The sequence below is a fragment of the Sphingobacterium sp. GW821-FHT03E03 genome (genome assembly GCF_059420745.1).
The window spans coordinates 173,015-288,357 of record NZ_JBWKUH010000001.1 but is presented as its reverse complement, the minus strand read 5'-3'; the positions used below and the strand labels follow the sequence as shown (position 1 = coordinate 288,357).

Sequence of the window (115,343 nt, the reverse complement as noted above, 5' to 3'; positions counted from 1 at the left end):
TTTATTTGTTTTAACGGCGAAGCTCAAAAGCAACCTGAAACCTTTAAGGTGATGGCATGGAATATCTTGCACGGAGCCAATGATAGCGAGAACGGTAAAGCACATGCGGTACAGATTATAAGAGAAATAAATCCGGATGTCATATTGATGGTAGAAACTTACGGTTCTGGTAAAGAAATAGCCGATTCCTTAGGCTACAATTTTCATTTAATTGCTCCTGAAGGAACAGCCTTAAATGATAAGAAAGTTAATCTGTCAATTATATCAAGATATCCTTTTGGGGAACGGATTGATACTGAATTTCCTTTTTATCTGGGCGGAAGAGAAATTATCATCCAAAACCAAAAGATCCGATTTTTCTCGAACTGGTTTCATTATTTACCATGGGAAAACGAACCCGAAAAGTTGGGTAAAACAGCCGAAGAGCTTCTTGTTTGGGAAAGATCGGGTGCTAAATACGAAATGATACAAAAGGTATTACCCTGTTTAAAAAAGTATGCTGCACAAGCGGATTCAATACCAATGATTCTTGGTGGAGATCTAAATACCCCTTCTCATTTGGATTGGGGCAAGAATACGAAGAAAATGCATAATAATCTGGTGGTCCCCTGGTATTCAACAAAAGTATTGGCAGATATTGGATTGATGGATACTTATAGAACCTTGAACTCAAATCCCATCACACATCCAGGTATTACATGGCATACGAAAGGTGAAAATGATAACCATCGGATCGATTATATATTTTACAAGAGTCCAATGTTAAAAGCGATAAAATCTGAGTCTTATCAAGCATTTTTTAATGAGACCATAAAACTGAATGGTAAAGAAATTTTATACCCTTCTGATCATGGTTTTGTCGTGACAACATTTAAAATAAGGTAACAACGATCATAATCACATCGATTATAAAACTCAAGTATATATTTAGTATACCTGCTCAATCTGTATGGAAGTTAATAAATAGGGAAACCAACAGAGCTGTCAATATTAGTCATGTACTACTGTTGATAACCGTACTATTAACCTTAGTGGGGTGTTTATTGTTTCAATAATAATTGAAGTTTTATGATTTCATCAGCTGAATTTGTGAAAGAATTAATTAAAAGGTTTCCAGCGATCAAAGACGATATACTTGGTGAGGCTTTTGCCTTTTCAATCACTCTGCAGATGGGGATGTTACAAAGATTTATCCGAAATCTACATAAGTACTAAATATTAATTAATATTTAACGTCTCTCCATTTAATGCTAATATTGCTATAGAAGCCGTTCCCATCAGCTGCACATTGAGTAAGGATGATATTTCAATACTCGTATGTTTTGACAGGCGATTGATGCTGAATTCGACGACAGCGGCCTGAATCTGCGGAAGCAGTATCTGCCCGATTCTTGCACCAGTTCCACTAATAATCACTTTTTCTGGATTGACAATATGTATTAGCGTAGCAATACCTTTTCCAAGCATATAACCTATCCTAGAAAAGGAATTAATCGCTAGTTGATCACCACCTATAGCTGCTTCCATCAATTGATCTAATGTGATTTTTCGTTCCCGTTGGTATAGTTCGCTGAGTATTGACACCTCTCCAGCATCAAGTTTTAAACTGGCACACTCGACCGCGGCAAGAAGAGATGCTTCAACTTCGAGGCATCCCTTCTTGCCGCAGGAACATAGTTTATTTTGATCCGACAGCGGAATATGACTAAACTCGCCAGCGAATCCAACACTACCTCTAAATAGTTCATTTTTTAAAATCATGCCCATGCCTACTCCCCAATTGAGATTGATAACCAATGCATTTTCAGTATCCTTGGCTTTGCCAAAATTATGCTCCGCAATGGCGATAGCTGCAGAATCATTTTCGATATATGCAGGGCGTTTCAGATGCTGCTGAATTATATCTCTTATATTAAAAAGAGGATGTTGTTCGCAATAGGATGTATTTATACCTTTAGCCGAATTAACGAAACCTGGCATAGTAATTCCCACAATTAGTATTTTTGCAGCTAATTGATCCGCTAAATAATGATCAATTCGTTCCAAAATTCTTACATGTAGATTGCTGTCTAGCTGTAGATTTATTGTTTCCTGTGAGGAATTTTTTATGATGTTGTTTGAAAGATCCAATAAAGTAATAGTGAAGCTATATTGATCAATAGTAATAGCCAATATAAAAGGTAGATTCTTTCCGTTCAACGAATAACTAGTCGCTCTACGTCCGCCAGTTGATGGCGCGAGGCCTTCACAAGTGATGATGTTTTTTTCAAGAAGATACTGGATACTATTGGTTGTATTAGGTATGCTTTTTCCTATATTTTTGCTGAGTTCTGCGATGGACAGTGTGCCCGAAAAATAGAGTGTTTTAACGATAACCTGATGTAATGGATTCATATTTAGCTTTCAGTAAGTGATTGTATATTTGCATTGAATACCTATATGGCTGTAAATGCACATGAGTATGATAAATTCTAGTTCGGCGAACCAACTAGGCTGTAGGCAATAGTAAATAGAGTTTTATTTATATTCAATATTATGTAGATCTCATTGTGGGAGAAAACAGGTAAGACTATTTTGAGGAAGCTCAACAGCATAAATAAAGTAAGTTTTAACAGCTTGTCGAACTATTATAAAGAATCCTTCAAACATATTTTATCCGAGGTCAACTATAATGCCAACGTCAAAAGGCCTGTTTAAAGCATATTTCCTTTGTTTTCTCCTATTAGATGTCCGAAAACGGACATTAGAACTTTTGAATCGTACGATAATGGTACACAACGATAAAAGTATGCGCACGTTGTTGTGGAGATATTTATTCAATTTGTAGTAGACCTGATCCATATACAACTCCGGACAATGCAATTAATATCAAATCTAGACCAATTGTATATTACCAAAAGAGAGGGGGAGTTCAAAAGTCGTTTTAGATCCGAAAAATTTCTAAATGAGAAATTCCAATAATTGTGTACATTGTGTCTTATAACCTATAAAAATCAATAGATGAATTTAAGAGAAGCAAGAGTGTCGGATATTCCACAGATGCAAATAGTAAGGAATGCTGTAAAGGAAAATCCATTATCGGATCCAGGTCTGGTAACTGATCAGGACTGTCAAGATTTTATAATAAAAAGAGGCAAAGGATGGGTGTTTGAAATTAACAATAATATTGTTGGTTTTGCAATAGTGGATCTGGCTGAACATAATATTTGGGCATTATTTGTACATCCGGAATATGAGAAACGGGGAATAGGGAAACAACTGCACGATATTATGCTGGACTGGTACTTTAACCAAACAGAACATACAGTATGGCTGGGAACCGCACCCGGTACGAGAGCAGAACGTTTTTACCGAAAAGCCGGGTGGAGGGAAATCGGAACTCATGGTAAAGGTGAAGTCAAATTCGAAATGCCTTTCAAAAAATGGAAGGAGTCGGCGGTTTAAAGCTTTTTGGTCATGTCGTGACTATTACAACTCAACGGACAAAAAGCGCCGCTTTAAACCAAGTGGCGCTTTTTATTATTTATTTGAGAAGCTAATGTTCCCTTATCGCAGTTTCGTCTTTCAAGATCAGGTCTGCAATTTCATCTTTCCGTTTAAAGCTTACACCCTTGTGCTGTTGCATGTAACGGATAATCTGTTCGGTGGCATTCACCATTTGCGGCGTTCCGCCAATTCTGTCATGAAAACTGATCGACAGTTGTCTGCGCTTGGTTTCAGCTTCTTGATAAAGTTGATCAAATTCCATTTTAACCTGCCGTGCAAATTGATCGGTTGAGTAATGTTCACCAGCAATCAATTGGATATCGTTGCAACGAAGTGTATAAGGTATTACCGCAAAGTCCTTGTTTTTTACTTTGATAATAAAAGGTTCATCCCTGCTCAGATCGTCAATATGATATTTGAAACCCAAATCCTGTAGAATATTTAGTGTATTCTCGCCACGTCGCAACCAGTTGGCGTTATAACCAACGGGACGAAATCCAGTTGACTGCATAATCGCTTCTACGCCATCCTGTATGAATTTCTTTTCTTCCTCATAAGGAAGATTATATTGTTTACTCCAGTTCATTCCATGTGCTGCCGCTTCGTGACCTCTTTCGACAATTTCTTTTGCCAGTTGCGAGTTGTTGAGTACGGCAGAACCGACCATATGTGATGTAACTTTGATTCCAAGCCTGTCCCAGTTATCAAGCATTCTGGGAATACCTTCCTTATAGCCATATTGATACCAAGTTTCGGCAGGAAGATCTTTAAAGCCCTTTTCCATATTCTGTGGGAAGGGGCTTTCTGCATTGTCGGGCTGTCCGCCAGATTCAAACTGCATGGATATGGAGACGATCAATCTGGAGCCGTCTGACCATTTGGAATTATATTTTACTGGAGATCTGTCTTGGAGATTACTCGAACTATTTGCAAAAGGCAATACACTCAACGTACCAAGCGCTCCGGTTTGTTTAATAAATGTGCGTCTTGTGGTCATGGATTAAAGATTGAAAAGTTTATCTAAGGCCCAAGAGTTGCTCTGAATAAATTGTAGCAGCAGGGCAAAAAAAGCAAGGTGCAGTAACTGAGAGGGAATCGCTTCCCAGTTCTCAATCATGGCTGTACCAAAAAGCAGGATAAGCAATACTCCCGCTCCCATGATTAGTGCAGGTTTTGTAAACAAACCAATCAATAGAAACAGGCCCACCGTGAATTCTGCCACAGGTAGTACATAGCTGAAGGGTAGTACCATAACTTTTGGCAAAAAGGATTTTTCAAAACTGGCCATCATCCATTGGCTGAAAGCATTTAATTTAGGTAGCCGTACAAGACCGTGTCCAAACAAACTGATGGCAATGCCCAGCCGAAGGAGTAAGAAAACTGTTTTATCCATTATCTTATTTTAATTATTATTTGATGATTCAAAATTGCATCAATCTACTGTCTGAAATCGGTATATTTGGAGGTATTATCGGTAAAAAAACAGGATGAGGTTAAAAACATTGCATAGGCCATTTGAAATCGAGCTGCTCACATTAAATGAGTATACTGCCGTTCCTCATAAAAATACCTATTTCGAAATGGTTTTTATTTTGGAAGGAAGTGGTGTTCAGATTATCAATGAGCATGAGCTTCCTTATGATAGCGATAAGCTTTTTTTAATTTTTCCACAGGATTCGCACTCCTTTCGTATAGCCATAACAACGAGTTTCTGCTTTATTAGATTTAATGAAAGTTACTTAAAAACTCAGCATAGAGAATGGGTCCAGAAGCTTGAATACATCTTTTACAATTATGATCATTTGCCTGGCTGTATTCTTAAAACTGTTACTGATAAGCCAATGGTAAGAGCTTTGACCGAGGCTCTGTTAAGGGAACAGCAAAATGGAGGCCCCCATCATCAGGAAGTTATCCAACAGTTGCTGAACACCGTCATTTCCATCGCTGCACGAAATACTGCATCCGTTCAAACGGCATATCCTTATCAACCATCTCATCCATTGTCAATGCTTGGATATGTACACCAAAATATCAAACGGCCAGGGGCACTAAAGATTGAAGAGCTAGCTTCCTATTTTCATTTGTCGCCAAACTATGTGGGGGAGTATTTTAAAAAGGAGACGGGGGAAAGCCTGCAAAAGTATATCCGCCATTACAGGCTCCAAATGATTGAAGCAGCACTGATACATACAAACAGACGAATTAGCGAAATCGCGCTAGACTTCGGATTTACGGATACCAGCCACCTCAACAAGATGTTCCATAAAGAGTATGGTGTAAGTCCCACAACTTTTAGGAAAAGACTACTCGAAAAAAGTGGACATCTATAAATCCATGTGAAATCCTTTGCTTATTGCAAATATCAGACTGTTCGGTATCTCCCACGTACCGCTTACATATAACTTGTTGTCCTCCGATAGTTTCCGTAGCACCATTCTTTTGCTATACACATCAAAACAAAAGGATATGGCAAATCAATAAAATTCCATTGCCCGCCATAGCCTTCTTGTTTCAGTAAAAAGCTCCAATTGATCATCTCAATAATATGATACCTCATAAACATATTATTGTTCAACCCCATATTTTATCAAGTTGAAAGATACGCTAAAGAATATTTTAATAAAGGTATTTGCAATTATTATCGAGCTTCTCACAAGTATCAAAATGCTTGATTTATTATAACAGAGCTAATACATTATTGACCGTTTAATATGATATTGATTAAAAACCTATTTATACTTTTGTTGATCTCCTGTGCAACAGCTGGTCGCCAGAATATGAGTGTGATGACCAATGCCAACATGAAATTCAATTTGTTAATTTTCGTAGTTAATACTTATTTTTTGTTTCTGTTCTTTAGTATGCGGTGACGTAGTTCCTGTTCTTTGTCTGCGTCCCAATATTTGCAGTCAAGCTCAATGAACAAGGAAGTATAAGGCAATACGGACGCTGTTTTGAGAATGACAATGTTAAACAGTTTGGATGCGTCATCTATTTTTTTGAAAACAGACGCGTGGGGGATGACATGGATATCTGAACCGAAGATGGTACCAATTTCCTTTTTAAAGGTATCCACTCCGGGGACAAGTTGTTCGTCGATATTAGCAAGTTCTTCATCCTGATAGACAATCGGTCGGATATGGTCCTGTATTTTCAATAAGCTATCCATTTGTTGTACTACTTCTGATAGATCCTGTGCAGTATTGATGATAGTGACATTGGCGCTACTCGGTGTTGGATAGGCTTTGTCTACGATCAATATCCAGTTGCGGTGACCCAATAGAGGTAATGTTGCTTCCATTTGATTTTGCCAGCTACTATCTTTTACCGCAGTTTTCTCAGTCGACTGAGATAATGGCGCTTGGCAACTGCCAATAAGGAGGCCAAAGCAGAAAAATCCAAGCAAATAGGTTGTTATCTTTTTCATGACCAAGTGATGTTTAGTTTGTCTCCCGTCTGCAGTGTCAATTCATTCGTGAAAATTAATTTTAGCTGTTGTTGGATGACTTCTGTCTCCGATACTTGTACAGCTTTACCATTTAATCTTATCTTAAGATTTTTTGTTTGGCGCGGCAGTTTGGAAAGGTGACCAATACTCAAAGTCCGTAAACCCAGCGATCCATATGTCAGGGATATCATAGCTTCAAAGGAAGACCGCTGGGTTTGCTGATAAGTTCCCCAGCCGGTTGCTGCAGTAAAAGCGGCTTTGAAGTCCGCATGTTGCATTCGTGGGGCAAAACCAAGATGTTTTTTAGGACCATGATATTGGTATCCGCAAGCATTTATAAAAGTACCGTAGCTAGCCATTGCTCGCGCGTAGTGATCACTACATTCGATCTCATTATAAGGATTGCGTTTTGCGGCATCGTATCGCTCATGGATGCAACGAGTCAAGATCAGACTTTCCTCCACCATTCCCTCAGCCATCATATGAGCAGCAACCTGATGTTCAAACCCGCTCATGCATTCGTGAAAGTAACCAAGTTGCCATGTCATATCTTCGCCATAAGCTGCAGTTTCATTGTTCGGATTCGTATTCATGACCATACCACCTTCACCGGATAAGGCATAGGGTCTGCCATTAAGGTGCGTTCGGATATAAGGTCCTACATCCATGGTGAAATTATAGTTCCATAATGCCTTTAAGGCCGAGCGTGTTTTCTCAACGCTATTTATCCGGGGCAGATTGACCTGAAATGTCCAGGCCTGGCCATATACCTGATCGATATGGCAAGTGTTATAGGAACCCAGTTTTTTCCGACCAAATTCCTTGTTTGGCCGATGGATATAGTATTCTCCATTAAATAATTCTGTATCCATTGCTGTCATTCCTTTACTGACGTATTGTGCACATGTTTTTTGGAATACCTGATCATTCATTTCAATTGCCATCAGTTCGGCAGCTTTAACTGCTGCAAGACATAAACCTACGATCCAGGCAATCTCACCTTCCCAGACTGCATCAAGTGTATTTTCCATCGGAGTGTCGGTCATACCATCACCATTTCTGTCCTGATCGATGATGAATTGAACAGCTTTTTTGAGTTTTTGCCAGTTATGAGCCAGAAAACCGTTGTCTTCCGACATTTGGTGTTCCCTGTAAAAACGGAGTATCACCCCAGCTTGACCATCAATAGCAGGGCGAGTCTCATATTCTGCGCGGAATATGATAGCCCCGCTTTCAGGGACGAAGCCAACACCTAGATCCGTAGTTTCGCGAAGATTTCGTTCAAGTTCAGGAAAGAGGCGACTCATTGTTTGTCCATATTGCCATACATGGGTACAGGTACCTGCACAGGCACCAACACCTTCCCAAGCCCAAAAGCGACCACTGGCAAAACGATAGGTATTTGCAGTAGCCAGGGTGCCGATATTAACCAGTGTACGGTCCAGAAACCAGTGGGGGAGTGTCGAATTGTACCAAGTCTCGACCCAAGTTAATGTAAATTTGTTTAGATCGTCTCTATGTTGGTGATAATATTTTAAAACATCACTAGCATCTGAAAACTTGGTGCCATACCAATAGCCTTGTTGTGCATCTTTGATCTTTTCACGCAACAGAGGGTGGGGATTGTTGAAATGCCAACTGATGGCATAGGATACAGCATCGGTGCTTTGCGGAGAGATCTCACGTTGGACTATTATGTTCCCGATTTGGAGCTGGTCGAATGGCACAGATGCTGACTCTTTGCCAAATTTCTTTTGCGCCGGATCGAAGGGCCAGGAGTCTACCATAGCATTTGCGGTAGCGTCAACGGCATCACAGTAAAGTGCCATGGTACCATAGTCTCCCGCCAGTTTTTCGGCTTGGGGAACACCCTCACAGGAATAAAGTATACTTTGTACATTTTCGATGGATACTACCTGTGCAAGCTTTGTAACCCCTTTAAATTCTTTGCGAGGTTTGTGCACTCCGTTTTCCAGCCAGGCACAAAAGGCCACTTGAACTTTGTGTTTGGTCTTATTTTTTGCTTTCAGATGCATCGTAGTCATTGGCAACGATGAGTTCTCCGCATCTAATGGAATAAATGGCGAATAGATATGTAATTCGATGTCGAGGGGTGAATCCTCTGCCAAATAGATGATTTTGCAGCTGGGGTATGCCGATTCAAAAATGACCTCATCCCAGTGTTCTTTACGTAATTCGCGTGTCTGGACATTTCCATTTCCCGATATGGTTACAGAAAAGCCTTGTTCCAGTACCCTTAAATTATCGGCTATTGCAGGCTCAATATATGCCGCACCGTCACGAGGCCTGATATTGACGTACTCGCGACCATTATACCATTGTACAAGCTTTGGTTCTATACCTTCCTTGATTCCTTCATAGGTCTCATTATAGATCTGCCAGAGCCAGAGACGTCCATCGCCACCGGCATAGACCGTTCCCGCGTGAAGTCCTCCGACGGGCATTCCGATGTATTGTAATTCGTTTTTGCTCTTGTAATAACGGGTTTTCTGACCCCGCTTATAGAGCTGTTCAATCCACTTGGGATTGATTCTCTTATCGGCAGTAATATTATGCAGGGGCTGATCCCAAGCAAAGATGCTGCTTGCCCAGCTTGGGAACTGGGCAAGTAGTAATGCTGTACTTAGTAAACTAGAACTTTTTAAAAAGGATCTTCTATTCATAATTGATGAGATATAATTGTTTTATTTTGCATCGATAGGTAGCCAATTTTTATAGCCTTGTTGTCTTACATACTGCCAATTGCGAGGACCAGATGATGTATTAGCATCGCGGATGTCCAATTTATCATCAATGTAAGTTAGCACATCCGTATAATCTTGACCTATTACATTTTTGTAATGCAATACCAAGGTTTTGGTTTTCGGATCATAGGTGTTGTCAGTGCTAGTTTCCTGTGTTGTGGCATATGCAAAGGTGCCCTGAGGAAATCTACTATCTCCGATTGCGATAGGCTCCAACGTGTAAGTACCGTAGGCCTCATCATTTAAAAATAATTTATTGTACATCCAACCGTTTCCATGTAGTCCAAATACCTCAAAACTCCATAACCCGGTTCCCCAGATCATAAATTGACCTTTATCGTTTGGATCGTTACTCAACCGTGTAATGTATTTATAGTTATAATGTACACCGTTTACACTATTTTCTGCGGCGTTAGCCTGCAATCGTGCGGAATGGTATCTTCCTTCTGGGAGTTTTGGGATGGGAAAACCGGACCAATTGACTACCCTTTGGGCGTCCACAATGAGGTTAGCAATCAGAAAGTTATCGTAAAAACGATTCTGGGGCATGCTATTGCTTTCAACTATTCTTACCGGAAATGCAAAATTGGCATAGGCCTTACTGTCTGTACGTTTGATCGGTATCGCAAAAATAAGCGCGCTGGATGCTGTACCTTTTTTAATGGTTACTGTAAAGGTTTTTGTTACTGGGTCATAGGGTGTGTTTGTTTTATACAATGAAGATTCAGGAATATAATATGCTGTATTGTTTTCAATGTTAAAGTCGGTGAGCGTTTCTTGGTCGAAGGCAACGTTGACGGAAATATCTTTGTCGGCCGTGAGTGAGCCACCGATTCCGATTTTAAACTTCACCTCAAAGAATCCGTCCCGGAGGTCTTCGATAAGTTCTACATCATAGTTGTCGTTAAGGATCTTGAGCGTATCCACGAATGTATAAGCCTGTATTGCTGTGATGGAACGCTCTGACGCAGATGTCGATTCAGCATTTACGATATATAATTCCTGCTTATAAAACTCCTTGTTTTCATAATCCAATTTACCACAAGCTGCCCAAAAAAGGCAGATGGCAAGCAGCGAAAAGTATTTTATATAATTAGATTTCATCATTATGTTATATAAGAATCAATAATACAATATATGGTTACCATCCCGGATTTTGGATGAGCTTACCCCAATGGTTGGCGACATCGTTGTACGGTAAGGGGAAGAAATAGTCCTTTTTCTTGAAGGAATAACCATCTATAATGGTACGGTCATAAAAAGTAATATCTGCTTTTTTGTAATTCATTCCGTACACCGGCCCCCCTGATCCTTTGGGATTGCCCCAGTTGTCGCGTTGGACATTTTCAGCATCCTTCCAGCGTCGGATATCAAAATAGCGCTTTCCTTCGAACGCCATTTCCACCAGGCGTTCATGTTTGATCTTATTTCGGATTTCTTCTTTAGATCCTTGGTTATATCCTGGAAGCCCTGCCCGATAGCGCACCAAATTGAGATATTTTAGGATATCCGGATGTCCGGGTTGGCTTTCATTGAGCGCTTCAGCATAAGAGAGATAAACTTCCGCTAATCGGAATACCGGGTATTGTTTTTCATAAGTTCCTTCTATGCGCATATCATCGTCATTGATGTATTTGACAACGGCATAACCGGTACGTAATGAGGGGCGATCGGTCTCAAAATAACCATCGGCGGTTTCGGGTCTATAATCGACATAATAAAATGGATCTACCTTATCATCTTGTTTATATCCGCGGCCGTGAAAGCCGATCGTAGCATAAAAGCGTGGTTCACGGTTCAGTACACGGTTTGGTACGGCAGGGAATCGATTTCCGTTGAAAAAGTTGGTATGGATCGGCGAATTGAGCGAACTACCATCGCCCAAGATATAATACCCATCGGCGGCGGATGAAGTCGAAAAATCCTTATAGAGCTTCTGGTTCTCTTCTTCGATGGTTGCGCCGTTATTCATAAAAAAGCCATCAACAATTTTTTGCGTGGCGGCTATACGCGAACTATTGAGTGAATTGGAAGCTTTGTGACCTCGAGGCCATCCCAATGCCGTTAGGTTATAGGTTTGACTTTGTCTATTTACCTGCCAGATCACTTCCGTGTTCCAATAGTCATCACCACCGCTAAATAGGGCCTTGAAGGATCTATAAGGGTCAATACCGGCAGGTCCATTTGGCCAAGCTATAGTATTACCCGGAAAGTCACCTAAGGGCACAGTTTTGTAGTTTTTGTTGGCTGGCAAAGTGAACAATTGATATTGATTTAAGTCGATAATTGCTTTGTAGGCATCGGCGGCTTTTTTCCAGCGATTTTCATCGTATCCTTTGCCAAAGAAAGGTTGCCCCTCAGGATTAACAAAACTATTGTACTCTGTGTTACCGTTGACTAGCGGACTTGCCGCCCATAGTAGTATACGTGCTTTTGTTGCCATGGCCGTAGCTTTGGACGGTCTACCTAGATCAGAGGTCAATATCTGTGCCTGGCTTGGTAGTTTTTGAATGGTCAAGTCTAATTCGTTGGTTAAGAAATTGACACATTCCTCCAGCGTAGCCCGTTTTGTTGGGTAGTTGGCCTCATTCGCGTAATCTACCGTTTTATCAACGATAACAAAGGGACCATATATTTCCAAAATCAATGAATAATAATAAGCGCGCAAAAAGCGCACATCCGTTTGATAGCTTTCAAGCTCGCCCTCTTTAATCAATTTATCATTAGCCTGTGGGGAGTTTTCCAAAAATTGATTGCAAGCCCGTATCGCGCGATATAATTTTGACCAATAGCTCAGTTCCCATGGCATATTGTCTGAATTGTACTTACCCTGTGATAGTTGCATGGCCATATACGTATCCAGGCCTGCGTGGCCTTCATCGCCGGTCCCACTGAATGGCCAAGATTGATGCATATCAGTAAAATTGGGAAGATGGCCGTAACAGGCAGCCCAGGCTTCACGAATATTTTTACGGGAGGTCCAGATATCGTTAAGATTGTCGACCTCATGCAGATATTCCTCCGCATCCAGGTATTTACAGGACTGCATATTTACGATAGTCAATAATGCAAACGCTAAGCCTATGTTTTTGATGTTGAGTATTTTCATTGGAGTAGTTTTATTTAATCATATTGTGTTTGTACTGTCTCGTAGATTCACTTCTTTTGATGATCTATTGTTAAAATGTTATGCTGATTTACAGTTTAAATCTGACATTCATACCAAGAGAATATGTGCGTTTTAATGGGTAAGCATACGAGGATTTCTGTTCGGGATTCCAGTCCTTGAATTTTGAGAACGTTGCCAAATTGTCACCACGTCCATAGAAATAGATATTCTGGAACGGAAGTTTGCTATTTTTTGGCATCCAGGTATACCCTAATTCGGCATCCGCCAGGCGCAAATAAGAAGCCTCACGTTCCCAGAAGGTGGACTGCTGTGCATTATTGCTGTTTTCCGAACCAACGCCCAGACGTGGATAGGCAGCATTTGGATTTTCCGTTGTCTTAGTACCCGAGTAAGATTCAGGTATCCAGTGATCGTTATAAGCAACTTCATAGATCGCACCACGGCTTCCTGAGGCATTGAACGGGATACGTCCACCATTAAGGGTACGGAATACATCCGATTTTCCGATCACACGGGTGGAGAAGGTCCAATTTTTATAGTTGAAATCCAGGGCGAGGGAATAGGTCCATTTGGGGTCTGTACTCGCTAACCAAATACGGTCTTCTGGCGTGATCAAACCATCCCCATTAATATCCTTGTACTTGATGTCGCCAGGCATGACCTTATTCCAGGTTTGCACAGGGCTATTATCGATATCAGCTTGATCTTTGAATAGACCCAAAGAGATATAATTCAGGTCACGCCCCCAGTCCAGTCCGATACCACTTTGGTAAGGCATTTTGGGATCAAGTTGCCCATTTTCTACAATCGTATTTATATTGTAGGTCAGGATTCCACGAATATAATTGATTCGGAAATTGCCGAAATTTTTACTGTACGACATATCTAGGTCGAACCCCCTGGAGTACATCTTTCCAAGGTTAGCTTTTGGTACAGAACTCAAACCCAGTGTTGCCGGAAGTTTGTTCAGGTCAATTAACTGGCCTTCACGTGTATTTCTAAAAATATCCAGTATCATTTTAAATTGATTGAACAGGCCAAGTTCTATACCGAGGTTCATCTTCTTATTTTGTTCCCAGGTAAGAGCAAGCTGTTCCAAGCGACTTTCTCCCACTCCGGGAATATTTGTACCACTATATGCCGTACCCCCAAAACCGAAAGTATAGCCATCAAGAGAACCCGTTGTCGCCATATAACCGAAGCGTCTGGCATCCCCTGGAGCCCCCACTACACCATAAGAACCACGAAATTTCAATTGATTGACCGTTTTTTTCATTCCTTCCCAAAATTTTTCTTCCGATAGGATCCAGCCTAAACCAATAGAGGGAAACGAGGACCAGCGCTTGTCAGGCGTGAACATTTGTGACCCCGAAGCACCGAAGTTAATATCTGCAAAATAGCGGTTTTTAAAACCAGCCGTAAATCGTCCCGCAATAGATTGCTCCCTTGTCGGTAAAGCATTAACCAAAAGGGAATTCCCATTGTTATCATTAGGGACATCATCCATATACTCACGTTGTTTGTACAGTACAAAAGCTGTTGTCGTGAAATCCTTTCCAAAATCGCGGGCATAATTGGCACTTCCCTGTATTTCAACAACACGGTGTCCTGTAGGTGTTGATGGTTCAAATCGCATTTTGTCATCTAGATCAGGGGTGGTATTGAGTGTGACCAGATTTCCATCTTTATCGCGGCCCGTACCGTTGTAACTGTTCGCAAAATCAGGACGGTGTTTTTGATAATCCTTAATATATTGATGTGTATAATTATTGATTTTCGAAAAAGAGGCAATACCGTTAAAAAATAACCCTTTTAATAGGAAATCAAGTTTTTGTGTAATATTGAGGTTGGTATTCATCACATTGGAGTAGCCGCGGGTAAAACCAGTTTTATTGAGCATCGAAAAAGGATTTTTTACACCGGCTGGTTCTTCTGGAGCGGTTCCGTTGGAGTATTGGGTAGGGAAGAGGGTCGGATTGATCTCATTGATGATATCAAGGATTTTATCCGTCCCCTGTCCGGGTTCTGTCGTTGTATTGTAGCGCCCGTCAAATCCGAGTCCCAATGTCGTTGTCGGACTGATATCAGCTTTTAAATTAGACCTAAAATTGAACTGGTTATATTTCGCATTTGAATTGTACGATTGGAGATTTCCCTTAAACATTCCGTCCTCTATGTAATAACCTCCAGACATATAGTAAGTCACTACATTGCCGCCGCCACCGATATTGAAATTTCCTTTATGCGATAAATTATTAGGTTTATATAGTGCATTGTACCAATCGACATTCGGGTAAAAGTCCATGTCATTATCTCCAAATTTTTTGATGATCTCATCAGAATATGGCTTGTCTTTCCCACGTACTGCAAATGCTTCGTTTCGCATTTGCGCATATTTTACAGCGTCGATCCAATGCGGTTTAAAGGTCGCATTGTTGACTGAGGAAGATATCGACATATTGACGCTGGGTTTTTCAGAGAGCTTTCCCGTTTTGGTCGTGATCACAATGATACCGTTAGCTCCTTCCAATCCATACACTGCTGTTGCAGAGGCATCCTTAAGAATAGAAAAGCTTGCAATATCATTGGGGTCTACATCATCAATCGATCTTTTTAATCCATCGATCAAGATTAATGGGTCAGAACTTCCCTTCACGGAGTTTATGCCACGAATAATAAAATTGGCTCCGTCCTTGCCGGGTTGTCCCGAAGTCTGGTTGAAAGACATTCCCGCTACACGGCCAGCGAGTTGATTGGTCAGGGAGCGGCCGGGAGTGATGAGTTCCTTGGGGTCGACTGTACTCATCGCAGCAACAACGCTAATTTTCTTTTGTACACCATGGGCGACAACAACTACTTCATCCAATGCACCATTGTCTTTTTTCAGTTCTACTTTGAGCTGGATCAACTCGTATGTAGTAAGCGAAGCAGTATTGATCTCAACAGTTTTGTAACCAATTGAAGAGAAAACGAGCACGGCTTTTTCGGGTAGATTCGTCAGGCTAAAATAGCCGTTTTCATCAGTTACTGTTCCAAAGAGAGAATTTGCTTTTACCTGCACCGAAACGCGGGCAATTGGTTTATTTTCCTCGTCTGTAACTGTACCGGAGGTTTGACCTTTTGGAGATTTTTTTTCCGTTGTTAAAGGAACTTTATTCTCCGTTGCCGTTTTTTTGGGCGGCAAAGCTTTGATCACAATTGTTCCATCGTGAATGGCATAGCTCAGGGACTGATTTTCCATTAGCTTATCCATGGTGTTTGTTAAAGAAGCATTTTTGACAGATAGATTAACTGCGGGCGCATGTTTTAATATAGATTCACTGTAGATAAATCTATAACCGGTAGCTTTCTGTACTTCAGAAAATGCTTTGGTTAAAGGAGCGTTTTTTAGCTCCAGATTTAAGGTTTGAGCCATCCCATTTGCCGATAGCATGGAGAAGGTACTGACGAGTACAGAGGCTATAAGGCCTCTTGTCCATGGTTTATTCGGCTTGCCGAATTTCGGGCATGGGTTTAAAAATGGGACATGAGAATTGCTTTCCATATCATTTGACTGGTTTATAAATTAGTGTTTTGGTTAAAATTTAACTTGATAAAGCTTCCTATCAAGTGACGAAGGTCAGACCTATACTTTTCTAAGTAAGATCTAGTCTAGGAGATGTACTCATTGGTTTTTTAAGTAAATGTTAGGTTTATAACTTTGGTTTTTCATTGGTTATTTTATAATGAGTTTTCTTTGGGACACGGTAAACTGAAATCCAGTTAGGTCGTTGAGTGTTTTACAGACAGTCTCTATAGAAGCGCTTCGTTTTATGCCACCATTATAGTGCTCATTGGTCAGTTTGCGCTGTATATCAATATCTATGGCATACCATCTGGAGATCTCGCCAAGGATTTCTTTTAAATCTTTGCTGTTAAAATAAAAATAGCCTTCTTTCCATGACAGCGCTTCCTCAATATCAGCTTTATTGACTTCGATCTCTCCCTGGCCGCTGATTGTTTCATGTCCCGCGGTTATGATCCTATTTTGTCCGCCATCAGTGACTTTGATACGGCCTTCGGTCAGTATCGTCTTTATTTTGTTGCTGCCCAGGTGGGTATTAATGTTAAATGCTGTTCCTAATGCTTGCACCTCAGTACCATTGACATTGACCTTAAATGGATGCTTGGCATCTTTTGCAACTTCGAAATATGCTTCTCCCGTTACTTTTACGATCCGATCCTCGCCACTGAAGACAGATGGAAATTCAAGCTCGGATTGGGCATTAAGCCAAACTTTGGTACCATCCGCCAACTCAATGTTATAGGTTGCACCCGTTGGTATCGTAAGCTTGTGTATGGTAGGTTTTTGAGCCTTATTGTTCGAATAGTCCAGCCCATTTTGATGGATCTCAAGAGAAGTGCTCCCATCAGAGATTCGATCTGATAAATTGGTGCCTAATTCTACTTTACTCCCATCAGATAACGTCAAGGTTGCTTTTTTGCTTCCGGGCGTTATCATTGTATTGACTTGTGCGTTCTGTTGATCTGTTTTTAATATTCTTTGTTGGTAAAAGTAAAATGCAACGGATAATGTTAGGATTAATGCGGCTGCAATTGCTGCGATCTGTCTCCAACTTATTTTTATTTTATTGTTTTGTTGAGATCTTCCGATAATAGTTCGCCAGATTTCCTGCTTGTTGATGCTTTGGTGATACAGAAGTCTTTTGTTGATTTCCTCCATATCCAATCCTTGGTCTTCAATCCAGCTGTTGAGCTGAGGAAAGTCAATGGTTAGCTGCTCCAATTCTTGAAGTTCCTGATCGGATATTTCCTTTCGTATATAGAGAGAAACTAATTCTGCAGCTCTGAAATATTTCGAATCCATAATTCTATTTATTTTTGGACTTAGGTACTAATTTTGTTTTGATCCATACATTCTAACCTCGATACTTTGTTTATACAAAGACACGGATTGTGTTAAAATGGGTGAAAAGAAATTAAAAAAAATATTTAGTTCCAATTTTTCCGGTTTATTTAAGTAAAACAGAAGTATTCACTTTTGCCTAGTCTACAGTAAGACACGGAGGGGAGAAGAAAAGGTGAAAAGAATTTTAAAAAAATAATAAAAAAATATTTTTAATACCTCTATAGAATGGATTGAGCTGTTTGCGCAACAGGAGCAATGCTCGGCGTTTCTGTGTTTTGACCGTATTAATAGAAACGTTAAAATGTTCAGCAATCTCCTTATTGGATTTTTCGTCCAGATAAGCGAGCTTACAGATCTGTTGACAACCCTCGGGTAACCGCTCAATTGCTTTTTCCAAATGGCTAACAATTTCTGCATAAATCAATGCATCTAAAAATATTTTATCGTCCTGCTCATGGAAATCTGTATGCTGTATATATTTCTCAGATACTTTCAGGTCTCGGAGATAATTTAAAGAGGCATTTTTTACAGTGGTGAAGAGGTAACTTTTTTTTGCTGCACTGTGCGAGCTCAAGGAATAGGGCTTGTCAAGTAATTTAACAAATACATCCTGCACGATATCGTTTGCCGTTTCGTTGCATTGGACGATCCGCCACGAAAACTCCACAAGAGCAACATAGTACTGTTCAAATAATTGTTGAATGTGGACTTTGGTCAATGATTCCATGTGGTATAATAAAGCCTATTCTACGATATTAATTTGTGTCGCGCGATAGATAATTGAGGTCTATTTTTCGGGATCAATATTACGTAAATTATTTTATATCGTAGGTATGTTGATCTTAAATCAAATCAAATATCTGTCCAAATTGAATGTCCTGTAATAAAAATGTATAGTCCCGACTAATTTATAATAGCGCAAATACAATGTCATCACTAGGATTTTTACATGAGTTTGTTAGCCGTATATCCTGGGAAATGTAGGATACTTACCTCATGATTTGGGTAAGATGTTCATACCAAATGTACTTTGTTGGTCGATGAGCTTCTTTCTACGCATATTTGTTTATACATTGTTAAGACATAGTCGTGTACATAGGTCAGGGTTTCGCTTGCCCCTTAATAATATCAAAATTTTGTGAGATATTTACGGGTAACTTAAATTATAAATTCAATCAATATGAACAAACTTCTTTTCTTTCTGGTGTTGTGTTTTTTTGTGTTTTCATCACGTGCGGACGTCCGTTTGCCAAGTATCCTGGCGAGCAATATGGTGTTACAGCAACAGTCGACCACAGCGTTGTGGGGCTGGGGCAAACCGCGAGAGAAGATAAAAATTACGACCTCTTGGAACAATAAGACCGTTGAGGTAACAGTAGATGGAAATGCCAATTGGCAAATTCCGGTTCAAACTCCGAAAGCTGGGGGACCCTATACGATTGTATTTGAAGCTGAAAATAAAATTGTCCTCGAAAATGTATTTATCGGTGAAGTTTGGGTCTGTAGTGGACAGTCCAATATGGAATGGAACTATTACAATGGTATTACCTCTATCAAGGATGAATTTTCACGGCTCGACAAATTTAATATCAAACTTTTTCAAGTTGCTAAAGCAACCTCGAAAGCCCCTCAAGATAATAATGAGGGAAACTGGATGGTCTGCGACAGCAACACGCTGAAAAATTTCAGTGCAGTTGCCTATTATTTCGGGAAGGTACTAAACAGAGAGCTGAATGTACCCATTGGATTGATCAGCAGTAATTGGGGTGGCACACCAGCAGAAGTTTGGATCCCCGGCGAACTCATTGAGAGCAACACAATTTTAAAAGATGCGGCAGAGAAAAAGAAGCCCTCATCTGGGTGGCCTATTGCTCCGGGGTACGCTTATAATGCGATGATTGCACCTTTGATTAATTTTAATGTGGCGGGTGTCATCTGGTATCAAGGGGAGAGCAACGTTGAGACAGCTTCAAGTTATACGCAATTAATGGATATCATGATAGGTTCATGGCGTAGAGCCTGGAACAAAAACTTTCCGTTTTATTATGTACAGATTGCCCCCAATAGGTATCGCAACTATAATGTAGGAGCATTGCTCAGAGAAGCTCAAGCTAAGAATCTGAGCACAGAAAAAACTGGAATGGTCGTTGTCTCAGATTTGGTAACTGATACGTTAAACATTCATCCTTCCAATAAGAAAGATGTGGGTTTACGTCTTGCAAATTATGCTCTTGCTGAAACATATGGTTTAAACATAGGGAGTTATAAAAGTCCAATGATTAAGTCTTTTGATGTGCGGGGAAATCAAGTTGTACTTGATTTTTATAATGCCGATGAGGGGTTAATGGTAAAAGGAAAGAAACTTAATGAAACTTTTATTGCTGGCGCGGACAAGATATTTTATCCCGCCACCGTGGAAATCAAGGATAAACAGATGATCGTTTCAAATAAGGAAGTAAAAAATCCGGTCGCTGTTCGATATCAATTTAGCAATACTGGGATCGGTAATATTTTTAGCAAAAAAGGATTACCCATGGCGCCGTTCAGGACTGATGAATGGCCCGTTGATACGAGTAAGACAAAGTAGCATGATTCATTTTCTCGAAATAAGAATTGTTTCAAGAAAATGATAGTTTTAATAAAAAATATCATAATTAAAGGAATACTTGTCAATGTATTTTAAACCAACTGAAAGTTTAATTTTAAAGTATTTCATTTAAAAAATAAAAGTAGGGCTATGTAAGAACTTTGTTCGAACACAAAAATCCTTGATTTGAACACATACAAAAAAAACACTTGATGAACTTTGTACCATAAAAAAAGAATTATTTATGAGCAAAAAGAAAGTATGGTTTATTTCGGGTGCGTCCAAAGGTATAGGTTTAGAGGTTGCAAAAACAATTTTAGCAAATGGTGACAGCGTTATTGCAACTTCACGCAGTTTAGAAGAACAGATTAAGAATATCAGTTTAGAAACAGAATTTTTTCTACCATTACAAGTAGATATTACCAATGAAACTGAAGTAAAATCAGCAATTGAAAAGGGAATTAGGAAATTCGGACATATAGATGTTATATTAAATAATGCAGGGTATTTTCTGGTTGGAAGTTTAGAGGAAATCAGTGACCTCGAATTTCGAAAAACGATGGATGTAAATGTTTTCGGAATGGTTAATATCATCCGAAACGCGATGCCTTATTTGCGTGGGCAACAATCTGGGCACATTATTAATATTTCATCCAATATGGGGTATATTGGATATGCCAATACCGGAAGTTATAACGCTTCTAAATTTGCTGTGATAGGTCTTTCGGAAGCATTGGCACAAGAAGTAAGGAAATTTGGAATTCATGTTACAGTAATTGCGCCAGGAATGTTTAGAACAAATTTCATGAGTGATAGTACATTAGCTGTAGCTAGCAATCATATTCCTGAATATCATGTTGCTAAACATGTTGCGGTACTAAAAGGATTTGATGGCAATCAACCTGGTGACCCTACAAAGTTAGCAAAAGTTTTGCGCGATTTGACGATGCATGATGAACCTCCATTACATTTGCCATTAGGTACAGATAGCTATGAATCAATATTACTTCACAGATCAAATGAAGCTAAAGAATTGGATGATTGGAAACAGATATCGCTCTCGACAGATTTTTAAATTATTTGTAAATTTACAAATATGAAGAAGAGATTTTCCGTACCGTATATCATCAAATCCATTTCGGAATTGCATCAACTTTTTGCACTTGCAAAACCGGATCATCCTTTAATCAGTGTGATTGATTTTGAAATCCTTAGTTATAAACATAGTGACGTATGGAAGTATTTTGCCAACGATTTTTATTGCATCACTATAAAAAAGGGAGGCAATGGAACGTTGAAATATGGACAAAGAGATTACGATTTTAATGAAGGCATGATGACGTTTACTAAACCGGGCCAAGTATTTTCGGTGAAAGCAGTTAGCGACAATCCTGTTACCGGGTATATGCTCGTTTTTAAATCCGAACTTATACGTCCCTATGCATTGGGTATAAATATCAGTGATTATGGTTTTTTTGATTATCAAATCGCTGAAGCTTTACACCTTTCAGCAAAGGAAGAAAAGATCATTTCTTCACTTTTGAAACAAATGCAGGAAGAACTAAAAGACAATATTGATAATTATAGTCAAGATGTGATCGTTTCACATCTTGACTTACTGCTAAACTATTCGAATCGATTTTATAACCGTCAATTTCTTAGCAGAAAGGCCATTAATAATAATCTGCTAGCCGATATTGAAAAAATCTTAAATAATTATTTCCATTCGGAATCTGGATTAAGTAGTGGATTGCCGACTGTACAATCGATCGCCTCTCAACTTAACATTTCACCAAATTATTTAAGTGATTTACTAAGAAATTCAATTGGTATGAACGCACAACGATATATTCAACAACATTTGATTGAAAAAGCGAAGGAACTTCTGGCTACTTCAAGAATGACGGTTGGTGAGATTGCCATTCAATTAGGGTTTGAATATTCCCAGTCGTTTAGCAAATTATTTAAAAAGGTGACCAATCAGACTCCAGTGGCTTTTCGTCAGTCCTTTAACTGATCAATTTTATAGAATAGATTTTTTTATATATTTTTGTAACGTTCATTACATTAATAAAAGTGAAAGGGAGACCCAACATATACCAAAACGAGGAAATTATTCTAAATGCTCAGCAAGTATTTTGGAAAAAAGGGTATTTTGCTACTTCATTGACGGACTTGAGCAATGCAACTGGAGCAGGTGCAGGAAGCTTGTATAATAATTTCAAAGGTGGTAAGAAAGAGTTGTTCAAAAAAGCACTGCAACAAAGGAGAACGGATTTTATGGCTTTTAAAGTTATATTGGAAAAAAGCGATACACCAATTACCTTGATTAAGGACTTTTTTTTAAATCTTGCACATGCAGATAAGATTGCCCATCAAAAAGGTTGCATCATTGCTAATACGATTGTAGAAATGAGTTGTACAGACGAGGAGCTTGAAAAGGAAGCGGCAGAAATACTGAAAGAAACTGAAGCTTTGTACAGGTACGCAATTGAGAGAGAACAGGATAATAAAATTCTCAAAACAACTGTGCCTGCAGATGTGTTGGCAAAATACCTGGTTACGGTTTGGTGTGGCATCAATTCATTAAGAAGGCTATATCCTGATCCGAAAATACTTAAAGAGCAAATCAATCTACAACTTGAAATACTAAGATAATTTTTTTTACATATTTGTTTAACGATCATTACAAAAATAAAATGGATTTACAATTAAAAGGAAAACGTGCATTTATCAGTGGTTCTACCCAGGGTATTGGCTTTGCTGTCGCAGAGAAACTTTTACAGGAAGGTGCTTCTGTTGTCATCAATGGTAGGAGTGAGGCTAAAACACAACAGGCACTAGGAGACTTGAAAAAGCAATTTCCTAACAGTAATATCGATGCAATTGTGGCGGATTTTTCTAAGGTCGATGAAGTAGAAAAATTACTTTTAGTGCTGACGGACATTGATATTTTGGTCAACAATGTGGGAATATTCGGGATTGCTGACTTTTATACAACAGCTGACAAGGACTGGTACGATTATTTTGAGGTAAATGTTATGAGCGGAATGCGTCTGTCCAAGAAATTACTTCCAAGAATGATAGAGAAAAATTTTGGAAGAATTATTTTTATCAGCAGCGAATCAGGTGTGAATGTACCAGAAAATATGATCCATTACGGAATGTCAAAAGCGGCAATGAGCGCTTTGAGCAACGGATTATCCAAGTTAACCAAAGGAACTGAAGTAACTGTAAATACGATTTTGGGTGGTCCAACCTACTCCGATGGAGTTGCCCGGACCGTGGAACAAATTGCATCTTCAAATCATCTAGAAGTTGAGTCAATGAAAAATGCAATCATTACTCAATCCAATTCACATATTTTACTCCAGCGATTTATCGATCCGGTTGAAATTGCAAATTTAGCTGTTTATCTTTCAAGTCCACTCTCTATTGCAACTAACGGGTCTAGCTTAAGAGCAGATAGTGGTGTATTGAAAATTATATAATCCGTATCGAATGTTTAGAATATCTATGAAGCAGTATATTGGACATCTGACTTGATCATACAATTCTTTGAATCTATAAAAGCGATCTCTGGAATAACCCATTACTTTACAGGATCTTGATACATTTCCTAAGTGTTGAGCAAGTTCTAAAACACCCAATTTATTCTTGACGATTTTCTCTTGTGTAGTCAAAACTCTAATCTATTTTTCAGCTGTTAATTTATTGCAACTGTCAGATTAAGTCTTGACTACTTCAAATTATGTGAGAGCAGCCTTCATTTCAATTCTTCACGATCACTGCCGACGGCTGGTCTCTATGTTGTAAATAATCTTTTCTGCTTCAAATTGACCTTTAAAAATTAGTGCATAGATAATCAAAACAATAAGCCAATGTCTAATTTTTACACCTATCAATGCAGTCCCTAACAATATACCAATTGCGCCGATAGCAATTCGGAAATAAAGTATAGATTCATATTCCATCGCATACCAATAACAACCCTTGCAAAAATTGTATCAATAGAGCAAATAAGCATCTCCATAAGTAATTAAAATGTTGGAAAGAATTATTAATGTCCCAACTATCCGACAAAGGATGCAACTGGTTAGTATCTTATGAGTTGCTCTCTATTAAAGTAACGATCAAGTTAGTCATACCTTTTCAATTTTTAACAATATTCCAGTACTGTTAGGTTATTATCAAAAAGGGGATACCTCAGCACCGATTGTTTATTTTCTATAAGAACTGCTTTGTGGGCGATAAAAAAATCTACAAGTTCTTCAACACGTGTTTTATCTGTCAGCCATTTCGTTGTATAAATCATGAATATATTATTTTAAATTTTTTAATTCCTCCAGAAGGCTGTTCTGTTTATGAATGAAATGATCCAGACTATCTTTTTGAAAAGGATGTGCATTTTGGTATTTTTCAATTTCAGGTAGCGTCTTTCTGATTTTAAAAGCGGTATAGAGGCTTGTCAAGGTCTCACTATTTTTGTTGATCAGATCCATCCGTTCCTTTATATTTTTTACTTTAAGATCGTACTGGTCAGAACTGGCCGTGATTTCCTTTTCTACCTGTTGCCTGACTAATGAATCTGTGATAGATTTTGTCTGAAGATGAGCATCCTGATAATAAGAGGTAGAGGTATTAAGTATATTTTTATAGACGGCCAAAGTTTTTTCGGTTTCCTCGAAGGTGTCTACTATTTTCGTATTGAGCGCCGTCAGATTTTTATCGTTTTTAATCAATTCAAAATAGATACGGTTTACAGTCACCTCATCGCCCCGATAACTACTTTTAAAGGAATCGGAAGTTGACGAGCCCGCATTATCTACTACGTTGTCTACAGGGGAATTATCAGATTTATTTTCTCTGCAGGAGAGAATAGATAACGCCATGACAGAAGCAAAAAACATTTTTTTCATACTCTATTTTTAGTGGTTTACAATTCATTGTATCTCATTGACTAAAATTAATCATTTCAATTCTATCACTGGTGATTAAACGATATAATTTTATTTAATTATCGCATTTTGCGAGCGGTTAATGCAGTAGGAAAATTTATTAAAATAACTTGTTATAATTTCGTCCTTGATCTGATCTTTGGCATCGCAAGATAGTACTTATAGTCACCGGATTCCATGACACCATCGTCAAACCATTCATTATCCAGATACTTGTACATATCATTTAGGTAAGCTACCTCTTGGCTTACTTGATAGCAGGGGTGGAACCAAATCCAAAATCGCTCTCGTTTATTGTATGGATGGGGTAGCGGCAGGATCATAGTACCTTGGAATAGATCTCCAGGATGTTTTTCGCTAAGATTTTTTAAATTTATACTCGTGAAATAAAAAGTAAGGTTATATTTTTGTCACTGATTATATGGATAATATTTTTGGTTGCAGGTTTGGGGCCTCTTTACTGTATGTGCCGTAGCAAATTTCACGGGAAATGCTATTACGTAAGAACTGACTGAAATAATGGAAAGTGAATTAAAATATAAAGTAATAAAACCTGACAAATCGCTTGCGGACTTTGTTGAAAGTTTTTGGCTTTTACAAAACCAATCAGACCTTGATAAAGAGGTTGTAGTATTGCCAGACGGAAGAGTTGATCTGTTTTTTACGCAATCTGCAACAGAGCCTTTCCACATTACGCTTTTGGGAATCGAAACGCAACCAGGCCAAGCGACCATTACGTCTTTACGACAAACTTATGCCATAAGTTTTAAACCGCTTGCAATAAAATATATTTTTCAAAGCAACATCGCCAACTTAGTGGACAAGGGAACAATCTTGCCACCTAATTTTTGGAACTTTAGTGCGGACGACCTGAATGACTTTGATTTATTCTGCGAGAAAGCGACAAAAAAAATACAGTCACTTTTGCCAAGTGAAATAGACAACAGGAAACGAAAACTGTTTGAACTCATTTATTCATCAAATGGAGTGATTACAATCAAAGAACTTTCAGAAAAATCGTTTTGGAGTAGGCAACAGATCAATCGTTATTTCAATCAGCAATTCGGACTTACAGCAAAAGCATATTGTAATATTATCCGCTTCCGTGCTTCCTTTCAACACATCAAAGAAGGCAAATTGTTTCCACAACAAAACTTTGCCGACCAATCCCATTTCATTAAAGAAGTCAAGAAACTTTCTGGTGTTTCACCAAAAGAATTGTTGAAGAACCAAAATGAGCGTTTTATACAATTTTCAACGCTCGAGTCAAAGTAATTTTGTTCAGTCAAAAAATAAATTGTACTGGATATGAAATTACAAGGCAAGAAAATCGCAGTCGTTGGCGGCGGTCCTGGCGGACTCACGTTAGCCAAACTTTTACAATTAAAAGGAGCAAATGTAACAGTATATGAACGTGATATAAACAAAGAAGTTCGCCAACAGGGAGCAACACTAGACCTACACGAAGAAAGTGGTTTGGAAGCTCTTCGTAGAGCAAATTTGATGAACGAATTTAAGGCCAGCTTTCGACCAGAGGCGGGACGCTTAAGAGTGTTAGATGACCAAGCCATTATCAAAATGGATGACCACGAGATTCAACATGATTACCAGGAAGATCGTCCTGAAATTGATCGTGCCCCTTTGCGCGATATTTTAATAAACTCATTGCATGAAGATACTATTATTTGGGATAGTCAGTTCATTTCAATGGAAAAACAGGAGAATGGCTGGCTTTTGCATTTCAAAAACGGAAAATCTTTTTACGCTGACCTTGTCGTTGCAGCTGATGGTGCAAATTCAAAAATCCGTGTTCACATTACCGACATTAAGCCAATTTATTCTGGGGTTACGATTGTTGAAGGTAATATTTACAATGCCGAAAAAAACGCGCCGAAACTTTGGGAAATAACAAAAGGGGGAAAAATTTTTGCTCTTGGAAACGAACAATCAATTATCTTAAGTACAAAAGGAGAGGGCAGTTTATCGTTTTATACCGGTTGTAAAGTTTCCGAAAATTGGGTGCAGGAAAGCGGTATTGACTTCAACAACAAAGAACAAGTTTTTGATTGGTTTAAAGTCGCATTCTCGTCATGGAGTGACCAATGGCAAGAGCTTTTTGCAAGTAATGAAATTTGGTTTATGCCACGTCCGCAATATCATTTTCCATTAGATCAAACTTGGACAACATTACCAAACTTGACAATGCTTGGCGATGCGGCTCATCGTATGCCACCATACGCAGGCGAGGGGGTAAATCAAGCCATGCAAGACGCTTTTGAATTGGCAGAAAATTTGACAAGTGACAATTTTCCAGACATTCAGACTGCAATTTCACATTACGAAAAACAAATGCAGGCAAGAGCAGCAGCAGTAACAAAAGATACTTTAGTAAACACTGAAATATTACACACTGAAAGTGGGCTTGACAAATTGTTGACTATGTTCAACAAGGGGATATAAAACACACTGATTTTTTCGGGTGATGAAATAGTGAAACTAAAAGCAGAAAAGCTGTAGAGTCTACAGCTTTTTTATGCTAACTGATCAACGGTTTTTGAAATCTCCATCTTGTCAGCTGTAAGTATTTTTATTCGGTAATTTTGTTTCTATTTATGTTATACAAATCAAAATTCGGATGTTTCCAAAATCTTTCAAATCCCAATTTTGGCATTACTTCAATCTCTGATGAATATATTGGGTAAATTCCTTTTATATAAATTTTGTATTTGGCACCAATATCAAGATTGTTATAGTCACTTTTATTATTAAAAATTGAAGGAGCAAATACTAAAAATCCGTCCATTTCAGAATCATCAGAGATTTTTTCTTGAAAATCAATAGGATCGCCATAAGAAAAAGGGCATTTATCTCGTAACTGATTAGCTAAATAGCCCACAACTCTTCCCCAAGAAAAATTATCTGATCTAACCGTTAAAGTGAGTTCGGGTCTGCCATTTTTCCAATCGGGATGATTTCCTAAAGAAAGCCCATAGGTAAATGATGTTATCATTCCCTTTTCAGGAATATTTTCGTAAACAATTGTTGTAACACCAGGAAGGCTTTTATCTAAACTATCTTCTTTAAACAAAAGAGGTTCTTTCTTAAAGATTTTATTTAGATGATTTAAATACTGTTCCGATGGTGACAATTTTTTCTTAAATAAATTTTTAAACATATTTTACTATGAGAATGTTTTGTAAGTCTTAAAAAGAAAGCAGACAAATTGCTAGAGCGTATTTTCCTTTATAAATCTATTAATTTTTGATTTAAATATTCAGTCTTTCTGTTGAAAAAGTATTTGTTTTTTTATTTCTCTTCTTTTTCTTCAATATCAAATTCCCGCGACCGTAATAAACATCCGAACGCGTGAGATTATTCAGTGATTCGTGATATCGGTTGTTATTATACCTATCCACAAACTTTTTTGAGGCTACTATGTGTTTCTTGGCATAATAAAATCTATCAAGATTAACTACATTTTTTATTGTTCTGTGATAGCGTTCAATTTTATCGTTGTCTGTTTCGATATCATTATGTAAATTTATTACGCCATAGGCCATATACTATTTACATGAAGACCATATTTGTTTTTTTAGTCTTACTGCTATTCGTTTATCCATTGTTTGCGCAAAGCGATAAATTGTTAGGTAGATGGGTTTTAGACTTTGCATTGACTGAAGACAATTCACTTGTTCCTTTAGATCATCTCTATTTTTCCAACGAGGTTATCTATGAAATAAGTCCGAATAAGATGAAAATATCAGCTTTTACATTTGACACGAAATATATTGGCGATAATGATATCGACCTGGGACACATGAAGCTAAATTATACATTCAGCGGTGATTATTTGACCGTTGTTGAGAAGGGCACTAAAATCAAACTCTATTTTTTAAAAAGAGACGATTTTGTTAAAAAATATCCGGAATTTGAAGAAAAACGCATACTTAGTGAGGGCAGAGAATTATATGTTGCTAATACGCTTTCCAAATTAGTATTTGATAATGGCACAATAGACCCCAATTCGTGTATCACTAATGGGGCACCACTATTGAAAAAGAAAACCTCCAAAAACTACTTTATGAAGGCAATGTTTATACTTGACCAGCACAATCAGATTTCAAATATTGTTGTTTCAAACATTGAGGAGGATGACATCAGGCAGCAAGTCATAAAATCGATACAACGTTGTGGTAAATTTTATAAAAATTATTCGGGGAAAGATTTATTGGTCACACTTCCTTTTAATTTTTTTAAAATGTACGAGTTTTTTAATCCCGAAGCCAAACGAGTTTATCGGGCCTATCAACAGGGAGAAGAATGGTTTGAAAATTCAGAATTTGAAAAAGCAATCTTTGAATACGAAAAGGGTATTGACACAAAAATTGATATGGAGCGATATGGAAATACGTTTTACCACGATTATATTATCCACCTTGGAATTGCGTATTTAGCGACCGATCAAAAGGAAAAAGCTGCATCGACATTTCGAAAGTTGGGCGACGAAACGAATTTTAAGATTCGAAACTATTTACGTTTCTATTGTCAATCTTAAAAAATGTAAAACCTACTGACAGCCCCTATGTGGAGTCCTACTGAGGTTGGTGGGGAACTGATGTTATTTATTCTCCAGAATCTGATGCTACAATTACGGTTTTTACGTTACAAAAAAAACTTTCAACATACCATTAATCCAAAATTACCCAATGACTGATATATTTAAAAATTACTTGTCCTTAACAGGGGCACTCTCAGCCGAGGAGATTAACTTTTCCGCGAGTTTTTTCAAGCCGATCAGCTTGAAGAAAGGTGATTTTTTTATTCGAGAGGGTGATACTTGCCGTTATATTGGATTTATTGCTCATGGCGCCGTAAAGGCTTATGCTATCGACAATGAAGGAAAAGAAAATATAACCTGCTTTAAGTTTGAAAATGAATTTGCCACCTCGTTTCCGGAATTTGTGGCGCAGGAAAAATCCAGAAGGAGCATCAGGGCGATAGAAGATAGCATAATCTATGGAATAAGCTATCCAGACTATCTACATCTGCTTGGTCAGGTTACCACCTGGAACGGTATTATAAAATCGGTGATGGAGTGGGAGTATAACCAAAAGGAGCTTTACCTACTTAATTATAATAATAAGTCGGCTGTGGATAAATACCGTCATGTCTTGATGAACGAACCGATGCTCGTCCGTCGTATAGCGACACAAGATCTGGCATCGTACCTAGGCGTCACGCAACGGTCGCTTACCCGGGCCAAGGGACAATTGTATAGACCCAAGGAATTATAGGACAAATGTCCTTATTCGTTCCTGACCAGCGATGTAGATTTGCACAAAAAAATATGTTACGTCACATTGCTCCCGAGGTGGTTCAGATTTCGCTGATGCCGCGAAACAGTATTAACTGCTATATTATCGAAGGTGTATTGATAGACTCCGGAATACGGAGTTCGTATACCACTGTAAAGAAAGCCCTCAAGGAAATACCTGTTTACCAACATGTTCTTACGCATGCGCATGCGGATCACCAGGGCTGTAGCGATCAGCTATGCAAAGAGTTCGCGATACCTTTGCTCTGTCATCCCGCCGAAGTTTTTAGGACCGAAACGGGTATGGTAACCAAGGATTATCCAAGGCCACAACATTGGATAGCAAAACTTCAACAAAAGTATTGGGCGGGGCAGGGACATCAAGTCCAAAGAACAATTGTTGAGAACGATAGGATTGGAAACTTTCAGGTCATAGAGACACCCGGACATTCGGCAGGTCATATCTCATTATTCCGTGAGCGAGATGGTGTACTTATCATTGGAGATGTGGCGACAAATATGAACCTGCTAACAACTGCGACAGGTCTACAGCTTCCGCCAAATCTATTCACCACAGATCAGCAGCGCAACATCAAATCGCTGCAGAAGCTTACAAAACTGAATCCTGCCATTATCTGTTTCGGTCATGGTCCGATCATGATCAATAAAAATCGGAAGTTTGAGCAATTTGTGGCTAAATGCAGCGAGTTTTAATGTCAACTTCGTTGGAGTTGGAACAAAAAAAGATGATCAGCCGGACAGTATTTCGCGAAAAACCTCCGCGGGTAGAATATATATTAACAGACCGTTCCCGCTATGGATTACCTGTAATTCAGGTACTGAAGGAATATGGCGAATTATTGATTTCACTTGAAGCGGACAATATCTATTAGTAGTGTTTGGCAATACTGTATCTTGATACCATGTAATTGCTGAGTTATACGGAGAGATATACCGGAGTGGATGGATGCCAAACAATGGCAGATGACCCTTTTATTTCAGGTAAACCACCGGATGAGAAAGTACAATTTCTTCTATATTAATCAAAAAGACAAGATTATTTTTTTAGAAATTACACAAATCTTCCTTGTTGAAAAGTGAAGACTAATTTTCTATACGCTAAAATTTATTTAAGACAGTACAGATTTCATTCTTTTCAATTTTATGGTGGTCGATCGTTCATTAATTTTACTTTAATAATCATGATGTAATACGAAGTGATCTGATAAGCCCGTCTTCGAATTCAAAGTAGTACTTTAATAGGATTGGACTTCCGGGAAAAGTTCCTGAGATCTCCGCTGTCAATACCGCTTTATCTACGTTTCCGTCATATTGGAGAGGTTTAATGATCGTTTTGTATTTATTATTAGCCTCTTCTATCCAATCTTTTATTTCTGTCCTGCCGATGTGTGCGTGCCCTTCATCATAGACTTTTGCTGTACGAGCAAAACAATTTGAGTAATCTAGGCTATCAAAGTTATCCTGTGCTTTTATTAATGTTGTTATGACTTTTGGTAAATCCATTGCTTTTATTTTTTTATTGTTTAAAAATTATATAGGCTGAAATAAATAGTCCGTTAGATTGTTGGAAGTGTTCCGCCATCAATGACAAATTCAGTTCCAGTCAAATAGCCAGCTCTGGGCGAAACCAGAAACCCTACCAATTCAGCAACCTCCTCCGGAAAGGCTGGTCTGCCGTAAGGAATCCCTCCAAGAGCCTCCATTACACTCTGCTTGGCTTCTTCAACTGATATTCCGGAGCTTGCGGCGATTCTTTCCATCATTCTACCTGAGGCTTCAGTCATGATCCAGCCTGGAGAAACTGTAAGTACACGGATTCCTTTTGCTGACACTTCTTTGGAAAGCCCCTTGCTGTAATTGATCAAACCTGCTTTTGCAGCCGCGTAGGGGAGTGTTGAATCATGGAGTGGAAGTTTACCTTGGATCGAGGCGATGTGTATGATGACCCCGCTTTTATTTTCTATCATCTGTGGTAAAAAAGCTTTGTCGAGGCGTACTGGAGCTAGGAGATTCATTTGTATTGATTCTTCCCAGTCACTATCCTTCAATACTGCAAAGCCACCGCCAGGAGTGTCAGAACCACCGAGATTATTCACCAGAATATCCACTCGGCCGAATTTGCTTATTGCATCCCTATAAACAGTTTCTGCGCTGCCAGCTTTGCTCAGATCCGCTGCTATAAAATGCACGTTTTTATCCGGTTCTTCCGGTGGATTTCTTGCCGTAATGATCACCTTTGCGCCAGCGTATTTTAAACGTTCGGCTATAGCTTTTCCAGCACCTTTCGTACCACCTGTTACCACTGCCACCTTATCAATAAGCTCGTTCTGATAATCTAAATTGTTACTCATCTTTTCTTATTTTTTTGTCTATTCAATCCGCTATTGGCGAAAATATCTATTCCGTTGTACAAATTTGCGGAGTATCATAGGATCTCACAAGTACGGAGTTACGATTCAAATAGGGATAAATTATTCCCCTATTGTACATATGCGGGCAGTGATATAACTTTGCTTTATGTATGAGAGAAAAACTATGCCTAATCTTACATGTGGACTAGACCTTATTGGTGAGGTCTTATATGGTAAATGGAAAATGCGATTGCTTTGGTTCATTAACGAAGGCCACTTACGTCCGAGCGCACTTCAGCGCAAAATACCAGACGCATCTCGACGAGTGCTCAATATTCAACTTAAAGAACTTGAAGAACATGAACTTATTTCGAGAACGGTTTATCCTGTAGTTCCTCCCAAAGTAGAGTACAAGTTGACCGAATTTGGTCAGTCTTTAATTCCTATAATTGGTGCTTTAGGAATGTGGGGAGATAAATATGAAGAAAAATTGCGAACTGTAATCATCCGCACATTGAAAAGTGTGTAAATTTTTATTTTTCATCTGTTTTCCATTCCAACTTAAATTTAAAGCTGCAGCTCTTATTTCATTTTAAATTCCGTAGGTCTCATGTTGGTCAGCAGATAAAAGTTATTGCTAAAAGCAGATATATTTGAATAGCCAATCTCGTACGCAATCTCGGTCATATTCAAATCCGTATCGTTGATTAATTCCATAGCCTTAATAATCCGTAGCATTTTTAAGTACTGAACAAATGTAATGTGCAGTTTGGTTTGGAATAACCGGGTCAAACTACGCACACTCATTCCCGATTGTTGAGCAATAATATCTAAGCTTAGATTTTCATTTAACCTATTTCTAAAACTGTCGATTATGGCATTGAGCCTTTGATCGTCTGTTGTAGGAAGTTGTATGGAAAATTTTTTGAGATTTTCTTTTGATAATACGCCTTTAAGCGTGCTTAAAAATTCAAATTCCCATGAACCTTTGTAATAGTCACCTTGCCACTTCTCACTAAATGAGAGCATTTCAGCCAAAAGCTTACTCACCGGATAAATGCCCAATTCATTATGAAAATTACCAGCTCTTTCTTCCGGAAAATAGATATTGATAATATATAAATCTTGCGTGTTGAACATCAGGTTGTGCCGATAATTTTTTGGTATCCAGATATAATGATTAGACGGAATGTAGAAATCCTTTTCGTCTGTCTGCAAATAAGCAATCCCACCATAAACCAATAACAACTGAGCTTTATTGTGCTGATGAGCAGGCAAACGCTGTTCCATCTGCTGTCGCATCACCAGGATTGAATCAGGATTTTGATCAACAGTATTTATTAATTGGCTAAGAATTTCCATATGGCCAAATTTAACAAATATTAGGCTAATTATATAAAGTAATGCCTTGCTATGATGGATAATTTTGCCGTGTAAATAATAGTAAAGTCATTATGAAACATAACATCATAAAACCTGACAAAGATTTAGAACTTGAAACACAAGCCAAAAAATCTGATAATAGATCATATCATTCACATGAAGAAATTGATAGCGCTAACATCTTCTGGTTTGCTTATGGGTATAACTATGCTTTTATGCCAATGGTAGATTTAACCTTTGCCTTTGATGAATTGAAAAAGATAGTAAAACCATGGCTAGCAAGAAGAAAGAAATATATAAAGAAAACGGATGAAACAATATAAAATGGCCTCGATTTTGGGCTTATTGTTAGCCCTATTTGCACAATCTCTCTATGCCCAGCATACAGCTAATGCGCACATATTAAACTTGGAAGAAATTTGGAAAGTTGCCGAAACAAATAACCGTCAACTGAAACTATCTGACTTCAGTCTTCAGCAAAGTAATTTAGAAATATTAGAGGCAAAAGACCGTTTGTTGCCGGAACTTTCGGTTGGTGCAGATGTAAAACTCAATTCCAAATTTCTGATCTATGACAATGGACTATTCTCTTCTCCACAGGATGTGCCTGTAAAAGGTTACGGTTATGGAGTGGGCTACAACTTGGACTTCAATCTTTACAATGGTGGTAAAGACAAAAGAAACATCGTCATGAAAAAGGAAGAAGAGATACGCACACACTATGAAGTTGATCTGCAAAAGCACAGCGTAAAATATAATGTTGCAGTTGCATATTTTGATTTGTACAAGTTTCTGCATTTCCATGATTTTCTTGATGCAGAAATTGAAGCAGAAAAAAAACAATTGGCACTCGTAGAAAGCCTGCATAAAAACGGCACTGTACTAAAGAGTGATGTACTGAGAACCTCCGTAAAATTATCGCAACTGGAGCTCAGCCTTTCTGATGTTGCGAAGAGGATTGAAATCGCTAAACAACGGCTCAATATCCTGATGGGGCGCGAAAATGATGCTGAGCTGGCAATAAAACACCAAGATACAATTGAATTAAACGCGATCACAGAAGGTAGCTACTACGATTATGTAGATATCGCTTTCAACAAATCGCCAGAGTACAAGATAGTCCATAGCGATATTAAATTGAGTGAGCTGAACATCAAGCAGATAAAAGCGACACGATTGCCCAAAGTCTCCTTGTATTCACATTACAATTACACGTATCCGCAGATTTCATTCTATCCGTATTCGAATGATTTATGGGGATTTGGTCAGACAGGGATTAAAGTCCAGTTTTCTATCGATAACCTATACAAAAGCAAACATTCCATCGCTCATGCCGAAGTGGTCAGTAATCAGGCAAAAGAAAAAGCGAACATTAAAAAAGATGAAATCTATCTTCAGGTAAAAGAAGCTTATTTACAGCAACGACAGGCTTTAGAGAGCGTGGAAACAGCGAAGCAAAATATCATTAAAACCTCCGAAACTGTTCGTGTTATCAGAAGTAGCTACTTAAACCAGGAATCTCTTCTGACCGATCTTCTGGAAGCCGAAAATGCTTTATTGGAAGCTAAATTTAATCTGACAACAGCACAAACAAACGTAAAACTCACGCATATCAGGCTATTGGCAATTATCGGAATTCTCTAATACAAATATCATGAACAAAAATAAAACAGATAAAATTGTTGTAAGCCTGACCAAATGGTTTGGTATCACATTATTCGTAGGAATCATTATTTGGGGAGCTACCTATTTCTTAAAAGGATATCGCTATGAACAGACCAATGACGCTCAGATCGATGCCTATCTTTCCCCAATAAATGCAAAAGTAGGTGGCTATATCCGTAAAATATATTATAAGGACAATCAGCAGGTTAAAAGAGGCGATACGCTTGTGGTGATTGAATTGGATGAGTACGGGCTGAAAAAAGATGCTGTGTCGGCAGAACTCATGAGCTCACAGGCCAAATTACCGATCTTGTCTGCCAGCGAAAAAACGCAGATTAAAAGCATTGAAGTCATAAAGGCCCAATTGGCAGGTGCTAAAGCGAGATTGAACCAGCAGCAAAAAGAATTTGACCGGTATAAAAATCTACTGGCTGACGGATCTACCACACAACAAAAATTTGACAACATCAGTGCTTCTTTATCCATCACACAATCAGATTATGACCAGACAAAAGCTTCTTTACAAGTCGCTGAATCCAGACTAAATAATTTCAGGGTAGAGCGCAATGCCATACAGGCAGAAATAAAGATCAAAGAAGCACTTCTTGAAAGACAGGAATTGGACATTAAATATACCATTATCACTGCACCTTTTGATGGACAAATCGGTAAAAAGACCATTCAGGCAGGGCAACTGATACAACCCGGACAGACATTGGCATTCTTGCTGAACAAAACCGAGGAAAAATGGGTAATGGCAAATTTTAAGGAAACACAGATTGGTAAATTCAAAATCGGGCAAGCAGTATCTATTGAAGTCGATGCTTTTCCGAATGAAAAATTTACGGGTACAATCGAGTCCCTTTCGCCAACCACAGGTTCCCGTTATTCGCTACTTCCACCAGATAATGCTACAGGTAATTTTGTGAAAATCATCCAACGTATTCCTGTTCGGATTGAACTTACCGATACGCCCGAAAAATTAACTAAGCTTTCTGCCGGAATGAATGCGAATGTTTACGTTTTAAAAGATTAATCATGCAAGCACATAAAATACCAATTTTCAAATCCTGGGTATCTGAATGGATGGCAAGATCCGTCATATTTGTTATTCTGATGACCTGTCTGTTTAGTTTTGCTTTTTATGGAAGTCCGGTTGCAGCGATGGGCTTTTACGGAATACAACCTACCGATGTACAATATGGTATGGTCGTTGTCTATGGTTCTACCGTTGCTTTCCTGGCACTGGATTTTAGAATCGTAAAATATTTTGCACCAAGGGAATATCTACTGCTAGCACTTGCAGTAAATGCAATATGTTCTGTAGTTTGTTTTTATTTCAAAGATTGGACATTATTTATTTTCTGCCAGTTTTTGCAAGGTATTACCTGTGCGTTGATGTCAGGAATAGTGTTACAGCTTATTTTTCCACGGTTACAGTCTGTACGTGCCCGTGTGATTGCTTATAGTCTTCTTTATGGCAGTATACAAATAGCTGTGCCATTTTACTCTATCTATACCAGTGTAGTCATTCATTTCTTTGATTTCAACTGGTTATTCTACGGATTTATTATCATAATCATCATACTGACGTGTGTTGTGTTACTTACGATGAACAGTAAAGCCCGGTTTACCAAAAAGATACCACTTTATCAGGTGGATTGGATAGGCTATTTATTTTATGTGTCTTTTATCTTGATATTAGGATACATCCTTGTGTACGGACGACAATTGGGATGGTATGATAGTTCACTGATCATTACCCTAAGTTTAGTTAACCTAATCATTCTTTCTCTTTTTATTATCAGAGAATTAAAACTTAAACGACCATTAATCAATTTACAGATCTTTGAGGCAAAGAATTTTGTTATAGGGCTTTTGCTTCTTTTTACCTTTTATATCTTTAAAGGGAGTACAGGGCTAACCTATGGTTATCTTGAAGCAATTTTAGGAAACCATCCACTGAGTACCATTCCGGTATGGGCCGCTGTAATTTTTGGAACTACACTGAGTATGTTTATTACGTCTCGATTTGTATTGATGGGTTATAACCTGATCAGGATGATTATTGTTGGTTTTGGGTTGATGGCCGTATATTATGCCTATATGATACTATTTGTGTCTGTACAGGGCGAAACAATCGATTTCCTTCTACCTATGTTTATTTATGGTGTGGCAACAGGTGTATTGTTTGTTCCGATTGTTTCATTTACCGCATCATCAGCACCGTCTAAAATAGCTTTAAATGCTTCGCTTGTAGGGATATTAGCTAGGTTCACTGGGTTTACAGCTAGTCTGGCACTTAATAACGAACTTCAATTATTTGCAAAATCATCAGTAAGGGAAAAGGTTCGGGAATCACTCACCGAAACGAACCCTCAATTGCCTGTCACATTACTGGATATTCAAAACCAATACATAAATGGAGGTAGTGATATTTATACATCAAAAACAGGATCCTTAGGCTATTTTAATCAGATGGTAGGCCATCAAATATTGGCTCGTGCTACTAGAGATTATTATGATTTGATGTTAACAGGTTTGATTTTCGTCATCATTATTTTACTCTTCTTGCCTCAAATTCAACATGTTGTTTTGAGATTAAGAAAAGGAAATGTTCCTTATTAAAATTTTGTAATGCCAGAAAGTATCATAACGAAATATAATTCATACACACAACACTGTAAATTCATTTAGGAAAAACAAGCTGCCACAGTGAATTTGAGACCGCCTCTTTACTTTAAAGTTGCTCAATATTGATTTTATTTTCATTGACAGGGATAATCCGCCCCCTAAAAACTAGTATACCAGCTGAATTTCTCAAATTCAGGATTTTTATGAAAACTGGAAACTTATCATTTCCATAAAGCCACTAGCTGGATGGACGTAAATTTCGTTTTCTCCATATAATTTTTTCTCCATCGACTGTGTCGAATCAGATGTTATTATATCTCCTTTAAAAAATTGGATTAATCCAGTTATATCAAATTTGTGATAGACCATGATTGGCCAGCCTAAGCCCTGTTCCAGGGAACGGAGCATGAGGCGGGATTTCTCTCGATTGCTTTCATGAATGGTTTCAAATGGTAAAACGTAGTCTAGTATGACCACTTTCTTTCCATCAGCAGCGGCTAATTTTTCAAGCAGTGTACTGAACTTATCCCGGCTGATGTAATAGACAAAACCTTCCAGTAGGAATATAGTGGGACTTGACGAATGATGGCCCAATCTTTTTAATTCATCCAACAAGGGGGCAATATCGGTAGCATCATGAGTGATCAGCTTCACTTTATCCTGATCACCGATCAATTCTGTATAGAGAGCCCGTTTTTCATCCATAAATTCAATATCAACTTCAAAGATTGTTTCAATTTGATGGTCGCATTGCTCTAGTAGATAGAGTGAAATTGGGTCAAGACCTGCTCCTAAAATACAGACCTGGAATTGTGTGAATTGATTAGCGTAGTAATCGAAAAGATTGCGGATATATCTTTTTCTCAGTACAGCGATTGACTCGGAGTGTTCGAAAATTTGTTTAAAGCTCTTTAAAAGCAGTTCCCCTTCTGAAGTTTCAATATTTTCTAAATATGCCTGGCATGTTTTTCCATCTTGGTAAATTTCGCTTGCTAAACAAAGTACTAAGCTGGCAGTTGGTGAAATTTTAAATTTACTTTTTAAGGGGTTGTCCATAATGATTGAAAGAGAGGTGTAATTATTTGCTGCAAATATTCATTAATGCAATAATACGAGAAAAATAGGGGTTTAAATAATTTTTTTATTATAAATATTACCTTGTAGTTAGTTTATCTGTTTTTGAAATTATATTCCGCTGAGGATTCCCTACAATGGTACAAAAAGCAAGGCCAATCATCCACAAATTCAATTTTTAAAAGTAAACCCATGACTACAGATGCTAGCGAATAAAATATCACAAGATCCTTTGGCAGGTTGGAGTCTATTACTAAAGTTGTCAAAGAGATCCTAGTAATTGTTGCTATTATTAAAACAAATTTGACAATCTATCGGTAGCATATGATAAAGAGTATGAAATCGCAACTAAATTTGCTGATCTGACCGAGAGTGCAAACAATACGGTTGAAAAGAGAATTCGAAAATAATGTCATCGTTTCTCTTTGAAAAAATATTATTAAATTTAAAATATGGTAGGATTAAAAGTAGGCCCAATCTTTTATAAAATAGGTAATGGCAATATTCTACATTCATTCTTTTCAACAGTTGCTTACAACCTTGAGAACAATAAATGGGGGAGTCGTTTCCCCTTCATTATGGAAGAATTATACTATAGAAGTTTATCTCCGGAGAAAGTAGATCTGGCGAGTGAAGAAATAAAAAAGATTTTTGCCGAATTGCAAGAATATGCTCCTTCTATGGTAATCTGGGATATTGAAGATCTGTCAAAACGGCCGCCATGGGGTGATAATATCGCTGAAACAATAACCAGCCTGGACAATTATTTTTATATCAGCGATGGTGAAAATCTATCAGTTGTATTCGATAAAGCCCTGGTTACTGCTAAGAGAGTTAATAAAGAAGTGCTAGTCTATAGTTTATAAATTTTATTTTAAGTAATCCCTTATTACATTTGGTAATTAATAGATTGGAGTTGATTCTTTGTCAATTTAAATTTAGTTAACAAAGAGATGTCCCAGAGTATCATTCTTTATTTTTCCTTTATTTCCTAATCTTCCCTATTGGGTAGCTGTTTCCAAAAACAGAGATTCTGTTACTACTTCCCTTAATCCAGCTACTCTCGTTGTCTTCACAGTTCTGAACTTTGTCATAGAAAATAAAAAAGTATGAATATTATTAAAATATTGACAACCGCAGGACTTTTAAGTATGTACTCACAAGTAATAGCAGGCAGTTTTGCTGCTGCATATCAAAAATCTTTTGATTCAAATACTCTATTTGCAAACCAAAAAAATCAAACCATGATGGACACTATCCAACCCGAACAGACAATTATCGATCTCGCAGGACATCAAGTTCCTGTGTTAAAGGATGGCCTTTATGATCGGTTCCGTTCAAATCCGCCATTGTCTGTCATCGAAAAAGAAAGACCGGATATTGATCTTAGCTGGTTCAAGACTATCGAAAAAGAGAAAAAGGACGTTGGATTTATAACTTATTCTCCCAATTTCTATTACAGTAACAGCAGTATTACAGTAATCTATACAGCTGATATGAAGACCTTGAAAAAACTTATTCCGGCCGAAGTCCGTGATATTGTAAAACCAATTTCCATCAGACCGGGACGAGGGCTTATTGCCATAACAGCTTATGCGTATCATTATTGTGATAATGATTCATATAACGAGCTGTCGATTTCCATTGTTACGACCAAACCAGATGCAGGAAACTGGGGTGTATTCTCTTTGCTCAGAGAAGTAAAAAACAAAAGCCTCTGGGGCTACGTTTTAAAGCTTCCCGTAGATACAGAGCTTGCCAGAGTACGAGGAGTAGTTGGATATAACTTACCGAAATGGCTGATCCCAATGGATTATAGTGACAAAGGAGATTCTATGAACTTTACTTTTTACGACGAATCAGGTAAGCCGGATTTCTCGATAGGAGGAAAAAAATTAGATATAGAAAATACAGAACCTGAGATAGTTCGTTCTAATTTTATCAATTTGGATAAAAACGGAAGATTAACTCACGGCTATACAGATGTACGGGCACTTAAAAAAGCAACCAGTAAAAAGAAAGAAGACGTGAAACTTGACCTTACTGAGGGGCCTTTATCAAAATTCATTAAATCCTTGGATTTTGGAAAACTGATGAGATACGATTATCAGCCGGAGTTTCAGGCGGCATTGTTCACTCCCGAACCAACTAGTAACACAAAGAAATAACAGATTTAATATTAAAGGATTAAAATAATGGATTTTGCTAAAATATTTCAGTCACAAAAAGAGTTTTTCAATTCGCACCAAACAAAAGATATAGCTTTTCGTAAGGATACGCTGGTAAAGCTGAAAAATCTTTTGAAAGCAAATGAAGATCAGCTTTATGAAGCGATCTATAAAGATTTTCGCAAAGGAAAATTTGATACTTTTCTTACAGAACTCAATCTAGTGTATAATGAAATAAATTTTTTCCTTAAAAATCTGAAGAAGCTGAGTAAACCTAAAAAAGTCAAAACTGCCTTGAGTTTACAACCCGGAAAGAGTTATATCCATTATGATTCCCTGGGAGTTACACTAATCATTGGCGCATGGAATTACCCTTATCAATTGACATTGAGCCCTATGGTTAGTGCCATTGCCGCTGGAAATACCTGTATCATCAAACCCAGTGAACTTCCCGAAAATACGATGCATCTGTTAGCAGATCTTATTAACAATAATTTTCCATCAAACTATCTCTATGTCGTGCAGGGAGGCATTCCGGAAACAACAGAACTATTGAAATTTCGATTTGATAAAATATTTTTTACCGGGAGTCCGAAAGTTGGGAAGATCGTATACGAGGCTGCTGCAAAAAATCTGGTTCCAGTTACATTGGAGCTTGGAGGAAAATCACCCGCAATAGTGACTAAAAGTGCAGACCTTGAAGTCGCGGCAAAAAGGCTGGTCTGGGGAAAATTCCTGAATGGCGGGCAGACCTGTATTGCGCCAGACTATCTGTTGGTGGAAGAATCCGTAAAACCCAAACTCCTGCAATTGATGACAGAGAAACTTCTGGAAACCAATTATTCTGATGGTGCCGAGCATTATACAAGCATCATCAATAAACGGAATTTTGACCGAGTACTTGGCCTTATAGATGAGTCAAAAGTGATATATGGAGGGAAGTATAATGCAGATTCTCTTTACATCGAACCTACTATCATGGATAATGTAACTTGGGAAGATCCGGTAATGCAGGAGGAAATATTTGGGCCAGTTTTACCAGTCATGACTTACAATAATTATGATGAAGTTCTCAATAAAATAATCGAAGGTGAAAAACCATTGGCTGCTTATTTGTTTAGTAATAATGAAGAAGAAAAAGATAAGCTTTTGAAATTGGTTTCTTTCGGTGGCGGATGTATCAACGATACACTGATGCACATTACCAGTGACTATCTCCCGTTCGGAGGTGTTGGGAACTCTGGAATTGGAAATTATCATGGCGAGTTCGGCTTTCTTACCTTCTCCCATCAGAAATCAGTGATCGAAAAAACAAACTGGGGAGAGCCGGACTGGAAATATCCGCCTTACACAGATAAAAAAATGCACTGGCTGAAAAAGGTGATGTAACAGAGATTCTGTTACAACTTACCTGAATTGAGCTACTCAGGTCTTTATAGATCTTCTGAAATTTGTGTCGTAATTTAAAACAGCAAAAGATATGCAAACGATATTAGGGGCTAACGGTCAGATTGGCGAAGAGCTCGCAAGAGAACTCAAAAGAAATTTTACTTCATCGATACGGATTGTCAGTAGGAATGCGAAAAAAGTGAATGACACAGACGAAGTCTTTTCTGCGGATCTATCGATTCGTGAGAAAGCAGTCGAGGCCGTAAAAGGCAGTGAAATTGCCTATTTTACATTAGGCCTTCCGATCAGTTCAGACCTTTGGGAAAAACAGTTTCCGCTTATCCTTCGTAACGTGATTGACGCCTGTAAGATTAACCATACAAAACTCGTATTCTTTGACAACACGTATATGTATCCCCAGGATGATCGCGTATTGACAGAAAAAACAGCTTTTGCACCTGTGGGAAGAAAAGGAAGAGTCAGAAGAGAGATGGCCGAAATGCTGTTGAAGGAAATGGAGTCAGGTGAACTTGAAGCCGTGATCTGTCGTGCTCCAGAATTTTACGGCCCGGGCAAAACGCAGAGTATTACCAATACCTTGATTTTTAATAATATCAAAGAAGGTAAAAAGCTGAAAGCTCCATTGAGCGTAAACAAAAAAAGAAGCCTGATATGGACTCCTGATGCGAGCCGAGCCACTGCTTTGATCGGGAATACTCCTGACGCGTTCGGCCAGACCTGGCATCTCCCGGTAGATAAAAGCCACCCCACCTACAAAGAGTTTATCCGAATGGCTTCCGGAATTTACAGCAGAGACCTGAAATGCTCTGCTGTTCCAAAATTGATGTTTAAAATAGGCTCACTTTTCAACAAAAGCGTAAAGGAATTACTGGAGCTTCTTCCGAGGTATGAGCACGATAACATATTTGATGATTCAAAATTCAGAAAGAAATTTCCGGATTTTCAGATCACATCATATAAGCAGGGAATCAGTATCATTAAAGATGAACAGCTTTCAGTAGACAAAATAATTAAGTAAATTAGTCATGTACAAATCTGAAAATCAGCATATGAAAACTCCGGAAAAAGTATCATCCATAAGTACACTTCATCAATTTTTAGGACTAAAAAGACCTAAAAATCCGCTGATCAGTGTGTTTAATTTTGATGATATCAAACTGGAACCAGAAACCATTCTAGGAGCTATTACAACCGACTTTTATGTCATTGCTTTAAAGAAAGACTGTGCCGGAGGAAAATGCAGGTATGGCCAGCAATATTATGATTTTGAGGAGGGTATTATGTATTTTATTGCGCCACATCAGGTTCTTCAGTTTGATGATATACTACTGAATGATGTAAAAGGATTTGTGTTAGTGGTACACTCTGATTTTCTTCATGGATATAGCCTGGCATCCAACATAAAAGAATATGGTTATTTTTCCTATACAGCCAATGAAGCCTTGCATCTTTCTGAAAAGGAAGAGAAAACCATTTTTGATATCATAAGGAATGTTGAACAGGAAATTGATATCAACATGGATTCCTTTACACAAGATCTACTTGTCTCTAACCTTGATCTTCTGTTAAAATATTGTGACCGTTATTACAACCGCCAGTTTTTGACCAGAAAGAAAGTGAATAGTGACCTTCTTTCCAAGTTGGAGCTATTATTGGATGATTATTTCAAAAATGATAAGTTAACCATTAACGGTATACCCTCAGTTCACTTCATTGCTGAGCAACTGCACCTGAGTGCAAATTATTTGAGTGATATGTTAAGAGTGCAGACAGGGCAAACCACACAGCAGCATATCCAGAACCGGTTGATCGAAAAAGCAAAAGAATTACTCTCTACTACTTCAATGTCGGTTTCTGAAGTTGCCTACCAGCTTGGATTTGAACATCCGCAATCATTTCACCGCCTCTTTAAAAGCCGAACATCATTTTCTCCACTGGAATTCAGATCATCATTAAATTAATGAGGATGATTTAAAAATGAAAGTTGAAATACAGAGATTCGGTTACTAATTCCCGTAATTAAGCTACTGTTAAATCGTCCGATAGTGCGAATTTTGTTGTAATCAAATAAGTGATCCATGAAAAAGCTTTTATTAATTGTTACCAATGTCGATAAGTATGCAAGTGGTCTGCCAACTGGACTATGGCTCAGTGAGCTGACGCATATCTATCATAAAGCCAAGGATAGAAATTGGAACATAACGATAGCAAGTCCAAAGGGAGGTCTTGTTCCCATTGATCCTGAAAGCCTGAAGCCATTGGTTCTTGACAAGATTTCGAAAAATTATTATGAAGATCCATTATTCATGGAGGAGCTGAACCATTCAAAAAGCCTTTATGAAGTAATTAATGAATCTTTTGATTGTGTATATCTTGCCGGCGGACATGCTACGATGTATGATTTTCCAGATGACGAAAATATTAAAAAAATCATCAGCCAACAATACGAAAATGGGAAACTGGTCGCCGCAATCTGTCATGGGGTTGGTGGATTATTAAATGTAAGTCTTAGCAATGGTGAGCATATGATCAAAGGAAAATCAATGACCGGATTTGATTGGTTTGAAGAAACTATTGCCAGAAGAAAACGTGAAGTTCCGTTCAACCTTGAAGCCGCCATTAAAGAACGGGGAGCAGATCTCAAAAAGGCTTTTATACCAATGACCTCCAATGTTGTTATTGATGGTCATTTGATAACGGGTCAAAACCCTTTCAGTTCAAAGGAAATGGCAGATGTAGTTGTTGAGCAACTTGAAAAAATATAAACTTTGATGACCTGAATAAGGTTATTACTCATATAGTAATCATTAAAATTTCAATTATGGCAAACAACATTAAAGCTGAAAGCGATCCTCAGATCCTTTCGGGGATTCGCGAATTTCTGAAGGGTTTGAATAATAGTGGCGGAAAACCATTGGAAACATTGACTCCCCAGGAAGCCAGACAAGTTTTGGTTGATGCACAAAATTCTGTTGAAGTGGATTATAGCGGTATAATAGAAGATGAAAGGGAAATTACACAGGATGGAATTACGGTCAATATCCATATTGTAAAACCTGCTAATGCCTCTTCCGAAAACCTTCCAGTATTCATGTTTACTCACGGGGGAGGATGGGTATTGGGTGACTATCCAACACATAGAAGATTGGTAAGAGATCTCGTTGTTCACAGTGGTGCAGCAGCAGTTTTTACCGATTATACCCCTTCTCCGGAAGCACAATATCCGGTAGCTATAAATCAGATATATGCAGCCACTAAATGGGTGGCAGAGAATGGTGCTGAAATTGGTGTTGATGGTAAAAATATGGCTGCTGCCGGAAACAGCGTCGGGGGAAATATGACGGCAGTCCTTTGCCTGATGGCAAAAGATAAAAGGGGACCAGAAATAAAATTCCAGTTGCTTCTATGGCCTGTCACTGACGCCGATTTTACGCGTGACTCGTGGCAAAAATATGCAGAAGAAAGGTTCCTGACAGCCCCACTAATGAAATGGATGTGGGATAATTATCTTCCTGATACTGAAAAACGCAAACAATATTATGCAACCCCGTTCAATGCACCATTGGAAAAACTTCAAGGACTTCCACCTGCATTAGTTCAGCTGGCTGAAAATGATATCCTTTTTGACGAAGGTTTAGCGTACGCAAGAAAGCTGGATGAAGCTGGAGTTCCGACAACCATCGAGACTTATAATGGATTTATTCATGATTATGGTCTATTAAATCCATTAGATCATATTGAAGCAGTGAAGTTTTCTTCAGAGCAAGGAGCACTAGCTCTTAAAAAAGCTTTGTTTGGAAAAGGATAATCCTAAAAGAAGGTAATTTTATATTTATTTAAGAGATGAGCTAGAAAATTATTAAACATAGGTCGATTGAAAAAAAGCGATTATAGCTGGTCGTTTAGATGAGGACGTTATAAAATCTTAAATCCTGTTTTACTATAAATCCAGGGCGAGCCTAGGGATGTTTACGATTGATTGCTTTGAGGCTTGATGGTATGCTCATACCATTATCATTTATGGTAATGATCAAAAACGAAATGAAAATGACTGAATTTGTCTATGTTTAAGTGATATATTGATGATATTATGTTTTGATATACCAAAAGATAGTGATTCTTAGCAGTTGTTGTTTATCAAAACTCAGTAAAACCATATTATCTTTAAACTATTTTACTTCTAAAAATAAATATGTTAAAATCTCACCCTTCCAATGGTTGTGCAGCGATTTCTGTTTTATCGGTTGCCATTGTTTTTTTTGTAGGAATTATCCTTTTTCTTACCCAAAAATCATATTTAATTAATTATTTTGGAGCATCGTCAAATGGTGAAATTGTTAGAATAGATAGTATTCACCAAGGATATTACAAATACGAATTTCAATACGGTATAAGACAATCAAATGGAAAATTTGCTATTGTTAAAGAAGGAAATTATAAAAATAAAAACCATCAATTGGGAGAAAAGGTAAAAATAAAAACGTACAAAAATGAATCAGATTTTGAGGCCCAATCTCCAAATTTTTATTTGTTGATACCTTTACTTTTGGTGTTTGCTCTTTTTGTACGAATGTATTTTGTTTTCAGATAACTTCTTATTAAATAAGATATATTGCATAAATATATCTTATTTAATAAGAAGTTTTAAGTAGTTTAATATTATTCCACTGTGCTCGGCTTCGTGAAAGTTAGCAGCTTGAAGTGCTTGAATGTGATTATTTATAAAGATGCCAATCGGTAAGCTAAAGGGTTGGTATTTAACAAATATACCCGATTCTAGATCTTTACCCAGTTGATTTACTGTATAAAGTAATAAATGTTTTATTTCATCAATGTCTGGAATACTTTTCCAAGTATGTGGGGAAGTCCCAATTTTGAACATTTCCATAAATTCCTGTGATATATGCATTGGTAATCCACTACGCATATACATATGCCGCTGCTGAGATGTGATACAGTGACCAATTTGCCAAACTATATTATTGTTAAAGTCTTCTGGAATTTCAAATAATATTTTGTTATCAACTGTTTCTATTAATTGAAATAACCTAGTTCTGCTAGCTTTTAAGATTTCAAATTCAAATAGTTCATTAGCCATATTATTGATTAATTAAAAGGGCTATTCGTCAATATGATCTTTCAATTCTTCTTTCAATTTGTAGAATAACTCTAATTCGTACTGGAGGTGTTCTGACCTCTCCCCAAATTTAGGAGTGTTCTAAAATAGAAAATTTCGCTGTTTTGACCTGTTTTCCGATAAACATTTCAGGTATCAGATCCCCCAAACAACTATGGGGTCTGAAGGTATTGTATTCCTCCCTCCGGGTTTCAATTTTTTCCTTCGCATCTTCCAATGACAGGAACCAATGCGCGTTTAGGCACTCGTCTCGAAAACTTCCATTGAATGACTCAATATACGGATTATCTGTTGGTTTTCCTGGTCTGGAGAAAACTAATTCCACCTGATGCTCATATGCCCACCTATCGACTTCCTCGGAAATAAATTATTCACTAGTGTTTGTTTTATTTGGTGTTCATGATTGCTCCGCAATTCTGATCCGTTATCCACTTGGATTTTCCTGGGCATTGCCTGCTGGAATAGGCGGAGTTCTTCCAAAGCAGCGACCACGTCACTTCCTTTAAGTCCCTGTCCAATCTCAATAGCCATGCATTTACAGCTATAGTTATCCACTATAGTTAAGCAGCGGATTTTTTGGCCATCGAACAGCGTATCAGCGACAAAGTCCATACTCCGCAACACGGGTACCTGTCTCGGACTGTTTGATCGCAAAGGCGATCTGTGCTTCGGTAAACTTTGATTTTTTCATCGCTTTTCCTCTCTTTTAAAATTAGTAATTCAAGTCCGAATTCTCTACTTTTAAATGCTCCAGTTTTTTGGAGAGAGGTCAGTTGTTTTAGTTCAAGATTGAAAAGGATTTACCACTCCATTTTTTCTAAACTCACAGTTCCGCTCATATTAACATTTGATAGGTGGGTGTAAGAGCAATCTAACTGTTTAAGTTCTCTTAATCCATACACATTAAGATCAACTAACGGATTATCCCTCAGAGATAATTCTTCAAGATTAGTAAATTTACTAAAATCCAATTTCGACAATTGATTCTCGTCTAACCTGATCAGCTTTACTGCAGGGCATCCGGTTATATTAAACTCTGTGAGCATGTTTTTCTGAAACTCGATATGTACAAGATTTGGAAGATCAGAAATGTTCACTTTGCTGACTGCATTCTGTAGCATTTTTATCTCTTCAAGCTTTTGCAGTCCTGTTAAATCTATGGTGCTAATTTTATTCTGGTGAATGTGTAAAGTCCGGAGGTTTGTCAGCCCCTTAAGGTTGATGCTCTGGATCTGGTTATCGTATCCAAATATCTCTTCCAGATTTTTCATGCCTTCTAAGTCCAATACTTTTACCTGATTGTTCCAAAAGCTCAGCTCTTTTAAGTTAGTGAAATTTTTAATGCCAACCAACGAACTAATATCGGCTTTATCAAGACTTAGCCTCGTTACTTTCTGTGCTTCAGATAGCTGGATTTCTTGATCTCCATTAAGATCAATACCCGCAGTGACCAATTGCTTTTTGAAATTCGGATCGGGTATTTTTATAGTTTGAGCTAGACTAGTGAAAGATACCGACATCCCAACGATGATAATGTATAAATACCAATGTTTTTTCATGATTTTCTCTGATTTTTAATTACTCACCGTTACATTTACAACTGCGCCAGCTTCTTTGACTTCAACAAATCCACTTACTTCATTCTCAATAAAAACGTCGTAATGATGATCCTCATAAATTGGCGAAGATCCTAAAGCATATCCGTAAACATTATAAGAGGTGCTCGTTCCTGTTTGCACGGCAACGGTTTTTTGCCTGGCAAATGCAATCCAACTAATGATATAATATTTCCCAGGTTTCAGGTTGGTAAACTGAAAAGTACCTTTATCATCCAAAAATCTGCCTTCTATCCGATAAGTAAATGCAACAGGGCTCATTGTAGCCTGCTTTTTACGACTATTAAATTTTTTCTTTAACTCCAGAAACTCAGTGAAATAGGGTGTCACTGGGAATAGTAGGATCTGGCTTCCTTTAACCCCAAAATTATCTTTCCCTTTTTTCTTAAGTGTAGCGGTGCCTTCTATAGTAGCGCTTCCTCTTTCCATCAATCTTGCTGTCTCTGCTTCATTAAAAGGCGTAGTGGGAAGAACCCATTGAGGAGCTTTTTGTGCATAAGCAATGCTGCAACATAAAAAAAGCAACAAATTAATCGATAATATCTTTGGCAATGTTTTCATATTTTATTGCTTCAATTTTTTGTGCATTTAAAATTTAGTAGAACTTATGGCTTATTAATAACGTCAGCTTCGTTTTTTGAGCTCAAAAGTTGTGCCATCAGTTGCGGTTAAGGTGATTTTAATTATAGTAGTTATAATCGCTAGCTAATCTCCGTAATCTATGGCAGAAACTGGAATTGCTACTGGATTAAACAGCATATATCGAGAATTGCATAAATTTGAGAGAGGGCTTCGACCTTATCAAAACAATATACAACAGACTATGAAGATTTTTTTAAAAATACTTTTAATTTTAGGTGGGATTGGGTTTGTCCTTTTTGTAGGTTTTATGGGTATAATGATTGCCGCTTTTGGCAGCTTTGATAAAGATTATTCCATATCGGAACTTAAAGAAAACTTTGAGGAAAAGAAGGATGAAATTTATGAACTCAAAAATTATATAAACAAGATCATTCCGCCTGACAAATCAGTTGAGATAGAATTTGAGAACAACAATACTTTAGGTATTTTTCTGGAAGAAGACCAATTAATTTATTTGTGTCAGAAATTACTGCTACTAAATAAAATATTAGAAGACGAAGGACAAGTACATCCATTGGAAATCGAGAAATTAAGACTTGAGTCTTCTAAGTTAATGACATTTTCCAGTTGATGATAACTCGTGTAACGATTGAAAGAAAATTTTAGATAATTTTTTTACTGCCGTGCATTTCAGTAAATTTGATTTTTAACATAAACTTTAAGTAAGAATGGAAAAGTATAATTACGGGATCATTGGTCTGGGTGTAATGGGAAGAAATCTGCTTTACAATATTGCCGATAATGGTTTTTCTGTCGTAGGATTCGATTTAGATGAAGAAAAGGTAATAGAACTTCGTAAAGGAGTGGCTTCGGGTACAAAGGTTGTTGGATCTGTTTCTCTAGAGGAATTTGTGCTAAGTTTAGACAGTCCGCGAAAAATTATTTTGATGGTTCCTGCAGGCAAACCGGTTGATGCTGTTCTTGAAAGCATAACACCGCTTCTGAGTCCAAAAGATATTGTAATTGATGCGGGAAATTCTTATTTCAAAGATACCGAGAGACGTATAGCTGATTTGGCTTCTAAAAACCTTCATTTTATGGGAATGGGAGTTTCTGGAGGAGAGCAGGGCGCAAGAAGAGGACCGAGTATTATGCCGGGTGGAGATTTGGAAGTTTTCAATTTGGTGAAACCCATGCTGGAAGTTATTTCGGCAAAAGTAAACGGAGAACCTTGCACCGCTTATATGGGGAAAGGAGCTGCAGGGAATTATGTTAAAATGGTTCACAACGGAATTGAATATGCCATCATGCAATTAATCAGTGAAGCATACGATTTACTGAGAAAAGGAGTTAATCTCACCAATGAACAATTGTATGAAGTTTTCAAAAGATGGAATGAAGGCGAGATGAATTCTTTCCTTATTGAAATAACAAGAGATATTTTCCAGCAAAAAGATGATGTAACAGACGGTTTTCTTGTCGACAAGATTTTAGATAAAGCAGGAGCAAAAGGAACCGGAAAATGGACCTCCCAGGAGGCGATGGAAGTTGGGGTGTCTATTCCAACGATCGATATTGCAGTAACATCAAGAATTTTATCCGCTTACAAAGACGAGCGAGTGAAAGCATATCAATTATATGCTAAAGAAGAAGTAAAAACTCCTGAAAATACAGAATTATTCATCAAAGAGGTGGGGGATGCTTTGTATTTATCTACTTTAATCAGTTATGCTCAAGGTTTGGCATTATTGGTAAAAGCTTCTGAAGAATATCAGTTTGAAATTCCGTTAAAAGATGTTGTTAAAATCTGGAGGGGTGGATGTATCATCCGTTCTGTTCTATTGGAAAAATTTTATCTGGCTTATTCAAAATATGAGAACTTATCTAATATTTTATTGGATCAGGAAATTTCAGAAATTGTAAAAGATAAAATTTCGTCATTAAGAAAAACAGCTGCTTTTGCTGTATCAAACGGAATTCCAAGCTTAGGAATTCAGTCGGCTCTAGGGTATTTCGAAGCTTACACCACAGCATCTTTGCCTGTAAACTTGCTTCAGGCTCAGCGTGATTATTTTGGTGCGCACACTTACCAAAGAACTGACAGAGAAGGAGTCTTTCATACTTCATGGCAAAACCTAAATAACTAAATCCTAACAATGAGTGACAATACAGTCCTGCATCCAACAACGATCGTTATTTTTGGTGCAACAGGGGATTTGGCAAAAAGAAAGCTTTTTCCTGCATTTTACAATTTATATATCGATGGCAGAATGCCAAAAGGTTTTAATATTTTAGCTTTAGGAAGAGCCGAAAATACGGATGAAAAATTCAGCGCTTATATTAAAGAAAATCTGGAGAGTTTTTCCAGGAAGACTGTAATCAAGGAAGATTGGGCTGGTTTTCAGGCTCACATCAGCTATTTTCAGCATCAGCTTGATGAAGAAAGCTCTTATCAGAATTTATATCAGAAACTGGAAAATTTCGATAAAGTGTACGGAATGAGAGGAAACAGACTTTTCTATTTGTCCATTGCACCAAACTTTGTATCGGTAATTTCAAATCATCTTAAAAATACGTCAATAGCATCTGATCCTGCAACAGATCGAATTATTATCGAAAAACCTTTTGGTCACAATAAAGAATCTGCCATTGAGCTGAATAATCTTCTTTCACAAACTTTCCAGGAAGAACAGATTTATCGTATCGATCATTATTTAGGTAAAGAAACAGTTCAAAATATTTTGGCGTTCAGGTTCGGAAATTCAATTTTTGAACCACTTTGGAACCACAGACATATAGAATCGGTGCAGATTACGGTTGCCGAAGAAGTAGGAGTGGAAACAAGAGCCAGTTTTTATGAGCAGACAGGAGCTTTGCGCGATATGATTCAGAACCATCTTTTGCAAATTCTTTGCATGGTTGCTATGGAACCTCCGGCCTCACTCGAATCAGGTGAGATCAGGGATCGTAAAGTTGATGTTTTAAAATCCATCCGTAGGATTTCTCCCGAAAAAGTAGATCATTATGCGGTAAGAGGACAGTACGGACGAGGCAAAGTAAATGGACTGAAAGTAAATGGCTATCGCCAGGAAGAGGGAATTGCTCCTGATTCCAATACGGAAACATTTGTCGCTATTAAGTTTTATCTGGATAATGAAAGATGGGAGGATGTTCCTTTTTATGTTCGTACTGGGAAGAAGATGAAAGAAAAGCATTCTTATATAACGATTCAGTTTAAGCCACTTCCAAATTCTACGTTTTCAGAAAGCACTTCGCTTCTGTCAGCTAACCGGTTGGTTATTAATATTCAGCCACAAATGGACATCAGATTGCAGTTTATGTCTAAAAAGCCAGGCTTGTCTTTAGAGCTTAAACCTGTGGAAATGATTTTCGATAATTTTGCCTGTCAGACCGATACTCCCGAAGCTTATGAAACTCTTTTATTGGAAGCACTTGTGGGAGACCTTACACTGTTTATGCGCTCTGATCAGGTCGAAGAAGCTTGGGATGTGATAAAAACGATTCAGGAAACCTGGGAAAAAACCAAAGACCCATCTTTCCCAAATTATGCTTCGGGAAACTGGGGACCTGATGACAGTGATGCACTGGTAGAGCGGCAGGGACATCAGTGGGTTTAAAATCTAATTAAAAGAAAATGAATATTACAATATTTAATAATCTGGATGCTTTATATAAAAAGGCAGCTGATACATTTGTTGAGCTTTCGAAACAAGCAATCCAGAAGCATGATAAATTTGTGGTTGCGTTGAGTGGTGGCTCCTCACCAAAAGCCATCTTTAGTTTATTAGCTACTCCCGAATATGCAGATAAAATAATTTGGAACAAAATCTATTTTTTTTGGGTAGATGAAAGATGGGTGTCTCTTGAAGATGAGAAAAGTAATTTTAAGATGACTTTGGAAGTACTTTTGAATAAAGTTCCAGTCAATGAAAATCAGATTTTCCCCATGTATAAAGACGGAATTGAGCCTGAAAATTATGCTAAAGAATACGAAGCTCAAATCAGAAATGTTTTGGGAGCTGACGGTATTTTTGATTTCATCCTTTTAGGAATGGGTGATGATGGCCACACAGCTTCTCTGTTTCCAGGTGAAAAGATTTTACAAGAAAAAGAAAAATGGGTTGATGCCTACTATCTAAAGCCACAGGAAATGTTCAGAATTACGTTGACTGAACCTATCATCAATAAAGCTGAAAATATCCTGATTGTTACATTTGGTAAATCCAAGAAAAGCGCTTTGAATGAGGTTCTTAATGGTGTATATAATCCTGAATTATACCCGCTACAGTTAATTGAAAAGAAAGCAGGAGTCCAGATTTTTACGGATAAAGAAGCTGGAAACCCGGATATAAACCAGTTTTAATAAATTTGTCTACATTAAAAATAAATATACTAACGTAAAATATGAACGAGTAATATTTAAGATTGATGACCGGTTTGTTCAACAGAATCCCAATGAAGTTTTAGTTGATGAAAGTAATATCATGCTAGTTTCTGTTTCACCTATTAAGTTTACCGGTGACTTAGATGATTTATACTTGATTACTATCTTTTCCCGAAGTGATAAAAACCTTAAAAGCTTTAACGCAATACGTCTTCGTTAAGTATGATTGACCCCAATCATACGATTGACCATTGTTTAAAATGTGATGCGGTTAATGATGTAGATTGCTAATATAAAATATGAATAAGAAAATCTTTAAATCGGATAGATATTTCACAGTTTTTGATTTCATGGTGAGTCATGGACAATTATTGCTCAGAGCTAGTAAGGATGATAATGATATTCAAAATATTGATCTTATTTTCTTTGGAGTTCGATACATGCAATTGTTCACTTCTTTATTTGGACTTTCTGTTAAATTAGTGGAAAAAGATCAAAAGCCGATTAATTACAATTCGGTAAACTCCTTTGTTAGCGCTGATAACAACAGCTTGTTTGAGATAGAAACAGGCGATGAAAAATTCTATATTGGAGCTTCATACTTCATAGTATATGAGAATGAGTTAGAATTTAATGAAAGCAGTTTGGGATTGCTTGATGTTCACAGAAGAGGGAAAGAATTGCAGAGAAGTATTTAGTCAATAAATTAATTATTTATATAATTTAGATATGAAAAGGACCTCTCGGGAGTTCGAAATAGAGAAGATGCAAACACCGGACTTTTTGATATGTATTATTAGGCTGCTTATATACTTTTCTTTTACTGATTAATCTCCCAAAAAATGATTATTTAACATGGCAAAAGGAGATAAATTATATTTTCAAGCGCTCAAAGAAGCGAGCAAAAATACTGAACTGGGCGATTCAAATGCGCTTGATTTATTAAATAAAGCGATAGGCAGGAATAACAGTAAAGCGCAGTATGCATTGGCTACATGGTATCTATATGGGAAAACTGTCAAAAAAGATTATAAGAGAGCCGTCGAACTATTGTTGGACTCGTCTCTTCAGAATAATGAGATGGCCTGTTTCGATTTAGCTGTTTGTTATGAAAATGGTTTTGGAGTAAAAAAGAATTCGAAAAAAGCTTTTTTGTTTTATTCTAAAGCTATTTTACTTGGTGAGAAACAGTCTATTTACGAGGTTGGTCGGTGCTACTATTATGGTGTTGGGGTCAATAAAGACTTGGAACTGGCTAAGGTATATCTTGATACTGCAAGGTTGTATGGGGTTGAATTATAAAGCTTTAAAATCCGGAGTAGGCTAGGTCGCTGGGGGACTTTATTATTTGATTTTCTTGAAAGGCGTGAAAAATCCTTTTTCCAGTGATAATGGAGGCGCAAACCCTTTACCTTCCAATCATTTTGGAATGTGGGGGGCGGTAATTATCTGCATGATTATGTTTATAGCTTACCTTTGTAAATGGTTATCTTAAGTTACATAGAAAGAGATGTGGGTAACACATTTATATATTGAGTTACCCATTTTTAACTATCTTGGATTTTTTAAAATAAATGAATTATGTTAAATTATATCGCAGCTATTTGCTTAGTTTTCTTAGGATTAATGCTTAAATATTCCTCTCAGGACGGTTATAGCCCATTAAAAAAATATTGGTTCTTTTTTGTAATTGCAGGGTTGCTGTCACTATTCTACAAAGTATTTCAATTACTTTAATTGATATTTATCACCTCCGTGGGGCGTGTTTAAATAACGAAGCCTGGCCGTTTTAGATCAGGCTTCGTTATTTAGCGTGAATATCTTCCTTTTAACGTTTGATCCCAAATTAATAAAAGCGTATTTTGGCTCAAAACTAATTACAAAATGAAAGCCTATTTTCAAAGCTCACGTACAACTAGTATTAAATTCTCGATTCTTTTTTGGCAATTATTTTTCGGTATGTTGCCTTTTACGTTAATTGTTTCAATAGTTGCTTATACTGGGCAAAAACCTGCGGAATTTAATGGAGAAAATTTTCAAGGCATTTCTGGAGCCTTGATTTCTTTGATTACCCATCCTATAGTCGTGTTTGTCGCAAGTATAATTTTATGGACGATTTTATTTATTGGTAGAAATCTCCTAAAATTGATTTTTAAATAGGAACTTTTGTTTGATAAACGGGGATTTCAGTCCTTGAGATCATTGGTTTCCGTCGCGAATTGACCATATTAATTGAAAATAGAAATAACTAATAAAAATTGATTTAAGATCGCTAAAACTACTTTTTAATCGGTCAAATTTGTTCGAAATAACTGATCAGCGATTTCCTAAATTGTATGGTCAAGGCTTCCGAAATCTCCATGAATAGGATTATTGCATATATTTGAGTACTAAAAAGTTTTAAAGATGATAAAATCAATGAGACAACAAATTATTACCATTGGAATAATATTAACAATGATTTTAAGTTTGTTTGGCTGTTCTGAACGTATTCAGCAAAACAATAGTAAGCCATCAATCCAAAATCCATTGACCGAACAAATTATTGATACGACTTCAGATGACATGTTATTAGAAGTCGTTTATGATAATCTCTTTCGTAAGCTATCGGCAGCATATGATAACGAATATGAAATCGTCATGTCTTGGAACAAATCAAGACAAGCAATTTATATGATCGTCCAATTAGAAGCAGAAGTAAATAATGGAGGCTATAATCAATTTTATTTCAATTCAAGCGGTCAATTTGCTAAAGCATTGCCAGATGCGTTGAAATTAGTCGGCGCAACTAAATTTGCCGATCTGACCGAGCGAGCAAACAGCACGTTTGAAAAAGAGAAATCGAAAATAACTAAAGATCAGGATGGCACGGTAGAAGGTTTTGGTAAATCCTATGAGAACAATCCGTTGAACAAATTTGACGATGAATTTTATAAACTTAATGGCACCAAAAACTTGCAAAAAATTCAAGTTGACTACATCCGAAAGAACAAGAAAGAGTTTACTGATTAAACCCTAACTTAGCCCTATGCTATACAATTCCTTTGAACAAGCTACCAAAAGTTCTTTTCGTAAGGTCGTGGAGTCCGATTATACCGACTTTGTGCTGCAACGCTTTGAATGTCTGACATCAAGGAAAAGATTGGCATTCTACTCACACCTTATAATCCAAGAAACATCAGATCAACACACCCTCAACCCCCGGGGGGAAGGAGGGAAGAGCAGAAGTTATAAAAAATTTATTGATCATTACTTGCAATGGATTACCGCAATATAGCTCTGATATATCGACATATTCCATTGCCCCATCAATCAAGCATTGGAATATTAAACTTCTCATCGCTCTTTCTTCCACTTAATTTCGCCACGCTCAATCATTCCTATATGATCCTTCGTCAGTAGTGTATCATCGTCCAGGTGATATTCAAATTTCTTTGCAAACTGGATTCTATTGGATAGATTCTACATAAACATTGTTGACATAATATGCCGAATACCGTGCTTTTTACGCTAATTTGTACAATATTGCGTTTGCGATTGATGTAGAATAGCTCTGGCGAATCACGATCAAACCGACGAATAAGAGCGTCGATGCGGTCGTCATGTGCTACAGAGCTGTACTTATGAAGGTGTACAATTTTTGGGATATTAAATCGAACCATCCCCTCCAAAACTAGAAGGGCATATATTTATTATCTATTAGCCGACGCAAACTCTTCTTCAGTTACCGGTTCAAGCCAGGTAACCTGAGTACCCCCTTTAAAATTAGTTATGGCAACATGCACCATCTGACTGTCAGCGGTGGCGCCATGCCAATGTTCTACATTTTCAGGAATATTGATAACATCGCCTTTCTTTATTGATTGGGCAGGCTTTCCTTTTTCCTGATAAAGCCCGTTTCCATCGATCACCAGCAAAACCTGACCTTTAGGATGGGTGTGCCAATTTGTTCTTGCACCCGGTGTAAAAGTTACGCTTCCTGCTGAAAAATCATTGTTCTTATCTTTTGCCACCAAGGGTTGTAAGAAAGCATTTCCAGTAAACCACTCCTTAGGTAACTGTTCTCCTTGTGGAAATATTTTTGTGCTCATTGTCTTATCTATTTTAGTGTTACAGGCGGATAAACTCGCCGCCATAATTAGGATAACGATTAATCTTTTCATATAGTTTGTAATTTGAGGTTGAATATATGATCAGAATACATTATTAAACATTTTTTATAATTTTTGCGGGTACTCCACCAACGATCGTATTATCAGGAACATCTTTGCCAACTACAGCCCCGGCAGCCACTATGGCATTTTCACCAACGGTAACTCCAGGTAAGATTGTCGCATTTGCCCCGATCCAAGCATTTTTTTTAATGTGAATAGGAGCGACAGTTAATGATTGTCTGTTTTCCGGTTCAATAGGGTGTCCTTCGGTTACTAAGCTTACTTTAGGAGCTATTAAAACATTATCTTCGATGATAATCCCACCCAGGTCCAAAAAAACACCATCGAAGTTGATAAAAACATTTTTACCTATTGATGTATTCTTTCCATAATTAATATAAATGGGCGTAAACACAGTTGTGCTTTGGTCAATAGTTGAACCTGTAATTTGAGATAATAAATCCCTTATTTCTCTCGGATCAGCTGAATTATTCATCTGTACCAATAGTGATTTGGTGGCAAATGATGCTTCGAGCAAACGGTAAGCGTCAGGATCGCCGGAAGAAATGCCTTTTTCTTTTTTTAACCGTTCAAAAATATCTTCCTGAAATTTGCTTTCTGATTTTTCCATTGAATATTCAATTAAGTTATGTATACCTAGTTAGTGAAATTGACCGGTCTATTTTAAATTATTCTTAAAAAATGCTGTCAGTTTATCAAAAGGAATTTTATCCAATCGATCATACAGATCAACATGAACGGCGTCTGGAATAATCACCAGCTTCTTCGGCTCCGAAGCTGCTGTGTAGGCATCTTCGCTGAAATATCTTGAATGTGCATTTTCACCTGCAATGATCAGCATCGGTCGTGGCGCAATTTCCTTGATATAAGAAAGGATAGGCATGTTCATAAACGATAAGGGCGAAGTAGCGGTCCATGAAGCATTTGAATTGATAGAGCGTTTATGGAACCCTCGTGGTGTTTTGTAATAATCAACATAATCTTTTACAAATTGGGGTTCACTGCCTGTCAGCTTTTCAGGCAAATTATTTGATGATGGAGCATATGTTCCATTTTCAGCATCTTTCCAGCGCTGCTGGCTCAGTTGCTCAAGAGTCTGTATTCGTTGCTCAATAGTTACCACATCATTGTAACCTTTTGACATGACGCGGGTCATATCGTACATGCTAGTTGTAACAACAGCCTTAATACGCTTATCCACCGCGGTTGCATTTAAGGCAAAACCAGCAAATCCGCAGATTCCGATAATCCCGATTCTGTTTCGGTCAATATTTTTCTGTAGCCCTAAAAAGTCAACAGCTGCACTGAAATCTTCGGTGTTAATGTCAGGAGAAGCTACATGACGTGGTTCACCGCCGCTTTCACCTGTATACGAAGGGTCAAAAGCCAGGGCAATGAATCCTCTTTCGGCCATTTGGCTTGCATACAATCCAGAAGACTGTTCTTTAACTGCGCCAAACGGGCCACTGATTGCAAGGGCTGAAAAAAAATTGCTGTCACTGTTTTTGGGAATATATAAGTCGCCTGAAAGCGTTATACCGTAACGGTTTTTAAAACTTACTTTTTTACGGGTTACTTTATCACTTAATTGAAATGTGTAATGATCTGTTGAAGTATTCAATTTCTTTGGATTTTGGTTTGATTGTATATTTTTTGCGAATGTATTCCCTGAAAACAGGAAAGACATAAGCATCAATGCTACTGCTATTTTCATATCTGTATTACATTTATTATTACAGGTACAAAGGTAGATCAGGATAGCGAGTTGATGTTAACGATTATCAAACCAAAGATTAAGAATTTCAAACTTCAGATTTCCGTAGGGATTTTGGATTTGTTCCTGTAAGTTTTTTAAAGAAGTTATTGAAATAGGTGGGGTATTCAAATCCCAAAGCGCTGGCTATCTCTGAAATATTCCAGTCTGTGTGCTGTAACAAGGCTTTGGCTTCTGTTATAATTCTTTCAGTGATCAGCGTTGTGGTAGATTTACCGGTAACCTCTTTTACAGTCCGATTCAGATAGTTGACATGTATGTTCAAGTTTTGAGCGTAATCTTGCGCAGTTCTCATTTTTAATGGACTTGAAGGTGTTTCGATAGGAAATTGTCGTTCCAACAGTTCCAGAAACACCGACGCTACACGGGCAGTACCATTTTTGGTAGGGGCATAGCTTTCAGAAGGCTGCAGTTTAAGTGCTTCGTGAATGATCAGGTTGATATAATTGCGTATCAGTTCATCCTTAAAAGTATAGTCACCCTCCTGTTCTTCGATCATTTTTTGGAAAAGAGTGTTGAGAAATAACCGTTGATCCTCAGTGATTTTTAGCACAGGAGTACCTCCGATTTTGAAAAAAGGAGATTGTTGTAAGCTTTCTAAGCGGTCAGACTGTTTTAAAAATTCTTCGGAAAATAAGCAAGTATATCCTATGTATGTAGTAGAAATAGTTTCCCATGAATAAGGAATATGCGGATTTCCAAAGAATAAGATTGTACCTTCCTGTTCAAAGGTTTTATCTGCATAGTGGATTTTGCTAATTCCAGTTGTAAGACAGATTTTAAAGAAATCTTTACGGCTGTATATCCGGGTAGCGTTACTATCGTCTTCTATCTGAAAAGCTTTAAAACCTTGCAATTTAAGTTCATTGTTGAACTCCGAAACAATGCGTACTATTTTTGCATCCATTTAACAAAGTTAAGAAATTCAAATTTAAGACCTTCTTTCTATGGTGAAAGTTTGATTTTGTATTCTTGCATTAACATTTGGTCATAAACAATGGGAAATATCTGTGCTAGGGAGCTGTTTGCAGCCTTTACAATTGCATCGACTTCGATCTTAGTGATATCTCCTTTAATAACGTTGACTATTTTGCTCATTGGGTATAGAATAATATTAGGAGTTTTGCATCGACATAGCCGATGACAATAATATTTTAAATTTAATAAATGTTACCCATTAAAGCTTCCCTTATCAGCTTTAAATGCTATTGAAATTTTGTTGATGAGTAGCTAATTGTCGAATGTCGAATAATCCTGTAATAATTTGGGGGACAAATTGATGATATAGTCGTTTACCTTAATATAAAACTATTATCAATTACGTTTTTAAACTTATTTTATGTTATTAGGACTAACTTTATGGCAACTTCTATTTTTATTGGCAGTTTTATTAAAATTAATTACGCTATTTCTGCTGTTTTCGAATAGACATAAATCACTGCCGTTGAATATTTTCCTTTATGTGCTGACTATTATATTCATTCCATTCTTTGGTAGTATTTACGTTCTGTTTGTATTAAAAAAATAAAATAAATAATTAAAAATGAAAAAAACGCTTTTATTCTCTCTTCTGTCATTTTTGGGCTTAAGTTTAACTTATGGACAGCAATTGAAACCTTTATATAGCAAAACTGATACCTTGCCTAAAGTTGTTTACAAAGATCTTAATGAAACACCTTTGCCTAAGATAGAGATGCAAGGGAAAAATTACTTAGGCGATGCCATGCGATCATTAAAATCTGAAGGAGTTAAGTCAGTAGATATTGACAAAGAAAGGGGGATAGTGATAGTTGAATTGAAGCCCGAATACCATCCTGTTTTAATGAGTTTGTCGGATATTAAAAAAAAATATACAAACATAAAATCTGAACGCGTAATATTCCGGATTGAAGATAACTTTGTACAAAACAATCCGAATGAAGTTCTTGTCGATGCAAGCAATATTATGCTAATTTCTGTTTCTCCCGTTAAGTTTATCGGTGACTTAGAAGATCTATATATGTTGACATTGGTGCCGAGGACGGATAAGAATATTGAAAAATTGAATGAAATCCGCATTCGCTAAGCATATTTAAGTACTTATACAATAAGTCATTATTGTAAATGTAATGCTTAAATAAAATCGATTTGTACCTATTCGAGCAGCTTCCCTCAAATTAAAAGAGGGAAGTTTTTTGTTTTATGCGCGTTCTTCCAGTAAGGATAAAAACTACATTGATGGCCTACTTTTCGGTATCTCCCACATACCGCTTACTTACTGCTTGTTTTCCTCAGAAAGCCTAGTCCACAGCCATACTTTTGCTATACATAAAAACAAAAAAATATGGCAAATCAATTTTTAATTAAAGACACGATGGCGGATATGCGAGGCTTATCTGCTTGTGAAATCTTGGCATTACAGAGCGGATGCTGTGCAGGAGTGCAACTATTAGGGTATTATGAGAAAGGAGATACCCCTGCACCCATTATTTACTCACTGAGTACAACTTTACTGGCAGACAATGGTGGGAGTATTGTTGAAACCGGAGGCGTTAAACTGGAACATCAATTTATCGAAGATGTCAATGCACTTTATTTCGGTGTCAGTACCTCACTAACTGATAATGCAGCTAGATTAGCTGTGTTTTTTGACTATCTAAAGAAAAACAAAGCGCTAGAAGGGGTTTTGCCCATCGGAACGATCGCCTATAGTCAGCCGATAAACTTTGTTTTCGAAGGTGCCAAACTCAAAGGACAGGGAAAAGGCACTATATTAAAGTTTACCGGCTCTGCACCCCATGCTTTTGAGATCGATGCATTTAAAGACGGTAACGAAACGACCCAGTTTATCAACAATATCACGATCAGCGATATTGTCTTCTCCGGAAATGCCAACACCACCATTACCTTATACCTTAGAGGCATTGCACGGAGTAAGTTCTCCAATGTGTGGGTAGGCGATGGCAAAAATAGTAGTGATGGATATGGTTGGTACCTCGCTTCCGTACAGCTGACACAATTTTTGGGCTGCGGATGTAGTAAGTATCTCACGCCATTGACAAGTGTTCCCTATACAGGAATATTTATCGGATTGGGACAGCGTGGTAGTATCACTGCGGGTAACAGCACTAACAACACGTTTTATCAAAACTATTTTGAAGGTTTGAGTATAGGTGTATTGATGTCCCACGCCGATGAAAATACCTTCATTGGCGGTAGTTCAGAAGCCAATAGCGTATATGGTATCGTTGTTGGTAAGGATTGTAAGGTAAATACCTTTATCGGTGTCGGACTGGAGGCCAATCCTGTCGATGTTTCCGATAGTTCCAGCTATAGCACCTATACCAATTGTTACTTTGGAAATATCCTGCGTATAGGTAGTACAGCTAAGCAGATTTCAGTCCTGGGAGCAATGATAGGGCGGATTGAAATACAAGATGGAGCGCGATATATTGAAATCAAGAATTCCGTCTACAACCGATTTATAAATGGAGCAAAAGGAATTTTTGATTTAGGGAAGCGTACATCCTTTGTTAATGTTGAGAATTATGATACACATGAATTTATAAAACAAAACATCGAGATCGATGGGACAGTAGCTGCCGATTCATATAAGGTAAAGGAAAAAAATGATATCCTTACGCCAATTAACAGCATTGACCCAGTAGGTGGCTTTTCCCCGATTATCGTCAAAGATGCGGCACCATTTTGGCCAACTCTGGGCGTAGCATTAGGGGTGGATAGAACAGGAAATTTCGATAATACGAATTCAATCAGTTCTTTCCGAATATATTCAAAATCCAATACCCTGGATGAACTATATTTTACCAAAAAGCTTTTTGGTACCGGAGCGATAACGGATTGGTCGCCCTTACGTAGGCTTATTCACGACAATAATCTCGCCACCACGGCAGTTAAAGGCATTGTCTCACAATCTACTGCGGTAGCCAATGTAGGCGCGAGCAATAGTACAAAATCAGTTCTTAATGATGCTGCTGATTTAGCTACTTCCGTAGCCCTGGTGAATGACCTGAAATCCAAATACAATCAGGCAGTCGATCTGATCAACGAGTTGAAGGCTCAGCTAAATACGAAGTTACAGTCAGATCGAACGAGTGGTCAACAATCAAGTTAAAGATATTGAGCCGCTAGAGATATGGAATATTCGCAAGGATATTGGATCTAACCACAAAGTTGAGGAATACGGGTGCTTTGGCAATCGAGTTTCGACTAATTGAGGTAAAAATAATCATGCAGTATTCTACCTGAATACTGCATGATGTATTCATACTAAAGTTAAGGTAAATATATTGTATATTGATACCATGTAATTGCTGAGGAGAAAGCACAAAATACGACGCATTTTTTGATTTAGCAAAGTCCTCAAATCATTATTAATTATGCTGAAAATATGGAATTGTCTTATTGTATTTTTATTCCTCTGTTCTTGCGATGGAAGGAATTATATTGATCCTAAAAATATTCAGATTTTGGCTGAGCATAAGATGAATTTTCCGAAGGAGTCTACAGATCATTTCCCTCAGCAATTGGGAAGTGAGGTGGATATCATTTATAATGAAGGCATCGAAAATAATAATCTCAATCTATACCTCGTTGAACACAACGTAAGTGAAAAAGATATCAATAAATTACTTAATAGGTTGAAAGATACTAAGTATTATAGAGGGGGTGATAAAAATCTTTTAATCATCAACAGAAACGAAAAGATCATAGAAGGCTTTAGTGAATTTCCGAAGATTGACAGCGTTAATTTACAAGGCGATGCTCCTGTTCCAAATTTTATCCGTTATAAAAATGGGATATCCGCAGATCCTAATTATGAATTTTATATTATCCATACTGACAATAAGGAAAGACAATTTAAAAATGAAATTCTTGGCGAAAATGCATCAATGCCATTTAATTGGAAACATGGTATTACTTATGGTGTTGCTGTCAATAAATTGGAGAAAGATATAATTTGTTGGGTTGCAGTTTGGTAATGTTTATGTTCGGCACCCTGAAGATCAAATGACTTAAAACTAGTTTTGTTTTTTGACAGATTCATCTATAAGTTTCATTAGCTGATCGACAGTATTAGCTACTTCTTCTTTCTGCACGACTAATGTTTTTTTTTCCAGACCCGGAGGAAGAGAAATCTTGCCATTAAATTCAGGAAGAAACAAATTGATGTTTTCCTGATCCATTTTATTGAAATTAATAAAAGTCCATTTTTTGGTTTCGTCCTCTTTCAACGCTAATAAGTAAGCTGAAGTGATTGCCATTTTGCCTTTTTCAGGCATAGACATTACCAATACTTGAGGAATAAAGCAATACGCTATCCCATCAATTTTTGAGACATCCATATCGACATAATTGATCATGGAATCAATTTTAACCCCGTATTTTATAAGAGAAGAATAGAGTTCTTTGGTCAGTTTTGTTGCCTGATCTATCCCGCCCATGCTTTCAATTATGCGGGGTGATGTTTGACTTAAAATACCTTCGATATCTCCAGAAATAGATGCTTTTGTCATGATAGACAGTGCTTCCCTGAGCTGTGGATCTTTTTGTGCAAAGCTTGTATTATGAAAAATAGTTAATAGCGTAATTAACAAAAATATTCTTTTTCGCTGGATGTATTTAAACAGGTTGAACCAATTGTTGCTTTGCATAATGGAAAGAGGTTAATTCCCATTGAATGTACAGGTTTTTATTTACAAATCAAATTTAGATAAGTGTCTCCGTATTCCAAAAATAATAGTGTGCTTAGGCGAATGGTTGTACTGGCTTGATAGTCCTTTTTTGATTGCTGTAATATGTTTCGGTTTCGAACTATTTAAGTGCATGTTGTGTTATCAGCCCCATGTTAGGATAACAAAAAAATCATACTTTTCGGTATCTCCCAGATACCGCTTAGATACCGCTTGTTTTCCTCGAATAGCCACCACCACAACCATACTTTTGCTATACACATAAAAACAAAAGAATATGGCAAATCAATTTTTAGTTAAAGAAACAATTGCAGCTATGCGATGCTTATCAGCTGCGGAAATTACAGCTTTACAAAACGGAACTTATGATGGTGTTGAATTGTTGGGCTATTACCAAAAAGGAGATACCCCAGCACCGATTATTTATTATATTTCTAGCTCTTCAGGCACAGACGATGGTGGTAGTGTGATTGTAAGTAATAGTTTAACATTAATTCATCAATTTTCGGGAAGTATTGATGTTCGGTATTTTGGCTGCAAATGTGATGGAATTCAGGATGATTCTATATATTTTCAAAGATCAATTGATTATGTTGCACCATTCAATTGGCTTGGTTCCGTTTCATTGACAAAAGATAATAATACGATCTTACGCGGTTATTTGGTAGGAATAGGAAAGATAAGGGTTACTCGGACTATTTTTATTAATCCTTACTTAACAATCGAAGGGAAGGTAAAGGGATCATGGTTTGCTGCACAAGGGGGGCTTGAAATCATAGGAGACTTTGATGGAAAGGAAAAGTTCATTTTAGATACTGCGCCTTATAATACAAACGGACTTCGCGTTACGAATCACATTGGTTCTGCTAACGAATATGATAATTCACTATTCACTCCCGTGGTCGGATGGACATTATCCGGCATTAAGATATCGGCTGCATTTAATCGTAATGTAAGAGGAGCAATCAATCGAGCGATGGCTACTAATTCTGAAATTAAAAATTGTCGGATCCGTGGTACTAATATTGGCATACAGTCTTCGGTTTGCTGGGGTGGTACGATTAATAGAAATCTTATTTTAGCCCGTGCAGTGGGATTGAGTAATAGAGGTGGAGTAACAGAAGATCAGCAGTGGGGCAATTATATTTCCATGGATGGCCAGAAACCCTCGGCTATGGAATTTGATTACCCAAACTATGATGGAAATGTGAATCAAGGTTCTACCTGTTGTGTTTATTCTTGGGGTGCATTGGCAAGCCATTATAATAATATCTGGGAGAAAGGGGAGATAGGCTTTATGGTAATGGGACAATCTTCACACAAGCTTTCCAACAACTATTCAGAAGGTATCACCAAATATATATATTGTTCCCAAGCTGCGGATCTCGATATTACGTTAGGCAGCACTGTTTATTGTGGAGATGCCAGTTTAATTTATTGTACAGCCAATAAAGTGAAAATAGATTTCGGAACCATTTCTACATTTTTAGTGAAGTCATTAGGATTTAGATATGCTTCTCAACTAAGCATATCAGGTGCACATAAAATGTTTCCCAAGTTTGCGTATAGTGTTGATTTCGATACCGATATTTATTTTGGAGATCTTGACAAGAATGGCACTGTTGATATTTATGTTGATAATCAGGGTAATGATGATAACTGGGGCTATACTACCGATAAGCCAGTACGAACCCTACAAGAGGCTCTCGCGCGTTGCAGGCAAGGATACAAAAATGTGATACATAAAACTGGGGTTGGACAGGCGGGCGATACTAAAGCCTCTTTCCGGGACGGTTATAACACCATCGATAAACAGTTCGATCTGGATAACGTTACAATTAGCGGGGGGGAATTTAGGGTTGGGAAAGTCGCCGATCTGGCTGTTCATAATATTTCTCGTGGTATAAAGCATTTAAGGTTAGCGAATACGTCTTTTGTTATGGATAACGTTGCGGTTCCTGAGACCGCGTTTTTAATTTCCGTTCGTGGAGTTCAGCAATTGGATTTGCAGGAAGTTAAGGTAAAGGGAGGAGTATTGTTTGGTTCTAAAAGCCATGATGTTGGATTTGCAAATATTGTACTTGAGTCCTGCACTTTAGAAGGGGTTAAGTTACAACAGCAAGGACCCAATGGAAGATTGAAATGGTTAGAGACCTCGCGGAACACTATTAACACTGCAGGAAGTCTCGGATCCACTTCATCAACGAAAATAAGCAGTGATTTGTATCCCGGATAAAACATGTTAATCAGATATTTTTCATTGATTTTCCCTGATAGGAAAAATCAATGAAAAATATTTACCTATACTGTAATGTATTGTATGAAATATTAGTTTTAAATAATTATTTTTGCCACTGATTATCTTGTTGTCATTATGTTATTGTAAAATTCGAATTGGCTTGTAGTTTTCTTCAAAGACAATAGGATTGATTCATCTTGTAAAGTCGAAATTAGTCATATTATATAACCGAGCGCTGTCGCTCACAATCATTAAAAAAAGATGAAATTAAAGTTTATCGCAACATTATTATCTTTTGTGCCAGCATTCTTATGTGCGCAATCAACTGATCCTAACATTGAGCTCAGTTTAGATGCACCTGCTTATGGTGTTAATATTCGCGCTAATTTTCCGGGAGGTAACGGAATATGGGCAAGAGGCTACCGTGTTTCTAATCAAACAGGAGCAGAAAATTTTATACAGTTTGGGTCATACGGCAACACAACAAACGGAGTGAGTAAAGCAAATTATTCATTTATTGGTCGTGGATATGACCAAACATACATAGCTTTTTTACCAGACGGAAATGTGGGGGTTGGAACTATTGCTCCTAAGGAAAAACTATCAGTGAATGGTAAAATTAGAGCGCATGAGGTTAAAGTTGAAACCTCTAATTGGCCTGATTATGTTTTTGAAGAAGATTATAAGTTGCTAGACTTGAAGAAAACAAAGGAGTTTATAAAGACAAATAAACATCTTCCGGGCCTCCCTAAAGCTGCAGACGTAAACCAAAATGGCTTCGATTTAGGAGAGATGAATAAGATGCTTTTGCAAAAGATCGAAGAATTAACCTTGCATATGATATCAATGCAGGAAGAAATCGAAATATTGAAGTCAAAAAACAACCATCAATAGGGTACATTTAATCAGTAGAAGGTTTGTTCAGAATCAAATTTAAAAACAATTATTAGAGCAAATCCATAATAAACCACATAGAGAAGTCACTTTATAGGCGCTTCTCTATTGTTCCTTCAGACGACGATATCATCCAAAGGCCTAGGAGATTATATTTAGCTGAGATGATAATATTGTTGGTCCTGAGAGGGTGGGTTATCAGGCAATTATATCTATGACGATAACGGAAATGCCAAGACTGACCGAACAGGTATGGCATTTACATATAATTATCTGAACCTCCCGCAAACGGCTATTAAAGCGGGTACAAATGTAACCTTTCTCTATGATGCCACTGGTAAAAAGCTCCAGAAGTTAGCGAAGATAGGTACGACGAGTATTGTAACTACCACACGGGACTATTTGGACGGTATCGAATACAATAATGGTACTATTGAAATCATTTACAATCCTATAGGATATGCGCTCAAAAGTGGAACAAATTTTATTTACCACTACAACTTGACGGATAACTTGGGCAATGTCCGTACGACATTGAAACTTGGGACGAGTGCGACTGCAGTAGATGTTGTACAACGTGATAATTATTATCCATTTGGCAAACGCAAGGTTGTGGTCGGTGGGTATAATAAGTATCTTTACAATGGTAAGGAGATCCAGGGCGAGCTTGGTGAAACTTATGATTATGGCGCTCGTTTTTATGATGCAGAAGTTGGTAGGTGGTTCGTTTTGGATCCCGCAGCGGAAATCTACCAGTCCTATTCACCATACAATTATGTTCTCAACAGCCCTATCGGTAAGTTAGATCCGAATGGCATTTGGGAGAAAAATGATTATGGAGGCTGGTCGACCAATGATCCTGATGATATTGCCGAATTCCTACTTCAAAATCAAGGGAAAGACCGAGTTGATGACCCGCCGAAGAAAAAAATCAAGAAAACAAAGGAAATGAAAAGAAAGAAGACAAGAAGAAAAAGGCTGAAAATGATTCGCTAAAAGAGAACAGAGGGTATGAGAAAGCAATGTCTACAGCTTTCACAATTGCACTTGGCACCTCGACACTGGATGGACCATTCCCATTTGGAGAAATAGTAGGAGGAGCAATAACAGGCGGTGCCACCATTGATGCAGCAAGAACTTGGGTTTTTAAGCTAAAATAAACAACAATGTTAACAAAGAAAACTACAATTAATTTATTAAAAATAGGTTTGTTTCTTACATTTCTATTTTGGTTAATACGTTTTGCAATCGTTGAGAAAAGCACTTTAAACTTATTGAGATCGGGATTTCAAAACGAAATAGATAGCGAGTATAAAGGTGTAATTGTGAAAAAATTCTATGACCACGATAATCATAATAGTCCGAAAATAATTTTTGCTGATGGCAGTGGTACTGGCATAAATGGCAAATTTTGGGGACAAATGGAAGAAGGAGATTCGATAAGTAAGATTAAAGGTGATTCAATAATTCAAGTGTTTAAAGGTGGCAAAAGAATTGAAATTGAAATTGCACCATTCTATCAAAAAGCAATTCAAAAAGAAATTGAGAAAAAGAATAAACGATAATTAATACGATTACGGGGCAAGGTTTTATGATGTGGAGATAGCAAGATGGAATGTGGTGGATCCAATGGCTGAAAAAGGACGTAGATGGTCTCCATATAATTATACTTTTGGTAATCCTATCAGATTTATTGAGCCTGATGGAAATTGGCCGGGACCCGGACCATCATCTTTTAATCCATTGTATCAGGCAAATGTGGCAATTTTAAATAAAATTGAGCGACCCAAGGCTTCTGTGAATAAAACAATCGATGATACTCAAAAAGCTGTAGTAAAGTGGACATCCGATAATAAGAGAAACTTGTTAGATAATGCGAAAGCAATGTAAGAAGTAGGTGATCAAGTTCAGGTTGTCGGAGCCGGAACTCCAATTGCAGGGGGGGATCATTATTATATAAGTTGTTTCAATTACTATAGTGACGAATAGATAATTTATTGCTCATTAATTACTAATGAACAAGTAGCTCACGAATGGGCTGTATCAGTTATTTTGATATAGCCCATTTTTTGTTCGATATGTTTTCGCTTAAACACAATGCCCATACTTTTCGGTATCTCCCACATACCGCTAAGATGCACCAAATTTTCTTCAGGTCGGCGTCGTCTCAGCCATACTTTTGCTATACACATAAAAATATAAGAATATGGCAAATCAATTTTTAATTAAAGAGACGATGGCAGCAATGCGAGGTTTAATGCCAGCTGAAATTACTGCCTTACAAAACGGGACGTATGATGGCGTTCAACTATTAGGCTATTACGAAAAAGGGGATACACTATCGTCTATTACCACGTTGATCTCCTAAAGGAGCTTGACCACGGACCAGATGATGGCGGAAATGTAATTGTAGTTGCAGGAGTGAAGGTATATCACATTTTTAAGATTACGCCAGTATCGCCAAATACAGCGGCATTAGGACTATATGGGCATACACAAGTCGGCATTATACAAGGTACATCAAGTATTGATATTCCTCTTTATGAAGTTGATTGGGATGGGAAAGAAGATACCGATAAGTATATCTTACAGGCATCAGTTATAAGGGTTGCAAAGGAAGCAAGTTCAATAGGGCTTGGCTGGTTACTAAATTTGGGCGGATGTATTACCAAAACCTTTAATGGTGAGGGCGATTTTTATACATCAAATGGCACTTTTAAGAGCCTCTATTTGATAATTTAAATTCGACCGAACTGAAAGCTGACCTAGTAATAAAGGAAATTAACATATGATGAAAATTTTAATTAAGTCTGAGGTAGGAAGATATTTAACAAAAAAATAATGTGTTGACTATTCGAAAATCTCTTATCTTTAATTGAGCTTAAGTTAAGAGATTAACCGAACGATGAAAAGTAACCAAGCTCAATTAGCAGCCGTATCTATTGTATTCTAATTATCCGTAATTTTTATTATTAACCGTATTAAAGCCAGCTAGTGTATGTCATTGTACAGATTTTTTTGTTTAATTATTTTTTTTCTATCGATAGCTTACCCAAAATCGGGTGATAGCCAAACATTCTCTTCTAATATAGTCGTGCCACCATCGCTTAATACGAGTGAATTTACAAAAAAAATTCATGCGGGTGTTTCCCATCAGAATGGCACAAATCAAGTATCGATCAATTTGATGACTATTAAACTAGATAATTCCCTTGAACTTCCGCTGGATCTAACATATACAGGGGCAGGTGTTAAATATGGTGCGACATCGGGTGAGGTGGGAATAGATTGGACCCTATCAACCAATTTTAGAATTACGAGGACAATTTATGGTCGACCAGATGAACACTACACCCGGCCGAGTGGAACACAAATAGACAGTTATATTAGTGAAACCAATAAGCTGGTCCGAGATCAAAAATTGACTCAGTTTACCGAAGGGTTACCTACAAATACAGGGCTACCGCTAGGCAGTGGTTACTCTCCGATGGATAGTGAATATGATATTTTTGATTATTCAGTTCCAGGGGCACAAGGGAGCTTTGTTGTTGATAATATCGCTCAGAATAAGGTTTTTACTCCTGACAATGAGCTTTTTAAGTTTAATTTTCTAGTTGATGCACAAAAGGGTATTTCCAGCATCAATATGTACGATTCAAGAGGAAATCTTATCACTTGTGGCATCGACCCAGAAACAGGGACGCAATTACAAGAAATGCTATTTCCATCCTATTATCAGGGGAAAGGAGCAGCCAATGCCTGGCCCGTTACTAAAATAACGACACCTAGCAATAATTCTGCAAAGTTTAAATATAAGCTCGGAAATGTATCTGAATTTAGTCCGGGACAAAGAAGCTTTGTTATAAATGAGACCCCTGATCGGATGTATCCGGCTATTCCGAGACCAACTGTGTTCAGTGAGCAGGTCGCGGAATCTCAGGGCTTTAAGAAAACGAATTTTCTGGATTCTATCTTATATCAAGATGGTTATATTAAGTTTTTTCGTAGACCAAATGCTAATTTGATTGACTCTATTTGTATGTATGATCTTACTAAAAAGAGGATAAAGAAGGTTGCTTTCTATCAATCGGCTGAATCTGGATTTATCTTCCTTGATTCGGTCAGTATTTCTGGTAAGAATGAAAGTGACGTAATTAAATACAGATTCAATTATGTCGGTCATGAGAATAAAGATAATTACAATGCGAAACCAAATTTTTGGGGAGATTTAACGCATGCAGATCAAGCAAGTTATCTTGTTGCAATTCCGGACGAGTCGGGGAACGATATTTTTTATGATTTGAATATGAGCTCGCCTGGTTATGATCTGAAGAACTTGCGGAACGAAGCCACCTTTATGGCACTTACAGGGAAAAGAAGTTTGTATGCAAGGGCTACAGAGATCTTTTGTCTTTCACAGATCATTTTACCAACAGGAGGCTATAAGCGGTTTTTCTATGAGCCGAATGAATTTTCCGACGGAGCAAGCAACTTGCCTGGTCCTGGAGTAAGACTCAAAAGTATTGAAGACTATAATACTAATGGAATAGTCGCTGAAAAAACAACCTATACGTATAGTGGTGGGGATATTCCTATAAAATTAGATGCCGGTATGTTTTTCTCAGACAAAGTAAATCTCTATCTAGATGTACGATCACAACCTAGTTATTATTGTGGACGTGTTAGGCTTTATTCAAGTGACCCTATTTTTGACAACGACCCGTTCTTTTCACGGTACAATATTGTGAGTTATGCCAAAGTCACGGAATCGAACGGGAATGGCTCTACAATTTATCATTTTAACAAACGAACCCCTATCCAATGGAACCAAGGATTTGGAATAAATAATGGCTTTTTTTCAAGAATACTCAATGCAACGATGCACCGAGAACATCCTACTGGTTTTATATCTTCCTATAATTTGTGGGATAAATCTATCCTTTCTCAAAAAGAAGTAAAGGATAATACTGGCAACCTGGTACGAACGGAACAATATAATTACGAAACGATCAATCAGCAGAATCTAAGGGGAATAAAAATTCGTCCATTTGCGACTTTTGTTGATGCTTATTCTCCGGCAGCTAATGTATATGCAAATATTGAATCTGTCTATGATTATAGAGAGTATTATATCAGTATAGGTACACAGGTTTTAAAAGACAAAACTGTCACTGAATATGGGACAGGAAGTCCATTGATAAATCAAGAACAGTACATATATAATGAGAAAAAGCAGTTGACAACCTCTACATTTTTCGGCAGCAACCAAGACAAGTATATCACAAGATTTATATATCCTTCATTTTATACGGGACTGACTGGGGGTGATCTGATTACCCAGGATATATTGAAAATGCAACAAAGGAATATGCTTGAAGATTATCTGGTAAAAACAGAAAATTTAGCAAAGCTTAGTGAAAACTATGTAAAGGAATATACCCTTGGGGCAGAATTTAAAACAGTTTTTCCAGGAAGCAGTCAATCAAGAGTTTTATATAAGTTTACACCAACCAATCCACTCCTGAATTTTGTTCCTATAACTAAAAGTAACGGCAGTTTGATTTTGGATGGAAAGTTTAGTAAAGAAGAGGAAATTCTTAAAATTGATAACAATGGAAATCCTCTTTTTAAGAGAACCAGAGAGCAAACGGGTGAAGCTTTTATTTGGGGCTATAAGCGGAAATATCCCGTGGCACATATTATCGGATTAGCTGATTACGACGATCTAAAGACCAAATATGGAATAGATACAGCGAAGTTTAATCCATCGTTAGCGTTGGAAAATACAATTGGTACAGAATTGACCAATCTACGAACAAAGCTTGCCAATAAGAATTTGTCTGTTTCCACTTTTACACACTTTCCTTTTATAGGGGTCTCGTCGATAACAGCACCTACAGGAGAAATTGTTAGCTACGAATATGATGCTTTATATCGGTTGATAGGTACAAAAAATGCTGATGGAAATTATTTAAAAACACATGCTTATAATGCACAGGCAAACAACAAACGTCTTTATAAGAATGCCTTAAAAATGCAAAGTTTCACGAAAACAGGATGTCCCGTCAATATGGTACCCACAAAAATGAATTACATAGTCTCGGCAGGGATATATTTTTCAGCTGTAAGTCAATCAGATGCAGATGCCAAGGCAATACAGGACATTAACGCCAATGGTCAGCAATATGTCAATACACATGGAGCTTGTTATTATACAAATACAGCACAATCGAAGACATTTATAAAAAATACCTGTGAGTTCGGCAAAACTGGAAGTTCTATCGTTTATCAGGTACCCGCTGGCAAGCATTTGTCATTAAAAAGCGTAGCCGAGGCAAATCAGTTTGCACTCAACGAAATTGCACAGATGGGGCAGGCACATGCCAACCAGACCGGGACATGTGGTAATTATACAGCTCCAGTCTATTACAATAACTATTTTTCAAAGGACATTGTAAAAAATAATTGTTCATCAGGACTTATTGGTAGTACCGAAACTTACAGCGTTGCTGGAGGAAAATATAGCTCCACAATATCCCAGTTAGATGCTGATAATAAGGCACTGGCAGAAGCAAATACTACTGGACAGGCTTATGTCAATAGTTTAGGTGAGTGTTTGACTAAGGTCTCCTTTTTCAATAATGGATACCCAGGGAAGGCTATTTCCGTCACCTTTTTTACCCCTAAGAAAAACTATACGTTTACCGCCAATGCCAATGGAGACGTTGGAGTTAATGGGATTATGTACGTACCATTGGGTGAATGCCGTATAGAAGTCAACATGACAAGTCCAACGGAGCCAGGCGATTTTTATATGAGTTATCGGGGAGGAAGTGTTAATATTTGCGAACCTGTTTATAATGGTTATGCTACACGAGATAACATTGTCATAACGAGTTCATATAATAGTATTGTCATCAGTGATTACTGCCAGTAACCCTATCCATTAACCTAAATGAACTAAAAAATGAAAAAGGCGATATTATTTGTATTTACCATAATTACTGGTTTTATAGCGAGGGGACAAGAAATAGCTAAAGATCTGATTTTATCATCATATAGTAATCAATCTGCCATTCAGGCTCTCAATAGTATTACATTGAAAGATGGATTTTATATTCCTGCGGGAAAAACCGTTACCATATCATTAGCGGCATTCCCTACATTAAACAGTAAGCCCAGTATAGAGCAGAACTATATATTGACGCGTACTTTTCGTACAGCAGTCAAGTCTAATGAGTTGACGAATGTTCGGACGATTGATAAGGAAAGTCAAACTATCCAATATTATGACGGTCAAGGCAGGCCTATACAGGTTGTACAATTAATGGCAAGTCCAACTTTTAATGATATTGTTCAGCATATCGAATATGATGCATTTGGACGAGAAGTTGCCAAATATCTTCCCTATGCGGAGCAAGCAAGTGGTAATGGATCCTTTAAGGATTTGGTCAAAACAAATCAGTCCAATTTCTATAAAGTAGGTGGAGGATGGGATGCTGCAGTCACAAAGACAGGAAATCCATATTCTACTACGGTATTTGATAATAGCCCATTGAATAGAATGCTCCAGCAGGGAGCGCCTGGAGCTACTTGGCAACCTTCTGCAAATAGGGATCTTGTTGCTGCCACAACCACTACAGGAAGAACAGTTGTGAGCGAATATGGTACCAATGGTACAGACGATGTGAAAATGTGGACTGTAAATGCTGCAAATAACGGAGCGACTTCGACATACTATGCAGCTGGAAAGTTATCCAGATTAATTACCAAAGATGAAAATTGGGTAAAAGCGAATGGCCGTGCGGGTACTGTTGAAGAGTATAAAGATCTTTCGGGCCGGGTCGTGCTCAAAAGAATCTGGAATATCGATGAGCAGACGAATACGGAATACGCTGTGGAGACTTTTTATATCTATGATGATTTTGGAAACCTAAGATATGTGCTTCCACCAATGGCTAAAACAACCGCCTTTACCGAATCCTCTAGCGATCCCTATTATAACAAGTACATTTATGGATACAAATATGATACGCGCAGAAGGGTCGTTGAAAAAAAGCTACCAGGAAAAGACCGGGAATTTCTTATATATAACAAGAACGATCAAGTTGTGTTAACCCAGGACAGTGTTCAGCGTACACGTAAGGAATGGAAATATAACCGTTATGACGCATTTGGCCGAATTACTTCAACTGGTCTTTATATCAATACTTCCAAAATTACGCTGAAAGATATGCAGGGTCTTGTAGATGCTAATGCAGGCCCGCTATGGGAGACACGGACCGGAGCTGATTATCCAATTCCAGCTAATACATTTCCCGTTGGCGGCACAGGGATCACAATTCTGCCACATATTATTAATTATTATGACGATTATGGATTTAGCGGTGCCACAACTTTCCCTGAATCAGGGATTACACGGGGAACCAAAATATGGTCGCTGCCGACGGGTTCAAAAGTATTTAAAGTGGACGGTACAGCGCCATTACTTACTGTATTATATTATGATAATTTTGGTAGGCTTATTCAGACAGCTTCGCAGAATCATCTTGGAGGAAAAGATTATATAACCAAGACTTATAACTTTGTGGGAGAGTTGCTGAGCAGTTCGCGTGTTCATACACCACAAACAGGTGCAGTAACAACTATTTTAAATACGAATAGTTATGATCATGTTGGCAGGCTAACTTCGACGAGGGAGAAGATAGGTTCGCAGGAGGTTACATTGGCTTCAAATAGTTACAATGAGATCGGCCAGCTGAAGACACGATATATGGGTAAATTAGCTACCGAACCTGGCTATGTGGATACCACTAATTACAGCTATAACGAACGAGGTTGGACCAAACGCATTGCTTCAACCAATTTTACCCAGTCGCTTATGTACCAGGATGGGGGTGCGGTGAGACAATATAATGGCAATATCGCACAGCAGCTGTGGCGTTTTACGCCATCGGGAACGACCAGCACCTTTGAATATAGTTACGATAATCTGAATCGTCTTAAAAGCGGAACAAATGGACAGACCGGGACCGCGAGCATAGCAGAGGTGATGACCTATGATGATATGGGAAATATCAAGACGTTGAAACGTGATGCTCTTGCTGTGACAAGCTATACCTATGATGGGAATAAACTGACGGGACTTGCTGGTGGCATCAACGGCAGTTATACCTATGATGCAAATGGTAATGCAAAGACGGACCGTATAGGCACCGCCTTTACATATAATTACCTGAACCTTCCACAGATGGCGGTTAGAACTGGTACCAGTCTGAATCTGATGTATGACGCTCATGGTACCAAGCTACAGAAAGTTTCTAAGGTCGGCGCAGTAACAACAACCCGAGATTATATTGATGGCATTGAATATAATGAAGGAAATATTGATATTATCCATAACCCCGTTGGCTATGCACAGCGAAATGGTACGAGTTATGTTTATCATTACAATCTGACGGATCATCTGGGCAATGTTCGTACGACATTGAAGCGGGCTGCAAATAGTACAACTGCAGTAGATGTTGTGCAGCGAGACAATTATTATCCTTTTGGTAAGCGTAAGGTTGTAGCGGGTGGAAATAATAAGTATCTTTATAATGGTAAAGAGATCCAGGGCGAGCTTGGAGATCAGTATGATTACGGAGCGAGGTATTATGATGCTGAGATCGGAAGATGGAATGTAGTGGATCCGATGACAGAAGAAGTGAGAAGACATTCCCCTTATGTTTATGGCAATAATAATCCAATACGATTTATAGACCCGGACGGAATGTTATCTCAATCCTTTACAAATGAGCTTTGGCAAAAATCTACTGATGGTACTATATGGACTAATCAAGCAGATGGAAGCTTCTCTGATGGTAATGGAAATACTGTTCAAGAACAGGCAGGTGATGATTGGCTACAAAAGTTACTGGCTATGATGGGGGTCGGATCTGGATCTGGACCAAAAAATGCTGAGCAGGCTCAGCAGATTTCATCAAATAGATCGGCGATTGATAAACTTAGTAAAAGGGCCGAAAAGGCTGATGAAGAAATTTCTGAATGGCCAGTTTTTGGAGGATTGTATCAATTGATGAAGTATGGTTCTGGCAGTTTCTCAAAAAAACCAAATTATCTCTTAGCTGGTATTGGTTTTTTGTCAACTGGACTAGATATTTCAGGTGCTTCTGATATTACTATTGCATATAAATCTTTAGCGAAATTAGGTTTGAAGGATGGAATGAGGATGTCTGCAAAAGAAGTATTGGAAATGGCTCAGCAATTTCTTGGAAGAGGATACAAAGAAACAGTTCCAGGAAGTGGGAGATTTATTTCTTCAGATGGTAAAAGAGTGTTTAGAATGGGAGTTAGTGACATTACAGGGGCACATGGAGGAGGCCCGCATGTCAATTTTGAAACTTTAGTTCCTAATCCAGCTAAACAAGGAAAAATGATGGTGAAGGATAATTATCACATATTTTTAAATGATTAACATGAACTTAAATATTATAATACCTGAATATTCAGAAGATAAGGGATTTCAAGTCACTTGGGAGCATGGATTTGAAATTGAAACAAAAATGGAGGAAGGATCTTTAAAAATTTCAGCAAATAAAGCGGGACTTGTTTCAATTGCAAAGCAACTGTTGACTTTAGCTCAGGAAAATGTTCCGAAAAACTATCATTATCATTTAGATGAATATAATTCCTTGGAAGAGGGGTCGGTACCATTAATTTTTCATAAATTATAGATCTTCCTAAACTTATATTCGGGGAGATTTTCTGCTGGAGATAAAAGAAGAAGAGAGGTTAGTCTAAGATGAAATAAAGCGGAATGAAGCGATTATTCATGCCGATAAAGTCTTTTATATTGGAGAAGGCAATAGAAGCGGGCGGGCTACGAAAAAGTCGTAGAAACTACTTTTTCCTATAAGATTTTTAGACATAAAAGGAAAGAATCCAGGAGATTTTAAGCACATGCAACATTCGTGAAATTAGCAGGGATTATTTTTGATGAATCAAAATCTCACCCTTCAGATGGTTTTTCCTCAGATAGCCTCCCCAAACAGCCCTATTTTTGCTATACACATAAAAACAAAAGAATATGGCAAATCAATTTTTAATTAAAGAGACGATGGCAGCTATGCGAAGTCTATCTGCTAGTGAAATCGATGGATTGAAAGGTGACAATCCAATCTATGTTGGAGTAGACAGCATGCGAAGAAATGAAAAAAATACTCTTTTTGACTCTTATATCAGCATTTTCCTTGGGTGTAGCCTATGGACAAGAATCTCTTGAGATCTATAAAAAGACAAATACCGTTCCGAAAGTGGTTTACAAAGCGCTTGATGACCGAGCGCATGCTACGGTTGAAATTCAAGGCAAAGATTATTTGGATGATATTGTACCAACAATGAAAGCCGAAGGTATTAATTCGATAGGGCACAGTATTGAAAGGGAAGCATTGGTGGTTGAACTGAAACCCGGATATAAACCAGTTTTAATAAATTTGTCTACATTAAAAAATAAATATACTAACGTAAAATCTGCACGAGTAATATTTAAGATTTTAATCCAATGACACAGTTGGCATTACACTCCCCTTGTATACTTTTTTTACTGATTGATCTCCAAAAAAATGATTATTTAATATGGCAAAAGGAGACTTTCCAAAAAAGGAAGAGTGCATTTCACAGCTGCAGGAACATCCTGCTTTTGTTATTTTTAGCATTTTAATTTTTATCGTTCGTATCTATAAGATAAAACAAATTTGACGCCATTGATGTAGGGAAACGAACGAATAATTAATAATCATCATACGACTGAATATTTGGATCAAATAGAAATGGTCTGCCAACATCTTGTTTGTCCATCGTGACATTAGATAGGATAACACGATAAAGTGCATCGGCTACAACTCCGTTGAAACTAATGGTTTTTTCTTGATTATTTTTATCTTTTGGATCATGTTCTAAAATTTTTTGTTCACCAGTTTTGTTCCAGGTATTGGTATTTTCATCAAAATAAATCACTTGGCATAAATTCTTGTAAAGGCGTTTGCTTAAAGATTGCACTCTGAACCGTACGGTAGTTAATTTTGATGGGTTTTGTCTTATCTGATGAATCTTTCCTTTTTTATCCAAAAGAAACGGCAAGCCTACAGGTATTGTAGATTGGTTGAAATCGAAAACAATTGGACAATATAATACATTATTTGCGATATTCTGAAATTTTGATGTATTCCCAGATAAAGAGACGGCACTGTCTATTGGTTTCCAATCCTGTCCATTCAGAACACCTAAGAATACTTTTTTTCCTTGCACATTAACTTTAATCTCAAGCTGACTAACCGGAAGATACTCATTTGTAATATCAAGAAAGCTTCTCGTTTTTTCCTCATCTGTTTTTTTCTCCAATGGGGTACCATATTGGCTTCTAAATGCTTTGGCTAACCTTGCTCCTCCAAATGGTAGAGACCCTGCAACGGGATTATTATACACAGCATTCATAGGAACAAATTTAGTGCTTTGCACATTATAAACACTTAACCAAGAATGCCCACCATAGTTACTTGTCCCCCAAAATGGAGTGAATTCGTGTGCACAAGGGATTCCCGCCGCTCTTAACATATATCCCAGGATCATATTTAAATCTTCACATCGGCCACCACCTAGAGTCCGCATTTCTTTCACGCTAAACTGACCTGGATAGTAATTGATTTTTTCATGAATATATTTATATTTTTTAGCTATTGTGTCGTTGATAATAGATGCAATTCTCAAATAAGATTCGTTACTATTTACATTTTTTAAAATTTCCTTTATTAAGTTGTAATGGTCTTTGCGCCAATTCTGTAATGGTTCATTTTTGATCCTATGTGGAAGAATGTACTCTTTAAATATATCAAAAGAAATATTTGATTTCACCCACGGCAATTCATATGTCTTAAAAGCATAATCAATATTCTCAATAATTTGTTCCGCTGAAATGACAGTTAAATCCTCAATAAATTTAGTTGGTATATAAGCAAGGGTACAATTCGTTCTTTTTTCTAATTTAGTTTTTTCTATAAAAGCTGAATCAGCACTACCGTAAATAAACATATCAAATGAAAGATTGTTTCCTCTGCTGTCGAAAGCTTGATATTCATAATATCCTTTGCCTGCCATATTACCAATTAAGTAATATGCGGCCTCTAATTTTAACGAATCGGCCCTGTTTTTTGAATAGTGAGTTATTACCTTCTCTAGCTGAATTTTATTTTTTTGTGAATACATCAAAGCATTTTCATATTTTTCTTTAATTTCATTATTTCCATGATCAGTACATGACGAAAATATAGTGAATACTAAGAGGGTGAAGATTAATTTCATTTATTTTATTCGTGAATTTGATTGATTAATTAATAAGCACTCTTGCATAAATTTTTATTACATTTCTGTAAAACTGAATTTCTTTGTGTAAAAAAACTTAAAAACGCACGGGTTTTCTAGTTCTAGATGAAATAGAATGATATATTTTAAATATATCATTCTAAAACGTTTGCTTTTATACTTAATACAGTATATGGATCTTCTGTGTTCGCTTTAATTATTATTGCTTTGGTATGGGTACCGGGATCATGTTCTTTATAGAATGAAACCTTTATGCGTCCCGAATCAGCTGGCAATATTGCGCTATTTGGTTTTTCTGCTACTGTACATCCACACCCACTTGAGATATCCTCTATAACCAAGGCGGAGTCACCCACATTTTTAAATTTAAAAAAATAAGAAACAGTATCGCCATTTTTTACGTTGCCAAAATCATGTTGCATTTTATCGAATTGAAAAGACCCATACTGTTTACCTTTACCACTATTACAAGCTAGTAGTAATGAAAAAATCAAAATAAATAAAAAACTTTTCATGTTAAAAAAATTGAAAACACCCGTTACATTCATTATTATGGAAATATTAACATCCTGTTAAACAGATGTAGCTCGGAGTGGCTTTACAGTTGTGAGGAGATACACATTCATTGTTCATATAATCAACCATAATTGCTGCACCCCGGATACCAGCTTTTGACATCTTACTTGTCAGATCGGTATTCTTACTAAAGCCCCAGAAACCTTCTTTAGCATCTAAGCCAAACATGGCCATAACCTCAGCGAAATCCTCTTCGCTTAATTTTTTGTAGACTGTTCCATAATTAAAGCCAACAATTCCAACACCTTCCCGGACAACCAGCTCCTTACGGAAATTGTCAAGAGTTTCCTTATCCAGTTTATTTAGGGGTGTTCCACCGTTGTGAACAATTCTATTAAAGTCATCTTGTGTACGAACGAGGTTGGCTGTTTTATTGGTTCTTAATTTTTCTAATTCAGCATTTGTTTTGGCCAGTGGAAAATTAGGACTAAATGTCTCTTTATTTTCGAATGCTACTTTTTCATTTGATTTGTTGCAGGAAGTGGCTGTAACTGCCAAAGCAACAGCGACGCAGAGAAAATAATTTTTTAAAATCATGTTTTAAATTTTGTGTTTAAATAAAAAAATATATTAAATGAACGGGTGTTCTGTGATGTTTGAATCCATGTTACTAATGCTCATTGAAAAACCTTTGATCTATGGATAATTATTATTGAAATTTCTTTAACCATTATTATGCAAACATGTTAAAAATATCTTTTCCAGATTCAACTTCTAGAATGCTTAATTTATTTAACGGAGTTCCATCAGCAGGAAAATTGAGAGTGAATGTCTCTTTATTTTCCAAGCCAGTTTTAATATCGGATTTACTGCACGAAGCAGCTACAAGTGCTAATGCAAAACCAATTAACAACAGATGTTTTTTTAAAATCACGTTTTAATATTTGTAAATTAAATAATAGAATTAGTGAACTGATATTTTATAAATTTCAAGAGCCTGTTTTTTTATTTCCTTTACTTCAAAGGACTCTGTTATTATTGGCGTATTTAATATTTCTTCTGCATAATGATTTGCTTTTTTTGTATTTTTCATATCTACATAGAACTGCATCAATGCATATTTGGGAATAAATTTCTTTGGTACCATCCGAGTTGCTAGGAGATAGCTTTTTTCAGCTTGGGAATATTGATTTATGGCCTTATAGGCATCTCCTAAATAAACATAGATGTCAGTATTCCCAAATATTTGAGAGGCTTTTTTTAAAATGTCGATGCCTTCAATATAGTAACCGTTTTGGATCAATGTGACCCCATAATTATACATGAAATGGCCATTTGTATTTAAATGTTCGTTTAATTGACGATAAGTAGCAATATTGAAGTTGCGTGTGGCCGCTCGCTTCCATTTGAAGGTATTTTTTATGATTTCTGTAACCTGTCCTATAAGAAAGAAGGAAAGAATAAAGCAGGGTAAAGCTAAAACTGTTTTCCATTTTAGATTAACAGGTATAGTAAAAACAATGCTTCTATCTAGAATTCTGATAAAAAGCATTAAATAAAATAAGATCAAAATTGTGTTAAGCGGATAAGAGAAAATTGAACATATAAAAATCGAGCATAAACCAGTGGATGCAATTATTTCCATAGTACTTTCCCTATATTTAGAGGTTTTTCTAATATTTTTAGCTAATACTATTAAAATAAAGACAATTGCCGATAATCCGATGATTCCTAATTCTGAAAGGATTTTCAGGAATTCATTGAATGGAACTTTAATATCATCTGCAATACTTGCGTATGCGCTTTGCGGATGGTTCAAAAAATATTCGGATTGATATAAATGATAGATAGCCTTGAACTTATCATACCCAACTCCAAACCAAAGATGATCTTCTATTATGTTTAAAGTATTTTGGTAAATGAATAATCTACCATTGACAGAGGTAGGTCTCATTGAAATCAATAAGGGTAAACAGCAGATCATCAAGATAGAACATCCAACAATAAATATCCGAAAGTACTCTCTTTTCGTTTTGCTGAATAAATTCTCATGAAAAGCCGCCTTAAAGAAAACAATAAGTGTTACGAACGATGCAAGCCAAGCTGTCCTCTCTTTTGATATAATTATGACCAAGACTGATAACAGAAGTGAAACAATGCTTATTGTTAATAATAATTTGTTTTCTCTAATTCTTTTATCAACAAAAAATATTAAGCTAAATGGGAGTGTACATGATAAATAGTTGGTGAAAATACTGGGGTTTTTAAAAACACTGCCCATGGAAAATACGGTTTCATTGGCTATAATATTAAAGTATTGAAGCAGTGCGTGGCAATTTAATATAGTATTTATTGCAGAAACGGTTAACACAAAGAAAACTTTACTTTTGTCATCTAGATTAATCTTTTTGAGAAAGATATATATAATTACAAATGAAATAATCTTTAAGAACGCCTCGTTTTTGAAAGAAAATGTACCGCTAAAAAACAAGCTACAAAATACAACGGTTAAAAACATGAGCAAGCCGATTTCAATTTTTGATAAAGAAAATATTAAAGTTTCTTTTACTTGAATTAAATAAATTCCAATGTAAATTAACCCCAAAAATGAAATATAATAAAGGCAGTAGATCGAAATGCTGAAAAAAATACTATCCTTTTGGAAAATAGAGCTGAATGGGCTCAATTGTAATGCAAGTATAAGCGTAAAAGCAAATACCTGTAGAAATTGTTTTTTAATTGGAAACATCTTTAGGCTATTTGAAATATCGTTCTTTTTCGGAAATTGATAAACTATTTGAGGATTTCGGATAACTTCTTATCCAAAATTTCCCCTCTTAGATCTACTGCTATGATTATTCCGTCCTTAATAAGGTAATTGGTCGGGTATTGGGAGATTCCGTAAATTATGCTTGCTTCATTTTTCTGGCCTTTCAGATCCGAAATATTCTTCCATGGTAGTTTGTCCTCTTTAATCGCAGCAAGCCATTTTTTTCTATCACTATCAGCTGCAACGCCCAAAATTTCAAACCCTGACTTTCTATACTTATTATAAATTTTAATTAATTGAGGGTGGCCTTTTCTGCATGGCACACACCACGAGCCCCAAAATTCCAATAGAACAACTTTGTCCTTAAAGTCGGAAAGTTTAACCATTTTATTTTTTGGATTAGGTTGCATAAAATCTGTATATCTGTCCCCGATTTTTACATTCTTATTTGTTTTGATAAATTTTGAAATGCTTACTCCATATGTTGTATTTTGAATATGTAGGTCTAATTTTTCAAAAAGTTGCTTGGTTGTATCTCTTCCCCAGGTTGTTGCATAGACTTCTAGAAGATATGCACTTAATATTGAACTCGGATTGTTTTTGACAAAATTCACATACTGATTTCGTTCATCACCAAATATTTTTATCTGCTCGTTAAGTGAGTCCAATACATGCTGAATTCTTGATCCACTTATTTTTGCGTTTCTAAAATTTCCTTTTTCAGCATTAAACTGATGCAATGAATTTTCTATCCAGAACATTTTATAATCGGCATAACCTTTTGTATGTAAAACGACTAATTTTTCTGTTGTATTGATAGTTCCACTGAAATTAAATTTTCCATTTAAAATGTAGGTTGAATCTAAGCCGTCTAAGTATATGATGCTGCTATCCTGAAAGCCTGATACCTGTCCCGCAATTTTAAAATTAAGGGTTTGCGAATAAGTTCTGGTTAAGGTAAAAACTGCAAGTAAAATTGAAAGAATAATTTTAATCGCACTGACAGTTTTTGAATATTTGTTCGATAATCGAACTATTTTTACTGTAAAAAAATGCATGTACATTTTGTTATTAAAAAACAGAAAAATTGATATTATTTATGTGTTAATTGTTGTTATAATCGGTGTATATTAATTCTTTCGCGAAAAAATACGACTAAATGTATGTTTTACGGATATTTTATTGAAATACGTGGCAAATATAATGTTTGAGTTGTAAAATTATCGTTAATTCTATTATTTAAAATGTAACAACATGGGTGTCAGTAAAATAAAATTTTATTTACTTATATGGTAAATATTTGGAAGAAAATTAATTCTATCGTAAATCATAACTAAAAATAAACCATATATTTTATATAAAAATATGGGAAACCGTAAAGTAAACTTCAAAAATATTTATTATCCCTAATTTGGAACTAGTAAGTAGCGTGTGATAACGATTTCACAAATTTTTCTTATGGAATTTTTGTGAAATTTGTATTTGATTTGACATTAAAGTGGAACTATCTTTTACATAGTTTATTACAGTTAAATGTTGTTGTGTGACCCATTTGTTCCTCAAAACTATAACGGGTTAATAAACAGTGGTGTAAAATGAGCTCTAAGTTTTGTGCCGGATCATTTGTGTCTAATTTCGATGGTACAAATACACAAGGAAGAGGCTCGCTACGTATCGCATATGCCGATTTAATTTACTGACACTAAACCTATATAAGTTTGGCTTCGAAAGGCTGAACTTATTTTTTGTTTAAATGGTTAGGAATCGGGATTATTGATCATAGCTCTATAACTTTTCGGTATCTCCCACATACCGCTTACATACACCTTATTTTCCTCAGCTCGGACCTTTAACAGCCATACTTTTGCTATACACATAAAACACTAGAATATGGCAAATCAATTTTTAATTAAAGAGACTATGGCGGATATGAAAGCATTATCTGCCGCTGAAATCACAGATTTACAAAATGGAACTTATGAGGGTGTCCAACTATTAGGTTATTATGAAAAAGGGGATACCCCAGCACCGATTATTTATTATCTAGCTGCACTTACTCCCGATCCTGGACCAGAGGATGGCGGAAGCGTCATCCATGTAGGCGGAATTAAACTCGTACATAAATTCGAGGGTGAAATTGACGCGAGATATTTTGGTGTTCAATCGAATCTGGATGTCACAACCCATTTAACGAATATTTCTGCATACATTAGTTCTAATACTTTAGTCTCCAATCTAACTTTCAATGGATTATCAAGTTTTGAAATCAGCGAAAGCATAGTTTTTAATCTCAAAAGAAATTTGGAATTAAACGGATCAGGTGTGCTAGTAAAGAGAAAATTAGGCACAGGAGGAATTGTGATATTTGACTTTAACTGTTCAGGACATAATCTCAACATTTCCGATGTAAATTTCGACGGTACGAGAAATGAAGAAGAGAGTTTCTATACAAGGGTATCGCAAATCCATGTTGCCAATAATGCTAGAACAATAAAGAATACCATTCCTGTAAGGGTAAATAATTATACTCAAGCCAATATTGACACATGTAATTTTAAAAATATACATGGATGGGGGTTATATAGTCTATCTGGGAATCTACTTACAATTGAGAACTGTGTTTTTGAGAATATAGCCAGAATAGCAGTAGAAAGCAATAGAGACGTAATCAAGACAATTGTACGCAACTGTAATTTTGATGACATAGGAATATTACCAGAGGTTTTTAATGTAGACGGTACTACGATACTATACGATCAGCTTGTTAATGGATCTAAATATTTTACTGACAATGGTGATGGCGTAATGTTTTTAGGACACGAGGGGCATTGTTATAACTGCATATTTACGAACGTTAACCGACTTAATGTCGTTTATGACGTGCCGAATGTGGACGTAAATGGAAAAGTGGTCATATATAACAATACCATCTATAAAAAACATCCTAAGACAAGATGTTCCAATCCGAGCGGAATTTTTTGGGTTGAGTATGGTCATGAAGCATATATCTATGATAACAAAGCTTTCATGTATCAGACTTCTCCTGAAGATTTAGTGTGTCAGGGCATTGTATTCGCGCAAACAAATAGATCAAAATGTAATGTTGTTATTGACAACAATCAGATTTACAATATATCATACAACAGATCTCTAGTTGGTATAAATTTTACATCATTTAATGGGAATTTAAGAATAACCAGAAATACAATAAAGGGGACTTTCTATGGATGTTTGGTACATAATTTTGAAAGCGGTGATAGTATCACTGATCTGGAAATAGACTCAAATTACCTACATAATACTAATCCGGCAAGTAATAGCTCTACTTTCATTATTGAAACTTCAGTAGGATTTAACAATTTGGTGTTCAACAATAATTATTGCTTTCAAGAGAATAAGATCTTACCCTCTTTGCAGACCAGAAATATAGGCAGGTCCATAGTTTCCAATAATCATTTTAATGGAGGAAATGTATTCTCGGGCTTCGTCCATCAGATCGATTTAATATTTTCGGGTAATTCTGGCGTTGGAAATTATGAGTTTAATAAAAATAGTGGCCCTGAACTCTCCAAAGTTGAGATTGTGAACAATGATATAGGATCATTAAAAATGTTTAATTCCTTTAACAACACTGCCGGAACTTTTGCCTATACGGGGACTATTTCGGGTAATAGGCTTAAATCACCATTACAGATTTCGTCTGGTAAGAACTTGAGAATCACAAAAAATGAAGTTGACGGCGGTATACTTCTATTGTCACCTCTACATGAAAATGATTTAGTCGTCGTGGCAGACAACGATATTATCTTAACTGCGATCAATCAGACTGGAATCTATATCAACAATACAATCCCAGCCACAGATATTACAGTCCGTAGTAATAACATCAATGGGCGTGATTTTTCAGGTGTAACAGGTATCTTTTATCAGGTACCGCTCAATCGTACCAATTGTATTAGCATTGGAAATCACCTTAAAAAACTAAAAAATTATATGCTCAATGATTTTCAGAATATAGGTGGAACAGCCAATATGCCTTTATTGGATCAGGGATCACAGCGTTCTTATAACTGGTTTAATACTGATACGAATACACTTATGATTTGGGATGGATTTGCTTTTAGATCTGCAGTTCCCAATGCTTCATCTACCACAAAAGGAGTTGTAAGTCAAGCCGCAATTTCTCCTGATAGCGCAGGTAATCCATCTTCCGCATATACCCAGATGGAAATCCAATCAATACTGTCTGAGCTTCGGGATTTAAAGACCAAATTAAGAACAGCGGGGATTTTAGCAACATAATGACCTCTGTTTATTCGCTAAATTTGAGTCTGGATGATGATTAAAGTTTTAGTGTTTTGAACAACGTTTTATATGAAATGATCAATAGTTATTTCAGATAGCATGTTTATCTTTAGGTATTGAAGAACCACACGTCGGTTTACGGTTAGTTCGACCAACAGATTAGCCAAATTGCTTCCCTCTTCCGGTTAGGAGGGAGGCTCTTTTTGTTTTAGGGCTTCTATGTACGCAGATAGCTGCTATCACTTAATTGATGTAGCGTAAGCGATGTACTCCATTACAATAGACAGGTCAGCTTCCGCCCAGTCGTAATCAAGCAGTTGATCTATCGCTACCCATATTGCCTGGGCATGCTCCAGCGCTTTTACTTCTCCAGATTGTAGGCTGCATACAAAAGGGTAGAGCTGCAGCGAAAAGTCAGCGTAGTGGTGCTCGACCATTGTGAGCGCTTTGCGTATGGTGATATCAATATTGAGTTCCTCTTTGATCTCTCTGCGTAGGCTGTCTTCTTTAGATTCTCCGGTTTCGATCTTTCCTCCCGGAAACTCCCATTTCAACGGAAGTCTCATCGAGGCTGATCGCTGGCAGATCAGTATTTTATTGGCGTGTTCTATTATCGCGCAGGTTACTTGTAGCATAGTGGCTCAAAGGTAATGACTATCGTATATTAAAGGGAAGTTGTTTTTAATACTGAATTTTTGTTCAAATGGATTATTTCTATAAATCTATTCGTTCAAATCCATGATTCAGAATATTCAATACATAGCTGCCCTTTGCATTCCCCTCGGTATCATTGACCCTCTGTTTATATTTATGTATTTGAGCCGTTAATGTTAGCTTTTTAAGTTCTGTAAATGGTATTTTCCAAATGCCGGTTAGTGGCGAAGCAAATATCGTTGTGTTACCTAATTGATATTTTAGGGCTATCCAATCTATCCAATAAATGATGTCAATTTCTGGATAATTCTCCTCATATCTCTCACAATCTTTGACATTGAATGTAACGGCATACGTAGGATCCATGTCCATATCTTTAGCGAAAAAAAAAGGTGTGTTTTGGGTTTTGAGATCTGCCATTCGCTGTGTTTGTGTATTGATCAGATCAATTGCATATTTATTGTACGCTTTTTCCGGATTTATGGCCAAGTTGAGTTTGGCTCCGAATTTTTGTATAAAGATTTCCTCTCGGCGAGCCCCATCTTTACACCAGGCTCCTTTATTTTGTAGATCCTTTGAATTTACTATATTATTATCCTTGTCATAAAGGTTGTAGCCCATAATTTATTTCTTACTAGTCATTGATTTTCTATACCTTGATTGATCCTCCTATCAGAAGCTTTTTCTCCCGTTACTATTTCAGTTTTTTTTCAGCTGCTTCAACATAGCCTAAGGAATTCTTGTTGATCAGGCCATTCAAGTCAAGGGAAGCTTTCATCAAAATGATGTAATGTGAATATACTAATTTTTGTTTTATTAATGTACACATTCTGAATTTTTCTTCTTGGTTTAAGTTCACTAGCAATCATGTACATGGCTGCGAAAATGATCAATAGCTATTTCGGATCATGTTTATCTTTATTGATAAGCAAACAACATTTTTATTAGGGGCTAGCCAGGTTAACAAATCAGCCAAATTGCTTCCCTCTGTCGGCTAAAAGAAAAGCTTTTGTGCTTTTAGGAATTTGCGAGCAGAAATGGTTGTCATTATTTAATCAGTTTTGTCTAAACGACATATCATACTCCTTAACAAACAATAAGCAAGACCAAAGAATTTTTGGTTTCTTAAAGCATATTTTTATATTTAATCAGTGTTGAAAAGTGGCTTCAGGTATTGCAGCTTTTGAAGTATGAAGTAAAACGACTTTTATAAAATAATCAATGGATAATATGAATACAGAATTATATGAGCTTTTTGAAAATATAAGCCCAGCGGAACTTTCTAAGCTAAGAGGAAAGCGGCAGGACACATCGACTAGGGATAAACAGTCACTTTTGAAAAAGGTCTCAGAGATCGAGGAGATTCTAACAAAATTGAACAAAAGAATTTCTTTGATAGAAGTTGAATGACCATAGGATCTCTTCGGGGAGCCTATACGCTATTTCTGGTGCTCGGTAAACTTCGTTTTGACCGAACGTATTGAAGATGCTATTTCCTTATTTTTTCCACACGCTCGTTGGTGGCTTATCTCCCTTCGGGCAGATGCTACCGCCCTTCGGTTGCTTGCTGTTTACCGATTTAGTCTACCCATGATATAGTTCGGCTAGTGATCTTAATCGCCTAAAATCTTATAAAAAAAGTATTCAAATTATTTGGAAATATAGTCAAAAATGACTATATTTAAGTATTGTTATTTACTGGATTAAGCAGTATTTAGTGATACTAAAATTAAAGAAATTGAGAGTGGAAGTTTAAAGTAATTTAAATTTATAAAGCTATGAATTTATCAATTAATTTTTTTGTTCAGGCATTGCAACAATATGAGATTCGCAAAAATATGTCAGTGACATTGGTGCTCGAATCGGACGGATCAGGAAGTCTTTGTGATTATTCTACTGGGGAATCTTTTTATGAGTTTGATACAACTGATGAGCTTTTCAGTTTTTTGAAGTCTAAAAACTAAGTAATCATATTTCTCAGCTCTATTGCAATATGGCCAATCCAGGGAATAGGGATACGACATATTTCTAAATATAGCTTTATTGATATTGTGCCATGCTCTTACGGAGACGAGGTAATCAAAGTGGTAGGATTCTGTCTCAATATATATTGGTCATTACGCTTGCATAGGGAGAACGTGCCTAAATCATGCGAAACTATTTCCATAGCCTTCTAGTTTCAAGAAATAGTTCGATTTGATTCAATACTTTAGGAAGATTCTTAAGAATGTCCTGTGTCCAGAACCTAAATACTACGTAGTCCATATCGCGCAGGGCTTTATTGACACGGATATCCTTTTGCATATTGCGTTCAATTTTTGGGATCCAAAAGAGGCGGTTGGACTTGATCGTATCGCGTTTGTTTTGCCAGTCGAATCCGTGCCAGAATTCGCCATCGACGAATACCGCAAGCTTGTATTTTTTGATCACGATGTCAGGAGTGCCGGGGAGGGATTTGTCGTGCAGGCGGAAACGGATATTTTTTGACCATAATGCCCTTCGCAGGACTAATTCAGGTTTAGAATTACGGCTCCTGATCTTGGACATCATGCGGCTTCGTTTGGGGCTGGTATAGAAACCCGCAGCTTCCTCAAAGCGTGGGACATGGATCCGGTTGTTTTCGTCGTCGTAATTTGCCATTATTCAAATTTAAAGATAATGGCTGATACCCCCATTACCATAGACATCGAAACTTCGATGTCTATGGTGGGACATTCCGGGGGATTTGTTTGTTTTAATAATTTCGATTTTTCAATACGTATTTTTTGAAATCACCGATGGCCGAATAATACATCGGTATGAAAACAGCCGTTGGAACCGACAGCGCTAAAGCAAATAATAAGTATGGATTGACGTTAATATAAAATCTCAGGTTCCAAATGCCAGCTCCTAAGATTATAGAAGCTCCAAGACATATTCCCGATAAAAGCCACGCTACTTTTAACACTTTTGGAAATCCGTTAACAGGTTGTACTTTCCGTTCTACCTTTTTGAAGATTTTTTTCGAGATAAAAGGCAACACAGTGCTGAGAAAAGTGAGAAGGCCGATAATCACGTTAACTTCATTTAAAAAAGAAAGGAGTTCTGGGGGTAAAATGTGTGCGATCATATTTTTAGAATTTATTATTCTAAATTTATTAGTTTTTATTGATAAAAAAAATAGTATTTTTAAAATATTATTTGTTCGTCCTGGCAAATCAACTCGTACGGCCTGTACCATGGATAGGCAATGAGTTTTAAAATAAAATTATTTTGTTCATTATTAGAGCACTAAGGATATGCGTAAGAATTTCATTAGTTTTTAAGGTATCCTTTGGTATATTTGGTATATAAAATCAGTTTCGCAAAAGAACATGAGTGACGTTAAGTTTTTATCGGTAGAGGCAGCTGCAGAAGCATTGGAATTTTCCCCTCAATATGTCCGTAAGCTTCTTCGTGAAGAGAAGTTGGTCGGAGATCGGGTAGGGAAGACCTGGGTAATAGCAAAAGAAATCATTGATAATTTTGACCGGACCAGCCATTTAAAAGCCAATTCGGATTTTGACCGGGTATCTACGGTCGTCAGGAAAAAGGATAAGCCCATTGTGCTATCATTTTTCTCAGGAGCCATGGGCTTGGATCTTGGACTGGAAAAAGCCGGGTTTCAGACGCTGTTGGCCTGTGAGATCGATAAAGCCGGGCGCAAGACAATTATCCGCAACAATCCAAATATTGGCCTGATCGGCGATATCCGCAATTATACTTCTCAGGATGTATTGCGGCAAGCTGGGTTGGCACTAGGTGCAGAAGTGGACGTAATAGCGGGAGGGCCACCTTGTCAAGCTTTTAGTACAGCTGGAAAGCGTAATGGTTTTCAGGATGAGCGTGGCAACGTTTTTTTAAAATACCTAGAAATCATAGAGGAGGTCAAACCGCGGTATGCAGTGATCGAAAATGTGCGTGGATTGCTATCGACCAAGCTGATCATTGATATCGAGGACGAAATTACAAGGGAGTTTACCGAAGAACTAAAAGACACGCCGGGGTCAGCCTTATACTACATCAAGCTAAGGCTTGAGGCTGCGGGATATGCCGTATCGTTCAACCTCTATAACTCAGCCAATTTCGGCTCGCCCCAGATTCGGGAGCGGGTTGTCCTGATCTGCTCGAGGGATGGGTTTGCACTGCCTCATTTGTCGCCAACCCATAGTGAGCATGGCGAGCACGGGCTTAAGAAATGGAACACATTTAAAAAAGCTGTTAAGGGCATTTCCGAAGAATGCGATTACATTCCATTCCCGGAGAAGCGGCTTAAATATTATCGCATGTTGACAGCTGGGCAAAACTGGCGCAATCTCCCTGCCGAGATACAGCCCGAAGCTATGGGCAAATCCTTTTATTTGGGAGGTGGCAAGACAGGCTTTTACCGTCGTATTGCATGGGACCGTCCAGCACCCACATTGGTTACCCATCCTGCCATGCCGGCTACAGATCTGGGGCATCCCGAGGAAAACAGGCCGCTTTCTATACAGGAATATAAGCGTGTGCAGGAGTTCCCGGACAGTTGGGTGATCGAAGGTTCGATGTTGGATAAGTACAGGCAGATCGGCAATGCAGTGCCTGTGAGCTTGGGTAAGGCTGTTGGCGATTGCTTGATGAATGCGCTTAAGGACCGTAAGGCTAACAGTATTCAGGACTTTAAGTTTTCACGCTATACCAATACGTCGGAGAGCGCTTGGACCAAAGAATTTATCCGTGCACAACAGCGGTATGTACAAAAGGAATTGATATTTTAGACAGTCTTATAAAACACAAAAGCAGGAATTAGTTTCCTGCTTTTGTGTTTACGGTACCTGAATTAAATTCGACCAGTTTTCCCCAATCGATCTGTCCGGAGTCATTCGTGAATGAATTTAAAAATTCTTTTTCGAGTTTGTTCTTCAGGTTATCGTATGCAAGTTTATATGCCTGATTATTTGTATCTGCTTCATGTCCCAGTGGCTCGATGATCTTTTTATACAGTTCACTGTCTCCCGAGATCAATTCCCAAAACCGCTGTCCACACAGTTTGTGATAATTTCCATTTTGTTTATATTCAGACCGCTGATAACTTTTTCCATAGCAGCATCCATTTACAAATACAGTCTCTACTTTGGCTCCCGACGTTGCCAGGCGTTTCCTTGCCGAGTTGAAATGGTCGATCATCTTTTTGATCTGCGAGTCATTACCCCAGTTTGGGCCAGATTTGATCGTGACCATATAGCGTTTATTGTCTTTTTCAAATTCCAGATCGATACCTTCTACTCCGGCCTTGCGACCATTGTATACCAATTGGTTGATATAGATAGCTAGTTGCTCTAGCCAATTGCCAAAAATCCCTTCCTCACTGGATGATATATAAGCGGATAAGATCCCGTCGATGATTTCTGATGCCGTTGTTACATTTTTGGCCTTGAACATATAGGGGTTCTTAGCCTTCAACACGTCTTTAAGCTTGATATTCTCTACTTTGGACAATCGCTTCGCATGGAAGTCACCAATATTCTGTTCGACAAATTCGATTACGTCTTTAATGTTGAGAGGAGTCATAGTGCAAATATAATAGATTTTTTATTGGTTAAAACGATTCTAATATTTGGTTTTGTCTATAATAATTCACTTTTATAGCAACAGAATACATCTTTATTAATCATCTTTCGCCATTTGCTCTCTGATATGGTTGTCGATAGATATATCGTACCAATCTTGGTCGAATTCGCTTAAGTCAACGTTGATAAAAAAATTCATTGATTGCAATCTCCTTAATAAACCCTCTATATCACCTTTTTTATCTTCAGCTTCATGCTCGTGAGATATGAAATCTATAAGCCAAGAGATTTCGTTGTCGATATGTTCACTGAACAATTGTTCGAAATGATGTGTAAGACGTTTTTTGTCATAATCCTCAAAGTTAATATCAAATGTTACTTGTAGTTCTTCAAGAAGCTCTATAGCAAGTATGAGATCACGTTCACTTAAGATCATATCATTAACAATTTCAGACGTTCTTTCTCTTAGTGCGACTTGGATTCTATAATTACTATGAACTTTACCTAAGAATAGCTTAAATTTTCTAGAAAGAGAATAATCTTCATGAAGACTCTTCCAATCGGCAACCATATTAATAATATCGATCAAAACCTTTTCTCTTTTTCGGCTATCAGGAGCAAATTTCTCAATTATCGTAGCGAGGTCTATCAAGTCGTGATCTACATTATTATTCCTAATAAAACTCCTTGGATTCAGGAGCATTTCGTCAATAATAGGTGTAGGGATCGAGATAGAATGGCTGATAGCCCACAAAAGAAATTGATTGGAAAGCTGGCTAACAAATTGCACAGAACCCATCATTCTCTTTAATTCATGGGGATCAGTTTTGAGAAATTTTTCAATAAAATCTTTAAGAGAATGATTATGAAAATCAACCTTGTTTCTCTTAATATGAACCAGCCCATTTTCCAATCTCGCAAGAGCTGTATGGAAGGGGTTGCCGGGGTAATTAGCAGGTGGATTTAGGTCTAATCTCTTGTTAAATGCTCTTTCCAGAATCGCCAAATCTACTGGCTCGTCAAAAGTTATTAAGGTATTCAATAGAATTCGCTCATAATCTTCAATTTGTTTACGGTATGCATGTCCCCAAATTTCTTCGGGATCGTTAAAACTTTCTTTTATAAAATTTCTGTAATCATTTGGGTTTTTCGCTACTATCCTATCTGGATCTGTAATAAATTCTACTGATCTCGGATTGAAGCTGTTATGTTTTGTAATAAAATCTACTATTTCAATTTCCCTTAAAACCTCTTTTAATTCCTCATCTATATTAGCTTCATTTATATGATTATCGAAAAGTTTTTCTTTCAGAGTATGATCATATTCTTCCAGGTTGAATACGGTCTGTTCAGTTTTGAATTTAGATCTAGCTAATTTTTCTGAATCGTCAATAGCAGAATTTAAAATATGCTTACGAGTAGTAAATATTAATCTTTTGTTGGAATATCGAATAACGCGCCTAACTACACTCAATAACGATGTTTCACTACCTTGGGCCTTGTTCATCTCTGCCTTATTGCTTCCGAGGAAATCGTCAAAATAGATAATTTGCTTAGATTTATCAGGTCTTAAGAAGTTTTCAACTTCATTTATATCGTGATTGACATGTAAAAGTTCATAATCTTCCTTGAGGTATCCATATATGAGCATCTCAGCAACTGTAGATTTGCCAACTCCAGGTTCTCCAGTAATTATTACAAAAGAATTTTCTTCTAATGCAGTTCGAGCTTTTGACAACATAGGTGTCTCTACATAAAGCCGCAATCTACGTGTTAGTTCGTTCTCAATAAAATCGACAGTTCTGTAATACATTCCAGAATCGAGCACTTTCTTCAAAATAGTTGTCTCGGAAAACCAAAGCTTAAAATTTATCGAAAGCACTTCTGGATAAGTTTCCAGTAATCTGTTTAAATCTTTTTTTCCATAAACATCATTTAACGACTGAATATAAGGATTAAAGAGGGTTTTAATTGTTCGGATTTGACTAACAGATAGATCGACAGAAGTGACCAAAATGTATTTGTTTGGGTTTAAAACTTTAACTTTTTTAAATTCTACATTTTCTAATGTACTTTTCAAACCTGCGAATCCCGTTCGGTAATAATGTTTTGCCTGTCCTATATGGTTGAATTCCTTTCTTGGTGTTGAATATAGAAAGTCAATGCCTAAATCTCTTCCATCCTTAAATGTTTTATATTTAATTTGACTGTTCGGTGGGACACTTGCATTCAGCAAATCACACGCTAATTTTTCAAAATCGGAACTGCTAAGTGTTGAGAAATCATATTCTGCCATGTATTTTAATTTATTATTTGGGGCTACAGATCTCTATTGTTTTTTCATCCATATTAAAAAAACAAGACTTAAAACAAGATATTGTAGCGACTTGAATTAGTTCGTTTTATATTTTAAGGATTCTTCTTCTAACTTGATCAGATCATCATATTTTTTATAAATTTCGAATTTTGTGTTATGTAGATCGCCCAATACCTCCCAAAAACGTTCAGGCTGTTCGTCTTCCCATTCCGGAGGAACAGTTTGTCGCCCATTGTTATGAGGAAACGTATATCTAGCAATTTGTGTAGTAAAGTTATCTATCAATACAAATAGTTTTGTTCGAATTTTTTCAAGAACAGGATGTGAGAATTCAAAATCTGATTTTCGGCATTTATCTTCAAAATAATCTAGATTATCTAAATTGTTGTTATCAAAACTGAACCCTGCAAAGTTATTTCTTCTGAGAAAGTCGATTGTTCCAGTCTGAGGTAGCAGATCATTTCTAATTTTATTAAAGATCGACCGATCTAGCTGTATTGTTTCATCATCATAATGAAAGCTCGTTTTATGTAATAAAAATTTTATACATTTGGATAACAAAACTAAAATCATCGCAACAGTTACACACCACAGCTTAATTTCCAGATTCCAAAAAATTTTCCAAGCTGTTACAAAATGTACTTTATTAAACCAGTCCCATAGGGATGAAGCTATCAGTCCTAAAAGTGTAACGATACCCGTTGAAATTAATTTGCTCCAGACGGGATCAGCCCATATTTTTTTTAGATTTTTCATTAACTCTTCTTTATTAGGTTATTTATCGTAATGGCAATCCAATTATAGAAATAATTTATCTATTGTATAAAGAAACTAACTATTGATGTCGAAGGTATTTCTGAATGTTGCATTTGATCTTCGACAACCCAGATTAGGCTGTTGAATTAATGAGTTCCGCGTTATTCTATCAATCGAAGCGATGAGATTCTCCAGCAATAGATATAATTAGTATACGTTTTTCATTAAGTATTATTCTTCGAAGACTTTAGGAAAATGATTATGTTTATCCAACCGATCTGACAAAATATTAAACTTATCAGCTAATCTCTTGTGATTTTCTAGGGTACGATAAAACCCTTTAAAACTTTCTAAATGCCGTTCGTAAGATGCAATTAGGTCTTCCTCAGTTTTTATCACAAAGAATCCATCATTATTTGAACCAAGACGATTATTTTTTTTTAACGGAGTAATTATCCAACTTCTTATATTATTATCAGATAATTCCTTACTACTAATACCTACTTGCCTAATTTGATCAATTATAGAGTCTGCTTTAATCGGTTTTGAACTTGTGTGGTTTTCAGACTCAAGTAAATCGTATACAAGATTCCGTAAATATGCTAAATCCCGAAAATAGCCAGTTGCAAATTTATCTTGATTTCCCTTGCCGACTACTCCGACTAAATTTTTTTTAACTAATTCGCTCTCATTTTCATTTATTTTCAAACCGAGATCCTTTAAACTATTTATATCATTAGAAAATGTATAAATAAGCCCATTTTCTAGGAGAATTTTTGTAGTTTCTATCCAAGGGTTGTCATAACGAGATGCATCAGAAAATTTATCGAATTTCAATGATAACAAAACATTATTTACAGTTAGATCTAACATTTTATTTACCAAACTTTGATCCGTATAACTTTTAATAGTTTTTATTTTCCGTTTTAAATTAGAATAAAGTTGATCTTCAAGATTATCTAAAGCATTAAGGAATTCAGTATCATCAATATCATCCAATCTCTCTAGAATGATTGCTTCGCAACTCCAATAAACCGAGTCCGTAAAATGAAAATTTTTGTCCTCATCAAAATTGTCCCCAGTCAAATTGACGCAAGTAGTAATCAAATCATCAACATGTTGATTAAAATTTTTGACATACCCCTTCGGTCTGTAATTCTCAGTTAGAGACAATTGATGAACTGAAGATTCTATTTCTTGAATTGTAGTCATTATGCAGCCTTTCTTAATCGGATTATTTGATTAGGGATTGATTGGACTTGGAGATTAGAATGATAGAACTGATATTGACTTCTATAATTATGATTTTCATCAATTTCCTCAAAATCACATACAAAATTAATTGACAACTCCCCTGAATCTAATAATTGTCTATAATACTTCTGAAAGTTACGATATTTGGACCACAAATTTGTCGAGGATCCAATAATAATCAATGTTCCTTCTGGAATCAACAAATTGTACGCTATTTCTAAGAATTTTTTTGTTTCATAAATTCCACGAAAACCGATTCCGTATGGATTACATACTATAACGTGCTCAAATGTACGGCTACCCAAAGAATGATTGTTATAATCACAACTCGCATCTAAAAAGTGACAGTTCTGGACTTCATAATCATGTGGAAAGTCCATAAAATGATTAATATTAGGGATATTTATGTCAGTTGTATAACACGAAGGAAATTCGCGTTTTCCAAAATAACTTTTTCCAGCACAAAATTCTATATTAGAAATTGTAGGATCTTGTTGAATATTTTGATGGTGCAACAAATCGTTGCCATTTATATCTTGGATAGGCATTTCTTTTCTTTAATTCAATAATAATAGCTAACATTACAATTATACAAAAAAAACTTATGATTTCATTATCTTCAAAAGATATATTCATCACGAAATTGAATGGGAACTCGTGCCAAGAATTATTTCAACGTATAAAAAGAGATACGGTTTGGGATGATTCAATGAAATCGAGAAAGACAGCTTCCTATGGAGTCCCATATAATTACAATAACATTACGTATAATACTCGAGAATTTCCTAGATATATTCGCGATATAATATTTGAATTAGAAAAAGTTACTGGGTACATACCAAATAATTGCCTAATAAATTACTATTATAAAAATGATTCTTCTATGGGGTATCATTCTGATAATATCGAAATATTAGAAAAAGGTACAGGTATCACAATCATATCACTCGGGCATAAACGAATAATGAGATTTAGAAATATAAAAACTAGAGATATATTTGACGTCATATTAAATAGTGGTGATATCCTCCATATGTCTCGAGAATTTCAAACAAGATGGCAGCATTCTATACTTTCTATTCAAGATGACGAATCTGTTAACCAACGTATAAGCCTTACTTTTAGAAAGATTAAATCATTTACATAATATAGATAAAAACTAGAAAGATTGGTTTTTTATAATGTCTTTTCCAATATGTTCAGGAATCCATACTGCTATTGTAGGCACTCTATTTAAAACAGTATCCCTAAGATTTAGTAGATGAATTTGGATAGTTAATATATTATTTAGTTTGATATCTGCATCGCCAGGATAAATTACTTCTCCTGTTTTTGGATTTCGCCCTTGAAATAATTGTTGTACTTTATCATTAGCAAGCCGACGAGTTCTACCGTCCCAATTGTTAATAGATTGTGTACTCATTAAATAAATTAGGCAATCTTCATTTTCATTTTCTTGAATATAGTTTTTCAGAATACCACGAAGACTAGAATAGCTAGTTGAGTCACTTTCTCTGGTGAAGCGTAGTTTATTTAACAAGTTTTCTAAGCAGTTCTTAATAGTGGTTGTAGCGACCATATGTTTTTGATCTTCTGTTCTTCTTTGATGCCCTTGATCAGGAAAAAATAATGATATGTTACTTTCTAAAAATGAAAATAAAAATCGTCTATTTTCCTCTATAAGACTTTCAGAGTCGTGAGGTGCATTTATTCTAAACCAATCATCACCAAATGTATCCCTTTGTAATCTATCATAAATAACGTTAGAGCGTGTTAAATTAAGCATTTGATTAAGAACTGCCTCTCTGTCCCAACTATCTAAATGTTTATTATTTAAATCGAACTCCAATAATCTATTTCTAACATCTTCTTCATGTTCGATGATCGAGTTATAAGCATCAATTGTGACTTGGTCGAGGTAAACGCGACAAAATCCAAGATAACTTTTTTTGTAACCAAAAAATCTTGCTCGTTGTTGTATAGTATCGACGTTCCCTGTACCTATATTTCTTGGCATATAAGTTATTGTCAGTCCCTCGACTGTAAAACCTCTATCTACCGATTGGCCGCCTACTAAAATCCATGCATAAGAATCATTCCAAGGGATTTGTGGGGTTTGTCCATTTCGTGAATTTACTTCAACTGGACGAGTATACTTAATAGCATGAACCAAATCAACTCCCGATAAAATTTCAAATGCCTGCAAATTTGGAACGGTTTGTTTTAACTCTTGATAAGAGACTTTAAATTCCTTTAATAAGTCTTTCTTCTCTTCATCGTCTTTACCAGACAATATCCTTTCCCAGCTGCCGCGTATATTATTGATCCAATGCATAAAATCACTGTGGTCACCTTGTAATCTAGATGGGTGTACTAGCATTGTTCTATTCTTTTGATCACAATTTAGCTCTCCGGCGACAACACCTAAAAAAAATATCCTTAATGCGCTTTTTAAGCTTTCGGGGATTTCGATTAATGGATGATCATTGGTAGAGATTTCATGTGCTGGTATTTCAATAATTAAATTCGAATTATTGAGAAAAAAATCAGTTCCACCTGTATATTCCGCTCCTGGGGTTAAAAGTCTAATAAAATTAGGTGAAAGCCTATCCATGATATTAATAAATAGATTGGCTTGAGGAGTTGCTGTGTATTGGAGAAATGTATGGTTAGAAAAAACTGAACGTAATGTCGTTATCCTGTTATAGATGGTTGATACCTGACTCTCAGTCAAATTAGATGGAGAGATTCCATTTCTAGATGCTGCTCGCGCTTTTGTATTCAAACTTGCTTGATCACCTTCATCATCAATAATAAGTGCCGGTGCATTTCCTAATTCAAGTCCCTGTAAAAGCGTTATTAAATTGAACAAATGGGAAGCCTGTTTCATTACTGTTATTAACAATGTTCTACGTTTATGACTGGGAAACGTAGGATCCGCCCATTGTGCTAAACAAGTTTCGATAGTATCAAAATCTTCTTTCCTTTGGCAATTTTGTAGTAAAGTCCATTTTTTATCATGGCGAGAATTTAATCTTAAATCGTTTGTCAAGCGATTCGCAGACTGATTAACTAAATTCGTCGAGACTCCAGCTATTATAATAACCATTTGATAATCGTTATCTCGGGCCAAGGCAGTTAAAGTTGTAAAGGAAAGAGTTTTACCACTTTGCACATAACCAATTACAATACCTGATTCGTTATTAGTTGACTTTTTCGGGTCGCCACATAACTGCATAATACGGTATGTCTCGTCTTGTATACGTTTACCACTTTCATTAAGCAAGCCCTTATCATCGATAAAGCCTTTGCTAGCTAGTAATTCTTTGGTTTCTTCCCCTATTATTGGTTGCCAATTCCCACAATAATTGTTTTCATTTGCTTGTGAAATTCTTGCCATGAATCTTAGTTTGATAATTTTGAGATTAATTGATTAAAGTTCCTACGAACTTCACTTTGATGTTTATAACAATCTTTTGCTATAATTTCTGATAATCCAAATGCAGCTGCAATACGAAGTATTGGTTCGATCTTATTAGTGTCAGCACCAACAAAATCAATCATAAAAGGGTGTGTTAGAGAAAGCCTTATTCCGATTTGCCTTATTGAATTATTCCCATTATTTTCTTTTATAAAATTGTCTCCGATTTCTATTAACTCGACTAATGAAGGGTCATACGATAATTCGATAGTGATCTTCCAATCTGCTCTATTGAATCGTATGTCAAATTCACGATGTAAAGTTTGTCTAGTTTCTGTTAAGTCTTTTTTATCTATTATATCAGAGGTTAAAGTATCACTAATTATTTCTTCAATAGCTTGTGGAGCTTTTTTTTCAAAATCGTTTACAGTATCATTGAGTACTTTGGAAGCAACTTTATATTCTTGTTCGGTCGCTCTTACTCTATACTGTTCAGCTTGCGTTAAAAGTGGAAATTCTTTAGAGCTTATATCATCTTTTAGGAGACGTAAAAATATATCCAAATTTTCATCCCATTGTATACCTTTCTTGGTAAAATTCACATTAAATCCTTCTAAATGTAGCTCACCAAAAACTCTTTGGAAACGATAGCTGTTGGGAGCTCCGAAAATAAAATCAGGTCTAAATCCTTGATCGAAACTCCCTTCTATCACGCGCCCTCTGCGAAAAAGTGCAAAGCCAGCTTCTGAAGTAGATGCTTTTTCACGAATTGCTACGAATCCATTTACGCTTAATCCTGTCTCAATTTCGAAATTGATATTTTTACGCCATAGAATTGACTCCCCGGATTGATCACTGTATTTTGGAACATTCAAGATCTTGGGGTCTGTAAAAATTAGTTCCTCACCATTAAGAGTTAGTTTTAATATCTTCTTACGAGTAAACTCTCTATAAATACTACGCAGATGATCTTTTACTTTAGCAATTCCCTTACGCCTCGGAATTCTATTGACATTATAGAGTTCGACAATGGTATAATGGTGATTTATTTCGCATGATTTAACATCGACAACTAATTCCTCTAATTTATCTTCAAAAATCTTCCGCATGTCAAACTCAACCTTTTTAACATTATCTTCTCCTAAAGCAGTCGTTGTAACACACCAATTGTCTGCAAACCAACAAGCTGCAGACTTCATGCCCATGCCAAATTCGGATAGACCCGAGTTATCTGGAGGTACTTCCGCAGCTCTAAATGCCCTTGGGAAATCGGCTTTCCCAATCCCACCAGCATTATCTCGAATGGTGATTTTATTCTCAGACTCGTTTATTTCAACTTTGACTTCCAATTGGTAATTTTTGCCATCAAGATCCTTGATTTTTTTTTCATTTTTCAAATAGCTATCTATGGCATTATCTATAAATTCAGCCAACGCAAACCAAATCTCATATTCAATATGTTTTAGCACGGATAACATTGTTACCTGTGGCCTAATATTTACCTTGTCTTGTTGGCTCATAGTCTAATATTAAGTGAAATTAATTTGATTGGTTTTTTCTAAACAATAATCTAAATTTAGAGGTTCTATTAGAAGTTCCGCAGCTATATATTTTACTATTTTCGAATTGACTGCATTTCCCAATGCTTTAAAAGCAGCATTATCGTTTTCTGGTAATTTCAGACCTGTTAGTGATTGTAATTCTAACCCTTCTTCTCTTGTTATATAGCGATTTTGCCAACCAATTATTGGAATTTGTGTATTTGTACAAACAAGAGAGGGAAAAAAATCTGCTTTTTTGACTCTAATTCCAGAAGCTCTAAATTGCAAAATATAGTTGTTAATTTTCCTTTCAGAATTACCAACATTCCATTCTAATTTTTGCCAACTTTGTGAAGGTAAGCTTGCTATATTATCTACAGATGTTTGAATGAATTCTTTATATTTAGCATAAAATTCTCTGTTCCGGCGGATAAAACGTTGTTTCCAATCTGGGAATTTATCTTCAACTCTTGCGTAGCTTGGTAAATTTGCTAATTGTTGCGTTTTAGATAATCCTTTTAAGGGAATACCAAAATTTCCTTTATACTTGCCTAATTCTTCTTCTGAAAGTAAATGTGGATATGTTTCTTCAAAAGGGTAGTCTGCCCCAAATTCCATTCCCCATATGGGACAACCAAGCAATTCTGCATTTTTTGGTAAGCTATCAATTAGATTCTGCCAGAACTTTATGCAATTTTGATTAGCTTCCGGTAAAAGTTTTGCTTTAATTGGGCTCTTTTGAATAAAATCATTTAGGTTTACAATATTTTTCTTGTTATTATCAATATTTTTAAAGTCAAAATGGGAAAGTGCATTTTCTCCTAATGCACCTACAATAAAAATACGTTGCCTGTGCTGCGGTATTCCAAAGTCATGAGGGGAGTAATCTTTATGGTCAACAACATAACCTAACTTATCGAATTCTATTTTCATTGCCTTCCATGTTTCCTCATTATTATGTTTGGCGATGAAACGAACGTTTTCTAAAATAAAATATCTTGGCCTTTTTGCTTCTAAGATCTTAATTATTTCATCAAATAAAGTTCCCCTATCATCATCTCGACCAAGTTGCTTTCCTGCTTTTGAAAATGGCTGACAAGGAAAACCAGCGCACAAAATATCATGATCTGGAATTTCATTCAGTCTGTCTTTAACTATTTTTTTAATATCCCCTTGTATATTAACATTTTCACCCCAATTTATTTTGTACATTTCTCTCAAAATAGGATCAAGTTCACTTGCAAATACGCATTCGTGACCTAATTCATGTAGTGCTTTATGAAAACCACCTATTCCCGCAAACAAATCTATAAACTTCATCTTCTACTAACTTTAGCTAAATACAATACTAGCCCATCTATATATTAAAATAAAACTCTCTCACTTAAAATTTATTATTAAATACCTTCTTCGACAATGTAAGAAGGAGTTTGATGACTTACCACTATAATTCATCGATAATAGAGCTATAGTGTAATGTTTTTAAATTGGTTTTTGCCCACTCATCCTCAATTGCTACGATGTCTGCAAGTGATTTCCGTGTTTTATTCATATAGTTTAATAGTAATTCTGACACCTTTTTTCCATTTATTAAAATTATAGGTAATTGATCGTCTTTTATTTCTTGTTGTGCTTGTTGAGTAAATGTCCCTAAAGTTACAACCACACCAATATAACCTCTTGTCATTCTAGATGCTACCCTCGTTAACTTCTCGCCGGAGACTGAACCTTTATAACGCTTTGACTGTCCTAGCACAATGATTGAATTACTAGAAAATGAATCATGACCGAGATCAAGCCTTCCAACAAAATCTACACCCCTATCTCCAGTCCCCACAGTTATCCATCCTCTGTCATAAGTATAATTATCAAAATACAACTTCGTTACAAAAGAAGCTAATGCTTCAAATCTAATTCCATCCTTTTTATCTGGATAAAACTTATTAAGCAGGTCATCAATAATCTTTTGGTTCTTTAAAGGCATTGCCCTTTGGTCCATCTCACTGACTAATCTATACGATCTAATTTTAAGTTGAATTTGGTCACTAATTTCGTTTCCATAATTTATCCATCTCAACCATTGCTCAGGAGCTTTTTTATTCGCATTTAATTCATCTAGTTCTGGGTCTCTTCGATCATCTATCCAACTCCAATCAAATTCGTCTTGTGGAGATAACGATAATAAAGTTACTTCAAATTGGTAATTTGAGAAAACTTTGTTATTACCTTTCTCGTATTGTTGCACTAATCTCGGACTTGTACATATCAACCCATACCCAAGAAATTCCCTAAACCCTGTTTTCCCATTAATTTTTACCGTTCGAGTAACAATTATCGGAGGAGCTTTCATCCTTTCGTGTTTATTAGAGCTAAAGTATAATTCTATTAAGTCCAATACTTTTTTATTTCCTCTTGGCTCGTGAGCTTTAAGTTTAGCATTTTTATTATCACCATTATATATTACCCTGCCATCTTTTTGAAAACTCAAATCACGCCATGGAGTTTGATCTTGATCTTCTTTATGAGGATTTATATGAAAAATTATTACCGGAGTACGATCGTTGGCTTTTTTAAAAAATTCTATTCCTTTTGCTATGTTTAACGATTTTTCATGCCTACCTCTTGTTAACTCCATCCAATTTATATAATCCTTTGATTTTTCAGTAGAAAATATCTGGTTTAACCTAATCTTCATTAACCTATCCCTTTCTTAGCTTTCTCTAAAAGTTCAAATGGGACTTCTTGAACCATTTCATAAATAGCCTCTCTATGTTTTTCTCCTTTTTCGTCTATCCAATACTTTGAAGTTTTTGTATTGTTAACGAGTCCTTTCAATATTCCTTTATTCCAGTCTATTGCTTTTTCAAGATTGAGAGGAGGAGGTAGTTTAGAAATAACATCGGAATTGGTAAATTGATGACCAATCTTAAAATCTTTAATCACAATTACAACATAGCTCGCTTTGTTTTTGGTTCCTTTCGCACCTACTTTATTGCCTGCATTCGCTTTACTTTCAAGCAATGTCTTTGTTGATTCCGGGAGTTTTTCATATTCAGGAAACGTTGTCTCGTCCTTCTTAAACACGCAATACTCAATACCGTATACTACTAATGGGTAGCTTTCTGCCAGTTCCAAAGTAATTGTCCTTTTTTCAGATTCTACCTTTGAATACACTAAGCCTTTCTCCTTAAGCAATTGATCAATATCATCCTCAGAGAGGTTAAAATGCAACCTAAATTCCTTAGCTTTCTTCCTAAATTTACCTTCGTTGGAATTCTCCATAAAATTTAATAAAATAGAATTCGATTAATTTGTCTATTTCTAATTATTTATATATCTTTGTTTTGTATTTATAGCGACACTGAGTGTAGGAGCGATCCAACACTAACGATGTCGACTCGTTCTAAATCCGCCAGATTGCCACGAGTTGTCCGAGTGATCGCCTATTGCTGGAATTGTTTATATTAGCACAATATTCCAGTATGGCGTTCCTCGTTAACTTTTGTGGCGACCTTTGAATCTTCGGATGAGAAGGAGGTTTCTGGCGGAACCATGAACTTAAGTTACGAGGCGCCAACTGGTTTATTTAGCCGCACTTTTTTCTTAAGTTTTCCGGGTCGAATCGTTTTATAACCACAATTAGATTATGATAAAACGAAAAGTAAAAGCCCTTCAGAAAACCACAGGATACCTCCAGGAGGTAAGCCATCGGTTTGAACACACTATTCCCATAAAGAACGCAATCCGCGCACCCGAATAGTTTATTAAATTATTAAAAACCGAAATAGGAGAGGGCTGCTATCGCCAATTTTTGATGTGCCGATAGGATATAATAAGTACTCTCTTGTCCGAGGTTTTCCGATCTGTTTGTATACAACATTCCCGAGTGATCAGGTTAATAATAAATTTAATTGCTCTATTCAAGCGTGAACAACTTAAAATTAGCATTTAATATTTATTGTTCCAAATAAATAAAGGAATTTTTGTATAGTTTTTCTATAATATACAGGTCGGTTTTTTATCTTTCCCGACAGGAAGCGCCATAATGTCCCCCTAATCAATGCTTTGTAATCGTTTTGAGGTGCTTTTCGGGATTTTGTTAATTCTTAATTTGTGACACCTGCAAGGACTGTGAATTCCCTGCAATGACACCTCTTTGGAATGCGAAAAATCGCAAATGGGGGATGCTATGCTCTTTACAATAGATGGAGCAAGGCTCAAGTCATCTTTATGAACCTTAAAAATGAATCAAAAATATTCAAATGTGCTCGCCCTCGAGCTAGCCATATACCAAGTACACGATCAGGGATATAATCCCTTAGATAAGATCGCCGATTTTTGGGAAAAATACGATATCAATACCATCCAGAATACGATCAATACCATATTGAAACACGCGCCTGCGTATAAGAAAAGTGGCAACATCGTGCAGCTCTGCCATAAGCAGATATTCGCTGTTGATCTGATGCGGTTGTTGATCGCATACTTTCATGTGCATACGGACCATATTGACATCAGTCAGCTGGATATATCCGGTGCTGAAACCACGCAGAGTAGTCTGGATGAGCTAGAGATCACCAAGCGGATCCATGAATTCTTTGGTAGAATAGTAGACTGATCTTAACAATAAGCAGATGACGAAACAATCAAAATCGTTAACTGCCTTATTGGGTAAGGTAGTTAACATTCCAACAATACAGATTATATTTTTTGTAATAATCATCCTTCTAAGTTCTATGTTTAGTTTATTGGCTCAGACGCCTCGCAAGGACAGCGGGGCGGATGGGTTGTTATCCATCAGCGGTACCGTCGTGTCTTCTTCCGACGGTAAGCCGATCCAAGGTGTGTCTGTCCGGGTCGAAGGTGAAAAGGGGAGAGCCTCTTCTAAAAATGACGGGTCTTTTATAGTTCCAGTCTCCAATCCTAAAGGTATAGTTTCATTCTCCCATGTGGGATTCAAGCGTTTAGAAACACCATATATAGCCGGAGTATCATTGACTGTAAAATTGATACCATTGGAGAATCAATTGGACGAGGTGGAGGTGGTGAACACCGGTTTCCAAAAAATACCAAAAGAGCGAGCTGCGGGTTCATTTGAGCTTATTGACAACAAGCTTTTGAATAAACGCATGGGTACTTCCATTTTGGATCGGTTAGAAAATGCGAGTGTGAGCACGCGCTTTGAAAAAGACTATCAGTGGGGTGATCAGAATCAATATGCGGATTTACCTCAATTTAATTTTGAAAATAGAGGTCGAACGGCAATGGTGGGTGCAACATCCAGAACCATTGTCCTGGACAATGTATTGTTTGAAGGTGATCTAAGAGATATTAATCCCAATGATATTGAGTCTGTATCTGTGCTGAAAGATGCAGTTGCGACATCCATCTGGGGTACTAATGGCGGTGGTGGTGTCATTGTCCTGACGTCTAAAAAGGGAAACTATAATAGCCCTTTTAGGCTTACTCTGATCAGCAACCTAACTATTCAGGAGCGGCCAGATATATATGCGCTTCCTTTTATGAAAAGTACCGATTTTATAGATTACGAGACTTATCTATTCAACAACGGCTATTTTAATAGCAAACTAAATAATAAGACCAGCTTCCCTACGCTGACGCCTGTTGTCGAAATCCTGAATAAAATGAAGAAAGGGGAAATGACTGTAGCGGATGGAAATAGATTGATAGATGAATACCGTACGTACGATATCAGGGATGATTATAATAAATATGTCTACAGACCATCTGTAATGCAGCAGTATTCACTTAACTTATCCGGTGGTAACGCTAGAATAGCCTATAATGTGTCTGCCGGTCTGGATGATAATAAAAATTCTAAATATTATTCAGAAAATGACCGTAAGACTCTCCGCGTTTCCGTTAAGTCTAATCCGGTCAAGAATTTAAGTCTGAATACAGATATCAATTATACCCATGTGAAGGCAAGGGACTACAGTATGAATCAGGAGGTTTCATACCAAAACTCGACCATTGGATTGGAATGGCCTTATCTCAGATTGGCAGATGATCATGGTAATTTCATTACCTCTGATGCAGTACCATATCGCAAGATATACCGCGATACCGCTGGAAATGGCAAACTGTTGGACTGGAGCTACAACCCGTTAAAAGAAAGGGCAGATAATTTTAATAAATATAGAACGGGCGATCTGATGATAAACCTGAATGTATCCTACAAAATTCTGCCCAAACTAAATATTCAGGGGATATATGCTTACCAGACTGTCTTGTCAGCAGTGGACGATTGGGTAGGGCAAGGGACTTTCAGTGCACGTAATCGGATTAATCTGTTTACACAGTACAACGACAAAATGGTGCTCAAGACACCCGTTCCGCTTGGAGGAATTCTTTCCAAAGGAAGTCGGTATTCTAGCGCCCATACAGGTAGAATACAGGTGGATTATAGCGCTGATTTAAACAATATTCAAAGTAAATTGGATGTGCTAGCAGGTGTAGAAATAAGACAAAAAGATTACCAATTGGATGATCGGCTTATCTATGGCTATGACGCGAATACGCTGTCATACGCACCCATGGATTTTGTTTCCTTGTTTCCGACATTAAATCGGAAAACTGGTGGATCGCGTATTCAGGATGGGATTATTTTTGAGCAACTCACCAACAGGTACCTATCTGCCTTTGCAAATGCCAATTATACGTTTAAAGAAAGGTATATCCTGAACGGTAGTGTCAGGCAGGATGCATCGAATTTGCTTGGGGTAAAAGCTAACGAAAAATGGCAACCGCTTTGGTCTGCTGGAACGGCTTGGATTGTGTCCAAAGAATCATTTTTAAAACATGACAACATAGATCTGCTCAAGCTTAGGGCGACATACGGTTTTTCAGGTAGGGTCAATGGTAGCTATGCTGCGTTGCCGATCATTGAATATCGAGGTAATGATCTACTTACGGGTTTAAGGTATGCCAATATTGCTACGCCCGCCAATCCTTCGCTCAGATGGGAGCGTACCCAGACCATAAATCTCGCAGTAGATTTCGGTGCATTTAATAACAGACTCTCCGGATCATTTGAGTGGTATGTCAGGAATGTAAAAGACCTACTGGCAAATATGCAGCTCGATCCCACGACCGGATATGAAAGTATGATAAAGAATGGGGGACAGTTTCGTTCAAAGGGTTATGAATTGACCTTGAATACTGTAAATATCAGGAACAACAGTTTCTCTTGGCTATCGACGATATTGTTGAGTAAAAATAGGACAAAGGTGGTCAGATACCCTTACAAATTGCCTACTGCAGATTCGTATGTATATAATTCGGGTTCCGCTGGTTCATATCTACTGGAAGGACATGATGAAGCTGCTGTATTAGCCTTTCCTTTTGCTGGGCTAGATCCGAATACGGGTGATCCGCAGGGTTACTTAAACGGTGAGCTGTCAAAAGATTATATGTCAATCTTATATGGCGGCACAGAGAACCTGGTGGACCTGGGCCCGGGGAGACCGATATACTACGGCAATATCGCCAACGAATTCGTGGTGGGCAAGTTTTCCATGCGCTTGAATATACAGGGGCGCTTTGGCTTCAAATTTTTTAGGAGCACATTTTCGCAGATCAATGCCGCGGATTCACGTATGGGGCATCCGGACTATGCGCTGAGATGGCAGAATCCAGGTGATGAGTTAACGACAGACATTCCGTCGCTTAAATATCCGATGGATTCCTTTAGGGATGGCTTCTTTCAGAAGTCAGATGCAGTGGTCGTCAAAGGTGACCACATCAGGTTACAGGATATTTTTGTGTCCTATGACCTGGGCAAATGGAAGGGTATCCGGTCTCTTTCTGTATCCGCTTTTTTGAAGAATATGAATACTATCCTCTGGCGGGCCAATAAACATGGAATAGATCCAGAGTATCGGGATGCTACCCCACTGCCTTTCTCAGCCTCCTTTGGTCTTAATGTTGGATTTTAAAACGATAACGATGAACTTAAAAATATTTGCTCCTATAATGATAGCGATACTGTTTGTATCCTGCTCCAAATTTTTGGATCTAAAGCCCGATGCTAAAATGAGGGTACCCTCAAGCTTGGAAGATGCTGAATCATTATTGAATGACCGCTCCGCCATGAATTCAGCCTATGCTGCAATTCCCGAAGCTGCGGCTGATAACTACTACCTTGAAAAGGCCAGTTTTGAAGCGTTTACAAATGTAGCCGAAAGGAATATCTATATCTGGGACGCGCAGCTCGATGTCAACTATATAAACTGGCAGGCTAGCTATAAAGTGGTGGCGATAGCCAATCAGGTGATCGACATCTTGTCGGGATTGAATCGGAGTGATAACTCCGCTAAGTATGATCTGATCAAAGGGCAGGCGCTATTTTTCAAAGCTTTTGCTTATCAGCAAATTGCAGATGCCTTTACACTTCCATACAACAAGGATACAGCACCGTCTTTGCTGGGTATTGTATTGCGCAATTCGCCCAATGTGGACGAAATATCCTATCGGGCAAGTCTCGAAAGCTCGTATGTCGAAATCAAAAATCTATTGCTGCAGGCTATAGATCTTCTTCCGGCGCAGACGACAGTCAAGACGCTGCCGTCCAAAGCCGCCGCCTACGCGCTTTTGGCGCGGGTGGCATTGATCATGCAGGACTGGCCTTTGGCATTGAATGCTGCCAAAGAATGCTTGGCTATCAACAATGAACTGATAGATTATAATCAGCTGAATAGCTCTTCACTGACACCTTTTGAGTTGTTCAATAAAGAGGTTTTGTTCCATGCGGTTACTGGTGCCAACGTGACGTTGACGCCCAGTATATGCTTCGTTGACACTTTGTTGTACAGTTCATACGAGGGTAATGACCTTCGAAAGAAGATCTATTTTTCGATGGACGGACAGGGTAAAACCGTATTTAAAGGAAAGTTTGACGGCGCCCAAAATTCATTTTCCTTTTGCGGGCTGACGATGGATGAGGTATACCTGATTCTCGCTGAGGCCTATGTAAGGACCGATCAGTCTGACTTGGGACTGCAGGCCCTCAATACCCTGTTGCG

Annotated in this window: 102 protein-coding genes and 3 pseudogenes (2 of these 105 running past the window's edge); 57 read left to right on the top strand and 48 right to left on the bottom strand. The window is 37.0% G+C overall.

The features are described 5' to 3' along the window. Window positions 1-885: the 3' portion of an endonuclease/exonuclease/phosphatase family protein gene (locus AC07UV_RS01190; protein WP_282253836.1), read on the top strand. 33 nt of this gene lie to the left of the window's left edge; the window shows 885 of its 918 coding nt (coding positions 34-918); its start codon lies off the left edge, out of view; its stop codon occupies window positions 883-885. 333 nt (window positions 886-1,218) lie between these two features. Here the strand turns inward: AC07UV_RS01190 and AC07UV_RS01185 are convergent, their stop codons facing one another. Next, complete coding sequence (locus tag AC07UV_RS01185) at window positions 1,219-2,394, bottom strand: ROK family protein (RefSeq protein WP_495182425.1); 1,176 nt, start codon at window positions 2,392-2,394, stop codon at window positions 1,219-1,221. 606 nt (window positions 2,395-3,000) lie between these two features. Between AC07UV_RS01185 and AC07UV_RS01180 the strand changes: the two genes are divergently transcribed. Beyond that, window positions 3,001-3,444 (top strand): GNAT family N-acetyltransferase, encoded by a 444-nt coding sequence (locus tag AC07UV_RS01180; RefSeq protein WP_282253838.1) that lies wholly within the window; start codon window positions 3,001-3,003, stop codon window positions 3,442-3,444. Window positions 3,445-3,535: 91 nt separating this feature from the next. Here the strand turns inward: AC07UV_RS01180 and AC07UV_RS01175 are convergent, their stop codons facing one another. Next, the gene (locus tag AC07UV_RS01175) at window positions 3,536-4,483 is read right to left on the bottom strand and encodes a polysaccharide deacetylase family protein (protein ID WP_282253839.1); all 948 of its coding nucleotides are present in this window, start codon (window positions 4,481-4,483) and stop codon (window positions 3,536-3,538) included. Between the two features lie 3 nt (window positions 4,484-4,486). After that, the gene (locus AC07UV_RS01170) at window positions 4,487-4,879 is read right to left on the bottom strand and encodes a DoxX family membrane protein (RefSeq protein WP_495182424.1); all 393 of its coding nucleotides are present in this window, start codon (window positions 4,877-4,879) and stop codon (window positions 4,487-4,489) included. Window positions 4,880-4,973: 94 nt separating this feature from the next. Here AC07UV_RS01170 and AC07UV_RS01165 point away from each other — a divergent pair, with 94 nt between their 5' ends. Continuing rightward, window positions 4,974-5,816, top strand: a complete 843-nt coding sequence (locus AC07UV_RS01165) for an AraC family transcriptional regulator (protein WP_495182423.1) — start codon at window positions 4,974-4,976, stop codon at window positions 5,814-5,816. Between the two features lie 62 nt (window positions 5,817-5,878). Here AC07UV_RS01165 and AC07UV_RS01160 read toward each other — a convergent pair whose 3' ends face one another. The 8 genes from AC07UV_RS01160 to AC07UV_RS01125 form a co-directional block, all read right to left on the bottom strand. Further along, window positions 5,879-6,043 carry a hypothetical protein gene (locus tag AC07UV_RS01160; RefSeq protein WP_282253842.1) on the bottom strand — a complete coding sequence of 55 codons (165 nt, stop codon included), beginning with the start codon at window positions 6,041-6,043 and terminating at the stop codon, window positions 5,879-5,881. Between the two features lie 279 nt (window positions 6,044-6,322). After that, window positions 6,323-6,913, bottom strand: a complete 591-nt coding sequence (locus AC07UV_RS01155) for a hypothetical protein (RefSeq protein ID WP_495182422.1) — start codon at window positions 6,911-6,913, stop codon at window positions 6,323-6,325. Beyond that, window positions 6,910-9,618: a GH116 family glycosyl hydrolase gene (locus AC07UV_RS01150; RefSeq protein ID WP_495182421.1), complete on the bottom strand. Its 2,709-nt coding sequence runs from the start codon at window positions 9,616-9,618 to the stop codon at window positions 6,910-6,912. The genes AC07UV_RS01155 and AC07UV_RS01150 overlap by 4 nt, the downstream gene beginning before the upstream one ends. A 21-nt stretch (window positions 9,619-9,639) precedes the next feature. After that, window positions 9,640-10,806 carry a DUF1735 domain-containing protein gene (locus AC07UV_RS01145; protein ID WP_495182420.1) on the bottom strand — a complete coding sequence of 389 codons (1,167 nt, stop codon included), beginning with the start codon at window positions 10,804-10,806 and terminating at the stop codon, window positions 9,640-9,642. 34 nt (window positions 10,807-10,840) lie between these two features. Further along, a complete protein-coding gene (locus AC07UV_RS01140) occupies window positions 10,841-12,808 on the bottom strand; it encodes a RagB/SusD family nutrient uptake outer membrane protein (protein ID WP_495182419.1) in 1,968 nt (655 codons plus the stop codon). Between the two features lie 88 nt (window positions 12,809-12,896). Next, window positions 12,897-16,373, bottom strand: coding sequence for a TonB-dependent receptor (locus tag AC07UV_RS01135; RefSeq protein WP_495182418.1), 3,477 nt, complete (start codon window positions 16,371-16,373; stop codon window positions 12,897-12,899). A gap of 171 nt (window positions 16,374-16,544) precedes the next feature. Continuing rightward, window positions 16,545-17,696, bottom strand: a complete 1,152-nt coding sequence (locus AC07UV_RS01130; RefSeq protein ID WP_495182417.1) for a FecR family protein — start codon at window positions 17,694-17,696, stop codon at window positions 16,545-16,547. 226 nt (window positions 17,697-17,922) lie between these two features. Next, the gene (locus AC07UV_RS01125; RefSeq protein WP_495182416.1) at window positions 17,923-18,465 is read right to left on the bottom strand and encodes an RNA polymerase sigma-70 factor; all 543 of its coding nucleotides are present in this window, start codon (window positions 18,463-18,465) and stop codon (window positions 17,923-17,925) included. Between the two features lie 453 nt (window positions 18,466-18,918). Here AC07UV_RS01125 and AC07UV_RS01120 point away from each other — a divergent pair, with 453 nt between their 5' ends. The 5 genes from AC07UV_RS01120 (at window position 18,919) to AC07UV_RS01100 (ending at window position 23,816) form a co-directional block, all read left to right on the top strand. Next, window positions 18,919-20,325, top strand: a complete 1,407-nt coding sequence (locus AC07UV_RS01120; protein WP_495182415.1) for a sialate O-acetylesterase — start codon at window positions 18,919-18,921, stop codon at window positions 20,323-20,325. Window positions 20,326-20,569: 244 nt separating this feature from the next. After that, entirely contained in the window at window positions 20,570-21,400 is an 831-nt protein-coding gene (locus tag AC07UV_RS01115; protein WP_282253851.1) for an SDR family oxidoreductase, read from the top strand. Between the two features lie 21 nt (window positions 21,401-21,421). Further along, entirely contained in the window at window positions 21,422-22,342 is a 921-nt protein-coding gene (locus tag AC07UV_RS01110; RefSeq protein ID WP_495182414.1) for an AraC family transcriptional regulator, read from the top strand. Between the two features lie 59 nt (window positions 22,343-22,401). Next, window positions 22,402-22,983, top strand: coding sequence for a TetR/AcrR family transcriptional regulator (locus AC07UV_RS01105; RefSeq protein WP_495182413.1), 582 nt, complete (start codon window positions 22,402-22,404; stop codon window positions 22,981-22,983). Between the two features lie 41 nt (window positions 22,984-23,024). Beyond that, window positions 23,025-23,816: an SDR family NAD(P)-dependent oxidoreductase gene (locus AC07UV_RS01100; RefSeq protein ID WP_282253854.1), complete on the top strand. Its 792-nt coding sequence runs from the start codon at window positions 23,025-23,027 to the stop codon at window positions 23,814-23,816. A gap of 54 nt (window positions 23,817-23,870) precedes the next feature. Here AC07UV_RS01100 and AC07UV_RS01095 read toward each other — a convergent pair. Together AC07UV_RS01095 and AC07UV_RS01090 are read right to left on the bottom strand one after the other, a co-directional pair. Continuing rightward, a pseudogene (locus tag AC07UV_RS01095) lies at window positions 23,871-24,008 on the bottom strand (helix-turn-helix domain-containing protein); the annotation flags it as partial. A 639-nt stretch (window positions 24,009-24,647) separates the two neighbouring features. Next, the gene (locus AC07UV_RS01090; RefSeq protein WP_495182412.1) at window positions 24,648-25,244 is read right to left on the bottom strand and encodes a hypothetical protein; all 597 of its coding nucleotides are present in this window, start codon (window positions 25,242-25,244) and stop codon (window positions 24,648-24,650) included. Window positions 25,245-25,802: 558 nt separating this feature from the next. Here AC07UV_RS01090 and AC07UV_RS01085 point away from each other — a divergent pair. Together AC07UV_RS01085 and AC07UV_RS01080 are read left to right on the top strand one after the other, a co-directional pair. Then, complete coding sequence (locus AC07UV_RS01085; RefSeq protein ID WP_495182411.1) at window positions 25,803-26,558, top strand: helix-turn-helix domain-containing protein; 756 nt, start codon at window positions 25,803-25,805, stop codon at window positions 26,556-26,558. Window positions 26,559-26,591: 33 nt separating this feature from the next. Continuing rightward, the gene (locus tag AC07UV_RS01080) at window positions 26,592-27,743 is read left to right on the top strand and encodes an FAD-dependent oxidoreductase (RefSeq protein WP_495182410.1); all 1,152 of its coding nucleotides are present in this window, start codon (window positions 26,592-26,594) and stop codon (window positions 27,741-27,743) included. A gap of 127 nt (window positions 27,744-27,870) precedes the next feature. On the opposite strand, the gene AC07UV_RS01075 is transcribed toward AC07UV_RS01080, so the two are convergent. Then, entirely contained in the window at window positions 27,871-28,458 is a 588-nt protein-coding gene (locus tag AC07UV_RS01075) for a suppressor of fused domain protein (protein WP_282253858.1), read from the bottom strand. A 396-nt stretch (window positions 28,459-28,854) separates the two neighbouring features. Here AC07UV_RS01075 and AC07UV_RS01070 point away from each other — a divergent pair, with 396 nt between their 5' ends. The 4 genes from AC07UV_RS01070 (at window position 28,855) to AC07UV_RS01055 (ending at window position 31,490) form a co-directional block, all read left to right on the top strand. After that, window positions 28,855-29,838 carry a tetratricopeptide repeat protein gene (locus AC07UV_RS01070; RefSeq protein WP_495182409.1) on the top strand — a complete coding sequence of 328 codons (984 nt, stop codon included), beginning with the start codon at window positions 28,855-28,857 and terminating at the stop codon, window positions 29,836-29,838. 151 nt (window positions 29,839-29,989) lie between these two features. Then, complete coding sequence (locus AC07UV_RS01065) at window positions 29,990-30,577, top strand: Crp/Fnr family transcriptional regulator (protein ID WP_495182408.1); 588 nt, start codon at window positions 29,990-29,992, stop codon at window positions 30,575-30,577. Window positions 30,578-30,630: 53 nt separating this feature from the next. Beyond that, window positions 30,631-31,311: an MBL fold metallo-hydrolase gene (locus tag AC07UV_RS01060; protein WP_495182407.1), complete on the top strand. Its 681-nt coding sequence runs from the start codon at window positions 30,631-30,633 to the stop codon at window positions 31,309-31,311. Then, the gene (locus tag AC07UV_RS01055; protein ID WP_495182406.1) at window positions 31,311-31,490 is read left to right on the top strand and encodes a winged helix-turn-helix transcriptional regulator; all 180 of its coding nucleotides are present in this window, start codon (window positions 31,311-31,313) and stop codon (window positions 31,488-31,490) included. The genes AC07UV_RS01060 and AC07UV_RS01055 overlap by 1 nt, the downstream gene beginning before the upstream one ends. A gap of 307 nt (window positions 31,491-31,797) precedes the next feature. Here the strand turns inward: AC07UV_RS01055 and AC07UV_RS01050 are convergent, their stop codons facing one another. Both AC07UV_RS01050 and AC07UV_RS01045 read right to left on the bottom strand, forming a co-directional pair. After that, window positions 31,798-32,121, bottom strand: coding sequence for a nuclear transport factor 2 family protein (locus tag AC07UV_RS01050; RefSeq protein ID WP_495182405.1), 324 nt, complete (start codon window positions 32,119-32,121; stop codon window positions 31,798-31,800). A 53-nt stretch (window positions 32,122-32,174) separates the two neighbouring features. Further along, on the bottom strand, window positions 32,175-32,969 hold the full coding sequence (locus AC07UV_RS01045) for an SDR family oxidoreductase (protein WP_495182404.1): 795 nt from the start codon (window positions 32,967-32,969) through the stop codon (window positions 32,175-32,177). Window positions 32,970-33,135: 166 nt separating this feature from the next. Between AC07UV_RS01045 and AC07UV_RS01040 the strand changes: the two genes are divergently transcribed. Then, a complete protein-coding gene (locus AC07UV_RS01040; protein WP_282253866.1) occupies window positions 33,136-33,498 on the top strand; it encodes a winged helix-turn-helix transcriptional regulator in 363 nt (120 codons plus the stop codon). Between the two features lie 53 nt (window positions 33,499-33,551). On the opposite strand, the gene AC07UV_RS01035 is transcribed toward AC07UV_RS01040, so the two are convergent. After that, window positions 33,552-34,331: a helix-turn-helix domain-containing protein gene (locus AC07UV_RS01035; protein WP_282253867.1), complete on the bottom strand. Its 780-nt coding sequence runs from the start codon at window positions 34,329-34,331 to the stop codon at window positions 33,552-33,554. Between the two features lie 92 nt (window positions 34,332-34,423). On the opposite strand from AC07UV_RS01035, the gene AC07UV_RS01030 reads away from it, so the two are divergent. From AC07UV_RS01030 to AC07UV_RS01015, 4 genes are read left to right on the top strand one after another with little or no spacing between them, the layout of a single operon-like run. After that, the gene (locus AC07UV_RS01030) at window positions 34,424-34,675 is read left to right on the top strand and encodes a hypothetical protein (RefSeq protein WP_495182403.1); all 252 of its coding nucleotides are present in this window, start codon (window positions 34,424-34,426) and stop codon (window positions 34,673-34,675) included. Next, a complete protein-coding gene (locus tag AC07UV_RS01025) occupies window positions 34,662-35,996 on the top strand; it encodes a TolC family protein (RefSeq protein WP_495182402.1) in 1,335 nt (444 codons plus the stop codon). The genes AC07UV_RS01030 and AC07UV_RS01025 overlap by 14 nt, the downstream gene beginning before the upstream one ends. Window positions 35,997-36,006: 10 nt before the next feature. After that, window positions 36,007-37,053 carry an HlyD family secretion protein gene (locus AC07UV_RS01020; protein ID WP_495182401.1) on the top strand — a complete coding sequence of 349 codons (1,047 nt, stop codon included), beginning with the start codon at window positions 36,007-36,009 and terminating at the stop codon, window positions 37,051-37,053. Window positions 37,054-37,055: 2 nt separating this feature from the next. Continuing rightward, window positions 37,056-38,645, top strand: a complete 1,590-nt coding sequence (locus AC07UV_RS01015) for an MFS transporter (RefSeq protein ID WP_282253872.1) — start codon at window positions 37,056-37,058, stop codon at window positions 38,643-38,645. 207 nt (window positions 38,646-38,852) lie between these two features. Here AC07UV_RS01015 and AC07UV_RS01010 read toward each other — a convergent pair whose 3' ends face one another. Further along, on the bottom strand, window positions 38,853-39,707 hold the full coding sequence (locus AC07UV_RS01010) for a class I SAM-dependent methyltransferase (protein WP_495182400.1): 855 nt from the start codon (window positions 39,705-39,707) through the stop codon (window positions 38,853-38,855). Window positions 39,708-40,177: 470 nt separating this feature from the next. Here AC07UV_RS01010 and AC07UV_RS01005 point away from each other — a divergent pair, with 470 nt between their 5' ends. The 8 genes from AC07UV_RS01005 (at window position 40,178) to AC07UV_RS00970 (ending at window position 47,894) form a co-directional block, all read left to right on the top strand. Beyond that, window positions 40,178-40,591, top strand: a complete 414-nt coding sequence (locus tag AC07UV_RS01005) for an Imm70 family immunity protein (protein ID WP_495182399.1) — start codon at window positions 40,178-40,180, stop codon at window positions 40,589-40,591. Between the two features lie 243 nt (window positions 40,592-40,834). Then, the gene (locus tag AC07UV_RS01000; protein ID WP_495182398.1) at window positions 40,835-41,893 is read left to right on the top strand and encodes a hypothetical protein; all 1,059 of its coding nucleotides are present in this window, start codon (window positions 40,835-40,837) and stop codon (window positions 41,891-41,893) included. Window positions 41,894-41,920: 27 nt separating this feature from the next. Beyond that, window positions 41,921-43,282 (top strand): aldehyde dehydrogenase, encoded by a 1,362-nt coding sequence (locus tag AC07UV_RS00995; protein ID WP_495182397.1) that lies wholly within the window; start codon window positions 41,921-41,923, stop codon window positions 43,280-43,282. Between the two features lie 91 nt (window positions 43,283-43,373). Beyond that, entirely contained in the window at window positions 43,374-44,321 is a 948-nt protein-coding gene (locus AC07UV_RS00990) for an NAD-dependent epimerase/dehydratase family protein (RefSeq protein WP_495182396.1), read from the top strand. 31 nt (window positions 44,322-44,352) lie between these two features. Further along, complete coding sequence (locus AC07UV_RS00985; RefSeq protein WP_495182395.1) at window positions 44,353-45,264, top strand: helix-turn-helix domain-containing protein; 912 nt, start codon at window positions 44,353-44,355, stop codon at window positions 45,262-45,264. Window positions 45,265-45,381: 117 nt separating this feature from the next. Continuing rightward, window positions 45,382-46,068 (top strand): type 1 glutamine amidotransferase domain-containing protein, encoded by a 687-nt coding sequence (locus AC07UV_RS00980; RefSeq protein WP_495182394.1) that lies wholly within the window; start codon window positions 45,382-45,384, stop codon window positions 46,066-46,068. 56 nt (window positions 46,069-46,124) lie between these two features. After that, entirely contained in the window at window positions 46,125-47,111 is a 987-nt protein-coding gene (locus AC07UV_RS00975) for an alpha/beta hydrolase (protein ID WP_495182393.1), read from the top strand. Window positions 47,112-47,495: 384 nt separating this feature from the next. Further along, window positions 47,496-47,894, top strand: coding sequence for a hypothetical protein (locus tag AC07UV_RS00970; protein ID WP_495182392.1), 399 nt, complete (start codon window positions 47,496-47,498; stop codon window positions 47,892-47,894). 36 nt (window positions 47,895-47,930) lie between these two features. Here the strand turns inward: AC07UV_RS00970 and AC07UV_RS00965 are convergent, their stop codons facing one another. The 4 genes and pseudogenes from AC07UV_RS00965 to AC07UV_RS00950 form a co-directional block, all read right to left on the bottom strand. After that, window positions 47,931-48,401: a DinB family protein gene (locus AC07UV_RS00965; protein WP_495182391.1), complete on the bottom strand. Its 471-nt coding sequence runs from the start codon at window positions 48,399-48,401 to the stop codon at window positions 47,931-47,933. 109 nt (window positions 48,402-48,510) lie between these two features. Further along, window positions 48,511-49,055 (bottom strand): annotated as a pseudogene (locus tag AC07UV_RS00960) (integrase core domain-containing protein); the annotation flags it as partial. Window positions 49,056-49,240: 185 nt separating this feature from the next. Further along, a complete protein-coding gene (locus AC07UV_RS00955) occupies window positions 49,241-49,999 on the bottom strand; it encodes a leucine-rich repeat domain-containing protein (protein ID WP_495182390.1) in 759 nt (252 codons plus the stop codon). A 15-nt stretch (window positions 50,000-50,014) separates the two neighbouring features. Further along, on the bottom strand, window positions 50,015-50,617 hold the full coding sequence (locus AC07UV_RS00950; protein WP_282253892.1) for a hypothetical protein: 603 nt from the start codon (window positions 50,615-50,617) through the stop codon (window positions 50,015-50,017). A gap of 160 nt (window positions 50,618-50,777) precedes the next feature. Here AC07UV_RS00950 and AC07UV_RS00945 point away from each other — a divergent pair, with 160 nt between their 5' ends. From AC07UV_RS00945 to AC07UV_RS00910, 8 genes are all read left to right on the top strand, one after another. Continuing rightward, window positions 50,778-51,269 (top strand): hypothetical protein, encoded by a 492-nt coding sequence (locus AC07UV_RS00945; RefSeq protein ID WP_495182389.1) that lies wholly within the window; start codon window positions 50,778-50,780, stop codon window positions 51,267-51,269. 97 nt (window positions 51,270-51,366) lie between these two features. After that, on the top strand, window positions 51,367-52,785 hold the full coding sequence (gene gnd, locus AC07UV_RS00940) for an NADP-dependent phosphogluconate dehydrogenase (protein WP_495182388.1): 1,419 nt from the start codon (window positions 51,367-51,369) through the stop codon (window positions 52,783-52,785). A 9-nt stretch (window positions 52,786-52,794) separates the two neighbouring features. After that, the gene (gene zwf, locus AC07UV_RS00935) at window positions 52,795-54,276 is read left to right on the top strand and encodes a glucose-6-phosphate dehydrogenase (protein ID WP_282253895.1); all 1,482 of its coding nucleotides are present in this window, start codon (window positions 52,795-52,797) and stop codon (window positions 54,274-54,276) included. Between the two features lie 17 nt (window positions 54,277-54,293). Continuing rightward, window positions 54,294-55,022: a 6-phosphogluconolactonase gene (gene pgl / locus AC07UV_RS00930; RefSeq protein ID WP_495182387.1), complete on the top strand. Its 729-nt coding sequence runs from the start codon at window positions 54,294-54,296 to the stop codon at window positions 55,020-55,022. Window positions 55,023-55,342: 320 nt separating this feature from the next. After that, the gene (locus AC07UV_RS00925; protein ID WP_495182386.1) at window positions 55,343-55,741 is read left to right on the top strand and encodes a hypothetical protein; all 399 of its coding nucleotides are present in this window, start codon (window positions 55,343-55,345) and stop codon (window positions 55,739-55,741) included. 157 nt (window positions 55,742-55,898) lie between these two features. Then, the gene (locus AC07UV_RS00920; protein ID WP_495182385.1) at window positions 55,899-56,345 is read left to right on the top strand and encodes a tetratricopeptide repeat protein; all 447 of its coding nucleotides are present in this window, start codon (window positions 55,899-55,901) and stop codon (window positions 56,343-56,345) included. Between the two features lie 582 nt (window positions 56,346-56,927). Next, a complete protein-coding gene (locus tag AC07UV_RS00915) occupies window positions 56,928-57,203 on the top strand; it encodes a hypothetical protein (RefSeq protein WP_495182384.1) in 276 nt (91 codons plus the stop codon). Window positions 57,204-57,449: 246 nt separating this feature from the next. Continuing rightward, window positions 57,450-58,055: a DMP19 family protein gene (locus tag AC07UV_RS00910; protein ID WP_495182383.1), complete on the top strand. Its 606-nt coding sequence runs from the start codon at window positions 57,450-57,452 to the stop codon at window positions 58,053-58,055. A gap of 680 nt (window positions 58,056-58,735) precedes the next feature. Here the strand turns inward: AC07UV_RS00910 and AC07UV_RS00905 are convergent. The 5 genes from AC07UV_RS00905 to AC07UV_RS00885 all read right to left on the bottom strand — a co-directional run bounded on the left by AC07UV_RS00905 (window position 58,736) and on the right by AC07UV_RS00885 (window position 62,090). After that, window positions 58,736-59,206, bottom strand: coding sequence for a (R)-mandelonitrile lyase (locus AC07UV_RS00905; RefSeq protein WP_495182382.1), 471 nt, complete (start codon window positions 59,204-59,206; stop codon window positions 58,736-58,738). A 43-nt stretch (window positions 59,207-59,249) separates the two neighbouring features. Further along, a complete protein-coding gene (locus AC07UV_RS00900) occupies window positions 59,250-59,828 on the bottom strand; it encodes a sugar O-acetyltransferase (protein WP_495182381.1) in 579 nt (192 codons plus the stop codon). Between the two features lie 48 nt (window positions 59,829-59,876). After that, window positions 59,877-60,932 carry an alpha/beta hydrolase gene (locus AC07UV_RS00895; protein WP_495182380.1) on the bottom strand — a complete coding sequence of 352 codons (1,056 nt, stop codon included), beginning with the start codon at window positions 60,930-60,932 and terminating at the stop codon, window positions 59,877-59,879. 88 nt (window positions 60,933-61,020) lie between these two features. Beyond that, the gene (locus tag AC07UV_RS00890; RefSeq protein WP_495182379.1) at window positions 61,021-61,899 is read right to left on the bottom strand and encodes a helix-turn-helix domain-containing protein; all 879 of its coding nucleotides are present in this window, start codon (window positions 61,897-61,899) and stop codon (window positions 61,021-61,023) included. A gap of 38 nt (window positions 61,900-61,937) precedes the next feature. Then, window positions 61,938-62,090, bottom strand: a complete 153-nt coding sequence (locus AC07UV_RS00885) for a hypothetical protein (RefSeq protein WP_495182378.1) — start codon at window positions 62,088-62,090, stop codon at window positions 61,938-61,940. Between the two features lie 445 nt (window positions 62,091-62,535). On the opposite strand from AC07UV_RS00885, the gene AC07UV_RS00880 reads away from it, so the two are divergent. The 3 genes from AC07UV_RS00880 (at window position 62,536) to AC07UV_RS00870 (ending at window position 65,974) form a co-directional block, all read left to right on the top strand. Beyond that, complete coding sequence (locus AC07UV_RS00880; protein WP_495182377.1) at window positions 62,536-63,057, top strand: hypothetical protein; 522 nt, start codon at window positions 62,536-62,538, stop codon at window positions 63,055-63,057. Window positions 63,058-63,315: 258 nt separating this feature from the next. Beyond that, entirely contained in the window at window positions 63,316-65,106 is a 1,791-nt protein-coding gene (locus AC07UV_RS00875; RefSeq protein ID WP_495182376.1) for a hypothetical protein, read from the top strand. A gap of 265 nt (window positions 65,107-65,371) precedes the next feature. Continuing rightward, window positions 65,372-65,974: a hypothetical protein gene (locus tag AC07UV_RS00870; protein WP_495182375.1), complete on the top strand. Its 603-nt coding sequence runs from the start codon at window positions 65,372-65,374 to the stop codon at window positions 65,972-65,974. A gap of 39 nt (window positions 65,975-66,013) precedes the next feature. Here the strand turns inward: AC07UV_RS00870 and AC07UV_RS00865 are convergent, their stop codons facing one another. Next, window positions 66,014-66,646 (bottom strand): hypothetical protein, encoded by a 633-nt coding sequence (locus AC07UV_RS00865; RefSeq protein ID WP_495182374.1) that lies wholly within the window; start codon window positions 66,644-66,646, stop codon window positions 66,014-66,016. Between the two features lie 316 nt (window positions 66,647-66,962). On the opposite strand from AC07UV_RS00865, the gene AC07UV_RS00860 reads away from it, so the two are divergent. The 12 genes and pseudogenes from AC07UV_RS00860 to AC07UV_RS00805 all read left to right on the top strand — a co-directional run bounded on the left by AC07UV_RS00860 (window position 66,963) and on the right by AC07UV_RS00805 (window position 81,385). Then, window positions 66,963-68,921 (top strand): hypothetical protein, encoded by a 1,959-nt coding sequence (locus AC07UV_RS00860; protein ID WP_495182373.1) that lies wholly within the window; start codon window positions 66,963-66,965, stop codon window positions 68,919-68,921. A 264-nt stretch (window positions 68,922-69,185) separates the two neighbouring features. Next, complete coding sequence (locus tag AC07UV_RS00855; protein WP_495182372.1) at window positions 69,186-69,818, top strand: hypothetical protein; 633 nt, start codon at window positions 69,186-69,188, stop codon at window positions 69,816-69,818. Window positions 69,819-70,070: 252 nt separating this feature from the next. Continuing rightward, window positions 70,071-70,814, top strand: coding sequence for an RHS repeat protein (locus AC07UV_RS00850; protein ID WP_495182371.1), 744 nt, complete (start codon window positions 70,071-70,073; stop codon window positions 70,812-70,814). A gap of 26 nt (window positions 70,815-70,840) precedes the next feature. Further along, complete coding sequence (locus AC07UV_RS00845) at window positions 70,841-70,978, top strand: hypothetical protein (RefSeq protein WP_495182370.1); 138 nt, start codon at window positions 70,841-70,843, stop codon at window positions 70,976-70,978. A 6-nt stretch (window positions 70,979-70,984) separates the two neighbouring features. Beyond that, on the top strand, window positions 70,985-71,383 hold the full coding sequence (locus AC07UV_RS00840) for a hypothetical protein (RefSeq protein WP_495182369.1): 399 nt from the start codon (window positions 70,985-70,987) through the stop codon (window positions 71,381-71,383). A gap of 4 nt (window positions 71,384-71,387) precedes the next feature. Then, window positions 71,388-71,535: pseudogene (locus tag AC07UV_RS00835) on the top strand (RHS repeat-associated core domain-containing protein); the annotation flags it as partial. Between the two features lie 489 nt (window positions 71,536-72,024). Beyond that, on the top strand, window positions 72,025-72,186 hold the full coding sequence (locus AC07UV_RS00830) for a hypothetical protein (protein ID WP_495182368.1): 162 nt from the start codon (window positions 72,025-72,027) through the stop codon (window positions 72,184-72,186). A 53-nt stretch (window positions 72,187-72,239) separates the two neighbouring features. Beyond that, entirely contained in the window at window positions 72,240-72,560 is a 321-nt protein-coding gene (locus AC07UV_RS00825) for a hypothetical protein (protein ID WP_495182367.1), read from the top strand. A gap of 445 nt (window positions 72,561-73,005) precedes the next feature. Further along, entirely contained in the window at window positions 73,006-76,755 is a 3,750-nt protein-coding gene (locus tag AC07UV_RS00820; RefSeq protein WP_495182366.1) for a DUF5977 domain-containing protein, read from the top strand. A gap of 30 nt (window positions 76,756-76,785) precedes the next feature. After that, entirely contained in the window at window positions 76,786-80,295 is a 3,510-nt protein-coding gene (locus AC07UV_RS00815; protein WP_495182365.1) for a DUF6443 domain-containing protein, read from the top strand. A 1-nt stretch (window position 80,296) separates the two neighbouring features. Further along, the gene (locus AC07UV_RS00810) at window positions 80,297-80,554 is read left to right on the top strand and encodes an Imm32 family immunity protein (protein ID WP_495182364.1); all 258 of its coding nucleotides are present in this window, start codon (window positions 80,297-80,299) and stop codon (window positions 80,552-80,554) included. 474 nt (window positions 80,555-81,028) lie between these two features. Continuing rightward, window positions 81,029-81,385 (top strand): hypothetical protein, encoded by a 357-nt coding sequence (locus AC07UV_RS00805; RefSeq protein WP_495182363.1) that lies wholly within the window; start codon window positions 81,029-81,031, stop codon window positions 81,383-81,385. A gap of 223 nt (window positions 81,386-81,608) precedes the next feature. Here AC07UV_RS00805 and AC07UV_RS00800 read toward each other — a convergent pair whose 3' ends face one another. The 6 genes from AC07UV_RS00800 to AC07UV_RS00775 form a co-directional block, all read right to left on the bottom strand. Then, complete coding sequence (locus tag AC07UV_RS00800; RefSeq protein ID WP_495182362.1) at window positions 81,609-83,177, bottom strand: transglutaminase-like domain-containing protein; 1,569 nt, start codon at window positions 83,175-83,177, stop codon at window positions 81,609-81,611. A 155-nt stretch (window positions 83,178-83,332) separates the two neighbouring features. Continuing rightward, complete coding sequence (locus tag AC07UV_RS00795) at window positions 83,333-83,713, bottom strand: DUF1573 domain-containing protein (RefSeq protein ID WP_495182361.1); 381 nt, start codon at window positions 83,711-83,713, stop codon at window positions 83,333-83,335. Between the two features lie 46 nt (window positions 83,714-83,759). Further along, complete coding sequence (locus AC07UV_RS00790) at window positions 83,760-84,311, bottom strand: hypothetical protein (RefSeq protein ID WP_495182360.1); 552 nt, start codon at window positions 84,309-84,311, stop codon at window positions 83,760-83,762. Between the two features lie 136 nt (window positions 84,312-84,447). Further along, window positions 84,448-84,648 (bottom strand): hypothetical protein, encoded by a 201-nt coding sequence (locus tag AC07UV_RS00785; protein ID WP_495182359.1) that lies wholly within the window; start codon window positions 84,646-84,648, stop codon window positions 84,448-84,450. Between the two features lie 30 nt (window positions 84,649-84,678). Further along, window positions 84,679-86,463: an O-antigen ligase family protein gene (locus AC07UV_RS00780; RefSeq protein ID WP_495182358.1), complete on the bottom strand. Its 1,785-nt coding sequence runs from the start codon at window positions 86,461-86,463 to the stop codon at window positions 84,679-84,681. 44 nt (window positions 86,464-86,507) lie between these two features. Next, window positions 86,508-87,542: a redoxin domain-containing protein gene (locus tag AC07UV_RS00775; RefSeq protein WP_495182357.1), complete on the bottom strand. Its 1,035-nt coding sequence runs from the start codon at window positions 87,540-87,542 to the stop codon at window positions 86,508-86,510. An 832-nt stretch (window positions 87,543-88,374) separates the two neighbouring features. On the opposite strand from AC07UV_RS00775, the gene AC07UV_RS00770 reads away from it, so the two are divergent. Beyond that, window positions 88,375-90,786: a hypothetical protein gene (locus AC07UV_RS00770; protein ID WP_495182356.1), complete on the top strand. Its 2,412-nt coding sequence runs from the start codon at window positions 88,375-88,377 to the stop codon at window positions 90,784-90,786. Window positions 90,787-91,028: 242 nt separating this feature from the next. On the opposite strand, the gene AC07UV_RS00765 is transcribed toward AC07UV_RS00770, so the two are convergent. Beyond that, window positions 91,029-91,424, bottom strand: a complete 396-nt coding sequence (locus AC07UV_RS00765) for a (deoxy)nucleoside triphosphate pyrophosphohydrolase (RefSeq protein ID WP_495182355.1) — start codon at window positions 91,422-91,424, stop codon at window positions 91,029-91,031. Window positions 91,425-91,503: 79 nt separating this feature from the next. After that, on the bottom strand, window positions 91,504-92,064 hold the full coding sequence (locus AC07UV_RS00760) for a hypothetical protein (RefSeq protein ID WP_495182354.1): 561 nt from the start codon (window positions 92,062-92,064) through the stop codon (window positions 91,504-91,506). Window positions 92,065-93,221: 1,157 nt separating this feature from the next. Here AC07UV_RS00760 and AC07UV_RS00755 point away from each other — a divergent pair. Then, window positions 93,222-93,407 (top strand): hypothetical protein, encoded by a 186-nt coding sequence (locus AC07UV_RS00755; protein ID WP_495182353.1) that lies wholly within the window; start codon window positions 93,222-93,224, stop codon window positions 93,405-93,407. Window positions 93,408-93,600: 193 nt separating this feature from the next. Here AC07UV_RS00755 and AC07UV_RS00750 read toward each other — a convergent pair whose 3' ends face one another. Both AC07UV_RS00750 and AC07UV_RS00745 read right to left on the bottom strand, forming a co-directional pair. Beyond that, window positions 93,601-94,083 (bottom strand): very short patch repair endonuclease, encoded by a 483-nt coding sequence (locus AC07UV_RS00750; protein ID WP_495182352.1) that lies wholly within the window; start codon window positions 94,081-94,083, stop codon window positions 93,601-93,603. Between the two features lie 94 nt (window positions 94,084-94,177). Continuing rightward, window positions 94,178-94,663, bottom strand: a complete 486-nt coding sequence (locus AC07UV_RS00745; protein WP_495182351.1) for a hypothetical protein — start codon at window positions 94,661-94,663, stop codon at window positions 94,178-94,180. 133 nt (window positions 94,664-94,796) lie between these two features. On the opposite strand from AC07UV_RS00745, the gene AC07UV_RS00740 reads away from it, so the two are divergent. After that, window positions 94,797-96,218 (top strand): DNA cytosine methyltransferase, encoded by a 1,422-nt coding sequence (locus AC07UV_RS00740; protein ID WP_495182350.1) that lies wholly within the window; start codon window positions 94,797-94,799, stop codon window positions 96,216-96,218. Between the two features lie 28 nt (window positions 96,219-96,246). Here the strand turns inward: AC07UV_RS00740 and AC07UV_RS00735 are convergent, their stop codons facing one another. From AC07UV_RS00735 to AC07UV_RS00715, 5 genes are all read right to left on the bottom strand, one after another. Next, window positions 96,247-97,011, bottom strand: coding sequence for a PmeII family type II restriction endonuclease (locus AC07UV_RS00735; protein WP_495182349.1), 765 nt, complete (start codon window positions 97,009-97,011; stop codon window positions 96,247-96,249). 96 nt (window positions 97,012-97,107) lie between these two features. Next, entirely contained in the window at window positions 97,108-99,306 is a 2,199-nt protein-coding gene (locus AC07UV_RS00730; protein ID WP_495182348.1) for an nSTAND3 domain-containing NTPase, read from the bottom strand. A 96-nt stretch (window positions 99,307-99,402) separates the two neighbouring features. Beyond that, window positions 99,403-100,083, bottom strand: a complete 681-nt coding sequence (locus AC07UV_RS00725) for a hypothetical protein (RefSeq protein WP_495182347.1) — start codon at window positions 100,081-100,083, stop codon at window positions 99,403-99,405. A 231-nt stretch (window positions 100,084-100,314) separates the two neighbouring features. Continuing rightward, window positions 100,315-101,295, bottom strand: a complete 981-nt coding sequence (locus tag AC07UV_RS00720) for a hypothetical protein (protein WP_495182346.1) — start codon at window positions 101,293-101,295, stop codon at window positions 100,315-100,317. Continuing rightward, on the bottom strand, window positions 101,295-101,885 hold the full coding sequence (locus AC07UV_RS00715) for a hypothetical protein (protein ID WP_495182345.1): 591 nt from the start codon (window positions 101,883-101,885) through the stop codon (window positions 101,295-101,297). The genes AC07UV_RS00720 and AC07UV_RS00715 overlap by 1 nt, the downstream gene beginning before the upstream one ends. A gap of 56 nt (window positions 101,886-101,941) precedes the next feature. Here AC07UV_RS00715 and AC07UV_RS00710 point away from each other — a divergent pair, with 56 nt between their 5' ends. Beyond that, window positions 101,942-102,484, top strand: a complete 543-nt coding sequence (locus AC07UV_RS00710; protein ID WP_495182344.1) for an alpha-ketoglutarate-dependent dioxygenase AlkB — start codon at window positions 101,942-101,944, stop codon at window positions 102,482-102,484. A 12-nt stretch (window positions 102,485-102,496) separates the two neighbouring features. Here AC07UV_RS00710 and AC07UV_RS00705 read toward each other — a convergent pair whose 3' ends face one another. The 5 genes from AC07UV_RS00705 to AC07UV_RS00685 form a co-directional block, all read right to left on the bottom strand. Continuing rightward, window positions 102,497-104,737 (bottom strand): Z1 domain-containing protein, encoded by a 2,241-nt coding sequence (locus tag AC07UV_RS00705; RefSeq protein WP_495182343.1) that lies wholly within the window; start codon window positions 104,735-104,737, stop codon window positions 102,497-102,499. Window positions 104,738-104,742: 5 nt separating this feature from the next. After that, a complete protein-coding gene (locus tag AC07UV_RS00700; protein WP_495182342.1) occupies window positions 104,743-106,278 on the bottom strand; it encodes an ATP-binding protein in 1,536 nt (511 codons plus the stop codon). Window positions 106,279-106,287: 9 nt separating this feature from the next. Beyond that, complete coding sequence (locus tag AC07UV_RS00695; protein ID WP_495182341.1) at window positions 106,288-107,619, bottom strand: DNA cytosine methyltransferase; 1,332 nt, start codon at window positions 107,617-107,619, stop codon at window positions 106,288-106,290. Between the two features lie 124 nt (window positions 107,620-107,743). Next, a complete protein-coding gene (locus AC07UV_RS00690) occupies window positions 107,744-108,994 on the bottom strand; it encodes a restriction endonuclease (RefSeq protein ID WP_495182340.1) in 1,251 nt (416 codons plus the stop codon). After that, window positions 108,994-109,581 carry a hypothetical protein gene (locus AC07UV_RS00685; RefSeq protein WP_495182339.1) on the bottom strand — a complete coding sequence of 196 codons (588 nt, stop codon included), beginning with the start codon at window positions 109,579-109,581 and terminating at the stop codon, window positions 108,994-108,996. The genes AC07UV_RS00690 and AC07UV_RS00685 overlap by 1 nt, the downstream gene beginning before the upstream one ends. A 961-nt stretch (window positions 109,582-110,542) precedes the next feature. Between AC07UV_RS00685 and AC07UV_RS00680 the strand changes: the two genes are divergently transcribed. The 3 genes in view from AC07UV_RS00680 to AC07UV_RS00670 are tightly spaced (at most 16 nt apart) and all read left to right on the top strand, a layout consistent with a single transcriptional unit that may run on beyond the window. Next, window positions 110,543-110,917, top strand: a complete 375-nt coding sequence (locus tag AC07UV_RS00680; RefSeq protein ID WP_495182338.1) for a hypothetical protein — start codon at window positions 110,543-110,545, stop codon at window positions 110,915-110,917. Window positions 110,918-110,933: 16 nt separating this feature from the next. Further along, complete coding sequence (locus AC07UV_RS00675; RefSeq protein WP_495182337.1) at window positions 110,934-114,257, top strand: SusC/RagA family TonB-linked outer membrane protein; 3,324 nt, start codon at window positions 110,934-110,936, stop codon at window positions 114,255-114,257. A gap of 10 nt (window positions 114,258-114,267) precedes the next feature. Further along, window positions 114,268-115,343 carry the 5' portion of a RagB/SusD family nutrient uptake outer membrane protein gene (locus AC07UV_RS00670; protein ID WP_495182336.1) on the top strand. It continues 280 nt past the right edge of the window, so only the first 1,076 of its 1,356 coding nucleotides appear in the window; the start codon lies at window positions 114,268-114,270; its stop codon lies beyond the right edge, outside the window.

Coding starts and splice junctions, on each gene's coding strand:
- AC07UV_RS00890 (WP_495182379.1), bottom strand. CDS start 61,899: ATGGATGCAAAAATAGTACGCATTGTTTCGGAGTTCAACAATGAACTT.
- AC07UV_RS00870 (WP_495182375.1), top strand. CDS start 65,372: ATGCTGAAAATATGGAATTGTCTTATTGTATTTTTATTCCTCTGTTCT.
- AC07UV_RS00845 (WP_495182370.1), top strand. CDS start 70,841: ATGTCTACAGCTTTCACAATTGCACTTGGCACCTCGACACTGGATGGA.
- AC07UV_RS01075 (WP_282253858.1), bottom strand. CDS start 28,458: ATGTTTAAAAATTTATTTAAGAAAAAATTGTCACCATCGGAACAGTAT.
- AC07UV_RS01040 (WP_282253866.1), top strand. CDS start 33,136: ATGTATGAGAGAAAAACTATGCCTAATCTTACATGTGGACTAGACCTT.
- AC07UV_RS00855 (WP_495182372.1), top strand. CDS start 69,186: ATGAAATTAAAGTTTATCGCAACATTATTATCTTTTGTGCCAGCATTC.
- AC07UV_RS01145 (WP_495182420.1), bottom strand. CDS start 10,806: ATGATGAAATCTAATTATATAAAATACTTTTCGCTGCTTGCCATCTGC.
- AC07UV_RS01055 (WP_495182406.1), top strand. CDS start 31,311: ATGTCAACTTCGTTGGAGTTGGAACAAAAAAAGATGATCAGCCGGACA.
- AC07UV_RS01130 (WP_495182417.1), bottom strand. CDS start 17,696: ATGGATTCGAAATATTTCAGAGCTGCAGAATTAGTTTCTCTCTATATA.
- AC07UV_RS00865 (WP_495182374.1), bottom strand. CDS start 66,646: ATGCAAAGCAACAATTGGTTCAACCTGTTTAAATACATCCAGCGAAAA.
- AC07UV_RS01035 (WP_282253867.1), bottom strand. CDS start 34,331: ATGGAAATTCTTAGCCAATTAATAAATACTGTTGATCAAAATCCTGAT.
- AC07UV_RS00800 (WP_495182362.1), bottom strand. CDS start 83,177: ATGAAATTAATCTTCACCCTCTTAGTATTCACTATATTTTCGTCATGT.
- AC07UV_RS01020 (WP_495182401.1), top strand. CDS start 36,007: ATGAACAAAAATAAAACAGATAAAATTGTTGTAAGCCTGACCAAATGG.
- AC07UV_RS00795 (WP_495182361.1), bottom strand. CDS start 83,713: ATGAAAAGTTTTTTATTTATTTTGATTTTTTCATTACTACTAGCTTGT.
- AC07UV_RS00975 (WP_495182393.1), top strand. CDS start 46,125: ATGGCAAACAACATTAAAGCTGAAAGCGATCCTCAGATCCTTTCGGGG.
- AC07UV_RS01005 (WP_495182399.1), top strand. CDS start 40,178: ATGGTAGGATTAAAAGTAGGCCCAATCTTTTATAAAATAGGTAATGGC.
- AC07UV_RS00880 (WP_495182377.1), top strand. CDS start 62,536: ATGAAAAAAACGCTTTTATTCTCTCTTCTGTCATTTTTGGGCTTAAGT.
- AC07UV_RS00695 (WP_495182341.1), bottom strand. CDS start 107,619: ATGAAGTTTATAGATTTGTTTGCGGGAATAGGTGGTTTTCATAAAGCA.
- AC07UV_RS00850 (WP_495182371.1), top strand. CDS start 70,071: ATGGCATTTACATATAATTATCTGAACCTCCCGCAAACGGCTATTAAA.
- AC07UV_RS01060 (WP_495182407.1), top strand. CDS start 30,631: ATGTTACGTCACATTGCTCCCGAGGTGGTTCAGATTTCGCTGATGCCG.
- AC07UV_RS00765 (WP_495182355.1), bottom strand. CDS start 91,424: ATGCTACAAGTAACCTGCGCGATAATAGAACACGCCAATAAAATACTG.
- AC07UV_RS00805 (WP_495182363.1), top strand. CDS start 81,029: ATGAAAAAAATACTCTTTTTGACTCTTATATCAGCATTTTCCTTGGGT.
- AC07UV_RS01025 (WP_495182402.1), top strand. CDS start 34,662: ATGAAACAATATAAAATGGCCTCGATTTTGGGCTTATTGTTAGCCCTA.
- AC07UV_RS00995 (WP_495182397.1), top strand. CDS start 41,921: ATGGATTTTGCTAAAATATTTCAGTCACAAAAAGAGTTTTTCAATTCG.
- AC07UV_RS00895 (WP_495182380.1), bottom strand. CDS start 60,932: ATGAAAATAGCAGTAGCATTGATGCTTATGTCTTTCCTGTTTTCAGGG.
- pgl (WP_495182387.1), top strand. CDS start 54,294: ATGAATATTACAATATTTAATAATCTGGATGCTTTATATAAAAAGGCA.
- AC07UV_RS01045 (WP_495182404.1), bottom strand. CDS start 32,969: ATGAGTAACAATTTAGATTATCAGAACGAGCTTATTGATAAGGTGGCA.
- AC07UV_RS00790 (WP_495182360.1), bottom strand. CDS start 84,311: ATGATTTTAAAAAATTATTTTCTCTGCGTCGCTGTTGCTTTGGCAGTT.
- AC07UV_RS00740 (WP_495182350.1), top strand. CDS start 94,797: ATGAGTGACGTTAAGTTTTTATCGGTAGAGGCAGCTGCAGAAGCATTG.
- AC07UV_RS00885 (WP_495182378.1), bottom strand. CDS start 62,090: ATGAGCAAAATAGTCAACGTTATTAAAGGAGATATCACTAAGATCGAA.
- AC07UV_RS00920 (WP_495182385.1), top strand. CDS start 55,899: ATGGCAAAAGGAGATAAATTATATTTTCAAGCGCTCAAAGAAGCGAGC.
- zwf (WP_282253895.1), top strand. CDS start 52,795: ATGAGTGACAATACAGTCCTGCATCCAACAACGATCGTTATTTTTGGT.
- AC07UV_RS00700 (WP_495182342.1), bottom strand. CDS start 106,278: ATGAGCCAACAAGACAAGGTAAATATTAGGCCACAGGTAACAATGTTA.
- AC07UV_RS00860 (WP_495182373.1), top strand. CDS start 66,963: ATGGCAAATCAATTTTTAGTTAAAGAAACAATTGCAGCTATGCGATGC.
- AC07UV_RS00815 (WP_495182365.1), top strand. CDS start 76,786: ATGAAAAAGGCGATATTATTTGTATTTACCATAATTACTGGTTTTATA.
- AC07UV_RS01180 (WP_282253838.1), top strand. CDS start 3,001: ATGAATTTAAGAGAAGCAAGAGTGTCGGATATTCCACAGATGCAAATA.
- AC07UV_RS00720 (WP_495182346.1), bottom strand. CDS start 101,295: ATGACTACAATTCAAGAAATAGAATCTTCAGTTCATCAATTGTCTCTA.
- AC07UV_RS00775 (WP_495182357.1), bottom strand. CDS start 87,542: ATGCATTTTTTTACAGTAAAAATAGTTCGATTATCGAACAAATATTCA.
- AC07UV_RS01090 (WP_495182412.1), bottom strand. CDS start 25,244: ATGAAAAAAATGTTTTTTGCTTCTGTCATGGCGTTATCTATTCTCTCC.
- AC07UV_RS00745 (WP_495182351.1), bottom strand. CDS start 94,663: ATGGTACAGGCCGTACGAGTTGATTTGCCAGGACGAACAAATAATATT.
- AC07UV_RS01110 (WP_495182414.1), top strand. CDS start 21,422: ATGAAGAAGAGATTTTCCGTACCGTATATCATCAAATCCATTTCGGAA.
- AC07UV_RS00750 (WP_495182352.1), bottom strand. CDS start 94,083: ATGGCAAATTACGACGACGAAAACAACCGGATCCATGTCCCACGCTTT.
- AC07UV_RS00965 (WP_495182391.1), bottom strand. CDS start 48,401: ATGGCTAATGAACTATTTGAATTTGAAATCTTAAAAGCTAGCAGAACT.
- AC07UV_RS01015 (WP_282253872.1), top strand. CDS start 37,056: ATGCAAGCACATAAAATACCAATTTTCAAATCCTGGGTATCTGAATGG.
- AC07UV_RS01070 (WP_495182409.1), top strand. CDS start 28,855: ATGAAGACCATATTTGTTTTTTTAGTCTTACTGCTATTCGTTTATCCA.
- AC07UV_RS01165 (WP_495182423.1), top strand. CDS start 4,974: ATGAGGTTAAAAACATTGCATAGGCCATTTGAAATCGAGCTGCTCACA.
- AC07UV_RS00830 (WP_495182368.1), top strand. CDS start 72,025: ATGGCAAATCAATTTTTAATTAAAGAGACGATGGCAGCAATGCGAGGT.
- AC07UV_RS00915 (WP_495182384.1), top strand. CDS start 56,928: ATGAAAGCCTATTTTCAAAGCTCACGTACAACTAGTATTAAATTCTCG.
- AC07UV_RS01170 (WP_495182424.1), bottom strand. CDS start 4,879: ATGGATAAAACAGTTTTCTTACTCCTTCGGCTGGGCATTGCCATCAGT.
- AC07UV_RS01155 (WP_495182422.1), bottom strand. CDS start 6,913: ATGAAAAAGATAACAACCTATTTGCTTGGATTTTTCTGCTTTGGCCTC.
- AC07UV_RS00810 (WP_495182364.1), top strand. CDS start 80,297: ATGAACTTAAATATTATAATACCTGAATATTCAGAAGATAAGGGATTT.
- AC07UV_RS01120 (WP_495182415.1), top strand. CDS start 18,919: ATGAACAAACTTCTTTTCTTTCTGGTGTTGTGTTTTTTTGTGTTTTCA.
- AC07UV_RS01030 (WP_495182403.1), top strand. CDS start 34,424: ATGAAACATAACATCATAAAACCTGACAAAGATTTAGAACTTGAAACA.
- AC07UV_RS00980 (WP_495182394.1), top strand. CDS start 45,382: ATGAAAAAGCTTTTATTAATTGTTACCAATGTCGATAAGTATGCAAGT.
- AC07UV_RS00905 (WP_495182382.1), bottom strand. CDS start 59,206: ATGAAAAGATTAATCGTTATCCTAATTATGGCGGCGAGTTTATCCGCC.
- AC07UV_RS00820 (WP_495182366.1), top strand. CDS start 73,006: ATGACTATTAAACTAGATAATTCCCTTGAACTTCCGCTGGATCTAACA.
- AC07UV_RS00875 (WP_495182376.1), top strand. CDS start 63,316: ATGGCAAATCAATTTTTAATTAAAGACACGATGGCGGATATGCGAGGC.
- AC07UV_RS00725 (WP_495182347.1), bottom strand. CDS start 100,083: ATGAAAAATCTAAAAAAAATATGGGCTGATCCCGTCTGGAGCAAATTA.
- AC07UV_RS00945 (WP_495182389.1), top strand. CDS start 50,778: ATGGCAGAAACTGGAATTGCTACTGGATTAAACAGCATATATCGAGAA.
- AC07UV_RS01150 (WP_495182421.1), bottom strand. CDS start 9,618: ATGAATAGAAGATCCTTTTTAAAAAGTTCTAGTTTACTAAGTACAGCA.
- AC07UV_RS00690 (WP_495182340.1), bottom strand. CDS start 108,994: ATGAAGATTAGGTTAAACCAGATATTTTCTACTGAAAAATCAAAGGAT.
- AC07UV_RS00755 (WP_495182353.1), top strand. CDS start 93,222: ATGAATTTATCAATTAATTTTTTTGTTCAGGCATTGCAACAATATGAG.
- AC07UV_RS00925 (WP_495182386.1), top strand. CDS start 55,343: ATGAATAAGAAAATCTTTAAATCGGATAGATATTTCACAGTTTTTGAT.
- AC07UV_RS00770 (WP_495182356.1), top strand. CDS start 88,375: ATGGCAAATCAATTTTTAATTAAAGAGACTATGGCGGATATGAAAGCA.
- AC07UV_RS00900 (WP_495182381.1), bottom strand. CDS start 59,828: ATGGAAAAATCAGAAAGCAAATTTCAGGAAGATATTTTTGAACGGTTA.
- AC07UV_RS01115 (WP_282253851.1), top strand. CDS start 20,570: ATGAGCAAAAAGAAAGTATGGTTTATTTCGGGTGCGTCCAAAGGTATA.
- AC07UV_RS00710 (WP_495182344.1), top strand. CDS start 101,942: ATGATTTCATTATCTTCAAAAGATATATTCATCACGAAATTGAATGGG.
- AC07UV_RS01080 (WP_495182410.1), top strand. CDS start 26,592: ATGAAATTACAAGGCAAGAAAATCGCAGTCGTTGGCGGCGGTCCTGGC.
- AC07UV_RS00990 (WP_495182396.1), top strand. CDS start 43,374: ATGCAAACGATATTAGGGGCTAACGGTCAGATTGGCGAAGAGCTCGCA.
- AC07UV_RS01050 (WP_495182405.1), bottom strand. CDS start 32,121: ATGGATTTACCAAAAGTCATAACAACATTAATAAAAGCACAGGATAAC.
- AC07UV_RS00675 (WP_495182337.1), top strand. CDS start 110,934: ATGACGAAACAATCAAAATCGTTAACTGCCTTATTGGGTAAGGTAGTT.
- AC07UV_RS01000 (WP_495182398.1), top strand. CDS start 40,835: ATGAATATTATTAAAATATTGACAACCGCAGGACTTTTAAGTATGTAC.
- AC07UV_RS01140 (WP_495182419.1), bottom strand. CDS start 12,808: ATGAAAATACTCAACATCAAAAACATAGGCTTAGCGTTTGCATTATTG.
- AC07UV_RS00705 (WP_495182343.1), bottom strand. CDS start 104,737: ATGGCAAGAATTTCACAAGCAAATGAAAACAATTATTGTGGGAATTGG.
- AC07UV_RS00780 (WP_495182358.1), bottom strand. CDS start 86,463: ATGTTTCCAATTAAAAAACAATTTCTACAGGTATTTGCTTTTACGCTT.
- gnd (WP_495182388.1), top strand. CDS start 51,367: ATGGAAAAGTATAATTACGGGATCATTGGTCTGGGTGTAATGGGAAGA.
- AC07UV_RS00910 (WP_495182383.1), top strand. CDS start 57,450: ATGATAAAATCAATGAGACAACAAATTATTACCATTGGAATAATATTA.
- AC07UV_RS01185 (WP_495182425.1), bottom strand. CDS start 2,394: ATGAATCCATTACATCAGGTTATCGTTAAAACACTCTATTTTTCGGGC.
- AC07UV_RS00760 (WP_495182354.1), bottom strand. CDS start 92,064: ATGGGCTACAACCTTTATGACAAGGATAATAATATAGTAAATTCAAAG.
- AC07UV_RS01065 (WP_495182408.1), top strand. CDS start 29,990: ATGACTGATATATTTAAAAATTACTTGTCCTTAACAGGGGCACTCTCA.
- AC07UV_RS00685 (WP_495182339.1), bottom strand. CDS start 109,581: ATGGAGAATTCCAACGAAGGTAAATTTAGGAAGAAAGCTAAGGAATTT.
- AC07UV_RS01135 (WP_495182418.1), bottom strand. CDS start 16,373: ATGGAAAGCAATTCTCATGTCCCATTTTTAAACCCATGCCCGAAATTC.
- AC07UV_RS00970 (WP_495182392.1), top strand. CDS start 47,496: ATGTTAAAATCTCACCCTTCCAATGGTTGTGCAGCGATTTCTGTTTTA.
- AC07UV_RS00730 (WP_495182348.1), bottom strand. CDS start 99,306: ATGGCAGAATATGATTTCTCAACACTTAGCAGTTCCGATTTTGAAAAA.
- AC07UV_RS00985 (WP_495182395.1), top strand. CDS start 44,353: ATGAAAACTCCGGAAAAAGTATCATCCATAAGTACACTTCATCAATTT.
- AC07UV_RS00715 (WP_495182345.1), bottom strand. CDS start 101,885: ATGCCTATCCAAGATATAAATGGCAACGATTTGTTGCACCATCAAAAT.
- AC07UV_RS00955 (WP_495182390.1), bottom strand. CDS start 49,999: ATGAAAAAACATTGGTATTTATACATTATCATCGTTGGGATGTCGGTA.
- AC07UV_RS00840 (WP_495182369.1), top strand. CDS start 70,985: ATGTTAACAAAGAAAACTACAATTAATTTATTAAAAATAGGTTTGTTT.
- AC07UV_RS01085 (WP_495182411.1), top strand. CDS start 25,803: ATGGAAAGTGAATTAAAATATAAAGTAATAAAACCTGACAAATCGCTT.
- AC07UV_RS00950 (WP_282253892.1), bottom strand. CDS start 50,617: ATGAAAACATTGCCAAAGATATTATCGATTAATTTGTTGCTTTTTTTA.
- AC07UV_RS00680 (WP_495182338.1), top strand. CDS start 110,543: ATGAATCAAAAATATTCAAATGTGCTCGCCCTCGAGCTAGCCATATAC.
- AC07UV_RS00735 (WP_495182349.1), bottom strand. CDS start 97,011: ATGACTCCTCTCAACATTAAAGACGTAATCGAATTTGTCGAACAGAAT.
- AC07UV_RS01010 (WP_495182400.1), bottom strand. CDS start 39,707: ATGGACAACCCCTTAAAAAGTAAATTTAAAATTTCACCAACTGCCAGC.
- AC07UV_RS01175 (WP_282253839.1), bottom strand. CDS start 4,483: ATGACCACAAGACGCACATTTATTAAACAAACCGGAGCGCTTGGTACG.
- AC07UV_RS01100 (WP_282253854.1), top strand. CDS start 23,025: ATGGATTTACAATTAAAAGGAAAACGTGCATTTATCAGTGGTTCTACC.
- AC07UV_RS01125 (WP_495182416.1), bottom strand. CDS start 18,465: ATGGAATCATTGACCAAAGTCCACATTCAACAATTATTTGAACAGTAC.
- AC07UV_RS01160 (WP_282253842.1), bottom strand. CDS start 6,043: ATGAGGTATCATATTATTGAGATGATCAATTGGAGCTTTTTACTGAAA.